At 51.2% G+C, this 115,343-nt stretch carries 105 protein-coding genes, 2 tRNA genes, 2 rRNA genes and 1 pseudogene (2 of these 110 cut by a window edge); 60 read left to right on the top strand and 50 right to left on the bottom strand.

Features of this window, described 5'->3' with window-relative positions; translation table 11 throughout:
- The 5 genes from QMG16_RS01825 to QMG16_RS01805 form a co-directional block, all read left to right on the top strand.
- A protein-coding gene (locus QMG16_RS01825; RefSeq protein ID WP_281791956.1) for an ABC transporter substrate-binding protein crosses the window boundary here: on the top strand, window positions 1-1,089 show its 3' portion. It extends 105 nt beyond the left edge of the window; only the last 1,089 of its 1,194 coding nucleotides appear in the window; the start codon falls outside the window, past its left edge; the stop codon is at window positions 1,087-1,089.
- Between the two features lie 81 nt (window positions 1,090-1,170).
- A complete protein-coding gene (locus tag QMG16_RS01820) occupies window positions 1,171-2,046 on the top strand; it encodes a branched-chain amino acid ABC transporter permease (RefSeq protein ID WP_281791955.1) in 876 nt (291 codons plus the stop codon).
- Window positions 2,047-2,059: 13 nt separating this feature from the next.
- Window positions 2,060-3,040, top strand: coding sequence for a branched-chain amino acid ABC transporter permease (locus tag QMG16_RS01815; protein ID WP_281791954.1), 981 nt, complete (start codon window positions 2,060-2,062; stop codon window positions 3,038-3,040).
- A 2-nt stretch (window positions 3,041-3,042) separates the two neighbouring features.
- On the top strand, window positions 3,043-3,756 hold the full coding sequence (locus tag QMG16_RS01810) for an ABC transporter ATP-binding protein (protein WP_281791953.1): 714 nt from the start codon (window positions 3,043-3,045) through the stop codon (window positions 3,754-3,756).
- Between the two features lie 4 nt (window positions 3,757-3,760).
- Window positions 3,761-4,465 (top strand): ABC transporter ATP-binding protein, encoded by a 705-nt coding sequence (locus QMG16_RS01805; protein ID WP_281791952.1) that lies wholly within the window; start codon window positions 3,761-3,763, stop codon window positions 4,463-4,465.
- A 319-nt stretch (window positions 4,466-4,784) separates the two neighbouring features.
- Here the strand turns inward: QMG16_RS01805 and QMG16_RS01800 are convergent, their stop codons facing one another.
- From QMG16_RS01800 to QMG16_RS01770, 7 genes are all read right to left on the bottom strand, one after another.
- Window positions 4,785-5,465 (bottom strand): CBS and ACT domain-containing protein, encoded by a 681-nt coding sequence (locus QMG16_RS01800; protein ID WP_281791951.1) that lies wholly within the window; start codon window positions 5,463-5,465, stop codon window positions 4,785-4,787.
- A gap of 34 nt (window positions 5,466-5,499) precedes the next feature.
- Window positions 5,500-6,543, bottom strand: coding sequence for a dual-specificity RNA methyltransferase RlmN (rlmN, locus tag QMG16_RS01795; RefSeq protein WP_281791950.1), 1,044 nt, complete (start codon window positions 6,541-6,543; stop codon window positions 5,500-5,502).
- A gap of 306 nt (window positions 6,544-6,849) precedes the next feature.
- Window positions 6,850-7,905, bottom strand: a complete 1,056-nt coding sequence (locus QMG16_RS01790; RefSeq protein ID WP_281791949.1) for a UDP-N-acetylmuramate dehydrogenase — start codon at window positions 7,903-7,905, stop codon at window positions 6,850-6,852.
- Window positions 7,906-7,912: 7 nt separating this feature from the next.
- A complete protein-coding gene (gene rho / locus QMG16_RS01785) occupies window positions 7,913-9,019 on the bottom strand; it encodes a transcription termination factor Rho (RefSeq protein ID WP_281797019.1) in 1,107 nt (368 codons plus the stop codon).
- 56 nt (window positions 9,020-9,075) lie between these two features.
- Complete coding sequence (locus QMG16_RS01780) at window positions 9,076-12,102, bottom strand: alpha/beta fold hydrolase (protein WP_281791948.1); 3,027 nt, start codon at window positions 12,100-12,102, stop codon at window positions 9,076-9,078.
- Window positions 12,103-12,706: 604 nt separating this feature from the next.
- On the bottom strand, window positions 12,707-13,105 hold the full coding sequence (locus QMG16_RS01775; protein WP_281791947.1) for an Hsp20/alpha crystallin family protein: 399 nt from the start codon (window positions 13,103-13,105) through the stop codon (window positions 12,707-12,709).
- A 59-nt stretch (window positions 13,106-13,164) separates the two neighbouring features.
- Window positions 13,165-13,620 (bottom strand): Hsp20/alpha crystallin family protein, encoded by a 456-nt coding sequence (locus tag QMG16_RS01770; RefSeq protein WP_281791946.1) that lies wholly within the window; start codon window positions 13,618-13,620, stop codon window positions 13,165-13,167.
- A gap of 207 nt (window positions 13,621-13,827) precedes the next feature.
- Here QMG16_RS01770 and QMG16_RS01765 point away from each other — a divergent pair, with 207 nt between their 5' ends.
- Complete coding sequence (locus tag QMG16_RS01765; RefSeq protein ID WP_281791945.1) at window positions 13,828-14,463, top strand: tyrosine-type recombinase/integrase; 636 nt, start codon at window positions 13,828-13,830, stop codon at window positions 14,461-14,463.
- A gap of 14 nt (window positions 14,464-14,477) precedes the next feature.
- Here the strand turns inward: QMG16_RS01765 and QMG16_RS01760 are convergent, their stop codons facing one another.
- The gene (locus QMG16_RS01760; RefSeq protein WP_281791944.1) at window positions 14,478-15,071 is read right to left on the bottom strand and encodes an HD domain-containing protein; all 594 of its coding nucleotides are present in this window, start codon (window positions 15,069-15,071) and stop codon (window positions 14,478-14,480) included.
- Window positions 15,072-15,692: 621 nt separating this feature from the next.
- Between QMG16_RS01760 and QMG16_RS01755 the strand changes: the two genes are divergently transcribed.
- Together QMG16_RS01755 and QMG16_RS01750 are read left to right on the top strand one after the other, a co-directional pair.
- Window positions 15,693-16,352: a L,D-transpeptidase gene (locus tag QMG16_RS01755; RefSeq protein ID WP_281791943.1), complete on the top strand. Its 660-nt coding sequence runs from the start codon at window positions 15,693-15,695 to the stop codon at window positions 16,350-16,352.
- Between the two features lie 276 nt (window positions 16,353-16,628).
- Window positions 16,629-17,135 (top strand): L,D-transpeptidase family protein, encoded by a 507-nt coding sequence (locus QMG16_RS01750; RefSeq protein WP_281797017.1) that lies wholly within the window; start codon window positions 16,629-16,631, stop codon window positions 17,133-17,135.
- A gap of 361 nt (window positions 17,136-17,496) precedes the next feature.
- On the opposite strand, the gene QMG16_RS01745 is transcribed toward QMG16_RS01750, so the two are convergent.
- A complete protein-coding gene (locus QMG16_RS01745) occupies window positions 17,497-17,964 on the bottom strand; it encodes a sll1863 family stress response protein (protein ID WP_281791942.1) in 468 nt (155 codons plus the stop codon).
- A gap of 558 nt (window positions 17,965-18,522) precedes the next feature.
- Between QMG16_RS01745 and QMG16_RS01740 the strand changes: the two genes are divergently transcribed.
- A complete protein-coding gene (locus tag QMG16_RS01740) occupies window positions 18,523-19,338 on the top strand; it encodes a L,D-transpeptidase (RefSeq protein ID WP_281791941.1) in 816 nt (271 codons plus the stop codon).
- 12 nt (window positions 19,339-19,350) lie between these two features.
- Here the strand turns inward: QMG16_RS01740 and QMG16_RS01735 are convergent, their stop codons facing one another.
- The 4 genes from QMG16_RS01735 to QMG16_RS01720 are packed head-to-tail and all read right to left on the bottom strand — an operon-like array spanning window position 19,351 to window position 23,566.
- On the bottom strand, window positions 19,351-20,517 hold the full coding sequence (locus QMG16_RS01735) for an ABC transporter permease (RefSeq protein WP_281791940.1): 1,167 nt from the start codon (window positions 20,515-20,517) through the stop codon (window positions 19,351-19,353).
- On the bottom strand, window positions 20,518-21,672 hold the full coding sequence (locus QMG16_RS01730) for an ABC transporter permease (RefSeq protein WP_281791939.1): 1,155 nt from the start codon (window positions 21,670-21,672) through the stop codon (window positions 20,518-20,520). It lies immediately after the preceding gene.
- Window positions 21,638-22,351: an ABC transporter ATP-binding protein gene (locus QMG16_RS01725; protein WP_281791938.1), complete on the bottom strand. Its 714-nt coding sequence runs from the start codon at window positions 22,349-22,351 to the stop codon at window positions 21,638-21,640. The genes QMG16_RS01730 and QMG16_RS01725 overlap by 35 nt, the downstream gene beginning before the upstream one ends.
- Window positions 22,352-23,566: an efflux RND transporter periplasmic adaptor subunit gene (locus tag QMG16_RS01720; RefSeq protein ID WP_281791937.1), complete on the bottom strand. Its 1,215-nt coding sequence runs from the start codon at window positions 23,564-23,566 to the stop codon at window positions 22,352-22,354.
- Window positions 23,567-24,022: 456 nt separating this feature from the next.
- Here QMG16_RS01720 and QMG16_RS01715 point away from each other — a divergent pair, with 456 nt between their 5' ends.
- From QMG16_RS01715 to QMG16_RS01700, 4 genes are all read left to right on the top strand, one after another.
- Window positions 24,023-25,018, top strand: a complete 996-nt coding sequence (locus QMG16_RS01715) for a methyltransferase (RefSeq protein WP_281791936.1) — start codon at window positions 24,023-24,025, stop codon at window positions 25,016-25,018.
- 109 nt (window positions 25,019-25,127) lie between these two features.
- The gene (locus QMG16_RS01710; RefSeq protein WP_373878650.1) at window positions 25,128-25,415 is read left to right on the top strand and encodes a hypothetical protein; all 288 of its coding nucleotides are present in this window, start codon (window positions 25,128-25,130) and stop codon (window positions 25,413-25,415) included.
- Window positions 25,412-26,656: an imidazolonepropionase gene (gene hutI / locus QMG16_RS01705; RefSeq protein WP_281791934.1), complete on the top strand. Its 1,245-nt coding sequence runs from the start codon at window positions 25,412-25,414 to the stop codon at window positions 26,654-26,656. The genes QMG16_RS01710 and hutI overlap by 4 nt, the downstream gene beginning before the upstream one ends.
- Entirely contained in the window at window positions 26,653-27,285 is a 633-nt protein-coding gene (locus tag QMG16_RS01700) for a cyclodeaminase/cyclohydrolase family protein (protein ID WP_281791933.1), read from the top strand. Before hutI ends, QMG16_RS01700 begins: the two co-directional genes overlap by 4 nt.
- Before the next feature lie 54 nt (window positions 27,286-27,339).
- Here QMG16_RS01700 and QMG16_RS01695 read toward each other — a convergent pair whose 3' ends face one another.
- The 4 genes from QMG16_RS01695 to QMG16_RS01680 all read right to left on the bottom strand — a co-directional run bounded on the left by QMG16_RS01695 (window position 27,340) and on the right by QMG16_RS01680 (window position 32,064).
- A complete protein-coding gene (locus QMG16_RS01695; protein ID WP_281791932.1) occupies window positions 27,340-27,822 on the bottom strand; it encodes a hypothetical protein in 483 nt (160 codons plus the stop codon).
- A 289-nt stretch (window positions 27,823-28,111) separates the two neighbouring features.
- Window positions 28,112-29,089 carry an FAD binding domain-containing protein gene (locus tag QMG16_RS01690; RefSeq protein ID WP_281791931.1) on the bottom strand — a complete coding sequence of 326 codons (978 nt, stop codon included), beginning with the start codon at window positions 29,087-29,089 and terminating at the stop codon, window positions 28,112-28,114.
- A 3-nt stretch (window positions 29,090-29,092) separates the two neighbouring features.
- Window positions 29,093-31,420 (bottom strand): xanthine dehydrogenase family protein molybdopterin-binding subunit, encoded by a 2,328-nt coding sequence (locus tag QMG16_RS01685; protein ID WP_281791930.1) that lies wholly within the window; start codon window positions 31,418-31,420, stop codon window positions 29,093-29,095.
- An 8-nt stretch (window positions 31,421-31,428) separates the two neighbouring features.
- Window positions 31,429-32,064 carry a (2Fe-2S)-binding protein gene (locus QMG16_RS01680; RefSeq protein ID WP_281791929.1) on the bottom strand — a complete coding sequence of 212 codons (636 nt, stop codon included), beginning with the start codon at window positions 32,062-32,064 and terminating at the stop codon, window positions 31,429-31,431.
- Window positions 32,065-33,149: 1,085 nt separating this feature from the next.
- On the opposite strand from QMG16_RS01680, the gene QMG16_RS01675 reads away from it, so the two are divergent.
- Window positions 33,150-33,365: a hypothetical protein gene (locus QMG16_RS01675; RefSeq protein ID WP_281791928.1), complete on the top strand. Its 216-nt coding sequence runs from the start codon at window positions 33,150-33,152 to the stop codon at window positions 33,363-33,365.
- 486 nt (window positions 33,366-33,851) lie between these two features.
- Here the strand turns inward: QMG16_RS01675 and QMG16_RS01670 are convergent, their stop codons facing one another.
- Window positions 33,852-35,045, bottom strand: a complete 1,194-nt coding sequence (locus QMG16_RS01670) for an MFS transporter (RefSeq protein ID WP_281791927.1) — start codon at window positions 35,043-35,045, stop codon at window positions 33,852-33,854.
- A 379-nt stretch (window positions 35,046-35,424) separates the two neighbouring features.
- On the opposite strand from QMG16_RS01670, the gene QMG16_RS01665 reads away from it, so the two are divergent.
- Entirely contained in the window at window positions 35,425-35,814 is a 390-nt protein-coding gene (locus tag QMG16_RS01665; protein ID WP_281791926.1) for a Rap1a/Tai family immunity protein, read from the top strand.
- Between the two features lie 26 nt (window positions 35,815-35,840).
- Entirely contained in the window at window positions 35,841-36,116 is a 276-nt protein-coding gene (locus QMG16_RS01660) for a YMGG-like glycine zipper-containing protein (RefSeq protein WP_281791925.1), read from the top strand.
- Window positions 36,117-36,445: 329 nt separating this feature from the next.
- Here the strand turns inward: QMG16_RS01660 and QMG16_RS01655 are convergent, their stop codons facing one another.
- From QMG16_RS01655 to QMG16_RS01635, 5 genes are all read right to left on the bottom strand, one after another.
- Complete coding sequence (locus tag QMG16_RS01655) at window positions 36,446-37,099, bottom strand: ferredoxin-like domain-containing protein (RefSeq protein WP_281791924.1); 654 nt, start codon at window positions 37,097-37,099, stop codon at window positions 36,446-36,448.
- 376 nt (window positions 37,100-37,475) lie between these two features.
- Window positions 37,476-37,922: a ribonuclease HI gene (gene rnhA / locus QMG16_RS01650; protein WP_373878703.1), complete on the bottom strand. Its 447-nt coding sequence runs from the start codon at window positions 37,920-37,922 to the stop codon at window positions 37,476-37,478.
- A gap of 252 nt (window positions 37,923-38,174) precedes the next feature.
- Window positions 38,175-38,954 carry an enoyl-CoA hydratase-related protein gene (locus tag QMG16_RS01645; protein WP_281791922.1) on the bottom strand — a complete coding sequence of 260 codons (780 nt, stop codon included), beginning with the start codon at window positions 38,952-38,954 and terminating at the stop codon, window positions 38,175-38,177.
- Between the two features lie 152 nt (window positions 38,955-39,106).
- Window positions 39,107-39,358: a hypothetical protein gene (locus QMG16_RS01640; RefSeq protein WP_281791921.1), complete on the bottom strand. Its 252-nt coding sequence runs from the start codon at window positions 39,356-39,358 to the stop codon at window positions 39,107-39,109.
- Between the two features lie 238 nt (window positions 39,359-39,596).
- Window positions 39,597-40,232, bottom strand: a complete 636-nt coding sequence (locus tag QMG16_RS01635) for a class I SAM-dependent DNA methyltransferase (RefSeq protein ID WP_281791920.1) — start codon at window positions 40,230-40,232, stop codon at window positions 39,597-39,599.
- A gap of 182 nt (window positions 40,233-40,414) precedes the next feature.
- Here QMG16_RS01635 and QMG16_RS01630 point away from each other — a divergent pair, with 182 nt between their 5' ends.
- Complete coding sequence (locus tag QMG16_RS01630) at window positions 40,415-40,747, top strand: hypothetical protein (protein WP_281791919.1); 333 nt, start codon at window positions 40,415-40,417, stop codon at window positions 40,745-40,747.
- A complete protein-coding gene (locus tag QMG16_RS01625) occupies window positions 40,744-42,147 on the top strand; it encodes an MFS transporter (protein ID WP_281791918.1) in 1,404 nt (467 codons plus the stop codon). The genes QMG16_RS01630 and QMG16_RS01625 overlap by 4 nt, the downstream gene beginning before the upstream one ends.
- A gap of 144 nt (window positions 42,148-42,291) precedes the next feature.
- Here the strand turns inward: QMG16_RS01625 and QMG16_RS01620 are convergent, their stop codons facing one another.
- Together QMG16_RS01620 and QMG16_RS19490 are read right to left on the bottom strand one after the other, a co-directional pair.
- Window positions 42,292-42,651 (bottom strand): hypothetical protein, encoded by a 360-nt coding sequence (locus QMG16_RS01620; RefSeq protein ID WP_281791917.1) that lies wholly within the window; start codon window positions 42,649-42,651, stop codon window positions 42,292-42,294.
- A gap of 24 nt (window positions 42,652-42,675) precedes the next feature.
- The gene (locus QMG16_RS19490; protein ID WP_373878649.1) at window positions 42,676-42,813 is read right to left on the bottom strand and encodes a DUF1330 domain-containing protein; all 138 of its coding nucleotides are present in this window, start codon (window positions 42,811-42,813) and stop codon (window positions 42,676-42,678) included.
- Window positions 42,814-43,058: 245 nt separating this feature from the next.
- Here QMG16_RS19490 and QMG16_RS01615 point away from each other — a divergent pair, with 245 nt between their 5' ends.
- Window positions 43,059-43,751, top strand: coding sequence for an aspartate/glutamate racemase family protein (locus QMG16_RS01615; RefSeq protein ID WP_281791916.1), 693 nt, complete (start codon window positions 43,059-43,061; stop codon window positions 43,749-43,751).
- Between the two features lie 10 nt (window positions 43,752-43,761).
- Complete coding sequence (locus QMG16_RS01610; protein ID WP_281791915.1) at window positions 43,762-44,379, top strand: isochorismatase family protein; 618 nt, start codon at window positions 43,762-43,764, stop codon at window positions 44,377-44,379.
- Window positions 44,380-44,483: 104 nt separating this feature from the next.
- Here QMG16_RS01610 and QMG16_RS01605 read toward each other — a convergent pair.
- Window positions 44,484-44,559: transfer RNA gene (locus QMG16_RS01605), tRNA-Ala, on the bottom strand.
- A gap of 117 nt (window positions 44,560-44,676) precedes the next feature.
- Here QMG16_RS01605 and QMG16_RS01600 point away from each other — a divergent pair.
- Window positions 44,677-44,763, top strand: a tRNA-Leu gene (locus QMG16_RS01600).
- A gap of 92 nt (window positions 44,764-44,855) precedes the next feature.
- Here QMG16_RS01600 and QMG16_RS19485 read toward each other — a convergent pair.
- Window positions 44,856-45,059 carry a tyrosine-type recombinase/integrase gene (locus QMG16_RS19485; RefSeq protein ID WP_373878702.1) on the bottom strand — a complete coding sequence of 68 codons (204 nt, stop codon included), beginning with the start codon at window positions 45,057-45,059 and terminating at the stop codon, window positions 44,856-44,858.
- A 450-nt stretch (window positions 45,060-45,509) separates the two neighbouring features.
- On the opposite strand from QMG16_RS19485, the gene QMG16_RS01595 reads away from it, so the two are divergent.
- The 8 genes from QMG16_RS01595 (at window position 45,510) to QMG16_RS01560 (ending at window position 54,071) form a co-directional block, all read left to right on the top strand.
- The gene (locus tag QMG16_RS01595; RefSeq protein ID WP_281791914.1) at window positions 45,510-46,649 is read left to right on the top strand and encodes an MlaE family ABC transporter permease; all 1,140 of its coding nucleotides are present in this window, start codon (window positions 45,510-45,512) and stop codon (window positions 46,647-46,649) included.
- A 7-nt stretch (window positions 46,650-46,656) separates the two neighbouring features.
- Window positions 46,657-47,427, top strand: a complete 771-nt coding sequence (locus QMG16_RS01590; RefSeq protein ID WP_281791913.1) for an ABC transporter ATP-binding protein — start codon at window positions 46,657-46,659, stop codon at window positions 47,425-47,427.
- A gap of 225 nt (window positions 47,428-47,652) precedes the next feature.
- Complete coding sequence (locus tag QMG16_RS01585) at window positions 47,653-48,699, top strand: MlaD family protein (RefSeq protein WP_281791912.1); 1,047 nt, start codon at window positions 47,653-47,655, stop codon at window positions 48,697-48,699.
- Window positions 48,700-48,715: 16 nt separating this feature from the next.
- Window positions 48,716-49,339: a PqiC family protein gene (locus tag QMG16_RS01580; protein ID WP_281791911.1), complete on the top strand. Its 624-nt coding sequence runs from the start codon at window positions 48,716-48,718 to the stop codon at window positions 49,337-49,339.
- Between the two features lie 420 nt (window positions 49,340-49,759).
- Window positions 49,760-51,202, top strand: a complete 1,443-nt coding sequence (locus QMG16_RS01575; protein ID WP_281791910.1) for an aminotransferase class V-fold PLP-dependent enzyme — start codon at window positions 49,760-49,762, stop codon at window positions 51,200-51,202.
- Between the two features lie 338 nt (window positions 51,203-51,540).
- Window positions 51,541-52,734, top strand: a complete 1,194-nt coding sequence (locus QMG16_RS01570; protein WP_281791909.1) for a citrate synthase — start codon at window positions 51,541-51,543, stop codon at window positions 52,732-52,734.
- Window positions 52,735-53,148: 414 nt separating this feature from the next.
- Window positions 53,149-53,349, top strand: coding sequence for a PxxKW family cysteine-rich protein (locus QMG16_RS01565; RefSeq protein WP_281791908.1), 201 nt, complete (start codon window positions 53,149-53,151; stop codon window positions 53,347-53,349).
- 47 nt (window positions 53,350-53,396) lie between these two features.
- Entirely contained in the window at window positions 53,397-54,071 is a 675-nt protein-coding gene (locus QMG16_RS01560; RefSeq protein WP_281791907.1) for a nucleoside/nucleotide kinase family protein, read from the top strand.
- Between the two features lie 268 nt (window positions 54,072-54,339).
- Here the strand turns inward: QMG16_RS01560 and QMG16_RS01555 are convergent, their stop codons facing one another.
- Complete coding sequence (locus QMG16_RS01555) at window positions 54,340-54,519, bottom strand: hypothetical protein (protein WP_281791906.1); 180 nt, start codon at window positions 54,517-54,519, stop codon at window positions 54,340-54,342.
- Window positions 54,520-54,994: 475 nt separating this feature from the next.
- Here QMG16_RS01555 and QMG16_RS01550 point away from each other — a divergent pair, with 475 nt between their 5' ends.
- Entirely contained in the window at window positions 54,995-55,582 is a 588-nt protein-coding gene (locus tag QMG16_RS01550) for a hypothetical protein (RefSeq protein WP_281791905.1), read from the top strand.
- A 218-nt stretch (window positions 55,583-55,800) separates the two neighbouring features.
- Here QMG16_RS01550 and QMG16_RS01545 read toward each other — a convergent pair whose 3' ends face one another.
- Both QMG16_RS01545 and QMG16_RS01540 read right to left on the bottom strand, forming a co-directional pair.
- A complete protein-coding gene (locus QMG16_RS01545) occupies window positions 55,801-56,655 on the bottom strand; it encodes a DUF3786 domain-containing protein (protein ID WP_281791904.1) in 855 nt (284 codons plus the stop codon).
- A 58-nt stretch (window positions 56,656-56,713) separates the two neighbouring features.
- Window positions 56,714-57,316 (bottom strand): VOC family protein, encoded by a 603-nt coding sequence (locus tag QMG16_RS01540; protein WP_281791903.1) that lies wholly within the window; start codon window positions 57,314-57,316, stop codon window positions 56,714-56,716.
- Between the two features lie 594 nt (window positions 57,317-57,910).
- Between QMG16_RS01540 and QMG16_RS01535 the strand changes: the two genes are divergently transcribed.
- From QMG16_RS01535 to QMG16_RS01505, 7 genes are all read left to right on the top strand, one after another.
- Window positions 57,911-58,465, top strand: a complete 555-nt coding sequence (locus QMG16_RS01535) for an RsbRD N-terminal domain-containing protein (RefSeq protein WP_281791902.1) — start codon at window positions 57,911-57,913, stop codon at window positions 58,463-58,465.
- Window positions 58,466-58,489: 24 nt separating this feature from the next.
- Window positions 58,490-59,482: a sulfate reduction electron transfer complex DsrMKJOP subunit DsrM gene (gene dsrM / locus QMG16_RS01530; RefSeq protein WP_281791901.1), complete on the top strand. Its 993-nt coding sequence runs from the start codon at window positions 58,490-58,492 to the stop codon at window positions 59,480-59,482.
- Between the two features lie 8 nt (window positions 59,483-59,490).
- Window positions 59,491-61,110: a sulfate reduction electron transfer complex DsrMKJOP subunit DsrK gene (gene dsrK, locus QMG16_RS01525; RefSeq protein WP_281791900.1), complete on the top strand. Its 1,620-nt coding sequence runs from the start codon at window positions 59,491-59,493 to the stop codon at window positions 61,108-61,110.
- The gene (gene dsrJ / locus QMG16_RS01520; RefSeq protein WP_373878701.1) at window positions 61,103-61,510 is read left to right on the top strand and encodes a sulfate reduction electron transfer complex DsrMKJOP subunit DsrJ; all 408 of its coding nucleotides are present in this window, start codon (window positions 61,103-61,105) and stop codon (window positions 61,508-61,510) included. The genes dsrK and dsrJ overlap by 8 nt, the downstream gene beginning before the upstream one ends.
- The gene (dsrO, locus tag QMG16_RS01515) at window positions 61,510-62,292 is read left to right on the top strand and encodes a sulfate reduction electron transfer complex DsrMKJOP subunit DsrO (protein ID WP_281791898.1); all 783 of its coding nucleotides are present in this window, start codon (window positions 61,510-61,512) and stop codon (window positions 62,290-62,292) included. Before dsrJ ends, dsrO begins: the two co-directional genes overlap by 1 nt.
- Window positions 62,293-62,302: 10 nt before the next feature.
- The gene (gene dsrP, locus QMG16_RS01510; RefSeq protein WP_281791897.1) at window positions 62,303-63,457 is read left to right on the top strand and encodes a sulfate reduction electron transfer complex DsrMKJOP subunit DsrP; all 1,155 of its coding nucleotides are present in this window, start codon (window positions 62,303-62,305) and stop codon (window positions 63,455-63,457) included.
- Between the two features lie 378 nt (window positions 63,458-63,835).
- Window positions 63,836-64,498: a YiaD family glycine zipper/OmpA-like lipoprotein gene (locus tag QMG16_RS01505; protein WP_507770005.1), complete on the top strand. Its 663-nt coding sequence runs from the start codon at window positions 63,836-63,838 to the stop codon at window positions 64,496-64,498.
- A gap of 20 nt (window positions 64,499-64,518) precedes the next feature.
- Here QMG16_RS01505 and rsmG read toward each other — a convergent pair whose 3' ends face one another.
- On the bottom strand, window positions 64,519-66,003 hold the full coding sequence (gene rsmG, locus QMG16_RS01500) for a 16S rRNA (guanine(527)-N(7))-methyltransferase RsmG (RefSeq protein WP_281791895.1): 1,485 nt from the start codon (window positions 66,001-66,003) through the stop codon (window positions 64,519-64,521).
- A gap of 89 nt (window positions 66,004-66,092) precedes the next feature.
- On the opposite strand from rsmG, the gene QMG16_RS01495 reads away from it, so the two are divergent.
- The 4 genes from QMG16_RS01495 (at window position 66,093) to QMG16_RS01480 (ending at window position 69,468) form a co-directional block, all read left to right on the top strand.
- Window positions 66,093-66,842 (top strand): RluA family pseudouridine synthase, encoded by a 750-nt coding sequence (locus tag QMG16_RS01495; RefSeq protein ID WP_281791894.1) that lies wholly within the window; start codon window positions 66,093-66,095, stop codon window positions 66,840-66,842.
- A gap of 151 nt (window positions 66,843-66,993) precedes the next feature.
- Window positions 66,994-67,536, top strand: coding sequence for a nitroreductase family protein (locus QMG16_RS01490; protein ID WP_281791893.1), 543 nt, complete (start codon window positions 66,994-66,996; stop codon window positions 67,534-67,536).
- A 467-nt stretch (window positions 67,537-68,003) separates the two neighbouring features.
- Window positions 68,004-68,615 (top strand): helix-turn-helix domain-containing protein, encoded by a 612-nt coding sequence (locus QMG16_RS01485; protein WP_281791892.1) that lies wholly within the window; start codon window positions 68,004-68,006, stop codon window positions 68,613-68,615.
- Between the two features lie 145 nt (window positions 68,616-68,760).
- On the top strand, window positions 68,761-69,468 hold the full coding sequence (locus QMG16_RS01480; RefSeq protein ID WP_281791891.1) for an MgtC/SapB family protein: 708 nt from the start codon (window positions 68,761-68,763) through the stop codon (window positions 69,466-69,468).
- A 255-nt stretch (window positions 69,469-69,723) separates the two neighbouring features.
- Here QMG16_RS01480 and QMG16_RS01475 read toward each other — a convergent pair whose 3' ends face one another.
- From QMG16_RS01475 to QMG16_RS01455, 5 genes are all read right to left on the bottom strand, one after another.
- Window positions 69,724-69,936: a dodecin family protein gene (locus tag QMG16_RS01475; protein WP_281791890.1), complete on the bottom strand. Its 213-nt coding sequence runs from the start codon at window positions 69,934-69,936 to the stop codon at window positions 69,724-69,726.
- A gap of 219 nt (window positions 69,937-70,155) precedes the next feature.
- Window positions 70,156-71,304 (bottom strand): site-2 protease family protein, encoded by a 1,149-nt coding sequence (locus QMG16_RS01470; protein WP_281791889.1) that lies wholly within the window; start codon window positions 71,302-71,304, stop codon window positions 70,156-70,158.
- A 94-nt stretch (window positions 71,305-71,398) separates the two neighbouring features.
- Window positions 71,399-71,923, bottom strand: a complete 525-nt coding sequence (locus QMG16_RS01465; RefSeq protein ID WP_281791888.1) for a hypothetical protein — start codon at window positions 71,921-71,923, stop codon at window positions 71,399-71,401.
- A 117-nt stretch (window positions 71,924-72,040) separates the two neighbouring features.
- Complete coding sequence (locus tag QMG16_RS01460; protein ID WP_281791887.1) at window positions 72,041-72,961, bottom strand: hydroxymethylglutaryl-CoA lyase; 921 nt, start codon at window positions 72,959-72,961, stop codon at window positions 72,041-72,043.
- A 316-nt stretch (window positions 72,962-73,277) separates the two neighbouring features.
- On the bottom strand, window positions 73,278-74,084 hold the full coding sequence (locus QMG16_RS01455) for a TatD family hydrolase (protein ID WP_281791886.1): 807 nt from the start codon (window positions 74,082-74,084) through the stop codon (window positions 73,278-73,280).
- A 271-nt stretch (window positions 74,085-74,355) separates the two neighbouring features.
- Here QMG16_RS01455 and QMG16_RS01450 point away from each other — a divergent pair, with 271 nt between their 5' ends.
- The 5 genes from QMG16_RS01450 (at window position 74,356) to surE (ending at window position 78,205) form a co-directional block, all read left to right on the top strand.
- A complete protein-coding gene (locus QMG16_RS01450; protein WP_281791885.1) occupies window positions 74,356-74,685 on the top strand; it encodes a 4Fe-4S dicluster domain-containing protein in 330 nt (109 codons plus the stop codon).
- 86 nt (window positions 74,686-74,771) lie between these two features.
- Window positions 74,772-75,914 carry a 2-oxoacid:acceptor oxidoreductase subunit alpha gene (locus tag QMG16_RS01445; protein WP_373878700.1) on the top strand — a complete coding sequence of 381 codons (1,143 nt, stop codon included), beginning with the start codon at window positions 74,772-74,774 and terminating at the stop codon, window positions 75,912-75,914.
- Window positions 75,915-75,984: 70 nt separating this feature from the next.
- Window positions 75,985-76,839 (top strand): 2-oxoacid:ferredoxin oxidoreductase subunit beta, encoded by an 855-nt coding sequence (locus QMG16_RS01440; protein WP_281791883.1) that lies wholly within the window; start codon window positions 75,985-75,987, stop codon window positions 76,837-76,839.
- Between the two features lie 51 nt (window positions 76,840-76,890).
- Window positions 76,891-77,475 (top strand): 2-oxoacid:acceptor oxidoreductase family protein, encoded by a 585-nt coding sequence (locus QMG16_RS01435; protein WP_281791882.1) that lies wholly within the window; start codon window positions 76,891-76,893, stop codon window positions 77,473-77,475.
- Window positions 77,453-78,205 (top strand): 5'/3'-nucleotidase SurE, encoded by a 753-nt coding sequence (gene surE, locus QMG16_RS01430; protein ID WP_281791881.1) that lies wholly within the window; start codon window positions 77,453-77,455, stop codon window positions 78,203-78,205. Before QMG16_RS01435 ends, surE begins: the two co-directional genes overlap by 23 nt.
- A gap of 175 nt (window positions 78,206-78,380) precedes the next feature.
- On the opposite strand, the gene QMG16_RS01425 is transcribed toward surE, so the two are convergent.
- Together QMG16_RS01425 and QMG16_RS01420 are read right to left on the bottom strand one after the other, a co-directional pair.
- On the bottom strand, window positions 78,381-79,313 hold the full coding sequence (locus QMG16_RS01425; protein WP_281791880.1) for an SPOR domain-containing protein: 933 nt from the start codon (window positions 79,311-79,313) through the stop codon (window positions 78,381-78,383).
- Between the two features lie 11 nt (window positions 79,314-79,324).
- A complete protein-coding gene (locus QMG16_RS01420) occupies window positions 79,325-80,515 on the bottom strand; it encodes a pyridoxal phosphate-dependent aminotransferase (protein ID WP_281791879.1) in 1,191 nt (396 codons plus the stop codon).
- 630 nt (window positions 80,516-81,145) lie between these two features.
- Here QMG16_RS01420 and QMG16_RS19480 point away from each other — a divergent pair.
- The 9 genes and pseudogenes from QMG16_RS19480 (at window position 81,146) to QMG16_RS01365 (ending at window position 95,193) form a co-directional block, all read left to right on the top strand.
- Window positions 81,146-84,364, top strand: coding sequence for an FAD-dependent oxidoreductase (locus tag QMG16_RS19480; RefSeq protein ID WP_373878648.1), 3,219 nt, complete (start codon window positions 81,146-81,148; stop codon window positions 84,362-84,364).
- A 122-nt stretch (window positions 84,365-84,486) separates the two neighbouring features.
- Window positions 84,487-84,906, top strand: coding sequence for a hydrogenase iron-sulfur subunit (locus QMG16_RS01405; RefSeq protein WP_281791876.1), 420 nt, complete (start codon window positions 84,487-84,489; stop codon window positions 84,904-84,906).
- Entirely contained in the window at window positions 84,903-86,030 is a 1,128-nt protein-coding gene (locus QMG16_RS01400; RefSeq protein WP_281791875.1) for a (Fe-S)-binding protein, read from the top strand. Before QMG16_RS01405 ends, QMG16_RS01400 begins: the two co-directional genes overlap by 4 nt.
- Window positions 86,031-86,182: 152 nt before the next feature.
- Window positions 86,183-87,733: an FAD-dependent oxidoreductase gene (locus tag QMG16_RS01390; RefSeq protein WP_373878647.1), complete on the top strand. Its 1,551-nt coding sequence runs from the start codon at window positions 86,183-86,185 to the stop codon at window positions 87,731-87,733.
- A gap of 101 nt (window positions 87,734-87,834) precedes the next feature.
- Window positions 87,835-89,508: a CoB--CoM heterodisulfide reductase iron-sulfur subunit A family protein gene (locus QMG16_RS01385; RefSeq protein WP_281791872.1), complete on the top strand. Its 1,674-nt coding sequence runs from the start codon at window positions 87,835-87,837 to the stop codon at window positions 89,506-89,508.
- Between the two features lie 199 nt (window positions 89,509-89,707).
- Window positions 89,708-90,445, top strand: a pseudogene (locus tag QMG16_RS01380) (hydrogenase iron-sulfur subunit); the annotation flags it as partial.
- Between the two features lie 353 nt (window positions 90,446-90,798).
- Window positions 90,799-92,469 (top strand): FAD-dependent oxidoreductase, encoded by a 1,671-nt coding sequence (locus QMG16_RS01375; protein WP_281791871.1) that lies wholly within the window; start codon window positions 90,799-90,801, stop codon window positions 92,467-92,469.
- A gap of 86 nt (window positions 92,470-92,555) precedes the next feature.
- Complete coding sequence (locus QMG16_RS01370; RefSeq protein ID WP_281791870.1) at window positions 92,556-93,443, top strand: hypothetical protein; 888 nt, start codon at window positions 92,556-92,558, stop codon at window positions 93,441-93,443.
- A 1,114-nt stretch (window positions 93,444-94,557) separates the two neighbouring features.
- A complete protein-coding gene (locus tag QMG16_RS01365; protein ID WP_281791869.1) occupies window positions 94,558-95,193 on the top strand; it encodes a class I SAM-dependent methyltransferase in 636 nt (211 codons plus the stop codon).
- 272 nt (window positions 95,194-95,465) lie between these two features.
- On the opposite strand, the gene QMG16_RS01360 is transcribed toward QMG16_RS01365, so the two are convergent.
- From QMG16_RS01360 to QMG16_RS01330, 7 genes are all read right to left on the bottom strand, one after another.
- Entirely contained in the window at window positions 95,466-97,133 is a 1,668-nt protein-coding gene (locus QMG16_RS01360) for a fatty acid--CoA ligase (RefSeq protein WP_281791868.1), read from the bottom strand.
- Between the two features lie 46 nt (window positions 97,134-97,179).
- Window positions 97,180-98,382: a thiolase family protein gene (locus tag QMG16_RS01355; RefSeq protein WP_281791867.1), complete on the bottom strand. Its 1,203-nt coding sequence runs from the start codon at window positions 98,380-98,382 to the stop codon at window positions 97,180-97,182.
- A gap of 56 nt (window positions 98,383-98,438) precedes the next feature.
- Entirely contained in the window at window positions 98,439-99,596 is a 1,158-nt protein-coding gene (locus tag QMG16_RS01350) for an acyl-CoA dehydrogenase family protein (protein ID WP_281791866.1), read from the bottom strand.
- A gap of 354 nt (window positions 99,597-99,950) precedes the next feature.
- Window positions 99,951-100,808, bottom strand: a complete 858-nt coding sequence (locus tag QMG16_RS01345; protein WP_373878699.1) for a 3-hydroxybutyryl-CoA dehydrogenase — start codon at window positions 100,806-100,808, stop codon at window positions 99,951-99,953.
- Between the two features lie 104 nt (window positions 100,809-100,912).
- Window positions 100,913-101,503, bottom strand: a complete 591-nt coding sequence (locus QMG16_RS01340) for a TetR/AcrR family transcriptional regulator (RefSeq protein WP_281791864.1) — start codon at window positions 101,501-101,503, stop codon at window positions 100,913-100,915.
- Window positions 101,504-101,725: 222 nt separating this feature from the next.
- Window positions 101,726-102,586, bottom strand: coding sequence for a sugar phosphate isomerase/epimerase family protein (locus QMG16_RS01335; RefSeq protein ID WP_281791863.1), 861 nt, complete (start codon window positions 102,584-102,586; stop codon window positions 101,726-101,728).
- A 115-nt stretch (window positions 102,587-102,701) separates the two neighbouring features.
- Window positions 102,702-104,750, bottom strand: coding sequence for an acetate--CoA ligase family protein (locus QMG16_RS01330; protein WP_281791862.1), 2,049 nt, complete (start codon window positions 104,748-104,750; stop codon window positions 102,702-102,704).
- Window positions 104,751-105,125: 375 nt separating this feature from the next.
- Between QMG16_RS01330 and QMG16_RS01325 the strand changes: the two genes are divergently transcribed.
- From QMG16_RS01325 to phoU, 4 genes are all read left to right on the top strand, one after another.
- Window positions 105,126-105,809 (top strand): response regulator, encoded by a 684-nt coding sequence (locus QMG16_RS01325; protein WP_281791861.1) that lies wholly within the window; start codon window positions 105,126-105,128, stop codon window positions 105,807-105,809.
- A 6-nt stretch (window positions 105,810-105,815) separates the two neighbouring features.
- Complete coding sequence (locus QMG16_RS01320; protein ID WP_281791860.1) at window positions 105,816-107,657, top strand: HAMP domain-containing sensor histidine kinase; 1,842 nt, start codon at window positions 105,816-105,818, stop codon at window positions 107,655-107,657.
- A gap of 233 nt (window positions 107,658-107,890) precedes the next feature.
- The gene (gene pstB / locus QMG16_RS01315; protein WP_281791859.1) at window positions 107,891-108,652 is read left to right on the top strand and encodes a phosphate ABC transporter ATP-binding protein PstB; all 762 of its coding nucleotides are present in this window, start codon (window positions 107,891-107,893) and stop codon (window positions 108,650-108,652) included.
- Window positions 108,653-108,663: 11 nt separating this feature from the next.
- Complete coding sequence (gene phoU, locus QMG16_RS01310; protein ID WP_281791858.1) at window positions 108,664-109,326, top strand: phosphate signaling complex protein PhoU; 663 nt, start codon at window positions 108,664-108,666, stop codon at window positions 109,324-109,326.
- 127 nt (window positions 109,327-109,453) lie between these two features.
- Here the strand turns inward: phoU and pstA are convergent, their stop codons facing one another.
- The 3 genes from pstA to QMG16_RS01295 all read right to left on the bottom strand — a co-directional run bounded on the left by pstA (window position 109,454) and on the right by QMG16_RS01295 (window position 112,328).
- A complete protein-coding gene (gene pstA / locus QMG16_RS01305; protein WP_281791857.1) occupies window positions 109,454-110,422 on the bottom strand; it encodes a phosphate ABC transporter permease PstA in 969 nt (322 codons plus the stop codon).
- Window positions 110,423-110,443: 21 nt separating this feature from the next.
- The gene (gene pstC / locus QMG16_RS01300) at window positions 110,444-111,337 is read right to left on the bottom strand and encodes a phosphate ABC transporter permease subunit PstC (RefSeq protein WP_281791856.1); all 894 of its coding nucleotides are present in this window, start codon (window positions 111,335-111,337) and stop codon (window positions 110,444-110,446) included.
- A 172-nt stretch (window positions 111,338-111,509) separates the two neighbouring features.
- Window positions 111,510-112,328, bottom strand: coding sequence for a phosphate ABC transporter substrate-binding protein (locus QMG16_RS01295; protein ID WP_281791855.1), 819 nt, complete (start codon window positions 112,326-112,328; stop codon window positions 111,510-111,512).
- 833 nt (window positions 112,329-113,161) lie between these two features.
- Between QMG16_RS01295 and QMG16_RS01290 the strand changes: the two genes are divergently transcribed.
- Window positions 113,162-113,563: a cobalamin B12-binding domain-containing protein gene (locus QMG16_RS01290; protein WP_281791854.1), complete on the top strand. Its 402-nt coding sequence runs from the start codon at window positions 113,162-113,164 to the stop codon at window positions 113,561-113,563.
- Between the two features lie 369 nt (window positions 113,564-113,932).
- Here QMG16_RS01290 and rrf read toward each other — a convergent pair.
- Window positions 113,933-114,049: ribosomal RNA gene (gene rrf / locus QMG16_RS01285) — 5S ribosomal RNA — on the bottom strand.
- A gap of 77 nt (window positions 114,050-114,126) precedes the next feature.
- A 23S ribosomal RNA gene (locus QMG16_RS01280) occupies window positions 114,127-115,343 on the bottom strand (it continues 1,728 nt past the right edge of the window).

Genomic DNA, 115,343 nt, shown 5'->3' with positions numbered 1-115,343 from the left:
CTCACTGGAGGTCAGGCGGCGTTTGGAGAAATTGAAAAGAACTCTTTTGAGCTGGCTTTGGAAGAGATCAACGCCGCGGGCGGCATCAACGGGAAAAAACTCGAACTGCTTTTTGAAGACGACACGGGAAAGCCGGAGGTCGCACGTTCAGCTGCGGAAAAGCTCATCAATAAAGACAAGGTGGTCATGCTCGGTGGTGGTTACGGCAGTTCAGAAACTTTTGCCATTGCAGGAGTAGCTCAGCAAAACCGCATTCCTTTTTTGATAAATACGGGGTCTGCCGACAAGATCACAGAACAAAAATGGGATTACGTTTTTCGACTGAATCAACCGGTAAGCGATTATTCCCTGGGGTTGGAAACTTTCCTGGCTTCAGTGGTTCAACCCAAGACGGCGGCAATTCTTTTCGAGGACAGTGCCTTTGGCAGCGGTGGAGCAAAAACTTTTCAGGAAACGTGTGATCGAATGGGAATCAAGGTCGTCCTGTCGGAAGGTTATTCCAAAGGCGGCATGGATTTCAAACCGCTTCTGGTGAAAGTCAAGGAAGCCAACCCGGACCTGATCTACATGATTTCTTATGTTATGGACGCTGCGCTCTTGATGACCCAATCCATGGAACTGCGAATCATGCCGAAACTGTTTGTAGGTGGAGGAGCGGGTTTCACTTTGCCCGAGTTCAGCAAGAATGCCGGCAAAGCGGCTGAAATGGTCTTTTCTGCAACCCTCTGGTACCAGACGCTCCCTTACCCCGGAGCCATGGAATACTATGAAAAATTTGTAAAGAAATTCGGCAAGGACACGGAATACCACGGTGCAGAAGCCTATTCAGCGGCTTACGTCATCGCCGACACCCTCAAGCGCACCAAGTCCATGGACCCCAAGGATGTTCGTGACGCTCTCGCCGCGACAGACATGAAGACTGTCTTCGGTCCGGTAAAATTTGTTACCGACGGCAAAAAAATCAACCAAAACAAGTTGCCCACCTATCTGGTTCAATGGAGCAACGGCAAACTGGAGCTGGTCTGGCCTAAGGATGTGGCATCCAAAGCATACGTTTATCCCATCGAATGGGAAAAAGTTTGGAAATAGAGAATTTCCTGACAGGGGGTGCAACCTTGGGGCTGCGCCCCTACAGTTTCTTTCTCTTATGAGAGGAGAGGATAATACTTTATGGAAGTCCTGGTCCAAACTCTCGTATCAGGCATTCTCATTGGCGGAATCTATGCCCTCATTGGACTTGGAATGACGCTGATCATGGGAGTCATGAAAATCATCAATCTAGCGCACGGTCAATTGATGATGGTTGCAATGTATGTCACCTATGTACTTTTTGAACATTTTCAACTGGATCCTTATTTTTCGCTCCTCATAGCGATGCCGACCCTTTTTGTGATCGGCGCCCTCATACAAAAATACCTCCTCAACCCCTTGATCAAGGTAGAATCCATCCTCCCGGAAAATCAGGTCCTCATGACGGTGGGAATCGGCATGGTATTGACGGAAATCGTCCGATTCCTTTTTCATTCCGATTACAGGTCCGTGAAAACACCTTACAGTACGGCGGCCATCTACATTCAAGGCATTTCTTTCAACGTTCCCATGATCGTCGCCTTCGGCATTGCCGTTTTATTGAGTGCGGCACTCTTTTTCTTTCTCCTGAAGACCGATCTCGGCAAGTCGGTGAGAGCCACCGCTCAAAACAAGGATGCCGCTATCATCATGGGAATCAATGCCGAGTGGATCACGATTCTCACCTATGGTTTGGGCTCCGCCCTCGTGGCTGCGGCAGGCACCCTGCTTCTCCCCATCTTTTATCTTTTCCCCGATATCGGAGGTCCGTTCACCCTCAAGGCTTTTGTCATCACCATGCTCGGCGGTATGGGAAGCACGGTGGGAGCCATAGTGGGAGGTGTGGTGCTGGGCATTGCAGAGTCGCTGGGGGCCACTTACATCTCCATGGCACTAAAGGATGCCGTAGCCATGGTGATCTTTGTCCTGGTTCTCATCTTCTTGCCGGGTGGTCTGAAAACTCTGACTAAAATTTAGCGGGGGAACTGTCATGAAATTACCGCGTTGGTCAACGCTCGTCAGTATCGTGGTGCTGCTTTTATTCCCGCTGTTGGTCCCATCCGACTATTACCGGCATATTTTCATCATCGCACTGATGTGGGTGGTGATCGGATCTTCCTGGAACCTGCTGGCCGGCTTCACGGGGCAGGTTTCATTCGGCCACGCCATTTTTTTCGGAACGGGGGCCTACACGGCGGGTTTGTGTGCCTCAAAACTGGGGATTTCCGCCTGGTGGGGAATGCTTCTGGGAGGCCCTGTGGCCTTGCTCGTCGGCTGCGTCATCGGCTGGATCTGCTTCCGGCTGCGCGGCCCCTACTTCGCCCTGGCAACCATCGCCATCGGAGAAATTTTCCGGCTGGTCGCTACTGACTGGAGGAGCTTGACGGAAGGAATGGAAGGAATCCTCATCATTCAGACCTTTCGGAGCAAAATCCCTTATTATTATCTGGCTCTTTTTCTGGCTGGAGCTTGTGTTTTCGTCATTGATCGCATCATGCAATCCAAATGGGGATACTATTTTATCGCCATTCGGGAGGATCAGGACTCGGCCGAAGCCATTGGGATAAGTTCTTTCCGCTACAAGAGCCTTTCTCTCATGGTCAGTTCCTTTTTTACCGGCCTGGCCGGGGCTCTATATATGAACTACATGGCCTTCATTGATCCTCATGTAGTTTTTGCCCTGCACGACATATCCATCATGGCCATCCTCGTTGGGATTATCGGAGGTGTGGGAACCCTTTGGGGACCACCGGCGGGAGCTTTCATCATGGTTCTTCTGCAGGAAACCTTCAGAAGTTCCTTTTTCGGTTTGCTTCCTTCATGGGTAAGTGAATCGCATGTTCTCGTCTTTGGCCTGCTGGTCATTTTCGTGATCCGATTCATGGCGAACGGCCTCGTGGGGGATTGGCCCAAAATCCAGCAACTCTGGTCCAGGAGCAAACAAACGCTCCCAGCAAATGGCGGGAATTGACTATGAAATTCTTCGAAACGCGTCATCTCACAAAACACTTCGGCGGCTTGACGGCCGTCAACGACATAAATTTCGAAGTAGAAAAAGGCGAGATCTACGGGCTGATCGGACCGAACGGCTCCGGCAAGACCACTCTTTTCAACCTCATCACGGGCTACCATCCCAGCAGTTCCGGGGAGATTCTCTTTCAAGGACAACCGATTCACCGCCTCTCCACATGGAAAATCTGCAAGCTGGGAATCGGGAGAACCTTTCAGATCGCCAAGCCATTGCGACGAATGACAGTGCTGGAAAATGTCATGACTTCCGCTTTCAACCGAGCGCCCAAAAAATCCGAAGCCATGGAGAAGGCCATGGAAGTCCTGGAATTTTGTGAACTGGCTTCCAAAAAGGACAACTCCGCAAAGGGCCTCACCATCGGCGACCGCAAGCGGCTTGAAATCGCCCGGGCCCTGGCCACAGCTCCCGAACTGTTGCTCCTGGATGAGACGATGGCCGGCCTTACTCCCCAGGAACAGACAGCTGGAGCTGAACTCATTAGAAAAATTCGTGATTCGGGCATAACCATTATCATCGTGGAGCACATCATGCACGTCATCATGAATATCTGCGATCGTTTGCTCTGCATCAACTACGGCCAGGAAATCGCTCGCGGGACTCCTGCGGAAGTCGCCAATAACCAAGCCGTAATTGAAGCATATCTGGGAAAGGAATAAAAATATGCTACGGGTAGAACATGTCGATGCAGGTTATGGCGACGTTCAAGTATTATGGGATGTATCTTTCAAAGTGGACGCTGGTGAATTTGCCGTTCTGGTAGGAGCCAACGGTGCCGGAAAATCCACTATTATGAAGACCATTTCCAATCTGGTTCAACCCAGCAGGGGTGAGATCTGGTTTGAAGAAACGCGGCTCAATGGAATCCCTCCAAACCGCATTATAGATCTCGGAATTGCCCATGTGCCCGAGGGGCGTCAGCTCTTTCCTGAAATGACCGTGCGTGAAAATTTGGAACTCGGGTCGCTTACCGCCAGGGCAAAGTCACACCGAAAGCAGTCGATGGAATGGGTCATGGAACTCTTTCCCCGCCTTAGAGAACGTCAAAAGCAGCTGGCGGGAACCCTCTCGGGTGGAGAGCAGCAAATGTGCGCCATCGCTCGAGGACTCATGTCCCGACCCAAAATGGTGCTCTTCGACGAACCGTCTTTGGGACTCTCACCCCTTCTCACGCAGGATATTTTCAGACTGACGCATCAAATCCACCAAGAAGGCTTGACAATCCTCATGGTGGAGCAAAATGTCAAGCAGACTCTGACCATCTGTGACAGAGCCTATGTACTGACCAACGGCAAAATCGTCATGGAAGGTAAAGGGAGGGAACTCTTGGAAAACCAGGAAGTGAAAGAAGCTTTCCTCGGCATATGAAACTTCGGAGTGTGTCTTTTCAAAGCACCTCCATATCCGCCATGCACTACTCATAAGGGAGTGAGTCGCTCTTGAAATCTCCATTTACCACGGAGGCACAGAGATCCCGAAGGAATCCCATAAGAATTCCAAAATCTCCTCCGTGCCTTCCGTGTCTCAGTAGTAAATAACAGGATATTAGAATCCGCCAACTCCCTAAAAATCTTTCCTCACCGGCATCTGCAGATTGCGCAGATGCCGCAGAAAGGGAAAGTGGTCGGTTTTTTTGAACTCTCCGCACTCTCCATGCCCTCAGTGGTAAAAGGTTGCCCTCATACCATCAACTGTAGATTTCCCGCTTGTTTTCCCGATGATCTACCATGTAAAGCATCGTCGCAGCCTGCTTCAGTTCTTCTTTCAATTGCTCCATGCGTTCCCTTTCAATGTCGTAGGCCCTCACATAAACCCTCCTGAAGCCTGCAGGGGCACTTTCGTAAGTCCCCAAAACGCTCGCAATGCGCCCCCCGTAACTGCGAATGATATCCGTGACGTCCTTTATGGAACCCGGACGGTCCTCTATTTGAAGAGCGAATTGAATCCCCTTCTTGCCGAAGCCGCTCAGAGAAATGAGCACTTTCAAGAGATCGTCACGAGTGATGATTCCGACCAGCCGGCCTTTTTCGTCAACCACAGGAGCACCGGATATTTTCTTTTCGATGAGAAGCAAAGCGGCCTCTTCCACAGTGAAATCGAAAGGAATCGTAATAATCTCCTTTGTCATGATGTCTTTGACTTTGACTTTAGAGATCAGATAGAGGAGTTCGTGAACATCCAGGGAAGTCGCATCTGAAGCCGAAGCTCTTTTGAGATCCGTATTGGAGAGGACCCCTACCAATTTTCCCTTTCTCAAGACAGGCAGCATACGAATCTTATGTTCCCTGATGAGACTGATTGCTTGTGACATGGAGTCGTCGGCATCGATCGTTATGACGCTTTTGCTCATCCAATTCTTCACCAACATGGTATGTCCCCTTTTTGTAAATGCCTCAGTGTTTTCATACTTTCCCATGAATGCCTTCCGCCAACAACGCCCCAAGCTGACCACAGGCGGCCATGATGCTCTGCCCTCGTGGCTGACGCAGGCACACAAACAGCTTTTCCTCGGCTAGCCATCCGCAGAATCGGAGCACCTCTTCGGGAGATGGCGGAGCATATGTTGTTGAGCCCCCTGCATTGTAAGCAATCACATTGACGCGGACAGGAAGCCCTTCAAGGTATTGAGCCAGCCTTTTCGCATCATCGCGCGAGTCGTTTATGGCTTTCAGGAGGACATATTCGACAAAAATGACGCCTCCCCTTCCGAGGGGAAATGCCTGCAGTTCCTTCTTCAGGCAGGCAAGAGGAAACCTTCGATTGATGGGCATCAGATGACTACGCAAGCCGTCTTCTGCAGCATTGAGCGATACGGCAAGGCGCAGCCTGGGCAGGTGAAAACCTGCAAGCCTCCGAATGCCATCCACATGTCCCGAAGTGGAAATGGTAATATGGCTAAAGGCTATATCGAGTCCGCGCTGATCATTCATAACCAGCACTGCCTGCATGACGTTTTCAAAATTATCCAGGGGCTCTCCCATGCCCATGAATACAATATTATCGATGCGGCAGTTTAAAACAAATCGGGCGGCATAAACCTGCCAAACGATTTCTTCAGCGGTTAGACTTCGCAAAAAACCCATCCCGCCCGTAACACAAAACCTGCATCCCATCCGGCACCCGACCTGGGACGAAACACAAAGTGTGGTGCGGCCCTGTGCAGGAATGATGACGGATTCAATGGAATGGCCATCGCCAAGCAACGAGGCAAACTTGGTGACCCCGTCTTCCAGTTTTTCAGTGATCCGGCAGGAAGGCAGACGGACATCTTCATTGAGTTGCCGTGTAAATGAAATGGACCTTGAGAATTCCGGTGCCTCAGAAAACGAAGTGTTGCCCTTTTTGAAAACCTCCCGGTAGAGCGCTGCGGCATGATAGATGCCTTTGCCGTAGCGCCGGCTCATTTCATCCGCAAGTTCTTTGCAGGTCAATCCAAAAACATTCAATCCCGTCACCTCTGAATATTCGAAGGAGAATGCCGTCTTTTGAAATTCATTTTATAGCCTGATAAACACAGCCATCCGCCGCAGCGGTCCTGGCGAGCAAGGAGACAAAGCGAGTTCCGGAATCGGCCATTCTTCCCTTCTGCGGCATCTGCGGATATTTTATACAGGAAGGCTAAGAAATTATCTCTAAATTCGCTCACACCGTCACCCTGGCGGAAGCCAGAGTCCAGCCCTCTCGTGAATGCCTGGATTCCGGTTTTCACCGCAATGATGATCAAGGGTATTCGGACCGTTTAGAGATAGTTTCTAAAAACCGACAAACCGCACCTCGGGGCTAAGGCGGACACCAAAAGTTTTCCTCACCTTCTCCTGCACTTCCCTTGCAAAATCGACAACATCCTGCGCAGTAGATCCTTCGTAAGCCACGACAATAAGTGTATGCCTGGGCGACAGCCCAACATTTCCCTTCCTGTATCCGCAAGTAAAGCCCGCACTCTGAATGAGGCATGCCGCAGATATCTTCACTTCTCCAGAATCGACAGGCCAGGCCCAATTGCTGCATCCTCCCGCTTTCCGCACCTTCTTCTCGATTTCTTTGAAGCTTTCCGCATCCACTACCGGATTTTTGAAAAAGGAACCGGCACATTGAAAACATTCGTGGCCCGGACGCACGAGCAGTCCTTTTCCGTCCCTTATGGCAATAACGCAGTCCCTCACCTGCTGGATGGTGACATCGGAAATTTCCCTGAGACGATTCTCGAGTTCTCGATAACGGATAGCTACCTTCCCATTCTTTTTCAGGCGGAAGGTAACACTCGTTATGAGGTATCTGCCCGCTGCAACAGTATTGAAGATACTCTTGCGATATTCGAATCTGCAGTCTTTGTTGCCGAAAGAGACGGATCTGCCCGTATCCATATCGATCGTACCGACTTCGGCTATTGTGTCGGATACACTTTGACCATAGGCCCCAATGTTCTGAACCGGGGAAGCCCCCACTGTGCCGGGGATTCCCGCAAGGCACTCCGTCCCCTGCAAATCATCTGCAATACACCGGTCGACAAATTCCTGCCAATCTTCTCCCGAACCGGCATGCACCAGGGTATCCCCACCTTCTTCCCGACGATGGAAGCCATTGATTCTGTTGAGGATAACAAGACCGTCAAATCCTTTATCGCTTATGAGAACGTTGCTTCCACCCCCCAGGATAAAAATGGGTAAATTCTGCATCTTGGCAAAGTCGATCGCTTCGAGAGCTTCTTCCTCGGATCTCACGGAAACAAAATACCTGGCCGCTCCTCCCACTCTGAAGGTTGTGAGATCCGCCAGAGGATAATTTTCTATGATTTCAATACATGCCATATGCGTTTCATACCTCTATAGGTCTGCCCGCTTGGAAAAGTTGGTCGTTGGTCGGAGTCCTCTCCAGAAGTCGGAGCAATTCGAGCATGGCCTCTTTCGGTCCGATGTCCGCCAGGCGACGCCGCAGAGCGGCCAGCCAGGCTATTTCGTTACTGGAGTAAAGGAGTTCCTCCTTGCGCGTACCACTGGTCAGCAGATTGATGGCCGGAAAAATCCTGGCTTCCGCGAGTGAACGGTCGAGTATGATCTCGCTGTTGCCGGTCCCCTTGAACTCCTGAAAAATATAGTCATCCATGCGTGAACCCGTTTCGATGAGCGCCGTGGCGATTACCGTCACGGAGCCCCCGTTTTCGATGTTGCGGGCCAGTCCGAAAAATCGTCGTGGAATCTCAAGAGCCTTGGCATCCAGCCCGCCTGACAGGGTTCGGCCTGAGCCCGCCCCGTGCAGGTTAAACGCACGGCCCAGACGCGTGATGCTATCGAGCAGCACGACGATATCGCGACCGCATTCCAGTTCACAGCGGATGTGCGCCAAAGTCATTTCAGCCAGGTTGACGTGCGACTGGATGTGCTGATCGTTGGAACTGGCCAGCACTTCCGCCGGCACACTTCGACGAAAATGAGTCACTTCCTCAGGCCGTTCATCGATCAGCAGGACGATAATACGTGTCCCCGGATCGGCGGTGTGAATCGCATTGGCAATCTCTTCCAAGAGGCGGGTTTTACCCGTCTTGGGTGGCGCCACGATCAGCCCCCGTGTCCCTTTGCCGACAGGAGCGATCAATTCGATGGCGCGCATGGAAATGTTTCCCCCGTCTCCAAGTCTGATCCTTTCCCTCGGATCGATGGGCACCAGCCTGTCAAACGGGGTGCGGATCCTGAACTGCTCCGGCGATAGACCGCAAACGGACGCAACGGTTGCCAGCTGATATCCCTTTTTCCCACTTTGAGCCGTCCCCTCGACCAGGGCGCCATCTACCAGTCCATATTCCCGGATGAGCTTCGACGACACCCATACATCCTCGGAACTGGGTTGAAAAGAGCGCGCAGCATCCCGTAGAAAGCCGCCACCCCGTGGTAGTGATTGGAGGACCCCCCTGACTGACCGGGACATATCTGAAATCATTCTGATTGAGTTCCTTTCCCTTGTTTGCAAGATATGGAAATCGGTCAATCCGACTCCCCTCTTTTCAGTACGAAGTTCTGACTGCCGTAGTGGATATAATCGGCCCAATCCACAGATTTGAGTTCTGCCACGGCCTTCCTCCCCTCAAGCAGAGACTCACCGATGGATTTTCCAGCGAGCAACCGGGTGTAAAAGATCTCTGCAAAGGTTTTAGCTGGAGCGTCCCCCACCGGCCAGTAGGTTCCCACATAGTTTGCGACGCCGCCTCGCAAAAATGCTTCGGCCAGACCGACGCTCACCCCGATGCGTTTGTGCATTTCCGGAGCTTTCGTATCTCCCCGCTTGCGGATACGGGCCGCCTCGCACGCATTGAAAAAGACCAGGCCGGGAAGGTTCCCCAACCCCGCAAGTTCCGATCCTCGAAGCGGGTCGCCACCGCTGCAAACGATTCCGCTGCGCGATGGGTGTAGAGCATCGAAAAAGGCATGCCCCGCATAATGAATGACATCGTATTTTCCCGAAGTAAATGCGGCGAGCAAAGCTTGTTTCGTAGCTTCGGCACCCCTCAGGAGATGGACCTGTACTCCCGGGTTGGCGCCAAAAATCTCGGCGATGCGATTTCCTTCCTCCTCGGCTCCTTCCAGATCCTGCGTCGGATTGACCACCAGAAGCAGGTCGAGCACCTCGCCGTAGCTGCGCTTTTCCAGCCATTTGGCTACGGATAGGTTCTCTGCTGCGTAGCGGCGACTGAGTCCCCCCTCCATGGCGGGAAACCAGTCCCTCACCCGCAATGTTTCCCAGGGTATGCGTGAACTTGGAGCGTCATGCACCAGCACCAAATGGTGGTCCTTCATGGTGCTGAGCACGGCATCCACTTCGGGGGTGAGGATCAACTCCGCCAATCGTTCCCCATAACCGGAAAGTTTTGGGAACGTGAAGCGATCTGTTTCGATCAATCGCAAATGAACGTCCAGATCACTCTTCTTGATTTCCTTGACTCCCGTTATGACCGTCGCCTTGGCCCCGGCGGTCAACACTGCGGCACGAAAATGGAGACTGCTGTCGGATTCCCCTTCCTGACGGACGACGAGGTAAGCGGGATCGCGGCCCCCTGGAGGAAGTCCCCTGCCTTCTTCGGGCTCCACGGCCGGCGGCAGAGTGACTTCATCGAGGGTCACTTCAATGTCCTCAAAAAGCGGTGTACTCGATAGACGATATATTTCCTGCTTCATTTCATCATACCGTTTCGGGTCCATCTCACAGAAAGTGATTCCCCGAAAGCGGTGATTCGAATCCGCATCGCGAAGTCCCCTGAAAAAACCGATGAGCAGGTTTTCCAGGGATCGAGTCGTTCCCATCCCCGATGCTCCCGCCAGAATCAACGTGGCGAAATCGTCGATGCGAGTCCGAATGAAAGTACGAATGATATTTTCCGCTGTAAGCTGCAAAACTTCATCCGTAAAAAGGTCAAACGCCCCCAACCCTGCAAAAAGGATCATATCCGCCCGCACGGGATGGCGCCCGGTGGGTAGCAGAAAGACCTCACCGATATTTCCCGAAAGCATGCGCCGCGCCGTGAATTCCGAAATCACGCCATCCAGCCGCCGATCGAGAGCCTTGGAAGCCCCCGCCGGTTCCACGTCTTTGAAAAGCCCCAACACATAGGCATCGGAATCCACCTCGGTGATGCTTCCGAGAGCCAGCCGAATGTCCAGGCGCTGCTGACGTCTGCGTCCGACAACGAGTCGATTGAATTCGTGAGCGTAGCTCCTGGGCTGCCCATAGGGCTTGGCGGCGCTGGGAGGAAGTGCCTCGGGGCCCGCAACACCGGGCGCGGCAAACTCCTCTATGAGATGCCGCAGTTCGCTTTCCCTCACAGCAGCCCCTCGTCGTCCTTCGAAGACGGGAACCTGCAATTCCCTGGAATCCACCCACCTTGGAACCGCCCGGCGGACCGGCGTCCATTCATCGGAAAGCATCGCAGTACTTCCTGTGGAGAGAATGTCCTTTACGGCCTGGGCCACCAAGGCGTTATTGGGCAAGTTGCCGTGGGATTCCTCTATGTAATAGGTTTTTGCACCCGGCAACTGAGCGAAGGCAAGAGGAACCGTCCCATCCCCGTTTGGAGTCATCTCATATTTAAAATCGCTGTTCCCCTGTTTGAGTCCGGTAATGGTCTCCTGGTTGACTCCGGCGATGAGTACAAAGCGGTCATCCGCAGAAGCCAGCATCTGCTGGGTTACGGGAGCACTCGCGAGCAAGTCGGCCCGAGGGCGGGGTCCCGTTTCCGGCCAACTCCCCGAATCGTAGAGGTCGATGTCATCAAAAACCGTCTTCCATGGCAACATCTGATAGAGTCCGGGAAAGGTGTTGAAAACCTCAGAGGCCAGCTCTTCAGGAGTATGGCGAAGGTCCACTGCGGCCACCTTGCGCACAACGGGATAGACTCCTCGCAACGCCTGTACGGGAACAAACGATCCATGATTGGGAGTTCCAAGCATGATCAAGCGTTTGATTTTAGATACATTTTGTGCCATGGCAGCGCGCGCTACCAGCCCTCCCATGCTGTGAGCGACCAGATACACCCTCGATGCGCTCTCACGGTTTATCCGGTCGGCCAGCTGTCTGCCCAGAAAGGCAATATCCTGTCTCCAGTCGAAAGGATGAAAATCCGCGTCATAGCCCGCACTCTTCAGTCTGAGCTTCAACTTGAGGTACGCAAGGAGAATCACGCCAACGGCCTCAAATGTTGTCGGCGTATGGTCCAAAGCCAGAGATTCCAGTCTTCCCAGCACGATTTCGACAGGATCGATCCATAATACATCGTCAAAGATCAGTCCACGCTGACCCAGCTTCGAACCCATTATTCCGGGAAGAATCAGTACTCGAGGTCCGCCGCGAACGCTTCTGGTATTGGCCTGTCTCGCAAGTTCACGAAGCTCCTCGTATTGCTGTTCCCCAAAATAGCGTTCCAGCATGCCGGCATGATCTCCTGAAAGCAGGACCTCTTCAAACTTGTCGTCGGATAATCGAAAGCCAGACACATTGGAATTGGATTGTTCCCGGATCATCTCGATTCCTCCTTGCATTTGTGAGACACTGAACTTCTCTCGGGTTCCCTCATGCGTGCCGTGTGTTTCAGCCTCTTTTACTCTGCATCTCCTAGAGACTGATCTTTACAGGTTTAAGCAACAGGGTATCAGCCTTTTCGAAAAAAGTCTTGATGCGGCTTTTCGCCTAGCGGGCATCCAGGGCTTCCCTGCTCTTCCAGTTTTCATAAAAAAGAAAGAGGGTTTTCTCTTCGATGTCGATAACACCAAATAAGTTGCAGTCGAATAGAGAGATACGAAACGGCCGCGAGATTATCCAAGCGGATTTGACAGCTCTTTCTATCAAACATACGGAATGCACGTCGTCAATGAGAAAGGTTTGAAATGTTAAAAAATATAAGGAAGCTATGTTGGAAAGGAAATCTGCCGGGGAGCAAACGTGGAATTGCCTCTTTTCTGATGCCTCCAATTCCAATGGGAGGCGCCACCCGTTCCTTTGTCAGGAACGGGTGGCGCCCCTCGCATCAACCATACTCATGGTGTCTTTTAACCGGGACCTCTACGGATCGACTCTCCCTGCCGATTCCTCTCCGTGAGTTCCGGTATATCGACTCATCTCATGGGATCATGATGCTTTTACTGTGATTGTACGAGGCCTTGCAGCTTCCGACTTGGGAAGGATTACGCGCAGTACCCCGTTTTTCATGGAAGCCTCGATCTTGTTCTGATCAATTACATTTGAAAGAGTGAACTGCCTGTAATAATCGCCCACGGTGTATTCGCGCAACAGAAGTCGACCGGGACACTCTTCCGTGCCGACGGTTCCTCTGATGGTGAGTTTGTCTTTGTCCAGATCGATGCTGACGCCATCGATAGGAACTCCGGGCATATCGGCCACCAAAGTCAATGCACTTTCGGATTCATAAATATCCACCGGGGGAATATAGACCGGCACATTGCGGGTGCTCTCAGCCCCCGTCTGAAGTTCTTTCTTTTCCTGCACCTGCAGATCTTTTTCTGCCATGATTCTACCTCCTGTCCTCAATTCTGCGAGAAGCGTTGAAGGCCTTTCGTCACAATTCACTATGACGTCTTGACTTCGATCTTCTTGGGTTTAGCCGTTTCCGCTTTGGGAAAAATGATTTTGAGAATGCCGTCTTTGAAGTCAGCCACCACTCCTTCTACATTCACATCATGAGAGAGGGTAAGGGCTTTGTGGAATTTTCCGAACCTGCGTTCACGGCGATGGTAGTTTACATTCTCCACTTCGTCGGCTTTGCGTTCGCCTCGAAGGTTGAGCGTTTTTCCCACGACAGAAATATCGATATCAACGGGTTGAATTCCGGGCAGTTCCGCATAGACGTAAATGTTGTTTTCATCTTCCATTACATTGACTGGAGGAAACACGCCGGAAGTTACCATTTGAGGACCTTCTCCCATAAAACCGGAGAAGAGTCGGTCCACTTCTCTTTTCAGTCTTGCCATTTCCTGAAATGGATTCGAAAATTCAAAGGGATTGTAATAACGAACGATAGCCATAGAGAAGTCCTCCTTTCCAGTTAATTGTCTTTGATCTTTCGGCATTTCACTCATTCGAGCTCAAAGTAAGATTAGCCGAAAAAGGTGTCAATACACGATTAAAAAAAAATTCGTGTAAGTAAGTTTCATATTGAAAAACGGCTTTTTTATGCCTATCTATAAGAACAAATGATTCGCGCGTGCATGCGAAAAAGGGGAGAGAAAGTCATGGTCAAAAAGGGCATCAGCAATGAAAATCCACCCTCTGTTTCCGGTCCCCGTTCACCCGTCGACTACCTGAATCGGGCTCAGGTACAGAGGCTTACGCAATCCTTTGAAATCTGGAAGGACTCTGCGCCGAACAGCTATATCCGCCGTGTGCGTGGAAGATACTGGTTGGTATATCTCTATCTGCGCTTTACGGGAGCACGCCTTGGGGAAATATTGAGAATAGATGATTCCACCGACATTGATTACCGCCTGCACCAGATCAAAGTCACCATCGAAGGGCCTTCATCGATAAAAAAAGTCCTGCGAATGATTCCCGTACCCGAAGATCTCATACTTCAGGTCATTGAATACCTTTCCGAGTTTCCCGGTATGCGTGGAAATGTTTTTGCCCTGGACCAGGGCAATTTCAGAAGAGAATTCTATAAGAGAGCAGAAGAGGCGGACATTCCCAGGCATCTTTCGCACCCTCATATTCTGCGTCACACCCGTGCCATAGAGATGATTGAAGCGGGAGTGCCTCTCACCATGGTGCGGGACCTCCTGGGACACTCCCTTTTGAGCACAACAACCGTCTACCTGCAGAAGACGGAGATCACGTCCATCGTTATTCTGAAGCAAAAAGGCTTACTTTGAGCCGCTTCAGGACCTCATTCAGAAAGCATTTTCCCTGCTACCGCGTCATCGATGAGCTCAAGGGCATATTTCCACAGGTCCGGAGCCCCCGCTTCGATGCGCTGGTTCCTTGAAATCACCTGGCTTTTCTTCACCCCATGCTTCTGCCACATTTTTCCACCCGTGATGTAGTTATTGAGCAACGGCTGAAGACGATCAAGCGCCGCGGCATAACGGGATTCCGGAGTTACACCCGATTCGAATTCATTCCAGAGAGCGTGCAATTCTTCAGACTGATCGGGAGGCAACATATTGAAAAGGCGATCTGCAGCCTTTTGCTCCCTCTCGGCCTTGTTCTGATTGGCCGTTACATCGTAGCAGTAAGTGTCTCCCGCATCGATTTCAACCAGGTCATGGATCAGGAGCATTTTCACGACGCGAAAGATATCGAGCGGCTTCACTTCTGCATATTCTTGCAACAGAAAAGCCATTATGGCGATGTGCCAGGAATGTTCGGCCGAATTTTCCTGGCGGGAAGCATCGGCTAAAAGAGTTTGACGCACAACGCGCTTCAACTTGTCCATTTCGACGATGAATTCGATTTGCATTTTAAGGCGATTCACATTCATGGGTTTACGCTCTTCTCCATTGCATCGATGCGGCAGCGGGTCCAGATTTCTGCCGCTTTTCCAGGGGTCAGGTTATCGTCACAAGAGGCACTTTGTGCCCCCACCAAAAAAGATGATTCCATTTCAACTCCCAAAGCTGTGAAAATCAGCTCATCTATAACACACAAAATCGATCGTTTAATCATCTAGTGGTTGAAATTCACCGAATTCTCTGGTAGGGCGTAGCATTCAAAAACATCCTGTTTTAGTGAACGGGGTGTTTTGGGGAGAACAACTTTTTATGGGTAGCCCCACTGCATGGTCCGCCTGTTTCAAAAGGCAGATCCGGCGGTGTCGCTTTCAAGATATCCTAAAGGGCTTTGAGCTGTTTGTTTTTTCATATGCAAAAAACCTGATTTTATGCGTAAGACATGCCGGATTTGGCGCCTCCCGTTTCTGGCGAGGTGGGGATGGGTATTTTTTGCCTGCAGCATGTTCTGTGGATGCGCAGCCAAGCAGGTTAATCTCGATCAGATTTACGAGTGGCCCCATTCTGAAAATGCGCAAGAACAAAAGCGGGGCAGCTCTCAAAAATCCCCAGCCAAAACGGTCAATCTCAGCAGACAATGGAAAAAACGGGTGATGACGGAAAAGGAAATTCAGACCCTGGGGGAAAAGGATCCCCGCCTTGACCGTCTCACCTGCCTGGAAATCTTGGCCCGTCTCAACGGCAAGGCATCCTACTACATTGCAAAAGATATCAAGAAGAAATGCCCATTGAAAGTGCCCAACGATTTTCACGCATTTAGATACTGGTCTCCGTTGCCGGATCGCATTGAACATGTCAGGCATGTTCCCAAGTTCATCCTCGTGGTGAAGAATATCCCCTTTATCGGCTGGTACGAAAAGGGAAAGCTTGTGGGAGATACCATCACATGCATCGGCAAGAAGCCGGAATGGACCAGAAACGGCCTTTACAAGGTGGAAGAAAAGGATGCAAGTCACGTCTCCCAAAGCTATCCCAATGCTTACGGACGCCCGGCAGCCATGCCTTTAGCTCTCAAGGTCTATGGAAACGTGTGGATCCACGCCGGCGATGTCGTTGGGGGCTATTCCTCCCATGGATGCATCAATCTTCCCCTCTCCTCCGCAGAGGAGCTCTTCCGTTGGGCCGACAAAGGTACTCCCGTCTTGATCACGGATTCACTCAAAAATATTCAAAAGGACCTGAAGGGGACGACAAAAAATAAACCTCCCCCTTCCGTACCTCAAAAGTCCACAACCTCCAACTCTAGAGGATGAGGCGTGGATTTTGCTAAACAATATTTTTCAGTGAACACAAATGTTTTGTTGGTGTCGTGTGAGGCAAGATGGTTCAAGTCAAGATTGACCATGTAATGAGGGAAAAAAATGAAAGGTACTAAATTGCTTTGGAAGGAAAAAAACGCGGTCGCATTGTCTCTTTTTTTGACTCTCATTTTGTTTCTACCTTCTTGTTCTACAGTCGAACAAAAGCCTCCCAGCATTACAAAATGTGTTTTACCTCCTTCGGAACCCTCAAGGCCCGAGTATGAAGGTGTGCCTTACTGTGCTGTAGATTTTAATTTTCCTCTTTCTGCGGTCTCGAACCCATCACTTTATGTTTTGAAGAAAGATCGCAGACTCCTGGTGCTCAATGATGGAGTTATCGTAAGAGATTATAAGATAGGGCTTGGGCCGAACCCTTCAGGCGACAAGCTCTTTCAGGGAGACGGAAGGACTCCGGAAGGAGAGTTCTTCATTTGCAAGAAAAATGCTTCCAGCAAATTTTACAAGTCTCTCGGCCTCAACTACCCGAGCCCTAAACATGCCTGGGAAGCTCTGAACATGGGCATTATCTCCCCGGGGGATTACAAAAATATTGTGAAGGCCAACGAAAATATGACTCTTCCCCCTTACAACACAAAACTGGGGGGAGCCATTTTTATCCACGGTGGAGGAAATCGTTTTGACTGGACTGAAGGCTGCATTGCCTTGAACAACAGCAGCATGGATGAACTCTTCAAAGTGATACGCGTTGGCACACCCGTGAAGGTCCTGCCCTGATTTCTTGCTGAAGGAAAAGGCGGCAGTCCCATGAGGCGGCGTGTCCGCTCCAACCCAAAACACGTCGTTTCTCTGACATCTTTTTCAGCATACACAAAAAAACCATGGGGAGGATTCTTTTGAATCCCCATGGCTTTTTGAAATTATCTGCAGAAACGCCCCTTGCCCACGACAATCAACAGGCAAAATCACACGCTCCTGCGAGATGCGAATTTCATCCTTCGTTGTAACCGCCCTGTTTAGAGCCTATCCGAAAACATTCCTCGGCAGCAGACACCCCCCTTCAATTCCCCCCTCGAGGGGGACTAAGGGGGGTGTCGCAAAGTCCACAAGGGGTTTTCGGATAGGTTCTTCATTGAGGTTATTTGAAATGAGAAGCAGCCTGCTCATAGGATTTTTTCAACTCATTCAAAGAATTATCCAGGCCGGTTTTTATGTTTTCCCAACCCGTCCCCGTATCGGACTTGAGAGCGGTCAATTTCTTCGCCAATTCCTGCTCTTCTGCTTTCAGCTTTTCCATTTCTTTAGCAAACTGTGCCTTGGATTCCTCTTTAATGGTTGCGGCCTTAGCGTCTAACTCTTCAATTTTTTTATTGTAATCATCCAAGGCAGCCTGCAGTTTCTTTTCGTACTCTTCCTTCTGCTGTTTTACGAGTGCAGTCGCCTTATCCACCGTTTCTTTGGCTTCTTTTTTCACTTCACCCGGAGTAACAGCAGTCGGAGCGGTCGTTGTGGTTTTCTCGGGCTCTTTCTTCTCACCACAGCCCCAAAACAGTCCCATACTCAGAATGAACACTGTAAGCATCATAAATAATTTACTTTTGTTCATGATTTACCTCCTCGATTCTATGTTCACGTTCAGATCCTGTCCAGTGACACGACATAGAACAAACTCTCGACGGTCGAGAGTAGGCCACTCTTTTTACATAAAAAAAGGACTTGTAAGACTCAAAAAATGCAGATCATTGATCCCCCATGACCGGGGCACTCTCAACGAAAAATGAAAAGACGTCAAAGAGAAGTCCAATCCCTTCACATCAAACTTCCAATCGACATTTGAGAAGTACATTCAAGCAGAATCAATTTAGGCCAGTTATAGGGCTCCCGCCGGCATCTGTCAAGTTCGTGACTCCGAGTTGCCTTATGTCGACTGTGATTTTCCCTTTGGAATCAAGCGGAGTATCTCCATGATGCCTTTCAAAAGAAAGTAAGCCACACCCGGTTCTTCTCTTTCTTCTCCCTTGAATGACAAAAATTTCGTGAGAATTCCTCAAAATTTGCTATATTGCCTCTCCGCTAAAAGGTAGAGAGATGCGGACAAACTCCTGATAATGGCACGGAAGACCTGGAGTTTTGTACAAAAGGGTTTAACGGAAGGGCTTAAGGGATGAAAAACTTATTGGAACGGAAGTGGCTGGTGATTTGGATGGGTTGCACACTCTTGTGGGGATGTGGGACAAAAGAGGTTTATCAATCCCGTGTTTCTCAAACCCCACCTCCGGTGGTCACCCAAACCGAAAAGAAGGTGGTGCCGGAAATCCCCGTCCAGGGGTGGACCAAACGCACCGTGACCGAAGATGAACTGACGCAGGCCTGTGAAACGGACCCGGAATTGACGGTCAGCCGGTGCAAGGAAATCCTCGCCCGGTTGAATGCCAAAGCACCCTATTATATTTCCGACGATATGCGAACCGGCCGCATCATGAAGGTTCCGAACGATTTCCGCGCATACAAAAACTGGACCCCCCTACCCGTGAACATACCCGAAATCCATGACATTCCCAGGTTTATTCTCATAGACAAAGAGAACTTCTTTATTGGCTGGTACGAAAGGGGCACCCTCAGGGGAGACACGCAGATCTGCATCGGCAGGAAGGGCGAAGAGACTCTTGCAGGAATTTACAGGGTCCTGGAAAAGGACCCGGATCACTATTCCCGAAGCTATACCAATTCATACGGCCGCCCGGCGTGGATGCCGTGGGCACTGAGGATCTATGAAGTGGTTTGGATCCATGCGGGAGACATCACGGAGCCGCGTTGCTCCCACGGCTGTGTGACTCTGCCGCTGGACCCCGCTAAGGAACTCTTCAATTGGGCGGATACCGGCACTCTTGTCATGGTCATCGAATCTATGGGCGATCTGCAGCAGGATCTGAAAAAGCACTCGCAATTCATGCGTTCCACCAAGTTTTCTTCCCGGTAACCGTGCGATGCGTTATGCCTCTCTGAGGGCCTCCACGATATTCATCCTGGAGGCCCGAAAAGCGGGCAAGATGCCTCCGGCGAATCCCATGATCAGGGAAAAGATGAGCGCCTGGTAGACGATCTGAGAAGTGAGGGCAAAGCTGAAAGCCAGCTCGGAAAAGGTCTGAAAGTTTGTGGTCGAGATGGTGAAAAACTGAAGAAACGAAGCGAAGAAGAGGCCCGCCAGGCCTCCCATAAGTCCAAGAATGAGGGATTCCAGAAGAAAGGCCAGGAGAATGCTCCCTCGCTGAAAGCCCAATGCCCTCAGGGTGCCGATTTCTGCGGTCCTGTTTGCCACTGCCGAATACATGGTGATCATCGCACCAACGATGGCTCCAAACGAAAACACGATGGTGAGGGATATTCCCAAAATTCTCAGAAACTTGGCCAAGGCTGCCGACTGATCTTCGTAGTATTTGGTTTCACGCCGGGCTTCGAGCGTCAGCCGAGGGTCTCCTTCGATATGTTCTTTGACCGTATCGAATTCCAACGAATCCTGAAGCTTGAAAATGACCGAAGAATAAACGGGTCTTCTGAAACCCTGCATGAGCTGGTCCACATCCCCCCATATTTCCGAGTTGAAGCCCGTTTCACCCGCATCGAAAATTCCAACGATGGTCCACGACCGCGTGGCGAAAAAAATCTCTTCGCCGAGTCCAACGTTTTTGAAGCGTTTGGCGACACTTTGACCTGCCATTATTTCTGAAAGCCCCGACCGGGGAAGACGCCCGGAAACGAGCTTCACCTGTGGCCGCAGCACAAGAGATGTATCGGAAATTCCGCGGATCACCACATTGGATCTGCTTTCCGTCCCCCGTTTTTCCAATGTGATGAGCACCACGAGCTCTTTTGCCAGAAGCCGCCGGCCGTCATCTCCAATCGCAACTTCCGGCTGAGTTTCCACAATGGCAGCCTGATTGCGTTCCACTCCACTCTGAACTTCAGATCCGGCGCCCCGCCGAATCACGATGACGTTGTCGTAAGAACCCGTTTGCACGAGAGTCTTCTGCAGCCCTTCCGCCAGCATGACGATGGAGGCAAATGCAAATACAACCAGCGCCATGCCTGAAGCTGTAAGAACCGTGGTCAACCGCCGCGTCAGAAGGTTTCGAAAGCTGTAGAAAAAGAGAAGCTCCATTCAGGCAATCCTTCGTATCCCCTCGGCAATGCGCACGGACATGGCGCGCCACATGGGAAAAATGGCCGCCAGGATACCCACAAGGAATGAAGCGAGAATATCCAGATAGATGGTCTCTTCCGCCACATTGAAAACGGGAAAGAAATCCCCCACTGCCCTGGAAAAGACATGCGCCGCAGGGAAAGTGAGCAGGATTCCCAGGGCTCCCCCCATGCATGAGATGACGAGCGACTCTCCCAGAATGAGCCCGCCAATGTATCCTCCCCCAAACCCCAGGGTCTTGAACACGGCGTACTCATGCATCCGCTCCCGCACAGACATGGCCATAGTGTTCGCCATTACGGCCAGAATGATCACGATCACCACCAGGGACACCAGCCTTATAGCGGTGATGATCGCCTGGCTCAGGGAAACGAAACCCATTTGGAACGCTTTTTCAGTCTCGGTGAGGGTTTCCGCAAAGGAATTCTTGAACATCCGGTCGATGTTATCCGCTGTTTGAGCAGCCATATCGGCATTGGCCACATCGACGATGTAAAAGCCGACCTGATCCGCTCTTCGGGGCTGCGTCTTTTTTAGGGTTTCATTGAGGTAGGACCAATGAAAAAAGAACTGGTTTTCATCGATGGTGGCATCCTTCCCGCGGTAAATTCCCCGAAGAACAAACTCCCAGTTGCCGGGGAAAATCGTGCCTTTCAGTGGAATGTTGTCTCCGATTTTCCATCCGAACCGCCTTGCCAGTTTCCGGCCCACCACACAAGCTTTTCGATCCCTGAAAAAAGCTTCCTCCTGATCCGGGGAAAGAATATACTCCGGATAGAGAGCCATGTAACCCCTCGGTTCCACGGCGAAGTTGGCGAAAAAATTCTTTTCCGTGATGTAGACTCCCCCAAACCAGTTCCCGTAAGAAACGAGCTGAACCCCTTCCACGCTTCGGATTTTTTCCCGGTAGGAAAGCGGCAGGGAAAAGACCAGGGATATGGAATTTCGAATCACCAGGCGGTTGGCCGATGAGGCTTCCACTCCGGCATACCATGCGCTAATGACGGTGCGCAGCATGCCGAAAGCGAGAATCGCCACACAGATTCCGGATATGGTGAGGATCGTTCGGAGCTTGTGTCTAAAAGAGTTCCGAAAGAGTAGTTTCAGGAGCATCGGCGAGCACGCCTTTATCCAGGAATTTCATGGAATGAGCCCTCCTGGCCGCACGAGGATCATGGGTCACCATGATGATGGTTTTTCCCAGATCATCACTGAGGCGGTCCATGAGCTTCAAGACATCTTCGGCGGAAGCACGGTCGAGATCTCCCGTCGGCTCGTCCGCCACAAGGATTGTCGGGTCCGAAACCACCGCCCGGGCGATGGCCACCCTCTGCTGCTGCCCCCCCGAAAGTTGCCCGGGATAATGATCCATGCGGTCTTGAAGGCTTACCAGCTGGAGCGCCGTTTCCACATGACGGCGCCGTTCCCTCCTGGAGAGATTGGTGAGAAGGAGGGGCAGTTCGACGTTTTCAAAAGCCGTGAGTACGGGAATCAGGTTGTAAAACTGAAAAATGAATCCCACATTGCCGGCGCGCCAGGCGGCAAGTTCCGCTTCGTTGAGCGACGTGACGTCCTCACCCGCCACAAGGATCGTTCCACCATCCGCATGGTCCAGACCAGCGATGAGGTTCAGAAGGGTACTCTTTCCTGACCCCGAAGGCCCCATGAGGGCAAGGAATTCTCCTTCTTCGATATTGAGGGTAATACCCTCCAACACAGGAATGACCTGGTTTCCGCGCCGGTAAGACTTGCACAGACCCTTGATTTCAACCAGGGGCATTTTCTCTTTCATCTATCCTTCCAGAATACTGACCTTGGCACCATCTTTCAGCTTACCGGGCTCCAGAACCACTTTATCGCCCACCTTCACTCCATCGACTATCTCGTTGTAGCTCCCAAGCGCTCTGCCGACCCGAACCGATCTCTTTTCCGCACGGTTGTCCTTCAGCACAAAAACGAAGGGTTCCCTTTCCAGTTCGGCAACAGCCTGCGACAAAACAGCGGTTACAGGTTTTTCCTCGCCCTCTTCAATGTCACGGGCAAGAAAAGCGACCTTGGCGCTCATCTCGGGGAGAATGCGCGGGTCCCTCTTCTCGAAGGCCACCTTCACCATGATCGAGGCCTTGCTGCGATCGGCCGTCGGGACAATCATATGCACGTGCCCTTTGAAACGTTCATTTGGAAACGCATCCAATTCGATTTCACAGGGTTGCCCCACGCGGACTTGTTCTATGTTGGATTCAGAAACATCCGCCTCCACCTGCAGCGAATCCATGTCCGCGATGGAAACGACAGCAGCCTTGGCATTGGCGGCCGCTCCCAGGGGAGTCACGATATCGCCCACATCGGCATCTTTCGTGAGAACGACCGCATCGAAAGGGGAACGGATCGAGGCATATTCCACGGTAACCTGAGCTTCCTTTAAAGCCGCCTGACTGGCTATCAGCGCCGACTCCCTCGCTGCCAGAACGGCAACCGCTTTTTTGTAGCGCGCCTCAGCGGCATCGAGCTCCAGCTCCGAAACCATTCCCTTCTCCACCACCCTCTTCCTGCGGGCATAAGAACTGCGGGCATCTTCCAATTCGGCTCGCGCTTCATTCAAATTGAGCCGCGCCACTTCCACGTTGGCTTTCGCCCTATCCCGCGCCGCATGAGCATCTTCATTTTCCAGCCGGGCGACAAGGTCCCCTTCCTTGATCTCGCTCCCCTCTTCTACGGCAAGGTAGATGAGCCGCCCCGTGATTTTGGAAGCCAGGGCCGCTTTTCGCTGAGCCACCACATAGCCGCTCGCATTGAGAAGTGTAAAGGTCTGAGAGGGATATATCTTCTGGACACTGGTGACGCGCACATCCACCGCCGGCAAGAGAACCCCGGTCCGATAGAGGAGCACTCCCCCCGCTAGAAGCAGAACCGCAAAAATCAGGAACCCATACCGCTTTCTTTTTATACGGCGAGCAGAAACCGAAGCCTTTTCAATGCGCAGTTTTGAAAGATCTTCCTCAGCCATTCCCGGCTGCTCCTTCCAAGGGACTCAGAGAATGAACAGGGGGTGAGTCGCTCTTGAAATCCCCATTTACCAAAGAGGGATTCCACAAGAATTCCAAATTCTTCTCCGTCCCTCCGTGTCTCCGTGGTGAATAACGGGATATTAAAATCTGTCAACTCCCATATACCTACAGACTGAACATGACATGAACATCCCGAAACATTCACCTCCAACCATGAAAAGCGCCGGTCGGGTTTGGAAACCCGGCATCCAGCGTCGGGAGAGGAATCCCGACCTGCAGACGGCGTATTTTGACGGTAATATAATATTTACAACCGACCGTGAACAGAGGAATTGCCGCCGCAATCCGCATTGAGTTTGTCGGAATCGTTTCTATATTGATGGGGAAAAGATCGATTCGCTCTGTGGGACAAGTCGATTCAGAAAAAGGATCCTTTCAGTGAAAGGAGTATATCTATGAACGAAAAAGAATGGAATCCCGGAGAGCTCCTTGAGCTGTCCGGTTATTACTGGAAAACATGTGCGCTGCACGCAGGGGTCAAACTCGGCATCTTCACGGCAATCGGAGAGGAAACACTCACGGCCGGAGAAATCGCTCAAAAAACGCAAACGGATGAAAGGGCCGTGACCATGTTGCTCAACGCCCTGGCATCCATGCAGCTTTTGGCAAAAAAAGGCGACCGGTATGCCAATACCTCTACGGGCAAATCTTTTCTTTCCAGGAATTCACCTCGATACATCGGCCATATCATCATGCACCATCATCATTTGATGGAATCCTGGTCCAAACTGAATCAGGCGGTACAAACGGGGAGGCCGGTGCGAACCAGGTCGGCATTCTCCGATGATGAACGCCGGGAGAGTTTCCTCATGGGAATGTTCAACATGGCCATGAATCTGGCTCCGCAGCTGGTTCCCCAGATCGATCTCAGCGGCCGCAAACACCTCCTGGATCTCGGCGGCGGTCCCGGAACCTACGCCATTCATTTCTGCAAGCACAATCCTCAGCTCCGAGCCACTGTGTACGATCTTCCCACTACGAGGCCCTTTGCGCAAAAAACCATCGCCGCATTCGGGCTTTCCGACCGTATCGATTTCATGGAAGGCAATTTCCTGGAAAAGAATATCGAGGGAACATACGATGTAGCCTGGCTCTCCCAAATTCTCCATGCCGAAGGACCCGAAGATTGTCGAACGATTGTCAAGAAAGCCGCTTCGGTTCTCCAACCCGGGGGTATGATTCTCATTCACGAATTCATTTTGAACGACACCATGGACGGCCCCGTCTTCCCCGCTCTTTTCTCTCTCAACATGTTGCTGGGAACCACCAACGGTCAATCCTATTCGGAACGGGAAATCATGGACATGCTCGCTCAGGCCGGGATAAGGGAAATTCACCGACTTCCTTTCCAGGGCTCCAGCGATTCGGGAATCATTTGTGGGTTGAAGTAAGAGACCTGGACTCCAACGCTGGTGAGCACCTGTCTTCGGGAACTGAAACATGAAATCAGGCGATGTTCCAAACCGGAGAGGTAGCCATCATGGCCAAGGATGCAAGAAATTGGCTCATGTGAAGGCCATGGGGGTCGCTCTGCAGGAACGGGGATGCGTCCAGGTAAGCATGAACATTGTGGATTATGAAAGGAATGCTCTCTACAGGGTTTTGGAACTCGTACGCATGGAAGCTCAAAGGTGGGGAGTCGCCATCGTGGAAACGGAGATCTATGGAATGGTTCCCGCCATAGCCCTCCTGGAAAGTACAGCTCACTACATGCAGATTTCCGGTTTCGACCCAGATCAGATCATTGAAATGCGGTTGCTGGAAATGCTGGGAGAGGATGAAGCATGATACGAAAGCTCTTCAGGAACGCACGCATCACGACACCCATTGACCGGGGAATTCCCCTGTCTGGAAGCAAACAGGGAGATGTCCAGGTTTTCGAACGCGGCGCTCTCTACTGCCTAAATGGCACGATAAAGAATGTGGGCACGGAAGAGGAAGTTTTCGCATCCCTCTCTCCGGGTGAGGTCAACCAGGAAATAGACTGCCGGGGACTCTGTCTTATTCCCGGTTTCGTGGACCCTCATACACACATGTGCTTCACCGTTCCAAGGGAAGAAGAATTTCTCATGCGCCTGCAAGGTGCGGACTACCTGGAAATCCTTCAACAGGGTGGAGGCATTCTATCCTCTGTACGCGCAGTGCGGGCCGCGTCCGATGAAGAACTCTTTTCAGCTACCCTCAAGCACGCCCTTTCCGCCCTGCGTTTGGGCACTACCACCCTTGAAATCAAGAGCGGTTATGGCTTGAACACCACCACCGAACTTCGAATGCTGCAAACCATCGATCGTGTGGGAAGGGAAACTCCCCTGGACGTGGTGGCCACCTTCCTGGGGGCCCATGCCATTGCGGAAGAGTACGCGCATGATCCTGGGGGATATGCCGAACTCGTCATCGAGGAAATGATCCCGGCCGTCGCGAAGCAAGGGATCGCCAGGTTTTGCGATGTCTTTTGCGAAGAAGGGATTTTTCCCTTGGCTGAGAGCAGACGGATTCTGGAGGCGGCAAAGGGTGCGGGGCTCGAGATCAAAATGCACACCGATGAAATACATGACCCGGGAGCATCGGCGCTTGCAGCTGAACTCCAGGCCACATCCGCCGACCATCTCCTCGCTGCAGGCGAAGAAAACCTTCAGGCCATGGCAGCACGGGGAGTCATCGGAGTCCTCCTTCCCGCAACGGCTTACAGCATGCGCAAAGGATATGCACCGGCGCGGAAAATGGTCGAAATGGGTCTTCCGTTGGCTCTCGCCACCGATTGCAATCCAGGCTCCTCCTACACGGAATCCATGCCTTTCGTCATTGGCCTGGCAGTCTACAATATGCACATGACTGTTAACGAAGCGCTAGTGGCGGCGACACTGAATGCGGCTTATGCTTTGAATATGGCTGAAACCGTAGGTAGTCTGGATGTGGGGAAATCGGCCGATTTTCTTCTTCTGGACGGAAAGACCCCCGCTATCCTGCCCTACCGTGCAGGCGTCTCTCCCATAGTGAAAGTCTTCAAACGGGGAGAAGAGGTGTCATGACGCAATTCCGGGAACTGCCGGTTTTCCGCTACGTAGAGGAGGTGGCTTCCCCCAACCCCACTCCCGGCGGAGGAAGTGTCGCAGCACTCTGCGGGGCGCTCGGAGCCGCTTTGTCGGCTATGGTGGCGGGGATCACGCTAAAGCGTGAAAAATTCAAAGACGCATGGAATTCCATGGAAAAAGTCAAAGGGGAAGCCGAGGAACTTTCGGAGATTTTTCTTCGTCTGGCCGAAGACGATTCCAAGGCTTATCTGAGGGTATTGGCAGCTTATGGGCTGCCCAAAGGAACAGAGGCAGAAAAGGCGGCAAGACAGGCAAATCTTCAGGAAGCCTTCAAGAAGGCGGCGGAAGTTCCGCTCCAGACCCTCCGCGTCGTGGAAAGGCTCATGCGAGGGGTCGAAAAAACCATCAAGGAGGGAAACCCCAACGCTCTCAACGATGCAGGTGCTGCTGCATACATCGCCAGGGCAGCCGGAATCATTGCGTTGCAGAACATTCGAACCAACCTTTTCAACATTCGCGATGCATCTTTTGTGAGGGAATACGAAGAGGAAACTCGAGAATTAATGGAAAACATCGATGGTCTTTTTTCCAGAGCGGACGCCATGGTCAGAGAGCGGCTGCCGTGACCACGAACGGCAGAATGCTTCAAAAACCCCATTTTGAGATAGTCTCCAAGAGTTTCACCCATTCTGCTTCGCTTCGTCAAGAAACGACTTCAACCGATTGTTCTTTACGGCTTCTCTCAGATCGTTCAAAACAGCGGTTACGTCTTTATCAATGGCATTGGAGAGCACCCATTCCGTGGGAATGAAGGCCAGGACCATACTCAAGAAGGCCACCGTAACTTCTCCCTGAATGACAGTGCTGAAAAGTTTGTCGAAATTGGTGAGTGAATTGACGAGAGCCAGCAATGCCAGCACAACGGCCATGGTTTCAATGACCAGGTTGACCTGCTTGTTGAAAGGCTTTCGAATAAGGGCTATGGACCGGATCCACTTGTCTTTGTGCTCTATTACATTGGAAATAAACTTTTCAGCGTTTCCCTTTTTGAGTTGGACTTCGCACTCACTGAACAGCTTTTCCCTGAAATTTCTCTCCTGCTTTTTCATCAGAAAACAGAAAACCACTCCAATCGCCGCTCCCAACACCATCATCGCTATCATCTGAAAACTCCACGCCGGGTAAAAACTCAGGCCCGCCGACACACCAGGGCGGGCCTTAAAAACACAGGTTCCAAAAACTATCCAGAGAATTTCCTCTATGGCTGTTTGCTTTCCCGTTTCATTCACTGTCCATCTCAAGGCGTTCGCAACTCACCTTCCCGGCGAAAACCCTCAAAACAGTCGGCATGAAAACAGTTGGAAAAATAGCGCACAAGCACCACAGGTTGCAATACCGAAAATCGCAAACAGACACTCTGCACGCAAGGAACTCGTCCCCCCCCTTTTCCTATCACGCCTTGGCTATGGCCTCCAGTTCCTCCTCCATCATCCCCTGGAAGAGAGGCAGCTTATAACCATTTTGCTCCAGCGGCTCCGCACCCTTGACCACAGCTCGCGAAGCCAGAGCCACTGTTTCTGCATCCAACCGCTTTCCAAGGATGATTTTCTCCACCTCGACCGATCGCCATGGAACGGGCGCAGCCCCACTCAAAACGACGCGCCCATCAGCCACCGCATCGCCATGGAACTGCAGAACCAGGGCCACGCCTGCCAGAGCAAAATCCCATGAACGGCGCGCTCTTACCTTGCGGTAGGAACTACGCACCCCATGCGCCGGTGGAGGCAAAAGGATTTCCACCACCAGCTCGTTCGCCTCCAGAATCGTTTCCCTCGTCACATCCCTGCTCGGAGGCACAAAGAATTCCTCAATAAACACCGTCTTGAATCCTTTGGGCCCTGCAATGCGAACCTTCGCTCCAAAAGCCATGAGAGCCGGAGCTGTATCCGAGGGATGGACGATGTAGCACATGTCCCCACCGAAGATGCAATGAAAACGATTTTCCCCGGCCACGGCGTAGCAGGTCTCCCCACCCTTTCTCAGGCAATGGAAATCTCCGCGATAGTACCAGCAGCGGGGCTTCTGGCAGATATTCCCCCCAAGGGTTCCCTGATTTCTCAGTTGAGGGCTTGCAACTTCGGAAGCTCCCTGCGCCAGGGCGGTATATCTTTTCTGAATGAGGGGATTCTCGGCAATTTCTGTAATAGTGGTGAGGGCTCCGATGCGAAGGCCGCCATCTTCGGTCTCGCCGATCCCTTTCAATTCTTTGAGCCCACTGATGCTCACTATCTTTTCGACCTTGAAGACTTCTTCCCGGAGACATCCCAACAGATCCGTGCCGCCTGCGTGAATTCTCACTTCAGGGGAAGAAAGATGCCCGAGAGCTTCCTCCAGGGATTTTGCACGCACGTAACTGAAGTTCGGAAGCATGGATCATCCCTCCTTTCTGCTCTCAGCAAGCAACCGGATGAGCTTCCCGGGGCTGATGGGAGTCTCTGTAATGCGAATTCCCGTGGCATGGTAAACGGCATTGGCGATAGCCGGCGCCGTGGGTATGGTCACGGGTTCTCCCAAACCTTTTGCCCCCGTGGTGTTGGCTTGCGTATCCACAAGTTCTATAGGAAGGGAAACGATGTCATCAGGAACATCCATGGCCGTCGGCAACTTGTAATCGTGCCAGTTCCGGTTGAGCATTTTGCCGGTCTGGTTCCGATCCAGGACCCGGTATTCCGTCATGGCCAGTCCAATCCCCATGGTGATTCCCCCGATGACCTGACTGTCATAGGTCAGCCGGTCCATGACCCTGCCGCTGTCATTCGTCCCAAGGAAACGGAGGATTTTGACCTCACCCGTTTTGGTGTTGACTTCCACCTCGCAAAACTGTGCAGCGAAAGGATTGATGGACTTGTTTTCAGGATTGGGCCCCCGGTACCCAACCCCCACGATCACTCCACGCTTTTTGAGCCCTGAAATATCGGCGATCCTGATTTTTTTGGAAGGCTCCTTTGTGGAATAGACATTGCCGTCTTTGAAACTCAGGGCGACGACCTCCTCCTGCAAATCCTTTGCGGCCATTTCCAGCAGCTGTTGTTTGATGCTTATGGCCGCGGCGCGCACTGTGGGAGCTTCCGTGGGCACCGTCTTGCTTCCCCCGCTCGGAGTGGCATACTGTGTCGTGCCCGTATCCGCATGTTCGATCTCTATCATTTCGGGTCTTATTCCCAACTCCTCGGCCGCGACCAGAGCCATGACCGTTTTGGTGCCTGTTCCGATGTCGCTGGCGCCCATATTGAGGTTCATGCTGCCATCCGAAAACAGCTTCAGGATAACCGTCGAAGGCGGCCACCCTCCTCCCACAAACCAGAGGCAGCTCGCCATCCCCACCCCTCTCTTTATATGACCCGCACCTGAGGATGGAGCACTCTTCTTCCTGGCTTCCTCCCAGCCAAAAGCCCTGGCCCCCTCTTCCAGACACTGTCTCAACCCCGTGGTGGTGTAGGGAGGATTTCCTTCCTTGGCCTGACTGAAATCAGGAATATTTTTGAGGCGAAGCTCTACCGGGTCCATGTGAATGGCTTTGGCGAGAGCATCCATCATCTGCTCCAGGGCCCAGGCCGCCTGGGGATGGCCCGGAGCGCGGAAAGGCCGAGCAGGACCGGCATGAATGTAAACATCGGTGCATTCAGTGCGCACATTGGGACATTTATAGAGATCCCGAATGAGCCAGTCCACCAGGGAAGTTCCTCCTGAGGGATATGCTCCGCCGGTTCCCGTGCAGCAAAAATCGAGGGCGGTGAGAGTCCCGTCCTTCTTCACGCCGGCCTTGAGCCTCATATCGTTTGGAGGGCGGTTGCCCACGGCAAGATATGTTTCCTCTCGGGTAAGAAAAAGTTTGACGGGCCTTGCGGCTTTTTTGGCCAGCAGTGCCGCAATGATCGTATATTTGCCCGCCTGAAGCTTGCTTCCAAATCCTCCACCCATGTAGCGGCCGATGACCCGGACTTTGGAAAGGGGCATTCCCAGCACTTCAGCGACCTTTTCCTGGACGGCATAAACCCCTTGCGTCGATTCCCAAAGGGTCAGCCGGTCCCCATTCCACTGGGCCACGCATCCGTGCAATTCCAGGGGAGTGTGCAGTTCACACTGAGTCCGGTAATTTTCCTCCAGAACGACATCTGCATCGATGAACCCTTTTTCCACATTTCCACGTTCATACTTTTCCGTTTTCAGCAGATTGCCTCCCGCATGAACGGAGGGAGCGTTTTTTTTCAGAGCATCCCGTTCATCGGCTACAAAGGGGAGAACCTCGTACTGAACATTGACCGCCCGCAGAGCATCCCAGGCTTGATACGGCGTTTCAGCGGCCACTGCGGCCACCGGTTCCCCTTCAAAACGGCAATGTGGTTCAAAAAGGGCGGTCTTTATCTCTTTGGAATAATTCCATTCCAACCGTGCCTCGGGATCGGAACCGCTGACCACCGCCAGAACGCCGGGCATCTCTATCGCCGCCGAAATATCCAGTTTCTTCACCAGGGCATTGGGATGAGGACATCTCAGGATGGCGCCGTAAATCATCTCGGGAAGTACAATATCCGAAGGATAGACAGCCGCTCCGCTCACACGTTCATAAGCATCCACGCGGGGCACGCGCTTCCCGATCGTTTCCGTTTTTTGCCAGGGTTTGGGTTCCTGCCCCGGAGCCGGTGTTTCGGGAATGGAAAGGCCTTGAAGGTAGTAGAGATCTTTTTCATTTTCTTTCATGCCTTGCCTCACTTCCCTCGCTTCAAGCGAGCCGCACGATCCACAGCCTTGAAGATATGTGTATAGGCACCGCACCGGCACAGGTTTCCACTCAAACCCTTTCGGATTTCATCCATGGAAGGTGCGGGATGGGAACGCAGAAGCCCTTCAACGGCCACAATCTGGCCTGGAGTGCAATACCCGCATTGAAAAGCGTCCTCTTCCAGGAAAGCCTGCTGCACAGGACCGAGCTCTTCCCCATTCATGAGTCCCTCCAGCGTCGTGATTTCAGCGCCTTCGGCCTCGAGGACCAGAGTCATGCAGGCATAACGGGGAATATTGTCCATGAGAACGGTGCAGGCCCCGCATTCCCCCCGCTCACAGCCCGCTTTGGTTCCCGTAAGCCCTAATTTTTCCCGCAAAACATAGAGAAGCGACCATCGGGGTTCCACAAGCAACTGATAGGGCCTTCGGTTGATTCTGAGAGTGACCCTTGTCATCTCGCCCGAAGGGATCACATTTTCATTTTCGCCTTTGGACGACTCAGCCGCGAGCTTCCCCGCAGTCGTCACCACGGCCGCCCCCATTCCCATTGTCGTGAGAAATCCCCGCCGCGTAATGCCCCGGCGGCATTGACACTCTTCATTGGCATGTTTTTCCTTCATAAAGACCTCCCTGAAAAAACCTTGAAAATAACAAGACTTCTGTCGCAGGGCGGTTAAAAGCGAAGCATTGCCCACCGGGGGAACACCGCCGGCACTGCGCTGGGCAAGGAAAAGACTTTGCCGCCCCTACAACAAGAACCCATGTTATTTTTGAACCTTCGTTACAAGAGGTATCGAAAGGTCGATTGCATCCAATCTTTCAAATCAGATAATAGAAGAGGCGAGAAAAACAGAAATGTGACTTGAGCTTTTTCCTAACGATAGGTCATCCCAGCTTCAATGAACGCAGCAGATGGATGAACACCAGACTAATACGGGAAAGATCTCTTGTCAAAATAATCTTAACCCCTTCCCTGCGCTTGATTTGTCGGCAAAAGATTCAAAAGAAATTACATAAGGAACAAAATTGTACAAATCCTTCACTACAGCTCTTTATAATCAACGAAATTGTGCCGTATGATTGCCTGAATTCCCATTTCAGGCTGGCCTGTTTCAATGTTCCATACGATCGGGCAGTGAGGAGAGCATGTTGGCACGTATTTTGTTTAATCTATTTTAAGCTCCGGGAGAAAAGGTTATCCGCTTCTTTTAAGCCGACTGACATAGACCGATATCGGCTCTGATTTTCCCATCTTTCTGCTGCTGCCTCTCCATTTCCATCTTCCCCTGTTTATGCTCGCTGTCTGCGATCGATTCAAACCATGCTGTTCCGGTTTTTTGGCTCAACAGAATGTTCTATCGAAATACACTTCTCCGGTTCCACGCTTTCCGATTGCCTCATGAAAGGGCTTAAACGATGGAGACGCCCGTTACGCTTATGTCCTGAGAGCTTTTGACAAAGAATGCTCTGCAGACGGTAAGGCTCCAACGTCCGTGCCCGTTCATCGCTTCACCGCGAAAGAGACAGAGAGCGCAGAGAATAAGGAAAATTCAAAAACCGGTTGTTTTTCTATCTCTGTGACATCCGGATAATCTGCGGACATGCAAATGGGAGTGAACGGTTACTGATGTCCCAAAGTAATTGGAACAAAAACATGCCCGCCTGCCGAGCACAGGAGTGAACCTCAAGAAAAAAAGGAGAAGCCATGATACACGTGGCCATCAAGGAAAACATCTATGGAGGTGATCATTATTGCGCGCTTTGCGGCGAGAAGATCCATACGAAATTTGGCCCTGATTTATTCCTGGAGGGGACGAACCACATCATCTGTCATGATTGCGGCCGCGACCATAACCCCATGCTTGTAGAGTTTCTCGAACTGATGGATAAAGCCGGCTCTCGCCTGGCCAATGTGGCGTAAACCATCACCCGGATTCTCATGCACGGTTCTGAAATTCATACTGTTTTGAAGCACATAAGGGAAGTTCTCGGAAGGGAGATGCGATTGCTGCGGCACAGAGCACAAAAGTGGCGGCAAGGATAAGACGGTATAAAAAAACAATTCCTTGCCGCCACATCACCGAATGTACCCTGCCTAACCGATAGGTTTGGCTTTACAAAGATGGCCCGCCTCCATAGCCACTCGCCCACAGCCTTCACAAACATATTTCATCGCTGCCAGCTTGTCTTTGCACATATGTTTCGTATCCACCTCGGGAGCACCGCAAAAACTGCATTTCTTTTTATCACCGCACGGATTGCACAAGTGCCCGGGTTCCTCTGCGACAGCACCACAAGTTTTGCAAGTATAAGCCATAACAAACCTCCATCTATCTCAAAAGGTCTGGTTGATCTCGATAGAAAACTGTATTTACTTTGATTTTTTTAAGTATTGTCCTCCAGAAAATCAATAGAGGTCACTTCCCCCCTCCTTCACCCTTCCCAATGCAATTCGCTGCCGCATCTCCACAAGCCCGGCGGCAAAAGGAATCGACAGGACCAGAAATCCCACCATTGCCACTCCGGGCCATCCGCCGAAAACGTAGGCATAGCCGCTGGTGGTGATGCCTACGTACCCGCCAAGATAATAAAAGAGGACATAAAGAGAATTGGCCCGTCCCAGGTTGGAACTGAGTTTGCGATTGAGGGCGCCGGCCGCAGCGGAATGTACGGTGAAAAAGCCGGCACAGACCACAGCCAGGCTCAAAACGATAGCGAACATGGATTTGATGAGCGTGAGTCCAATAGCCAGGGCAAAAACCACCGCCCCCACAGCCATCGCCTTGCCGTTGCCGACCCGATTGCTGAAGCTCCCCGCCAGAGGACCCGTGACAATCCCCACGATATAGGAGAGATAGAGGAAAGTGATGGTATGAGTCGACGCATTGAAGGGCGGACCTGAAAGATAAAAGGGCAGATAGTTGAAGATGGATGAGAAAACAAAGAATGCACCGAAGGCGACGGAGTAGATGCGCAAAAGGTCCCACCGTGAAAGCAGGTTCAGGAAGCCCGTAGATTTTGAACGGGATTGCCTCTCCACTTCTGCCGAATGAAGCCATTTAGCCGCCGCACAGGTGGCGGCAAGAAGAAGTGCGGAAGCGGTGACAAAAGCGTAACGCCAGTGCAGGGGAGGATGAATCCATCCTCCAAGGAGCCGCCCGCTCAATCCACCCGCAACCGTAGCTGAAACATAGGAACCCATAACCACATTCAAGCGTTCCATGGGCAGGGTCCGCGCCAGATAAGCTGCAAGGCAGGTTGTGAGAGAAGGAATGAAAAGCCCCTGTACGAATCGCGCCAGTACGAGCAAGGAAAGGCTTTGCGTCAAGGCGCAGAAAATACCGCACAGAGTGATCATAAGGCCTCCCACGAGAATAATGGGACGAATGGGAAAACGGTCCGCCAGCATGCCGAAGGGAAGATTCGCAAGAGAGATCCCGAGAATAACGGCGGAAATGGTAAGAGAAGCCCGCGCTTCATCGACTCCGAATTCCATCTGTAAAACGGGAAGCACCGGCTGGGTGATGTAAATAGTGGTAAAAGCAGCCCCCACAAGCGAAAAAACAAGGGTCTGCAAACCAAGATACTGTCGTCTACTCATAGGAACATCCCAAAAGCGTTAAAGAAATCAACATGTCTCCCTCCAGAGGTCCCCTCCTCGGCTCCCCCCACCCTGTCAACGTCATAGACCTTATCCATCCGGACCGTTTTGTATGTCAAACCCTTATAACGACATTTTTCCTTTTTATGCTGCATGGAGCGTTTTCCAGCCTTATTATTGTAAGCAATGATACTTGATTGAAATAGTCACTTTCGCCTGGAATCACAAAATTCAAATGCGCACGCTCTTCTCGAGAATCTGATTTGCTGAAATTCTCAGCGTGCGAAGAGGTATGGGTAACTTATCGGGTGAACCGCCTGAAAACGGCATTGGGCTGTCTAGAGGCTTCACCTGCAAACATGGAAGGAGGAAAATCATCATGAAGACAAATCTGGCCATTTTATCACTCCTAACCATCTTAATGTTAATGGCCCCGAGTCTTGTCGGGGCAGTATCGGAAGAGGACTTCAAGGTGAAGACTACACGCAATCTTCTGAACCTGTGTACTGCTCCCGCCGACGATCCGCTCCGAGAGGAAGCCATACACTTTTGTCATGGTTACCTCGTTGGAGCTTATGCCTATTACAATGCGGAGTACTCAGGACCCGACAGAAACCCTCTGGTATGCTTTCCGGACCCCCCTCCGTCTCGAAATGAAACAATCGGCATGTTCATCGAATGGGCCAAAGCACATCCAGAGTATATGAACGAGGCGCCCGTCGAGACACAGTTCAGATTTCTGATGGAAAAATGGCCCTGCAAGAAATAATTTCAAGGATTCGAAAGGAGGTATCCATGAAGAACATATTGTTGGTAGCGATTTTGGTCATGAGTCTTGTGGTTGTCGGATGCGCAGGAATGACACCAACTCAGCAGAGGACTCTGAGCGGAGGGGCCATGGGAGCCGGGGCTGGAGCGTTGTTCGGGGCCATAGCAGGAGATGCGGGCCTTGGGGCAGCCATTGGAGGGGCTGTTGGTGCAACTGGCGGTTATCTCTACGGGAAGCACAAGGAAGCCGAAGAAGATGCCTATCAGCGAGGGTATCAGCAGGGGAAACAAAAGAGCTATTAGGCTTCCAGCGGCTATACCTCCCCCTCACCCCAATCTTCTGTCCATATGGACAAGAGGGGTTGAATCCAACCATATCGAGCTAAAAGAGGATTCAGAGAAGGATTATATGATACTTCGCCGCTTATTGATTGTATGAATGAACCGTTCAAGCGGTGTTTTGACGAGATAAATTATCCTATTCAATGGCTTAAACACACAAAACCCGCTTTTTTGAAAGCGGGTTTTGTAATCCAAGCCTGCGGACCGGTTCATACCGCTTCCCAAAGGGAAGTACAAATATAAAAAAGGACTTTTTTAACCACCTGTTTTTTTGTTCGAAAATAAAAAAACTACAGCACGGCCTTTTTAACCGCATCGATACCGACGCGTTCCACAAAAGTGGATGTACGTTCTTTCTTCTTGCCGTTTTCCTTGAAATATTCGAGGCAGCGCTTCACCAGGTCAATCACCTGTTCTTTGGTAAGATCTTCGGCAATGACATCACCAATGCGGGGACGTCCGCCCGAGTTACCACCCATGATCAGAGTCCATCCACCCTTTTTCCCCACGACGCCGATATCCCGCACATAGCTCTCTCCGCAACAAAGCGGGCAGCCCGAAACGCCGAACTTCACCTTAGCGGGCAGATCGATCCCTTCATACATTTTTTCCAGTTCCAGGCCAAGGCCGAGGGAATCTTGAACACCAAACTTGCATACCGCCGTTCCCGGGCATGCCTGAGCATAATGCACACAGAGTTCTGTGGCCTTTCCAACATCCATCTGGAGATCTTTCCACACGGCATCCACCTGGTCCGCCTTGAGTCCTACCAACGCCATGCGCTGGCCGGAAGTGATCTTGATGATGGGAATCTCGTACTTGCGCACGACCTTGGAAATATTTTCCAGGATTTCAGGACTCACCAGCCCCACGGGGGTTCTCGGTACAATGGCGTAAGTTGTTTTGTCTCTCTGCAGAATGGCTCCCTTTGGAGTCTCGGCCATAATATCCTCCTCTCGAAATCAAATGGGAAGGGTCAAATGTCAGAACCATACACTCGTAATAGGACAAAAGTCACTTATCGCTAAACATTAAGGTCATCTCCCCCTGTGGTCAATCCCGTTTAGCGCAATAATGCAAAAGACAACTCTCTTTATCACAACAACGAAATTTCTACCTGGGGGCAAAAGCCGGGCACCGACCACGTGCGATTCCACCGGGAAACTGCAGTGGGCAGGAAAATAACTTTCCCCCCATGATAAGCCCCCTCATTATTCTCGAACCTTCGTTGCTGAAATGCTCTTTTTCAGGGGGCGAGAAGACCTGGATCGGGGGGCATTGGGAAAGCACTGATGATGAGAAAAATTCAATTTACCGGCATCACAGAAAGAGTCGCCCAATGGCTTTTCTGGCCAACTCATCGCAGCGCTCGTTTTCGGGATGCCCTGCGTGTCCCCTCACCCAACGCCATTCGATCGTGTGCTTCTGGTTGAGTGCATCGAGCTCGATCCAGAGGTCGGCATTCTTGACCGGTTGTTTGGACGCATTTTTCCAGCCATTCTTCTTCCAGTTGCGAATCCATTCAGTGATGCCCTTCTGGACGTACTGGGAGTCCGTCGTGAGAACCACGCCGGCGCAGTCCGGCAGGGTTTTCAGAGCCTCTATGGCGGCACTCAGTTCCATGCGGTTGTTGGTAGTGTTGCGTTCCCCGCCTGACAATTCTCTTTCCTCTCCCTCCATTCTCACCACAGCTCCCCATCCACCGGGACCTGGATTGCCTTCGCATGCTCCATCCGTAAAAACTTCCACATGAATGCCCGGGCTCAAACCGGAGGACGCTTTCTCCGTTCCCTCCCTGCCTGCAGGGGTATGCCCGGCCCTGCGTTCAAGCTTTTCTGCCTTCTCGTCAAGAAAACTGCGCACCGTAAAGATCAGGCGCTCAACATCCTTATCGCTCACTCTTCCCGCATTGAAACGTTCTTCAATGGCATCCAATTGTTTAGCTGACAATTTCCTTACCGTCATGCAAATCCTTGTCTAACAATTTCGCGAAGGGACCAGGTCCTCGCTAAATGCTGCCTATTTTTCTTTCCAGACAGGTGTGCGCTTCTCCAGAAAAGCCTGCACCCCCTCCTTGGCATCTTCCGTCGAACAGAGTCGGGCAAAGGCTTCATTCATATAGCTGAATGCCTTGTAGTAGTCCATATCGGAAGCCGTATAGAAAGCCTGTTTGCTGATTTGCACGGCAATGGGACTCTTAGCAGCCAGGTTGGCCGCCCACTTTCGTGCTTCGCTGTCAAGATCGGCTGCCGGCACAATTTTGTTGATGAGTCCCATTTCCAACGCCTTCTCAGCACTGATCAATTCTCCATACAAGAGGAGTTCCAGAGCGCGTTTCCTGCCCACGGACCGCATGACGGGAACAACCGGGCCGATGCAGTTCAGACCGACATTGATGGCCGTCAACCCCATGCGAAAACCCTCGGCGGCAATGGCCAGGTCCGCCGCAGCGAGGAGCCCCGCCCCATTGGCGGCAGCCACACCGTGAACCTGAGCTATGACGGGTTTCTTCAACTGGCTGATTGTGATCAAAGGCGTCTCCATGCGCTCGATCCACGCCCGGTATTCCATGGTGCTTTTGCCGAAGAGTTCGTTGACGTCGATTCCCGCACAGAAAGCCTTACCTGCCCCTTTGAGCAGGATGACGCGAACCTGTGGGTTGGAATCGAGATCCAGTAAAGCTGCTTGGAGTTCTTCCGCAAGCGGAGTATTGAAGGTGTTAAGCTGCTGAGGACGGTTCAGAGTGAGTTCGCCAACAAAATCATCACCGACATTGACCAGTACCTGTTCGTAGCTCATGAAACACTCCTCATTTTTTGAAGTTGTTCAAAGATTCTCCGTTGGTCCATCACTATCATTTTCAAAATACATTAGCGCCCGGTGAAGCTGCAAGGGCTCAAATCATTCAAACAGGGTTTCTGTTTTAAAAAAATACTCTTGAAACTCCCCGTTCAATGCTTTGTTCTTTTCTGCCTGGCATTGTACTTATCCTGAAAAATCGGGCAAAACCTCAGCAGGATGTCATCGGCAAGCCACTGAAAGACCGTCCTGCCATCCTCCAGCTCTTCCAGATTCGCAATACTGCTCAAAATATCTTCATAAATCGCTTTCGCCCGTTCTTCCGGCATTCCACCGGCCATCGCTGGTTCAAGGATAGCCCTGATCAACACTGATATCTCTTCTGAACCCGGCAAATTTGCCATTCTTCCTCCATTTTTTCGTCCAATGATCGACTTAGAACCTATCCGGAAACCACTTGTGGACTTTGCGACACCCCCTTTAGTCCCCCCCTCGAGGGGGGAATTAAAGGGGGGTGTCCGCTGCCGAGGTAGGTTTTCGGATAGGCTCTTAAAATCTTTATGCAACTTCTCTATTCACATCCTACTTGAAAAGCTCTCATCTGATTTTGCCAACAAATTCCTTGAACCGCCTTCACTTTGATCATGGTCTCTTCCGTCCGGTCATGAGAAATACACTAAAAGAGCGCATCGATCCATCTGCAACCGGTTTTGTCATGTTTGCCGCCGTCCGATCTGTGATGTCATCAAAGCCGGCATCCATAAGAGAACGACGCAGCTCCGTTCGATCAAACCCGCAGTGGAATACCGTGTCGTTGTCTCCATGGAACTGACCGTCATCGGGATCCAGATCTGCAATGCAAAGATAGCCTTGAGGAGATACGATCTTATAGAATTGATCAAGGAGAGGTTTTATTTTTCTCACGTGGTGGAGAGTCATACTGCAGACGATCAAACCATAAGTTCCTTCCAAAACATCGCCCTTCTCAAAATCCAGGCATTGAGTTTTGATACCGGTCAGGTTCCCGGCCACGATTTTTTTGTTGAAGACATCAAGCATTCCTTGCGAACTGTCCACTCCTGTTATAGAGCGCACCTGGGGGCGCAGTCGGAGAGCGAGAAGCCCCGTCCCGCACCCGAAGTCCAGAACATCCATATCGGGAGTCAATATTTTTTCATCTGATATGGCCCGGGCGACATCATCTGCCAGCTTGACTCGACCCGGGTTCTTGTCCCATGAGGCCGCCTCTTTACCAAAATTCCATTTGTCGGTGCCCATTTTGATACTCCTCAGAGGAAGCATTATGATCGTTTTTCCCAATAGATAGGGAACTCTGGTGCAAAAATTTGTTTTCGGTACCGAGAATGATGCTTGCCGCATGGACATGATCTGCGGAGGCAAGATTCACGTGCTAATTCAATTTGTCAATGGTGGTGATCCGTTGTATAGAGAGCTTTGCCATGCCATGTCAAGGCCCTGGAAGGCGGGAAACAAGCCTGAAAATCACTCACATCCCTTCGAAAATGCTGACAGGCGGCGGGGATGGCTTCAAGGATATCACTTGCCGGGGTATCCCGGCCATCTACCATTTGATTCAGGAGACAAAATGCGAGCTCATCATGGCCGGCCATGCGGGCGTCAACAAGATCATTCTCTCCCAGACCATGGGCAAGCTTCCGGATAAGTTATTGGCAATTCAGGAGTACCGGATTATTCCGTATTATTCAGTATCATCGACATACAAAAGCCTGTGTTACATCTCGCCAGGCTCACCGGGAAAGCTATACAAGTGAATGACATAAAGACCGGTTCGACGGCCATGATACTCGTTCCTGTCTGCATTGCACAGTTCATGGCCCCGTTCATGCTCACCGCCGTAGGCGTGGCGCTGCCTTCCCTCGGCCGCGACTTTCAGGCTTCGGCCGTCCAGCTTGGGCTGGTAGAGCAACTCTATGCCCTCTCCCTCGCCATGACAATGCTCACTTTCGGCCGGTTGGGCGATATTGTGGGCCGGCGCAAGGTATTCCTGTGCGGCCTTGCTGTTTTCACTGCACTGACATTTTCGCTCGGATTCACCCAGAGCATTGAAATGACCATGATCCAACGTTTTTTTCAAGGTATAGGGGCGGCCATGTTCCTTGCGGGGAGTCTTGCCCTGGTGGCTGACGCCTATCCGCCGGAGCATCGGGGTCGCAAGATCGGCATTGTCTCGGCCTGTACCTACGCAGGGCTTTCCATGGGACCGGTCATTGGTGGATATGTCACGAGCCATTTCAGCTGGCGCAGCGTCTTCCTCATGTCGGCCCCCCTAGGTCTTTCAGCCACTGCCACATGTTTTTGGGGCATGAAGGAGACAGCACAGGAGTCTTCCAGTGAACGCATGGACTGGCAAGGAAGCCTCGCCTACGGCATAAGCGTGGGGCTCATCATGCTCGGCGCCGCCCATATCAGGGAAGTGCCCTTGGGACCATCTATCATCGCAGCCGGGCTTATGGGGTTGGCCTTTTTTCTCCACATGGAGAGCCGGTTGGAAAGTCCACTCCTGGATGTGTCCCTACTTTGGGGCAACCGCTTTTTCACTATGAGCTGCCTCGCAGCCATGGGAAACTATGCCGCCACGTTTGGCATTACCTTTCTCATGAGCCTTTATCTGCAGTATGCTAAAGGATTTTCACCCAGGAAAGCCGGACTTGTGCTCCTGGTCCAACCAGTGATGCAGGTGATTGCTTCACCTGTAGCAGGGCGTCTGTCCGACCGGTTCGAACCGGCGAAACTGGCCACGGTGGGCATGTTGACAAGCTTCACGGGACTTATTCTGGCCGCCGTGACCATCAATGCAGACACTCCGCTGTGGATCCTGTCGCTGGAGCTGATCCTTATCGGCACAGGCTTTGGAATCTTCATCACCCCAAATTCCACGGCCATCATGGGAAGTGTGGAACGACGCCGGTTCGGCGTGGCCTCGGGCATGATCGGAGCCATGCGAACTTTGGGCATGGCCGTCAGCCTGACCACCGTGGCCTTGGTCTTCTCGCTTTTCATGGGGGAGGCGATCATCACGCAGACGACTCTGCCGGTGTTTCTGTCAAGTTTACGGGTTGGACTTGCGGCTTTCGCCGTCTTCTGCTGCCTTGGAGTGCTACTGTCTATCAGTCGTGGAAGGCATCGGTTGACAGATAAAAATGCTCTCTGATCGCCGGCTCATTTTGTATCACTCTTTGTAGAGAGTGAAGGATCCGCCAACCTTCAACCAGGCCTTGATCCAGGTCCGATCACTCACAACCGCCATCCTTTCAATGTCCTTGGCGTGATCCTTCGCACCTATTTCCTGTGCCGCTTAAAACAGTTTGCTTCCAACTTTAGCATTGGCAAGGGGTGAAACGAAAGTCGCCTCGCCGCTCTCCGCTTTCGGGAACTGCACCCCCAAGACCAAAACCTCAGAGGTAACATTTCCAATCGGCCTGGGTTCAAAATTCAGCACTCCGAGTACCAGCCTACCCTTTACCTCTTCAATGGGATGCTGCGTGAAACGCCCGACACTGACACGCCTGCCGAACTTACCGAAATCAATGAGCATCTTGTAGCTTGGCTTCGGAGCAGACGGTTCCCTTTCCACATCGATGACTCTTCCAACCCGAATCTCCAGCTTATCAAAAACCTCTTCTTTACTGACAACAGGCTTGATCTCCTGAGACATAGCCGCAATCCTCCTGCTGAAAACTTACTCCAATTCACATACCGTGGAACCCTCAACAATGATCGACCTGGACACCGTTGATCGCTCTCTCAGTGGTGTAAGATGGCGATATTCATCTGACCGGAAGCATGTCTGAATTTGATCGATACTGTCAAACTTCATTATTTTTTACTTCAATTTCGATGATCAGATAAACAGACACTCTGAGAAATAAGAGAGGTTGTATTTTTCATTGGGAACGAAGAAATTTTCCGGATACCCCTCGGAAGCGATTGTACCACGGAAAAGCGGCAGATTCATTTTGACCGCCAACCATTAGAGAGTATAACAAGAAGGCGAACGGAACAAGACCGGGATGAACAGTGAAATGGTTTGAAAAGAAACGTTCAAAGGAGGCTGTAGCAGGCATGAAAACCATCGGTTTAATCGGCGGCATGTCGTGGGAATCAACGGTTGAATACTATCGAATCATCAACCAGGAAGTCAGCCGCAGGCTTGGAGGACTCCATTCCGGCAAGATATTGATGTATTCGGTTGATTTTGGTGAAGTAGAAAGCCTGATGCGAGATGGAAGGTGGGACGAAATCGGCGGCCACGTTGCGGGGATCGCCAGGACTCTTGAGACTGGTGGTGCTGATCTCGTCCTCCTTTGTACCAATACCGTTCACAAGATTGCCGACAGGATCGAAAGCGCAATCAGAGTTCCCTTCATCCACATCGCAGATGCCGCAGGCGAGGAGATTGTCGGGAATGGCATGAGCACGGTCGGTCTGCTTGGGACTCGTTATACCATGGAGGAAGACTTCTACAAAAAGCGTTTGGCTGAAAAATTCGGACTGTCGGTCCTCATCCCTCCCGATGAAAAGCGCGGAGTGATTAATGACGTGATCTTCAATGAACTGTGCAAAGGGGTAGTCAAGCCGACTTCGAAAAATGAATTCAAGGCTGTGATCGATGAATTGATCGTACGTGGAGCCCAAGGGATCATCCTTGGTTGTACGGAGATCCCTATGCTGATCGGCGATGAAGACAGCTCGGTTCCTCTTTTCGATACGACTAAGATCCATGCGCTTCGGGCGGTGGATTACGCCCTGAGTTGAGGTGCGCGAGATGGACTACCTGGAAGCAATCAAAGCATACAACGTTCGAGAGGCGTTACCATCCACGGGCAAGACAGCCCTGCTTGTCATCGATATGCAGCGGTATTTTGAAGGAGTCGCGCGACCCATTTTGAAAAATGTGCTCAGCTTGCTCAGTGCGTGCCGAACGGCGGAAATGAAGATTGCATATACCCGACACGGCCACCAAGACCCCAAGGTGGATGGCGGGATGCTCGCTCGGTGGTGGGGGGATGTCATCAGATACGGCGATCCTGAGTGGGAATTGATAAAAGAATTCCACCCGAGACCAGGTGAACCGATCTTTGATAAAACCCGCTACAGCGCTTTTCACGGAACAAACCTGGATGCGTGGCTGAACGAAAATGGTATAGAGGACCTGATTGTCACGGGCGTGCTCACCAACTGCTGTTGTGAAACGACCGCGAGAGATGCTTTTGTCCGTGACTATCGGGTTTTATTTGTGGCCGATGGGACTGCGACCGTGAACGAGGAACTTCATCTCGCTTCGTTGAAGAATCTGGCATTTGGGTTCGCACATGTGGTGGATGTCAAAGTTCTCTGTGATTGGGCAAAGTCCACACCCCATCCATCCAGAAGAGGCATATGAGCACAACAGCCTGCCCATACTGCCAAGATTGAAGGGCATAAAAAAAGGAACCTAAGATTTATCCTAAGTTCCCTTTTTACTTGTTTACTTGCCGTTTTTTTTCCTGGTGGAGCTGAGGGGAGTCGAACCCCTGACCTCTTGAATGCCATTCAAGCGCTCTCCCAACTGAGCTACAGCCCCGAAAGTGGATGTATGAATACAAAAGAGTGCGCCGAATGTCAACCATTTTATTTCAACATTTCACCATGAATTTTTCTTGACACTCTGAAGTGTGTCCGTCTATATTTCCCGGACAACGCCGGAGTGGTGGAACTGGTAGACGCGCTGGACTCAAAATCCAGTATCCGCAAGGATGTGAGAGTTCGATTCTCTCCTCCGGCACCATAGGGTGAGTATGGCCGTAATTCTAAAGAATTACGGCTTTTCTATTTTGTGTGGTTGTGTACAGGTTGCGGATGATTGCAAATCGAGGATGTTCACCATATAGTTTCTCCCGAGGGCATCCAATGGGCATATCGGTCAACGGTCATCTGAATGGAAGCGTGCCCCAGTTGCTCTTTTACATAGGCAATGGGAGTACCTTCACCGATAAGAATGGAAGCGTAGGAATGGCGGGAATCATGCACACGGGTCTCTCGAAAGCCTGCCTTCTTGGATGTTCGCTTGAAGGCGTGCCTGATTGTGTTCTATGAAATGGGTTGCCCCATCCGTTCTGAAAAAAAGTAGTCACTCTCGGAATGTCCTTCGCCATGCTTTCTTTTTGCTTGGTTAACCTGCACGTCTTTAAAGTTTCCCGCAAGTGATCGGTCATTTCCACACGCCTTGTCTTCCCTGTCTTCGGTGTGTCGATACTTCCGCGCCTGAAAAACTGCTTCACCATGAAAAAACTGCCGCGCCAGATGGAAGGATGATGAAACACGGATTCTAACCGCTCCGATCACGGGAACTAATAAAGCCGTAGCATGATGAACCTTTTGATGGTAAAATATTTGTTTTTATGGTGACCACTTTGCCGGAACAGGCAAGAGCCTGTTTTTATGAGCATAGAGGGCAGGAACAGTTTCCTTTTCCCTCGACGATTTTTCGTTCCACTACAAGACGTCCTCCGCGTCTTTGACATGGACAGATCGATGCAGAAGCTCACTGAGAATTCTGGTTACGAATGCGTTCAGGAAACAGAAGAAACCTTGAAGATCCGCTTTCACGGGGCATGGGTGATAGGGGAACCCTTCCCTTCCGTGGAATCGGTTTTGAAACGCGGAGAGTCCGGGGGAAAGACCCGCCGGGTTGTTTTCGGCTCGGACGATCTCTCCCGGTGGGATTCCAGTTTTCTCATTTTTCTCGATAAGCTGGAGAAGTTCCTTCAGTCCTCGGGACTCCAGGTAGATAGAGAGGGTTTACCCGAAGGAGCGAGAAGGCTCCTCAAGCTGGCTGCCGCAGTACCTGGAAAGGAAACAAACAGAGGGACATCCCGTGTGTCCTTTTTGGAGAAACTGGGCAAGGAAACCTTGAGGGTCTACAAGAACTTCACAGATATGATGGAATTCATCGGAGAGATTTGCCTGGCTTTAGCCCGGTTGTTCCGGGGAAAAGCGCGTGTCCGCTTATCCGATGTGTTCGTCTTCGTGCAGGAATGCGGGGCCGAAGCCCTGCCCATTGTCACTCTCATCAGTGTTCTGGTGGGTTTGATCCTGGCATTTGTCGGAGCTATTCAGCTCAAGCTGTTCGGCGCTCAGATCTACGTGGCCAATTTAGTAGTCCTGGCAATGGCCCGTGAAATGGGGGCGATGATGACGGGAATCATCATGGCGGGACGCACGGGAGCCGCCTTTGCGGCGCAGCTCGGCACCATGCAGGTGAATGAAGAAATCGATGCTTTCCGCACTCTGGGCGTTCCTCCCACGGAATTTCTCGTGTTGCCGCGTATGCTGGCACTCATGCTCATGATGCCTTTGCTTTGCGTCTACGCGAATTTCATGGGAATTTTCGGTGGAACGGCCGTTGGCGTATTCATGTTGGATCTCCCCTTGATTCAATATTTCAATCAAACCAAAGATGCAGTGACCCTGACCGATTTTTCCATCGGGATTTTCAAGAGTGTGATCTTCGGAGCATTGGTGGCTCTTGCGGGATGCTTCCAGGGAATGAGATGCGGAAGGAGTTCGGCTGCCGTAGGGCTTGCCGCAACTGCGGCGGTTGTTTCGGGTATAGTCTTCATTGTCGTTTCCGATTCCATTGTCACGGTAATCACCAGTATATTGGGGATTTGAATCCGGAATGAACACAAGAGACATACCGCCGTCCGACGCTCATATCACCGTATCCGACCTGGATATGGCCTACGGGGATTATGTGATTCAGAGAGACCTCAATTTTTCCATCCGCCGTGGGGAAATCTTCATCATCATGGGAGGAAGCGGTTGCGGCAAGAGTACGCTCTTGAAGCACCTTATCGGGTTAATGAAACCCGCCAGGGGAAAAGTGTTTTACAATGCTCTGAGCTTCTGGGACTGTGAACAGGAAGAGAGGGATCGCATCATGAGGCGTTCCGGCATCCTGTACCAGAGTGGGGCATTGTGGAGCTCCATGACACTTTCGGAAAATGTGGCTCTCCCCCTGCAAGAATACACGGCTCTGAGCGCCTCTGAAATTCAGGATCTGGCCTCTTTCAAACTTTCGCTGGTCGGCCTTGCAGGTTTTGAAGAATTCTATCCATCTGAAATCAGCGGGGGAATGAGGAAAAGAGCAGGCCTCGCACGGGCCATGGCGCTCGATCCTGACATACTCTTTTTTGACGAACCATCGGCCGGACTGGATCCGGTGAGCGCGAAGCTTTTGGATGATTTGATTCTGGAACTGAAAGAGAGCCTGGGCACCACTATCGTAGTGGTCTCTCATGAACTGGCAAGCATCTTTGCCATCGGAGATGACTCCGTCTACCTGGATGCCGAAACCAAGACCATGATCGCTCAGGGCAATCCGCGAGACCTTCTGAAGGAGTCGACAGACCCCAAGGTACGCAGTTTCTTAACGCGGGGAGAAGGATAAGTGGCCCTTCCTCGTTACTTGTTAATCATTTGGATCAAAACGGATAAACACAAAGATTTCATTTGAAAGTTCTTCTCCGTGCCCTCTGTGTCTCCGTCGTTCAGCTGAAATATGACAATGCTAGGGTTAGAAGACTTCAACTGAGGCCAAATCGTTTTGGCTGGAATGACAAAACAGGATTCATGGACACATTATGAACGTCCTCTCAGAACTTGCGAGTGAGCCATGAGCAAAAAAGCCAATCCGAAAGCCATCGGAGCTTTCGTTCTCGGGGCGATTGCCCTCATCATTGCTGGAATCATGATTTTTGGAGGTGGAAATCTCTTCCAGGAGAAGAAGACCTGGGTGTCCTTTTTCAGCGGCTCGATCAAGGGGCTGTCCGTAGGAGCCCCTGTGACTTTCCGCGGTGTGAACGTTGGAACCGTTACTGATATCCAACTGCGTATTGAGGGAAAAGATCTGACTTCGCGGATTGCGGTTTTTTATGAAATCGATCCATCGCGTTTGACATTTATTGGCATCAGCGAAGCTGAACGCCAGGAATTTGATGCAAAGCGCTTGATAGAAAAGGGATTGAGAGCTCAACTGACAGTCCAGAGTTTTGTGACGGGACTGCTCAATGTAGATCTGGATTTCCGCCCCCAAAGCCCCATCAAGTTGGTAGGAACCATCAAAGATATTCCGGAAATCCCCACTGTTCCATCAAATCTGGAAGACTTTCTGACGCGTTTCGAGAAAGTTCCGGTCGAGGATCTACTGCGCAAAGTCACGGATATCCTCACGAGCATCGGTGAGGTGATCGAGTCTGAAGACTTCAAGGGGTCTATCGCCGCTTTGCACAGAACGCTCGAGGGCACGGACAATTTGGTCAAAAAGGTGGATGGCCAGGTCTCCCCCTTTATGGGAGAAAGCCGCGAAACGGTCAAAGAACTGAGAAAAACCCTGCAAAACCTCAATAAACAAATGGACGTTCTTGCCAATCGTACGGACGGAACGCTCAAAACCATAGACAATCTGGCAAAGAATATGGATCAGCATATGGGCCCTCTCGCAACCAGTCTCAAAGAAACCTCCGATGCCTCGCATCGTGCTATGGAACAGGCCACTCGAACACTCAAAGTGTTTACGAACCTGGCAGGCGACAATTCCCCTCTGCTCTACAACTTCCAGGAAGCCCTGGAAGACTTGTCGTCGGCATCGCGTTCGGTCCGCATGCTGGCAGAATATCTGGGACAGCATCCTGAAGCTCTCATCAAGGGTAAAAGCAAATAGGCAGGAGCAATCCATCATGAATCATCGCTTTTTCGGAAACATTGTCCTGACGTTTTTGATTGTGAGCCTTCTTGGGGGGTGTTTTGGAGGAAGAAGCGCCAAAACGCATTTTTACCTTCTCGGGGAGTCGACCGGCTCCGCTCCTTTCCAACAAAACAACGCCGCAACGGGTGAAAAGATAATCGGCGTTGGCCCCGTCGAGGTAGCCGAATATCTCGATCGCCCACAGATTGTGACACGTTCCGGACAGAACGAAATACACTTTGCAGAATACGATCGATGGGCAGAACCGATCAAAGATGGCTTTGCGCGTGTCATGGCTGCAAACCTTTCAAACCTTCTCGGCACTGAACAGGTGGCTCCCTTCCCCTGGCGAAGCTCGACAATTTTGGACTATCAGGTCACCATAAAAGTAGTGCGCTTTGACGGGGAGCCGGGAGGAAGCACCTCCCTTGTCGCCCTCTGGAGCCTTTACGGCAGGGAAAACCGAGAAATATTGAAATGGAATAAATTCACAGGAACTGAAATTTGCGAAAAAAAGGATTTTGAATCCCTCGTTGCGGCGAAAAACAGGCTCATCGAGAAGTTCAGCGCCGAAGTCGCCGGTGTCATCCGCTCAGACGCAGCGTCACTCCCCTGATATACTCCGCGCGAATAAGATCCTGACTTCTTGATGCTCCTGTAGAAACGGCTTCCCGCCACAATAGAAACAGCCGGCTCGCAAGAAAATCACAGCAAAAAGTCAAGATCTTGGACCGTTTGCAGTATAAAAACCTACCTTACGCAGTCCCGGACGAGAACGGGACCGTAAAAGATGCACCATCCACTCTCGATGGAACAGACAAGACTCGTGAACCATGGCCCCGAGAGACTTCGAAAATTTCCATTCCATCGAAGCAGTTGCTCCAAAAGAAATCCGTTCATTTTATTCAAGTACAGAGGAATATGTACCGACACTTTGCTGTAAGCTGGGCAGGTGAAAGGAAACCTAAATTCGACTCTGGATAACCGTCATATGGGACTAATGATTCATAGAAACACTGCGGGGGAGGAGACAGCAATGAGTCCATTGGAAAATAGCCGGAACGAAAGCAAGCACGTTTGTGCCGACGTTACGAAACAGGTCCCGAACAAAGGAATGTCGCGGAGAGGCTTTTTTAAGCTTGCAGGTATCGCTGTGGCAGCAGGCGCCGCAAGCGTATCGCTTCCCAAAATCTGTGCAGCGAAAGACCTATCCTCGCCGCTTCCCTACGGCAGTATCGCCGACGATAAATTCTGGAGGAACGTGCAAAATCAGTTTTCTATCGATCCAAATGTCGTATACATGAACATCGGCACCACTGGATCCACTCCAAAGGCGATTCTTGAAAGTTATTCGAAGTATAATGAACTTGCAGCCTACCACCCCCGTACATTTGAAGCGGAATTGGGTGCCACCCTCGGTCTGCCCGCACAGCGGGAAGCACTGGCAGCGCAGTTTGGATGCAACATGGACGAAATCTGCCTGTCACACAACACAACCGACGGACTGGACACGATCATCAACGGTCTGGATTTCCAAAGAAAGGATGAAATCCTCATAACCCATCATGAACATATCGGAGCCCTTTCGCCTCTCCATGTTCTTCGAGACCGGTATGGGGTCATCATCAAAGAAGTGGAAATCCCTGTTCTCAAAACGGAGAGCGCCGATCAATTTGTGGAAAGTTTTAGAAATAATATATCCAAAAAAACCAAGGCGATTCTTTTCTCCCATATCACATACAAGACGGGAACACGCCTTCCCGCCAGGGAACTTTGCACTCTGGCAAGAGAACATGGGTTGATTTCCATTGTGGATGGAGCGCATGGCCCGGGAATGATCCAGCTGGATTTCCATGATATGGGATGCGATTTCTATGCGGGAGCGGGCCACAAATGGCAGTGCGGTCCTGGAGGCACGGGTATTCTTTATCTGCGCAACCAAGGTGAGAATTTGCCAAAATTCTGGACGCAAAATGCATCGACCTATACTTTTGCCGTTGAGCCTTACGGAAATAAGAGAGGCGCATTTGACATCGCCTATTCCCTGCAGTATCGCGGCCAAGGGAACATAGCGGCATTTCTGGCCACGGTGGATGCCTGCAATATGTGGGAAGAGATAGGCCGGGACAAAATAGAGGAATATGTCTGTGGATTGGGGTCTTATCTGAAAAAAGGACTCAAGGAAAAATTCGGCGGGGCCGGCACATTCTTCGCTCCTGATATTCCAGAATTTGCAACCGGTCTCACTTCATTCAACCCATTTGATGACATCCACGATTCGACCAAAATCATGACACTCGTTGACCGGCTGGCCAAGGAAGCGGGTTATCAGGTGCGCTACACCGATTTTTATCTTCACGTCGGTGACATCGTCAGGGCATATGCGTTGCGCATCTCCACACACCTCTTCCACAATCGCACGCAAATCGACGGCTTGATAGATGCCCTCTACAATATTTACCTGGAAATGGAAGGATAGCCTCTCAGCTTTTTGAAACCACAAAGGACACCTTGGTAGGATTGAAGGTGTTCTTTGTGAACTGGGGGCTCAGCTTGAAACTTTTCAAGAAATAAAATCCTCGTTGCCCGCTTTTCCCTCCAGCAAAATACTCAGCAATTCATCTTCCTCTTCCCTTCCTGAGGGATCACAATACAATTTCCTGTAATTCTCCGCTCCGCCACAATCCCATTTTTCACAATTCCAATATGGAAAGGGAATGTAACACAAAGCACCGGAACAGACGACCTTGCTTCTTGTTCTTTAGAATTTAAGTTATTGAAAATATGTTTTCTTTTTCCATAATGCAGGAGTCTGGAATGAAAAATACAGTCCGAATCAAAAATATGGGACTGCGGGGTGTGCCCGTCGCCGACACCAAGATCAGCTTCATCGATGGCCTCAAGGGCATACTCATTTATCGCGGTTACCGCATTGAAGAGCTCGCCGAAAAATCGTCTTTTGTTGAAACGGCTTACCTCCTTTTGAACGGCACTTTGCCCAGAACAAAAGAGCTGGAACAATTCAACGCTGAACTTGTTGCATCGCGAAAGCTGCCCGATTTCATTCTGAAAAGTTTCAGGAACTGGCCAAAGAATGCAGCCCCTATGGATGTACTCCAGGCGTCCCTCCCCCTGCTGGCCATGGCCGACCCCGAACTCATGGACGAAACCAGGGATGCCAATGTCCGCAAAGCGATCCGTATCATAGCGCGAATGCCCGCTATACTCGCAGGATGGCACCGCATAAGAAACGGTCTGGATCCCCTGCCGCCCGATCATGCGCTTTCGCATACGGCCAATTTCCTGTGGCAGCTCCACGGCAGAAAACCAGATGTACACATGGCTAAGGATTTGGATGTTTGTATGATCCTTCACGCCGAGCACACCTTCAATGCGTCCACATTCGCCTGTCGCGAAGTGGTTTCCACACGGGCACACATGTACGCTGGAGTTTCGGCCGGGATCGGGGCTCTTTCAGGAAGCCTTCACGGCGGAGCAAACGCGAAAGTCATGGAAATGCTCTTTCAAATAGAAAAGGAAATTTCTTCGGAAGACGACATCGCAAAATGGGTCAAGCAAAAGATGGACAGAGGGGAAAAAATGATGGGGATGGGACATGCGGTCTACAAAACGTTTGACCCGCGGTCTATAATTCTCAAAGAAATTTGCCGAAGGCTCGCCGTAGAGACGGGTCACATGAAGTGGTACCGCTGGCTTTCGCGGATAGAGGAAGAATGCCACAGAGAATTTGAACGAAAAGGCAAGAGCTGGATCAAATCCAATGTGGATTTTTACGCGGGTCTTCTCTATGCCATGATGGACATTCCCGTGGATTTGATGACTCCCATGTTTGCTTTATCCATTGTTACCGGGTGGTGCTCTCATGTGATTGAAGAAAAATTTGCGGAAGCACAGGAAAAGCCTGTACTTTACAGGCCAGAGGCTGATTATGTCGGAGATTACTGCGGTGCCATGGGGTGCGAGTACAAATCAGTGGATCAAAGGGGGTAAAAATCGAGATCGATTGTTGAAACGGTTTTATATGAAAAAAGCTCATGGCTCGTGGTTCATGGCTCATCACGACATCGCTTTTCAAGAGCGTTTCCCGCTTTCCCTATCGCGTTGCATCTCGTTGCCGCTTTTTTCATTTTTTGTTGTGACCATTCCGGTCATGGGGGTTAATGAGAAATTCAGAAATGTTTGTTTGACAACTTATTCCATATAATTTAGAATTTTTGTTTTAGCTGAGGAACGGTCTATCAAAGCTCCTCACTGACTGTCAGCAAAAGAAACAAAGTGTTTTTATTCTCTTCAGAGGATATTATCATAGAGTTCGAATTCAGAGAAATCCCTGCGGACTCTGGAATTGAGAACATTGGATCGAATTCAAATTCAAGATGTGATAACTCATTGGAGGTTCAGTAAATGGAGCAGTTGGAAAGAAAGCCGATAGTCGAACAATGCAATGGTTGTGGAAACATCGAGGAAGACAAATGCCGCATTTGGACGACACCGGCCGCAAAATGGAGAATGGGGAAGTGCCCCTCAGCCACTCACGTGAAGATCGAAGTAAAAGGTACCGAGCAGAAGATTCGCGTCGGTCAGCAAAAACAGAAGAAGAAATAACTGCCTGTCCAGTGTCCTCAAATCAGATCACCTGAATACTGAGGCTAATGAAGGAATTTTCAACGGAAGGCGCCAACGTGGCTTGCTGCATACGTCTCTCCTTGATGGGCATGTCAGGGTCCGGTAAATCCTATTGGTCCAGAAAACTTGAGGAAAGCGGATTCCAGCGTTTCTGTTGTGATGACCTCATCGCCCTGAAGCTGGGTGCTGAATTGAGGCGGCCAGATGGAACCCTCATGGGCATGGGTGAATGGATGGGGTTTCCATATGACCCTCATTACAGGGAACGCGAATCGAAATACCTGGCATGTGAGATAAAGGTTCTCGAGGAAATACTTGAATACCTCGAATCTGCCGAGCACGAGGACAAAAACATTGTCGTGGACACAACGGGAAGCGTTATCTATACGGGTGAGACGATCCTGGAAAGACTCCGGACACAGACCACGATCGTTCATCTTTCAACGCCGCCTGAAGTTCAGGAACAGATGTTCAGAGCCTATGTTGCCAGGCCGACTCCTCTTTTATGGAGGGATCTCTTCGACCGGAAACCCTCTGAAACGGATGCGCAGGCTTTAACCCGCTGCTACGCCAACCTGCTTACCCGGCGGGAAAAGCTTTACGCAGCGTATGCTGCAGTGGAGATAGGTTATTTCAGGCGAAGACAGAAAGGCTTTACTGTGGAAGAGATGCTATCTGAAATCCGGAGTAAAAGGCGGTAAGTGAAGAAAAGAAAATGCTTTTCGCAAAAAGGATCTCTTCCCTTTCGGCCATTTCGTTTATGCATAAATGCATTTGGAAAACAACCCGGGCAGAACATATCGTGTTCCGCAGTTCTGCCCGGGTTGTTTCGCCTTGAAAAGAATCGTCTCAACACCCCTTGGAAGCAGCACCGCCATGCAGCCCCCGACGCTGCTCTTCTTCCGGTGGGAGAGGAAGATGGAAAGAGCAGGTCATTTTCAATGGATGCCGCAGTCTTACCGGAATCTGCTAGTCTTCCAACTCATCTGCATTGTACGATTTGGACCAAATAGCCGCTTTTCTCATCACCGAATGCAGATCGGTGAGCAGATTCATGGGAAGTTTATCCATGCCGATGGGCGACGAGATAATCATAAAATATTCCTTGATGTCTTTCTTCATTGCCTCTCGCAAAATATCATCCGCCATTTGCATCCTCTTCCATTTTCATAGATAAAGTGGTCTTAGAGTAAAAAAACGGCCTGCCGGCAAAGCGCACAACATTTCGACTGGATGTCGGCTTCGGCTTCGCGCAGGATTGCAGTATATCCATTTCCGTATAAATTTCCATCTTCAAAGATGCCGCATCACACAGTTCTCATTTTGGGTGTTTCGCATGATATTGTCATTCTGGAAATCCCTTTGCACGATGCATGCTCGAGATAATCGATGTGACTTTATGGTTTGGATGAAATTTGACAATGCCGAGCTGAAGGAAAAACCCCAGGAAGCCCGGTTCATGGTTTTATTCGGTATTTTCTTTCCCCAAACGGCTGGACAGAAGCATCTAAAAGCCGTATTAATAGCGCAAACGCTGGACAGGTATACCTTTTAACCTGAAAGCAAAAACTTTTGAGAAATCATAATGCGTTGGATCGCATGACCTCGATCATCGGAGAATTTGATGAGCACCAAAATACCTGACGACATCTTGAAATTGTTGGACGCGGTGGAAGAAGAAAACAAAAAGCGAAGAACATCCCTGACCCAGAGGGTTGTGGAATGGAACCGCCTGAGGAGCTTGCTCAAATTCGATTCGGACCAGGAAGTCAAGCTGCTCAGCGAGGAAGCCCATAAGTTCTTCCATGGCAAGACGCTCACGGACCGGCTCAATGCCCTCGCCGATTTTGAATTCGTCTGGATAGGAACTTCCGCCAAGTATGGTGCATGCAAATACAAGGACATTGAAGAGATGGCCAAAACCGAGAAGGACTATCAGGCCCTCTTCAACTGGAAAGAATCCGTCTACACCATCATGATTGAAAATATCGTGGCCGAACTCAGCGAACACTGCCCCGGCGGCGAAGACGATGCGGACTGGATTGCACTCTTGCTGGAACGCGTACTGAATATCATCGTAGAAGTGGCCGAAGAAAAGAAGGTATCAAGAATCCGAGGGCGAGCTGGAAAAATATCCGAAGTCGAGGTGACCGAGCCCAGAATAAAAATGGCCTTCGACGATTGGATCAAAGAAATAGAACGGGAAGGGTAAAAAAAACTGCGAGGAGCGCCAAATCAAATGGAAGTCCAAAGCTGTGGCGCTCTCCGGAAAGAGTCTCCGTAAGTCAAGGACTCATGGGATCATTGGAAGGTTTCCCGGGCTTGTGACGGCGCACGGAAACTTACCCACGACCTTTTTTACAGGAGAGGCTTTCCTCTCCCCCATCGGGGCCGATTCCTTCGATTTAGAATCATCTCCAGGCGGAAATGTCACAATGTTTGAAGTGCATCCAGGAGCCGGCCGGTCAGTTGTTCGCAAGCAAAGAGCAAAGATTCGAGGTCAAGCGTTTCCAACGCTCTCGAATCGAAAAGAAACTTGGTTTTGGCTTCAAAACCTTCAGAGGGAACCTCGTCCCACCAGAGAATCCGAATCGGAAGTCTGGGGAGGATCTGAAATTCTGCTGCAAAGTCCACATTCTCGTGATCGGAAGTCACGTCACGCCCCAAAGAGGCTGTAATGGGCGGCAGCGCGCTGAATTTTGAGGCAAAGGACTGTGCCAGCCGTCCTTCACAGTGAGCTTTGAGGCTTTTGATTTTTGAAACGGAGTTGGGAAAACTCTCCATCCCGACCCAAACACCGGAACATTCCACCGCCCCCCCGATGACGTAGTTGTAGAGGAAAATCTTCTCCCAGGGATTGATCTCTTTCCCCAGACTACTCACAATGTCCCCGGCAGTGACGATCACTGGATTTCCAAAGTAGGTGAGTTCCAGAGCGGGCTCACCCTCTTTGAGAACAAAACTTGCATCCAAACTTTCCGCCAAATTCTCCAAGTTCCATTTCTTGATTTCGCCCCTCAGATGATGCAGTGCCTTTTCAAAACCTTCCCGTTTCAATCCAATTCCAGACTGGTGTTGACTTTCGAGGTGGTCCCGAAAAGGTTCTAGGAGGGATCGATCCAGATAGGGACAGGCATCGAGATCTCCCTGCCCCACAATGACCTGGGTAGCAAACGCCAGGCAGCTGGCAAACCCGCATTCACCACAGTTGGTTTTGGGAGTAAGCTTGTAGAGATGAATGGGTGTGAGCCGATTATCTAATTTTTCTCTATACTTATCTTGCATTGCTTTATCTCCTGGAATTGTGGCCCATCAAGTGCTCTGCCGCCTTGAAAATCTCTGATCATTTCTTTTCCCAGACGTTCCTTTTCTCACCCAGAAACAACTCCTTCCCTTCCCCGGGGAAGATATCACGCTCCTCCACCGGCGTAATTTTCGTTGCGGGAGGCCATTTATTCGGCTGGGGTTCCGTCCCTTCCATGATAACGGAGGAAGGCCTGGAATCTATATTGACAGGATTCTTACGAATATCGATCCCTTTCACATTGCAACTGAATTCGATAGGAATCCCGTTGGGGTCGAAAGTATAAATGGAATGAATGAATCCGTGGTCGATCATTTCAGAAACCCACATACCGGCCGCGTCGAGCCTATCTTTGAGAATCCAGAGAGTTTCCTCCGTTTCGACGGCAAAAGAGACATGATCGAAAACAAATGGGCCTTTGACGGGAAAACCATGATCCTTTTCCGTGACAGGTTCCACATCGGGCCACTCGAAGAATGTGATCAAGGTATTTTCAGAGACTTCCAGGAAATAGTGCCGATAGCCAGGGCGGCCCATTCCGATGACCAAACGCATTTCCAACAAGTCTCTCCAAAAACGCACGGTCTTATCCAGATCGCGAGTTGCCATAGCCAAATGATGGACTCCGGTGTATTTGATCATATCTTTCCTTTTGCATCCCTGTTTTTTTCTTTTCAATTTATTCGAGCTAATTTATTCAAACTAAATATAAAATATAACATAAAAAGAAGAAAAGGCGCCAACTTGCCCTGCATTGTGATCTATTAGGTCGTACAGATCGGCGAGGGACGCCGATGCGCCCTTGGCGCGATTGTCTCCGAACCTTCTCTACGTCGAAGCAACAATCCGCTTTCAATCCCTAAGAATGCAGGAAAAGAATACCTTCACTCTTTCGTTCAAATAATCACACGGATATGTTCAATTCTCGGCATTTTCACATCTTTTTTACACAATAATCTTACGGTTTTTTCAGCCCACACTTCTTTTTAACTTTCTAAACCCAACTCCCCTTTGGGTCTTGACACATTATTGTAATTGGTTTAACGTTCGCCCATTCACAATGTTACACTGGTTTTAGTCAATCGATTGGCGTTGTTATACCTGCGGGTAGAAAGAAAAAGGCTCTGGCAGACAATCATTTCAGGCGAGAGGGGGGGATGGATCGTTTTAAAATCAGGAGTTAATTTGCTCACCATCTAAGCACCAAACGAGGGGTTGGTAAAAGGCACATTCGTTATGAATCTTGAGAAATTTTTAACAGAGTCAAAGGCCACCATTTTGAAGAGGTGGTTTAATGCTGTGGTGGATACGTATCCGCCCGAGAGTGGAAGGTTGCTTAAGAAGGAAAAGAACCAGTTTGCCAATCCCGTCGGGCATAGTATTGCCGAGGGAATGGAGGGTATTTACGAGGCACTTATTGAAGGAATGCAACCCGAAAAAGTGAAACCTCACCTGGAGACGATCATCCGCATCAGGGCGATCCAGGATTTTTCTCCCTCCCAGGCTATTGCCTTCATCTTCCTTTTCAAAAAAGTCATCAGAGATGAACTGCAGGATGGGAAACCGGAAGACGGAATTTCATCCCAGGATTTGCTGGCGCTGGAGACCCAAATGGACAATTTGGCTCTACTCGCTTTCAATGTTTATATGGAATGCCGCGAAAAGCTGTATGAAGCGCGAGTCAACGACTTCAAAAACAGAACGTATAGGCTCCTGCAAAGGGCAAACCTGTTGACCGAGATCTCCGAGCAGGAATCGGAAACAAAAAGGAGCAGCACTCCAATCACTTAAACTTTTTCAGACGAGGGATTTTAAATGGGCATCAAGTTTTCCTTACTCTCAGTTGTTGCGCTAGTCCTGGCAGTTTTTTTGGGAGTGAAGGTGGCCGGTTTGACTTACTTTTTTGGGGTCATCGTACCCTACGCCGCTATCTTCATATTCATAGGAGGATTCACGTATCGTATTCTCCAATGGGGGCGCTCCCCGGTCCCATTCAGCATACCCACCACGGCTGGACAGCAGAAATCTTTACCCTGGATCAAGCAAAACAAGCTTGACAACCCCACCACTCCTGGATGGGTTGTAGGCAGAATGCTCCTGGAAATACTCCTTTTCCGCTCCCTTTTCAGAAACACCAAGCTTGAGAAATACGACGGTCCAAAGCTTGCCTACCAATGGGAAAAGTGGCTCTGGCTTGCCGGCCTTTTGTTTCACTATTCCTTCTTGGTAATTTTCATCAGGCACCTCCGGTTTTTTGTGGAACCGGTTCCTGGATTCGTCCATTCCATTGAGCGCATAGACGGGCTTTTGCAACTGGGCCTTCCCGGCCTCTACATCACCGATCTCATCTTTTTGGCCGCAGTGACCTATCTCTTTCTGAGACGTGTGGTCATTCCCCAGATGCGCTACATCTCTCTTCCGGCGGACTACTTCCCGCTTTTTCTGCTCATGACACTGGGTCTTACCGGCGTCCTGATGCGCTATTTCACCAAGGTCGACGTGGTGAAGGTCAAAGAACTGGCTATGGGAATCGTCACTTTCCATCCGGTGGTTCCGGAAGGTATAGGTGTGTTGTTTTACATTCACTTCTTTCTGATCTGCACCTTTTTTATTTATTTCCCCTTCAGCAAGCTCATGCATCTCGGCGGGGTATTCCTGAGCCCGACAAGAAACATGCCAAACAACAGCCGCATCGTTCGGCACATCAATCCTTGGAATTACCCTGTGAAAGTCCATACCTACGCAGAGTATGAAGACCACTTCAGGGAAAAAATGATAGAGGCCGGATTACCAGTGGAAAAGGAGTAAAATAGAAAATGGCAAAGGTTCCCAAACCAAGTGAATTAGCAATAGATTATACGCTTCCCCAGGCGGGATGGATGGATACCAAGCCCGAATTCAGGCCAGGCACATGGTGCTATCCTGGAAAGGCAAAAAACCTCGAGATATTGGATCTTCCCAACCCCAGGGAATGGTCTCCGACCGACGAAGATTGGAAGCTGCCTCCAAACTGGAAGGAGATCATCTTCGAAGGCTTGCGCGACTACCTGGACAAGTACCGCTCCCTTCGGATATTCATGGATGTTTGTGTCAGATGCGGCGCTTGCGCGGATAAATGTCATTTCTTCATCGGGTCGGGCGATCCCAAGAACATGCCCGTGCTCCGTGCGGAACTGCTCCGATCCATCTATCGCAAGGAATTCACCACGGCTGGAAAGATCTTCGGTAAAATCGCCGGTGCCCGCGAACTCACCGAAGATGTCGTGAAGGAATGGTTCTATTATTTCTTTCAATGTACCGAATGCCGCCGCTGCTCTCTTTTTTGCCCCTACGGAATAGACACGGCTGAAATCACCATCATCGGCCGGGAACTGCTCAACCTGCTCGGTCTCAATATCGACTGGGTGGTCGCCCCTGCGGCAAACTGTTTCATGAACGGAAACCATCTCGGCATTCAGCCCCATGCATTCAAGGACATGATTGAGTTCTTCGTGGACGAAATCGAAGCCGTCAACGGCATCCGGGTCGAACCCACCTTCAACCGCAAAGGCGCCGAGATTCTTTTCATCACCCCTTCGGGCGACGTTTTTGCCGATCCCGGCACGTATACTCTGATGGGCTACCTGATGCTTTTCCATGAAATAGGCCTCGACTATACCTGGAGCACTTACGCTTCGGAAGGCGGCAACTTCGGCCTCTTCACGAATCACGACACCATGAAAAAGCTCAACGCCAAGATGTACGCCGAAGCCAAGCGCCTCGGAGTCAAGTACATCATCGGTGGTGAGTGCGGTCACATGTGGCGTGTCATCAACCAGTATATGGACACCATGAACGGCCCTGCCGACTTCCTGGAAGTTCCCGTATCTCCTATCACGGGAACGGTCTTTGAAAACGCCAAGTCCACCAAGATGATTCACATCGTCGAATTTACGGCCGACTTGATCCGCAACGGCAAGCTGAAACTCGATCCCAGCCGTAACGACCATCTGAACGTGACTTTTCACGATTCCTGCAACCCCGCCCGTGCCATGGGATTCTTTGAAGAACCCCGGTACGTCATCAAAAATGTGTGCAACAACTTCCATGAAATGCCTCCCAACACGATTCGTGAACAGACCTTCTGCTGCGGCAGCGGTTCCGGTTTGAATACCGACGAATACATGGAAATGCGCATGAGGGGCGGTCTGCCCAGAGCCAACGCGGTGAAGCACGTCCATGACCAGCATGGGGTCAACATGCTGGCCTGCATCTGCGCCATCGACCGCGCAGTGCTCCCGCCATTGATGAATTATTGGGTCCCCGGCGTCGGTGTTACCGGTGTTCATGAACTTGTGGGCAACGCTCTGATGATGGAGGGTGAAAGCGAGAGGACCACAGACCTCCGTGGTGAACCCTTAGCAGGAATGGAGGACGTAGAAAATGAGGATGTATAACGCCAAAAAAATCATCCCCGGCCTTCTCATCTTTCTTGGCCTGATCACCTTCCCTCTCTGGTACAACATGGGGAAGGCGGCTCCGGCCCCTCAACCCAAGCTGGATACTCCCGCCATCCAGAGGATGCCTCAAAAACAGTGCGTCCTGCCTTTGGGAGAAATGAGAACGGGGCACATGCAGCTTCTGAACGACTGGAGAACCCAGGTTGTACGTAACGGCAAGAGGGTCTATGTGGCTCAGGACGGCAAAACATACAACATGAGCCTGCAGAACGAATGTATGAAATGCCATTCCAATAAGACCGAGTTTTGTGATACTTGCCACAACTACGCTGGACTCCAGTTAGGATCGACGCCCTACTGCTGGACCTGTCACATCGCCCCAAAGGAGAACAAGTAATGGAGAGTAACAGAAGAAGCTTCTTAAAAGTCAGCGGAATCTGTGCGTTGGGGCTAGGAGCTTTGCCGGTTGCTAAAGCACTTGCCAAGCCTGCACTGCCACAGTTTCTGACCAATTCCCAGGCACTGACCGGGAAAAAATGGGCTATGGTAGTCGACATGAAGAAGTGTTGGGAAAAAGCCGACGAGGGTTGCAAAGATTGCATCCTCGCCTGCCATAAGGTTCATAACGTGCCCGATATCGGGACGATAAAAGAAGAAGTGAAGTGGATCTGGACCGAACATTATGAAAACACTTTTCCCGGTCAGACGAATGAATTCAATGTAGAAAACATTAAGGACAAGCCTTTTATCAATCTTTGCAACCACTGCACCGATCCACCTTGTGTCCGCGTTTGCCCGACCAAGGCCACCTTCAAACGGCCGGACGGAATAGTCATGATGGATTACCATCGTTGCATTGGATGTCGCTTCTGCATGGCTGGCTGCCCCTATGGATCGCGGAGCTTCAATTTCAGGGATCCCCGTCCCTATATCAAAACGGAATTGAACCCGACCTTCCCGACCCGGGAACGCGGCGTCGTTGAAAAATGCAACTTCTGCGAAGAACGCCTGGCGGTAGGTCTTCTTCCCGCCTGTGTAGAGGCTTGCAAGAACGGGGCGTTGACTTTCGGCGATCTGGAAGATCCCAATTCGCCTGTTCGTAAGCTGCTTGCTCAAAACTACACCATCGTTCGCAAACCTGAACTTGGGACAGGCCCGAACATTTATTACATCATATAAGGGGTAGGTTATGCTTGAAAGGGCACTGACTGGAAGTCAAAGATACTACAGGTGGCTGATGTTCCTGCTGGTTTTTGTTGGCATGGGCTTTGCCGCCTATCTTTACCAGCTGCACAACGGTTTGAGCGTCACCGGTATGAGTCGTGACGTTTCCTGGGGGTTCTACATTGCCCAGTTCACATTTTTCGTCGGAGTGGCGGCCTCGGCTGTTATGGTGGTGCTGCCATATTACCTCCACAATGTGAAGGTATTCGGGCGCATCACGATTCTCGGTGAATTCCTGGCTGTTGCCTCGGTTACGATATGTCTCCTCTTCATCATCGTCGACCTTGGTAAGCCGATGCGCCTCCTGAACGTTCTACTTTATCCCACACCCAACTCGATTCTCTTCTGGGATATGATCGTTCTGAACGGTTATCTCTTCCTGAACATCGTAATCGGTTGGAACGTGCTTGAAGCAGAACGCAAGGGCGTACATTATCCCGATTGGGTAAAGCCTTTGATTTATACCTCCATCCCCTGGGCTGTGAGTATCCATACCGTGACGGCTTTTCTGTACGCGGGTCTGCCCGGCAGGCACTACTGGCTGACGGCCATCATGGCTGCACGTTTCCTGGCCTCCGCCTTCGCCTCCGGCCCGGCATTGCTCATCCTTCTTGCCATGATCGTCAAGAAGTACAGCAAATTCGACGCAGGAAAAGAAGCCATCGACAAGCTGTCACAGATCGTTACCTACGCCATGCTCATCAGCATCTTTTTCGTGGCACTCGAGTTCTTCACCGCTTTCTACAGCAATATCCCGTCTCACAAGCATTCTCTGGAATACCTCTTTGTGGGTCTTGAAGGCCACAAGAATCTTGTTCCCTTCATGTGGATGTTCGTCATTCTCGCTATCGTTGCGATTGTCCTTTTGCTCAATCCAAAGACCCGCACGAACGAGAAGACACTCAGGATCGCCTGTATTTCCGTTTTTGCCTCCATGTGGTTGGAAAAAGGTCTTGGCCTCGTGGTAGCAGGTTTCATTCCCAACCCCTTTGACCAGGTTCGAGAATATGCGCCTACCATTCCGGAGCTCACTATAGCATTCGGAGTATGGGCCACAGGAATTCTGGTACTCACGATCCTTTACAAGATCGCGGTATCCGTCAAAGAGGAAGTCGCATGAATACCTGAGCGATTCCCGACTTAAGTTTCGTATGAAAAAGGCCTACGGTTCCCCGTAGGCCTTTTTCTTTTTTTCCACACACACTTCCAGACATTTATCAAAAACTTATTTTAACGATCATTTGACGCCTTCTGTAACAATCGCGGTATATTCATAGCTCAAGGCTTGCATTTGAATGGAACATTTGTTATTTGCTTCTTCAGATCCGAAGCCCATGGCCGTGCGGTCGCAAGGGAGCATGAAAATATAGCCCGGGATCCTTTCCCGGCAGGTGAGTGTCGTGAGGGAAACCCGATCCAACATTTCGCATAGAGTTACGAGCATTGTAAATATCAGCTCATTGTACTCAGTCAGCAAAACCTCAAGAGGAGAGTCATGATGAAAAGGAATAGCGTATTTCTATTTGTAATGATTGCTTTCACCCTCTCTGCTTGTGCAACTCCAATGACCCAAACCCAGAAGGGTGCTGCTGTAGGCACCGGTGTAGGGGCCGCAACAGGGGCGCTCCTTGGACAAGCGATAGGACGCGATACGACATCTACCGTATTGGGCGCCGTAGCCGGCGCGGCTGCGGGTGGAATTGCCGGAGGATTGATCGGCAATTATATGGAAAAACAGGAACGCGAACTGCAACAGGCTCTAGCGGACGCAGAAGGAGCAAGTGTCGAACGTCAGCAGAACGAAATCCTTGTGACCTTCAAATCCGACGTTTTGTTTGACGTCGACTCGGCCCGTCTCAAGGCCGGCGCCTATGAAGATATCGATCAGGTAGCCGACATACTCAACCGGTATCCCGAAACGCGCGTGAGAGTCAGCGGATTTACAGACAGCACAGGATCTGAAGAATATAATCTTCAACTTTCAGAAGACAGAGCGCTCGCAGTAAAAGACGCAATCGTAGACAGGGGGGTCGCACCGAAACGCATCGCGGCTCGCGGCTTTGGTGAATCCAAGCCGGTAGCCTCAAACGCTACAGAAGCTGGAAGGCAGCTCAACCGGCGTGTGACGATCAAAATCATTCCCATAGAAAAAGGTAAGTAGCCGACAACCCATATATCATCTCACACTCCTGAATGTTTCCGCCTGTATTGGGACCAGGCATACAGCGCAATAGCAGTTGCCGTAGCCGCATTCAGTGATTCGACACGGGAGTCGATGGGTATCGAAACGGCATTCTTTTTGAACTGCTCCGGCAATCCAGGTCCTTCGATGCCGGGCAGGAAAGCGAAGGTGTCAGGAAAAGCGATCTCTGCGATGTCCCTGCCCCCAGCAGACAGGGGCAACAGGGGCAAATCTTCCGGCAGTTCCGCAAGACTCGGCCCTTCCAGGATTCTGATGCCCAATACCGTTCCCCCCGAAGCTCTGAGAGCTTTGGGGTGGTAAGGATGCGCGCTTTCTGAAAGCAGAATGACCTGATCGGCACCAAACGCTGCAGCGGAACGAATGACGGAACCCACATTTTCGGGATCCTGAAAAGGGATGAATACGGTGCAACCCTCCGGAAGGCCATCGTCCGGCGCCCATTTTTCCACCGTTTTGATCCTGATGAGCAAAAGCGGCTTTCCCGTGCCGAACACATCGAGTGATTGAAAAAGAGGGGAGGACAACTGATACCAATTTAGATGCTCGGGACTGTCTGGGGGGGGTGGATCTTTTTCCCCGCTTCCGATCCATGCTTCGCATAGCTCAGGAAATTGAGAGAGTACTTCCAATACCTGTTTGGAGCCGGCAACCAAAGCTTTTTTCTGCTTTCTTATCCCCCGGCTTCCCAAAAGCTTTTTCAAATCCTTGAAAAGAGGATTCTGTTCACTCTCGATGATCCTCGATATATACCGCTCCATCGCTTTAGCTTTCTTAACAAATAAGGGTTCCCCAAGTCTTTGGAAAACTACCAGGCGTCTTTCATGAGACGTATTGGGTATATTGTAGGACTGGTCTTTCGACAATCGATATTCTTTCATGAAACGCTCAGAGGCCGCCTGAATCTCTTCGTCACAGTGGGGCCCCTTCATGAAGATCACCAGTCCATCCTTCATCAGGCAACCGCGAACGCGATCGATAGTCGCCGCCATATCTTCCACTGCTCGAGTGATGACACCGGCGACGGGTCTTTCAAAATGGGGGGTGATTCCCTCTCCCACCACTTCGACATCTGGAAAATTCAATTTTTCTACGACAGTTTTCAAAAAGGCCACTCTCTTTTGGCGGCTTTCCGCCAGAAGCAGAGTCAGTTGAGGATAAGCGATCTTCAGGGGTATACCCGGCATACCCGGCCCCGTACCGAGATCAAGCAGGGGCGAAGGAAGATCCATCAGCCGGCCGGGAAGGATTGAATCCACATAGAGCTTCAAAACCATATTGGTGAAGTTGTGAATGCGGGTCAAATTCAGTTCAGGGTTGTGTTGACGGAGAAGTTGATGATATGTCCAAAGCTGTTCCAGACGGTCCGAAGGCAGATGGATGCCGGATTTTCTCAGCAGCGCATCCATTTGAGCGATAGCCGGCTGAGACTCCGGAATTTTGGAAAAATGGTCTTTTGATCGCACGTCGAAATTCCATATCGATTCATCCCACAGCGCATGGTAAACAGAGGGATGAATATACAGTCAATAAGTTGAGGAAATCAGCAAACACTATGAAGGAGAACTTCTTCTACCACCCATCGTGGCCAATCCTTTATGAAGACAATCACTTGCTTGGTCTTTATAAACCAGCGGGTCTTCTTGTTCAAGCAGATCAAACGGGTGAGCTTTCGCTTCTCGAGCTCGCCAAAGACTGGCTCAAAGAAAGATATCGAAAACCCGGTCAGGTATTTTTAGCCCTGGTCCACCGTTTGGATCGCCCGGTAGCCGGAGTGATCCTCTACGGTCGCACATCCAAAGCGGCACAACGCCTGAGCGAGCAATTCCGAACCGGTACGGTCCAAAAGCAATATCTTGCAATACTCCATGGAAGATTGAAAGAACCTTCCGGGCGACTCATTCATTTCATCGAGCGACGGCCGGAAAGGTCCAGCCGCATTCTTCCCAAAGCTACAGATCAAACCCAGGAAGCAAGACTCACTTACCGTGTGCTGGATACCTTCCGGTCGAAAAGTCTTGTAGAAATTCAACTGGAAACGGGAAGACACCATCAGATACGCATTCAAATGGCTCACATTGGACATCCTGTTGTGGGCGACCTTCGTTATGGAGCACCCGCTCCCCTTCCGCAAAAACAGATCGCTCTCATGGCGAAAAAGCTGCTGATAGTCCATCCAACCCTCAAAGAAGAAATTTCCATCGAATCTCCCCTCCCCTTCGGTTGGCCCTGGCCCCATGAAGCGGGGAGCCCGGAAGCCCCCCCCTGGAACTGGGTTGAATTAATACCTTTAATATTCCATTAAAACTCATGTACATTCCCCTTGCTCATGGAAGCATACTGTGAAATCATTAAAAACACTTTATGTTCGATTTGGGAAACGGCTGCCTGCCGCCCATGTTTCGGGCTTTCGGCATTTGCATCATTGATGGTAATCCTAACAAGGAGAAGACAACATGGAAAACATGATGGACATCATTAAGAGCAGACGCAGCATTCGAAACTTCGATAGCAAAGATGTGCCACAGGAGGTTCTCGATCAGATTATGGAAGCCGTTCGCTGGAGCCCATCCTGGGCGAATACTCAATGCTGGGAGATCATGATCGTAAAAGACCCGGAAACCAAGAAGAAGCTCCAGGAAACCTTGAGCAAGGGCAACCCCGCTACCCGAGCTATAGTTGAAGCACCGATTGTTGTTGGAATGTGCGGAAAGTTGAAAAGCTCCGGATATTACAAAGATCAGGTCACAACCAAGTTTGGGGACTGGTTCATGTTCGATCTCGGGCTTGCAACCCAGAACCTTTGCCTTTCCGCGCATGCCTTGGGTTTGGGCACGGTCATCACCGGTTTGTTCGATCATGACAAGGTGAAGGAAATACTTGGAATCCCCGAAGGAGTGGAATTGGTGAGCCTCATTCCTTTGGGATATCCAGCCAGAGGAACCAGTGCTCCCAAGCGCAGAGAGATCAGTGAATTCACGCACTACGACAAATATTAGCGTAATTTTGTGCCCCCCTGCGAAGAGGCGATTCATGACCCTCTTTCCGGCACCGCTTTCCGCACGCAAACGATAGGCCCTCCAAGGTTGTATTTTTGCTTTTGAGTGCCCCGCATACTACACAGACGAGTACCCTCTTCCCACGGGAGAGGGTGCCGCTGAATTCGGGACACCATTGGAAAACTCCCCATCGGCCTTCATCATGCAGGCCGGTTCCTGTTTTGACGCGTCGCATTCATTTCCTCGAAATCTCCATCCATCTGGATGTTATCGCATCCGTTCAGTATTTCAATGACACCTATTGTCTTCCCGGAGGCAAATCATAGCCGCGATTGTAATTTTTTTCTTTTTTATCAAAAGAAACATAGTTTACAATTGCCAAAATCCAGGATAGCTTAACTTTGTGGGGCTTTTCTGAAACTCGTTTATCTGAAGCTTTTTGTTCCACACAGGCCCGAGGAGACAAGATGACACAAAAGAGCGACATGGATATCAATTTGGCAGTAAGAGCTTTCAAAATAGGGAATAAGGTACGGGAACTAAGACAGAACAACCGATACACTCTGCAGGACCTTGCAGCAAAAACAGGACTCTCGAAGCCGTTCTTATCTCAGATAGAAAACAATCATGTGGTGCCTCCGGTTGCCACCCTGCTAAAGCTGGCAAGAGGCCTCAATGTGAGTATGGCCTATTTTTTTGAAGATCAGGTTGATAACGATAAGATCTCCATAACACGTCAAAAGGAGTGTGTGCGAGTTGAAAGGCGCCCCCACCAGGAAAAGGGTGAAGTCGGTTATGCTTATTTCGCTCTGGAGACAAAAAAAACCAATAAAAAAATGGAACCCTTTCTGGTAGAATTTCCCATTCAGGAATCGGATCAAATGGTCTTCACGAGCCATGAAGGTGAGGAATTCATCTACGTGCTTGAGGGTACGGTTGAGTTTCGAACGGTGGACCGCATTGAAGTATTGAATAAGGGGGATAGTATTTACATTGAGTCAGAAGTAAGCCACAGTTTTCGCTGCTTGAACGATCAGCCGGCAAGAGCTGTGGCCGTTCTCTGGACGAATAGAGGATGATTCTTTTGTTTCTTATCGCTTTTGTGTCCGAATGGCCGATGAGGATTTTCAAGAATTCTGCCGCGCCTCATGACAATCCAGGCGGAGAAAAATTCCAGCTTTTTCCTGGTAATTCGGCTCAGCAGGAATATGACCTGAAGAATATATGACCGATTTGTACGACTCAATTGTCTGGTTGGCTAAATTGCTTCTCGCTGCGATACTCGGCGGCGCCATAGGTTTTGAACGGGAATCTCACGGGCAATCCGCAGGGCTTCGAACCAATCTCCTGGTCGCCATGGGCTCCTGCCTCATGATGATGCTCTCCCTCCATATGGAGGAGATTTTTCATCATTTTAACATGAATTCCGTGGTGCGTCTGGACCCCGGGAGAATTGCTTCTTACGCCATCGCCAGTATGGGTTTCCTGGGAGCGGGCGCCATCATCAAAGGGCGAGGTACCGTCAGAGGATTGACTACAGCGGCGGGTCTCTGGCTGGTAACCGGAATCGGCCTCTCGATCGGTGCCGGATATGTGCTTCCAGCCGTCTACACAACCCTCATCAGTCTGATCATCCTCTACAACCTGCGTTTTCTGAAGTACCTGTTTTTACATGATATTTTCACAATCCTCAGCCTGACCTGCCCCAGCGAAAACAAGCCCCTCAAGAAGATCAGGGAAATACTGGCCAGGTTTTCCGGCATGGATATTCGCTTTGTAAATTATCATCACAACCTTCTCACGCGAACCGTAACCTATCGGTTCCGCCTGTGCAGTAAAGAGCACATCCCATGGGGAGAGATTGTTACGGCGCTGTCAAGCGAAATTCCGGGATTGAGCGAAATTGCATGGGAGGAGAGCGATGTTCCATAAATGAGGGTCCGAGAGGGAAACATGGTCCCATCCTTTCAATCGAAGAAGAAATCTTTAAAAAGTGACACAAAGCCCCTTTTACATGTTGAGGAACAAAGCGGCACACGACCGCAGGAACGGTGTCACTCATTCTTACAGCACACAGTAACTTTCCCTTGGCATGGAATTGTGCTGCAGTCTTCGTAGCGCAATCCTATCCTTCAAATGGTTTCAGATGCCTTTTGATGTACCGAATTCAAATCCTCTTTTGAACCGTTAAGAACCAGCTTCATACTTGAAAGAGATTTTCACCTTGGCGCGATACGCCAAAACCTTCCCGTTTTCAACCTTCATATCCAGTTGGCTGATTTCAGCAACTCTCAATTCTCTCAGGGTCTTCCCGGCAGTTTCGACAGCCACTTTTGCCGCATCTTCCCAAGAAGTCTCACTGGTCCCCACCAACTCAATGAATTTGTACACGCTTGACATAACCTTCCTCCGTTTCCCTATGAAAAAAAGCGATGCGTTTACTTTTCAAGGAGCGCCGCTTTGTTCCTCCTTTTATCCCGCATAAAATCGTCCGCCTGCTCTCCCAATGTATTCATCACGTTGGACGATTCGATACCCGCAGAGCAATGCGTAAAGAGACCCTTCCGGAAGACCAAGCCAAAAACAAAACGATTGAATGGAACCTGCTTGGAAAGCAAATCAGCCCTCGAACAAGCGTTTGATCTCGATGAAGCGAAAAAGACCGGTTTTAGTAATGAGTCCAACTACTTGATTTTTATCCAGGACCAGAAGGCGACTCATGTTTTGCTGAATCATCTTTTTTAGAGCATCGGCCAATGAATCTTCAGGCCCCACACAGATCTCTTTGCTCAGGGCAGTCATGATCTCCCGAACCTTCCTGTTCTCCTTCTCCTCATCGGTAAGATCCTTCACCTGAGATAGAGAAACGACCCCCAGTATTTCATCGTTTTCCATCACGGGATATCCCGTGTATCCATATTTCAAGAAAAAAGAAGAAATAAGGTCACTGACCTTCATCTCAGGCGACACACTCACCATCTGGGTGACCATCACTTCCCGGACAGAAACACCTTCAAGAGCCTGCCGAATGAGAACTTCCTGATACCCTCCCTCAGCAACCCATCTTAGAAACATACCGATAAAAATCATCCAGATGCCCCCCAGGAGCCTCCCGGAAAAGATCTGGAACGTCCCTATCACCATGAGCGCAACGGCGAATCCCTTTCCTATGTCCGATGTCCATTTTGTGGCCCGGGCTATGGAACCCGTTTTCCACCACAAAAACGCCCTCAGGACCCGACCGCCATCCAGAGGAAATCCTGGAATCAGGTTAAAAACACCCAGCGCAACATTGATCCATGAAAGATACGAAAAAACTGCCGCCATGAACGAAAACTGTAATGCCGTCAATGCACCTGCAGCTCCCCGAAAAACAATGGCCAAGGCAAAACTGCTCAGGGGGCCCACTACGGCGATTTTAAATTCGTCTTGAGGCGTTCGGGCCTCTTCTGATAATTTTGAAATTCCTCCGAAGATAAAGAGGGTTATCTCATTGATCTTCATCCCCAGGCGGATGGCCATGAGCGAATGAGAGAGTTCGTGAATGACAACGGATAAGAAAAACAAGAGAGTGGCAATAAGACCTGCAAACCAATAAGCCAGGGCGTTTTGCCCCGGAAACTCCTTGGGAAAATACCCGACCGATAGGCTCCACAATATCAGAATGAAAATAATAAACCAAGAAAAATCAATGGTAATCTGAATCCCGGCAATTCTGAAAAGATTTATCCCCTCCCGACCTGGTACCTCACCCTTTTTTGAAGGCATCGCTGGCTCCTTTTCCGTGGCCGCTGCTTTTAAATAAAATAATCCTGTTGTTATATAAAGAAACAACATGAAAAAGTCTGGCAGCCATCCTTCCCTATTGCTCCACTCTGATCCTTGTCCCCACTCTGTTGGTCTGTTTCAGCTCTCCATTCTGGAGGTATTCGGCGTAACATTCCAATTTATTATAATGGAGCTCGATATTCTGGGACTGGATCTTCACAATGAACCGGCTTGGGATGCCGCGGTCGACACTCACGATTTTGGCACAAAATATAGGTGAGGACCGGGAATAACGCCCTTCAGCCAACCATCGGGAGCAGCTGGATCCTATGGGCGCATTGTCCTGAACCTCACTTGCGTAGCAATAGAGGGACGGAGATTTAACAGCTGTTGTTTCGGTCAGCCACTGAAAGCATGCGTTCTTGATTTCAGGTTCACCTTGCGCCTCAAACGTCACCACAACATCATAAGGAAGGTCCTCCTCGATGACTTCGGGCATTTCCACCCTGAGCAACCTCATTTCTCCGGTTTTAAGCTGCAGCGGCGGTGTCGTGGTGCACGAAGTCAGAAAAAAAAGGACAACCCCAAATGATATCAATGCTCCTGCAACCGTTTTCATAGCGAATCTCTCTCCTGCTAATTTACATGAATTCTCTCAAACAGCGACCTATGCAAAAATCGATACCCCTGGATTTGTGAACCCTGTAATGGACGTTCCACTAATTCCTATCCTCCCTCAGGAGGTCTGAAGAGTACGGCAATGCGTTCGAGCATAGTGACCGGGGAGAGAACGTCCGAGCTTCTTTTCGATAGTTTGAACGACGGCGACAAGCTTTTCGAGGGAAACTCCAGTGGATATACCCATCGATTCAAAGAGATGGACAACATCTTCCGTAGCCACATTGCCCGCTGCACCTGGAATGAAAGGGCATCCGCCAAGGCCGCCGCAACAGGCATCAAAACGATCGACCCCCATCTTCCAGGCAGCATAAACATTGGATAGGGCAAAGCCATAGGTATCGTGAAGATGGAGGGATATGGGAAGTTCGGAGATATCCCTCACTCTTTCTATCAGATCTTCCACTTGCTTTGGATTTCCCAGGCCGGCCGTATCTGCGAGGTTGATTTCGTCCACGTGGCATGCCACAAATATCCGGATCATTTCCAGGACCCGTTCAGGGGGCACATTCCCCTCAAAATGGCACCCGAATGCGTTCATGACTCCGGCCTGGACTTGAACTCCACGGCTCTTGGCTTTTTCCAGCAGTCCTCGAGTTCGATCGACAGCTTCCTTTACCGAGCAATTGTTGTTTTTGCGGCTATGCGTTTCACTTGCAGAAATGAAAAAGGAAATATGTTCCATACCACACGCAAGAGCCCTTTCCAAACCCTTCTCATTGAGCACCAGGGCGGAGTAAGATACTTCAGGATAATGCTCGATGCGTTCGTAGAGCTTCTCTGTATCCGCCATTTGAGGAACCCGCAGAGGATTGACGAAAGAGCCGATTTGAATGCGCTTAAAACCGCACGATGAAAGCGCATTGATGAGAGAAATGCGTTCTTCGAGGGTGAAGGGTATGGACTCGTTTTGAATTCCATCGCGAGGAGCGTCTTCTTCTATGAAAATCGAGCGTTCCTTTACCGGCATTAAAGACATGCAAATCCCCCGCCATTTGGAAAAAATTCTTTGGTCATTGAAACAGTGAACAAAACCTATCTATTAACCCCCATGACCGGAACGGCCACAACGAAAAAGGAAAAAAGGCAAAGAGACGCAAGGCAATAGGGAAAGCGGGAAACGCTTTTATAAAGCTATGTTAGCATAAATTATGAGCCTTTTTATATAAATATAGCACAGAAAAGGAATGAAAGCCCTACAATTGATCGCATTTTTCTCAATCTTAAAGAGGAATACAAGGAAGGTCTACCCGGTTCCTGAAGGAGGCGGCTTTCATCTCAGCGACCTTTTCACCTTATTCCTGCAAAGATAAGTCATAGAACCTCAAGGCATTCTCCAAAAAAACCATACGGCGCAACGCCCCATCCAACAGGTTCGGCTCATCCAACAACTGCAGAAAAGGCATTGAAAGCCCTCTTGCACCATCACTGTTCAAAATGATGCGGTGCATGATGTCCCGATGAGTGTGCACGAACTGGAGAAAGGCTTCGACAGAGGTTTTTCCATCCTGCAAAGTCATTCCCACCATATACGAATTGTTCTGAAAAAAAGACCAGGTCTCGGGAGTCACATGATCCACGAGGACCCTGGCATGGAGGGGAACGTAATCTTCAAGCAGGCTCAAGGTTTCACGAGTTATTCTCACCTTGTCGTGACGCGGTGTATGAATGCCGATCCGCTTGGAACCGGGAAGGTTTTCCAGTGCCCAATCCAGTTGAAGCCGGAGGATTTTCTCTTCCAGCTGGGTTCCGGCGTCCAGGCCGAGTTCACCGAGCCCTAAACAGAGGGGGTCTTTCAAATGAGCCGACAAGGAATCCGTTATCTGTTCAGGGAGACTTGAAAAACCTTGCAGATCTTCTGCTATGGACCGCGGATGGATCCCCACGAGATAGAAAAAAGGGCTCTCCTCGCAACCGAAACTCCTGCACAGTCGCCCCAGCTTGTCCCAGTATTGCGGGTAAGATTTCCACGAATCGATCTTTTCCAGATAAGACCAGGTGATAGCTCCGCACTTCAACTCCCTGTAGCGATCGTGAAAAAGAGGTTCGTAATACATGAGTAGATCGGCATGGCAGTGGGCATCCAACGCATTGATTTTCATAATTCCTGTCCTGAATGCAAAATGGATAAAGATGGAAGACGATACTCGGTTGAATGTTTATAATTCTTTTGAAACTGGAACGCAATCTGCCCGGCCATTTTCGCTTCCCAATGTGTCGGAAATACTGTCAGGCTCTTCCCGCATGACCTTCATGGTTTGCCGTAGGTCCTCGAGAGGCAGGTTGAGCTATTTTTTTGCCGGTTGAAAATCGTTAGAATATGGGCTAATGGATTGCAATGGCAGATCGAAATCCATGGTTCAGGGAATCCATATGACCAAGAATACAGATGCGGAAAAAAGCGAAGAGCAGCAGGATCAAGCAGCTCTATCTCCTTCTCTGGAAGGCGATAAGTCCTGTCTCTCTCAAAAACCCAGAAAGCAATTTGATATAGATATATTCAGGGACTGGTGCAAGTCCTGCGGGATATGCGCTGCCTTCTGCCCCAGGGGTTGTATTGAACTCGATGCAGACGGTTCACCCTTCGTGAAAGACGCAGACCGGTGTACCGGTTGCGGTTGGTGTGAAATTCACTGCCCGGATTTCGCCATCAGTGTTCGAGTTCGAAAGAACAGAAAAGTACTGGAACAAGAAGAAGACTGAGGAACGTGGAATTTCAGTCAATGCCCCGAGAAGAAGGACATGTGTTCTATCCGCCTCAGGCTTTTTGATAAGGAGTCAACGCTTTGATCTCTACAAAACCCGCCGGGCGCCAGGTTCTTCTCCAGGGAAACGAAGCCATTGTGGAGGGAGCCATCGTTGCCGGTTGCCGATTTTTTGCAGGCTATCCCATCACTCCTGCCACAGAAATCAGCGAGGCCATGTCTTACCGGCTGCCGGCAGTGGATGGAACCTTCATTCAGATGGAAGATGAAATCGCCAGCATGGGTGCCGTCATAGGAGCTTCTCTTGCTGGAGTCAAGGCAATGACAGCCACGAGCGGACCGGGGTTTTCTCTCATGCAGGAAAACCTGGGGTACGCCTGTGTGGCTGAGGTTCCCTGCGTCATAGTCGACGTGATGCGGGGGGGACCCAGTACCGGCCTTCCCACCAATGTGAGCCAGGGAGACGTCATGCAGGCGCGTTGGGGAACCCACGGAGACCACCCCATCATTGTCCTTGCCGCCTCCACCACCCAGGACTGCTTCAGCATCACCGTGAAGGCATTCAACCTGTCTGAAAAGTACCGAACTCCGGTGATTCTTCTGGCCGATGAAGTCGTAGCCCACACTCGAGAAAAAATCAGCATTCCCCATGCGGAAGAAGTGGAGGTGATCGAGAGAATTCGCCCCAATATGCCTCCGGACTGGTATATTCCCTTTGAGAACAACAGCCGGGGAGTTCCTCCCATGAGCAGTTTCGGCGCAGGATATCGCTACCATGTGACAGGTCTCATTCACGACATGCGGGGATTCCCGACTCAGCGCCCGGACGAGATCGTCCCTTTCATGGAACGGATCTTCCGCAAAATCAACCAGCACTTTTTCGACATTCAAATGGTCAACAAAGAAATGACTGAAGATGCTGAAGTCCTGGTCATCGCTTATGGCTCCGTTTGCCGCTCGGCTCGTCGTGCTGTGCGGGAAGCCCGTCAAAGGGGCATCAAGGCGGGGCTGGTTCAGCTCATAACCCTGTGGCCGTTTCCTCGCCAAATTATAGAACCCCTTCTGCGCAAAGTAAGAGCGGTTCTGGTCCCCGAACTCAACATGGGACAGATGTCGCGCGAAGTCAAACGCGTCAATCAGGGAGTAACGAGAATCGAAACATTGAACAAGATCGACGGCACGCTCCTCACCCCCGGCGAAATTTTGACCCGACTGCTCAAGCTTTAGATAAAGGGTAATGAAGCCCCTCCGCAGGAGCGTGAATTTTCAATCTCAAATAGATATTCGAGGAACGGCAATGGCGGAAGAGACCAGGCTGGTTTACAAATATTTGCGGCACGACAAAAAGTTTCCCCACGTGTGGTGCCCGGGATGCGGGAATGGAATCCTTCTGGGAGCATTGATTCGCGCCATTGACCGGACGGGTCTCGAAAAGGACGATATCGCCCTGGTTTCCGGCATAGGCTGCTCGGGAAGGATTTCCGTCTACGTAGATTTCAACACGGTCCACACGACTCACGGAAGGGCCCTCACCTTCGCCACGGGCATCAAGCTCGCCAACCCCCGGCTTCAGGTCATCGTGATCATGGGAGACGGAGATGCCACCGCCATTGGAGGAAACCATTTCATCCACGCTGCCCGGCGCAACCTGAACCTCACGGCCATCGTGGTGAACAACAGCATTTATGGCATGACCGGCGGACAGTATTCTCCCACAACACCTTATGAATCCATATCGGCAACATCCCTTTACGGCAACATTGAACAGGCCTTTTCCATTGCCGAGCTGGCGGCGATGGCGGGAGCGAGCATGGTGTCGCGGGGAACGGTCTACCACGCGGCCCTTTTGGATGAGCTGATCGAAAAGGCCATCATGAAGCGGGGCTTTTCCGTCGTGGAAGTCATCAGCCATTGCCATACGCATTTCGGCCGTAAGAATAAGATGGGAGGACCAGTGGAAATGATGCGTTGGCAGAGGGATTCCGCCGTCCGAATCGAAAAGGCCTCATCCCTCAGTAAAGAAGAAATGAAGGGAAAATTCACCATCGGCGTTCTTGTCGACCGAGATCTTCCCGTTTACACTCAGGAATACAAGAAAATTCGAGAGGCGGCAAAGACAATGGCGGCCACAGGTCGATCCATCCTGCCCTGATGAGGATGAACAATCGATTCCGTAACTCCGATCTTGAAGGATTTCATTTATATGTCACGTTATGAAGTGCGCCTGACCGGTTCTGGAGGCCAGGGCTTGATCATGGCCGGCATTATTCTGGCCGAAGCGGCCGGCATCCACGACGGCAAGAATGTGTGCCAGACCCAAAGCTACGGCCCCGAGGCCCGTGGAGGTTCCAGCAAGGCGGAAGTCGTGATCAGTGACGAGGAGATCGACTATCCGAAGGCGATCAAGCCCGACGTGCTCCTTGCAATGAATCAAAAATCTTGTGATTCCTACATTTTTGATTTGAAACCCAATGGGATATTGCTCGTCGATTCGACCTATGTCAAACAACTTCCTTCAACCAGAGCCCTTCCCATTCCTTTCACTCAAATCGCCCGGGAAAAATTGGGGAAGGAAATGATTGCCAATATTGTAGCCTTGGGAGCCTTGGCTTTTCTCACGGAAGTGGTTTCCCTGAGCAGCCTGGAAACTGCCGTTCTGGCCCGCGTACCGGCCGGTACGGAAGAGCTCAACAAAAAGGCCCTGGAAGCAGGAATTGAAGCTGCCAAAAACCTGAAAAAGGAAAGAGAAAACAGAGAAGAATCTTATGCGAGTTCTCTTGACGAATGATGATGGAATTTATGCCAAAGGAATTGAAGCTCTTTATCTGGCTCTCATCGAAGAACATGAGGTAACGGTAGTCGCTCCGGAAACGGAACAGAGCGCCGTGGGACATGCCATTACCTGGCTTCACCCTCTTCGGGTGGAACCTGTATACCGGAACGGAAGCTTTTTCGGATATGGGCTGGACGGCACTCCTGCAGATTGTGTCAAAATAGCCGTCACTGAACTCCTCAAGCCGCCCCCGGAGCTCGTCGTTTCGGGCATCAACCTCGGAGCGAATGTCGGGGTGAATGTAATCTACTCCGGGACTGTTTCCGCTGCCACGGAAGCCGCAGTATTGGGCATTCCGTCAGTGGCGGTGTCCATAGATTCCTTCACCACCAGGGATTTCAGCGCGGCGACCGAATTTGTTCCCAAACTCATTCGCAGGATTCAACGCGAAGGCCTCCCCAAAGGGGTTTCCCTCAATGTCAATGTCCCTAACGTACCCGCCGAAAAAATTCAGGGAGTGAGGGTCACTCACCAGGGAAACATGCAATGTGTGGAAAGCTACGATCAGCGCACCGACCCGCGCAATCATGTCTATTACTGGCTTCGAAATACGGCGGTCAGAGAAGATACCGACCCGTCTGCTGATTCCGTAGCCATTGCCGAAAAATGTATTTCGGTAACTCCCATTCACTACAATCTGACACACCACGAAACGATCGACCGACTCAAGAAGTGGGATCTTTAACGTTTCGCAGCGCTTCCCCTCCCCTTTTCATTGCAACCTTTTATTGCAACATTGCTATATAAACCACGGAGGCACAGAGAAAGACTTTCAATTGAAACCTCCGTGTTTCTGTGGTTCAGAGGAAAGAGAACAGGAGGGCCGACAATCGGTGTCGGCCTCCTCAATCCACAAAATTTTACTGCTCTTCTTGCGGAACTTTAACGATGATGGGCTTCACTCTCTCTTCATTCCTGATCTGTTCCACCAGGGTACTGGCTTTACGAACATCTCCGACAGGCGTTAGTTGCACCACATAAATCTGTCCCAGTTTAGGGTGCATGGTCGGCTTCATGACGACCTGGTATCCTTTTTTCTGAAGATTTTGCTGCATTTCCTCAGCATTCTGCTTGTCCTTAAATGACCCAACCTGTACGGAATAATTCATGGGACCTCCGGAGGGAGAAGGTTTCGTTAAAGTCCCTGAAGTGGCCGCCAAGCCTCTGGCCGTGGAAGTCTTCCTGGTTTCTACTGCGGCGGAAGCCTTTTTGCTCTTTTTTTCCTTCGCCGTTTCCGGGGAAACGGACGTTACCTTTCCCTCTGCCGGAGCTGCCGTCTTCTCCTTTACCGTTGCACTTTCCTCTTGAGAAGCGGATTGCGTCACACCAGGAGGAGCTGGCAGGGGAATCGCTTCCTTGACCGCAGCGGTATCGACGGGCTTTGGCATCTCAACCCAAGGCTGCGCCTTATCCGCCATTTGGGCTTCCCCTACAGCCGGCCTTGTTTCCATTGACGTCGCCTGCTGCGTGACTTCTGCTTCGGGCGGACGACTCAAACCTTGATCCGTAGGATGCTCAGAACGAGGGGGGGTAGGAACCTCCACGCTGGCGGTCTGACCTTCTCCCCCGTTTTCCTTGAGCAATTCAAGGGACCGGGGAATTTCTTTGACGACCATTCCCTTGTCGGAATCGGGCCTTTTCAGCGCCTCCCGGTTTTCCTTGCTGTGACGGCTGAACAAGGGAGCGATGAGTACTAAAATGATGAGGCTCAGAGCAGCCCAAAGCAAGAGTTTTGCGTACGATCTGTTTCCGGCGGAGTGAAGGTTTTTCTGAACAAAAATTTTCTTCTGCATACGCACTACTCCTAAGCTGCGCCTTGTGCCCGCTCAAATGCCCGTCGGAATCCCGGCAAGGATTTTTCTATGGTGTGGTCATCCACACAATAAGCGATACGGAAATGGCCTGGACCTCCAAAACCACTTCCAGGTACCACCAGGATGTTCTCTTCCTGCAGGAGTCTGACAAACTGAATGTCATCTTTCAAAGGGCTTTTGGGAAAGAGGTAAAATGCACCGTGAGGAACAGTCAACGTATATCCCGACTCGATCAGGCCATTGGCAAGGATATCTCTCTTGCGCTTGTAAATGTCTACATCGACACAGATGCCTTGAAGTTCGGAGATCAACCTCTGCATCAACCCGGGGGCATTCACAAATCCCAGAATACGGTTTGCCAGCGAGAGCGCGTCCACAATCTTTGCCACCCCATCCGCCTGGGGACAAACGGCCACAAAACCTATTCTTTCTCCGGGAAGAGAAAGATCCTTGGAATAAGAAGTTGCGATCAGGCTGTCAGTGTAAAACTTAAAAATACAGGGCACTTCAGTTCCGTTATAGACAATCTTGCGGTAGGGCTCATCGGAAACCAGGTAAATGGAATGGCCGTATTCCTTACTTTTTCGAGAGAGGATTTCCCCCAGTTTCTGGAGAGATGCGTCCGTATAAATCTGCCCCGTGGGATTGTTGGGTGAATTGATGAGGATGATTTTCGTCCTGGGGCCTATAGCCTTTTCCATTCCATCCAGGTCGAGGGTGAAATCCTCCAGAGTGGGAACCGCTTTGAGAGTTCCGCCATGGTTGTCGGCATAAAAGGAATATTCAACAAAATAGGGGGCTGGAGTGATGACTTCGTCGCCGGGATCCAGCAGGGACTTGAGCACGATATTGAGGGCTCCCGCAGCTCCGCAGGTGACAACCAGGTGCTGAGGCTCCATGGGAACGCCATATTCCCCACACAGATAAGAAGAAACGGCGGCACGGGTCTGGAGGAGCCCCGCGTTCGGCATGTAACCATGCAAATTCGGTTCATCTCTGTTCACAATTTCCAAGAGCTTCTGCTTCACAACTTCAGGGGGGGGCACATTGGGGTTCCCCAAACTGAAATCGAATACATTTTCATCTCCGTGAATTTTTTTGAGACGCGCCCCTTCCTCAAACATCTTACGGATCCATGACCCGCTCTCCATGAACTGGAGCATTTTTTTGGCCACCGCCATTTTCAGTTCCTCCGTGATTTTTTTAAATAAAATTTGCAAAGAGCCGCTCTTGATATTTGATAATGGGATAGAATAATTTCTGACTCTTCTCGCGGTACTATATGTGAGATGGATATTCGGATGCAAGCACTAAGAACGCCATCACTCGAGGGTGATTTCCCGTCTCTTGAGATCAGCCCATTGCTGAGCCTGCAAGTATTCCTCAAAGGAGCCGGATATACCCGCGGCATATTTTTTCTGCTTGCAAAAGTGGAAGAATCGAGGATCCAGGCAGATTCATGCCAAAGCTGAAGGGAACCTGAAGAAAATCTTTTTGATGTTTTCAAATGTATTGAAACTCAGTTCATTTCATGTAAGAATAATCACGTTGTTTGGCTTCTCACTCTGATCACGCTGCGCATGTTGCTCAACCTTCTGGCAGTAGGCAAATCCGGGGACTATCCAAAGCGTATCTAGTTGTTATCCCTATTGATCTTCAAAGTAACACCCAGTAAGATGACATTCCATAAATCTGAATTTTAATCAACCGGCAATATGAACGGTAGGAACGTAAAAGTTTAGAATGAGGGCGGCGTTTATGTCCTTGCGAACGCCCCTCAGGCTCGAAGTCAACTTTGCTCGGGAGGAATTATGGCGACCAAAGAGCTAGGCAGCAGTACCATCGGTGCGGTTTTAGTCATCGGTGGGGGAATCTCAGGCATGCAGGCGGCCTTGGACCTGGCCAATTCGGGATATTATGTGCATCTTCTGGAAAAAGGCCCGGCCATCGGCGGAGGCATGTCTCAACTGGACAAAACGTTTCCCACCAATGAATGCGCAATGTGAATCCTTTCTCCAAAGCTGGTCGAGGTCGGCCGGCACCTCAACATCAACCTTCTCACCAATTCTCAATTGGAAAGCATCAGCGGTGAAGAAGGAAATTTTCAAGTAAAAGTCCTCCAAAAACCTCGCTATGTAGATCTCGATAAATGCATCTCCTGTGGTGCCTGTGCCGAAAAGTGCCCCACAGTGGTGATCGACGCCTACAATGCGGGACTCGGCAAACGCAAGGCCATTTTCAAGTACTACGCTCAGGCCATCCCTTCCGCCTACGCCATCGATTCGGAGAATTGCCGTCAACTGGGACATGGCAAGAAGTGCGGAATTTGCGCCAAGGTCTGTCCTGCAGATGCCATCAATTACGATCAAAAAGAACAGCTCCTGGACCTCGACGTGGGGGCGGTGATTCTCTCCACCGGCTTCCAGGCCTTTGATCCGAGCCCGTTTGACACCTACGGGTATATCCGGTATCCCAATGTGGTCACGGCGATGGAGTTCGAACGGCTCCTGAGCGCGGGAGGACCCAGTGCCGGTCATTTGGAGCGGCCTTCCGAACTATCTTTGAAGGAAGAGATCGCCAATGCAGAAAAGGAGCTGCAGAAGTTGGATCGACAGGTCAAGCAGCAAAGAGAGAAAGGGGAACCTTCTCCAGACCTGCTGGAAAAGCTGAAGAGCCAGGAAACCCTGGCCGCTTCCCTGAAGGAAAAGAAAGCTGCCGCGGGAGAGCCCAAAAAGATCGCCTGGCTCCAATGCGTGGGATCGAGAGATATCAATCACTGTGACAATGGTTACTGTTCGGGTGTCTGCTGCATGTATGCCATCAAGGAGGCCGTCATCGCCAGGGAACACGCCAAGGGCGATCTGGATGCGGCCATCTTTTACATGGACATGCGTACTTATGGGAAAGAGTTCGAACAGTATTACACCCGTGCGAAGGAAAGCGGAATCCGCTTCATCCGGTCCCGTGTCCACAGCGTCGAACGCGTGGCACGTTCGGAAAATCTCCGGCTGAGTTTTGTGGACGACAACAGCATCATGAGGGAAGAAGAATTCGATATGGTGGTGCTCTCGGTAGGGCTGGAATCCACGCCGGAAGTGCGGGAACTTGCGAGAAAGCTCGGGATTGAACTCGACCATTACCATTTTGCCGCCACGAGCAGTTTTTCGCCCGTCGCCACATCACGGCCCGGTATTTACGCCTGCGGCGTCCTTCAGGGTCCCAAGGACATTCCTCTGGCCGTGATGGAAGCCTCAGCTGCAGCAGGCGCAGCGGCAAGTCGCCTCGCTTCATCACGCAACACCCTCGTCAAGGCGAAGACCTTCCCCGAGGAAAGGGATGTGAGCACGGAACCGCCGCGTATCGGTGTTTTCGTATGCAACTGCGGGGTCAACATTTCAAACGTCGTGCGCGTGCCGGAAGTCGTGGAATACGCCAAGACGCTTCCCAATGTCGTTTACGTTCAGGAAAACCTTTTCTCCTGCTCGCAGGACGCTCAGGACAAACTGGTTCACGTCATAAAGGAACAGAACCTCAACCGGGTGGTCGTCGCCGCCTGTTCCCCGCGTACTCACGAACCCCTTTTCCAGGAAACCCTTCGGAACAGTTCTCTCAACAAGTACCTGTTTGAACAGGCCAACATCCGCGATCAGTGTTCATGGGTTCACGCCGCTGATCCCGACGCGGCCACAGAAAAGGCCAAGGACTTGGTGCGCATGGCTGTTTCCAGAGCCGCCCTCATCGAACCCCTCCCCAATCCTTCGGTGCCGGTGAATCCATCGGCCCTGGTGGTGGGCGGAGGCATTGCCGGCATGGTGAGCGCCCTCACTTTGGCAAAACAGGGATTTAAGGCTCATATCGTCGAAGAGAAAGACCGCCTCGGCGGACATGCCCTCAAGATTCACCGCACCTGGAAAAACGAGGATGTACCGGCTTTCGTCGAGAGTCTCGTTCAGGAGGTGACAGCCAACCCCAACATCCAGGTGCATCTGAAGACGCAGGTGAAAAATGTTGCGGGATATGTGGGCAATTTCAAGACGACCGTATCTTCCAATGGCACCGAAAGTCAGAAGGAACTGGAACACGGGGTCACGATTCTGGCTACGGGAGCCCATTCCATCAAGCCGAACGAATACCTCTACGGCAAAAACGATCGCGTGTTCCGCTGGCACGACCTGGATGCGGCCTGGGAAAGCGACCTGGTGAAAAATGCCCAAAGCGCTCTTTTCATTCAGTGCGTGGGATCTCGCGAACCGGAACGCCCCCACTGCAGCAAAATCTGCTGTACCTTTTCGGTTCAAAAGGCTGTGGAACTAAAGGAACGCAACCCGAATATGGATGTCTACATTCTTTACCGCGACATCCGCACCTACGGCGAGCGTGAAGACCTTTACAAGGAAGCCCGCAAGCGCGGCGTGATTTTTATCCGCTATAACTTAGAAAACAAACCCGTCGTGAAGGAAGGCAAGGGGGGAACCCTGGAAGTCACGGTCATGGACCACATCCTGCAGCGTCCCATTACCCTCACCCCCGACTTCATCACCCTGGCCACCGCCATAGAAACCCGTGGAGCGGAGGAACTGGGGCAGATGTTCAAGGTGCCTCTCAGCCAGGACAAGTTTTTCCTGGAAGTGCATATGAAGCTTCGGCCCGTGGATTTTGCCACGGAAGGGCTCTTTGTATGCGGGTTGGCTCACTACCCCAAGTCCATCGACGAGAGCATCGCTCAGGCTCAGGCTGCGGCGGCTCGAGCGGCCACGATTCTTTCCCAGAAGAGCATCGAAGTCGAAGGCGTGGTCGCCAGTGTGGACGAAGGGCTCTGCCGGGGCTGCGGCAAATGCGTGGAGGTCTGCCCCTATGGAGCGCCTCAGCTGATCCAGAAGAGTGAAGACGTCGTTGTTTCACGCATTCAGGAAGCCCTCTGCAAGGGTTGCGGAGCCTGCGCCGTGGCATGCCCCACAGGGGCTGCGGCCATCCGCCATTTCAATGACCGGGAAGTCCTCTCCATGGTAGAGGCGGCGCTCTGCAAATAAAACAATGTTCACCGCAGAGAGCGCAGAGCATAAAGGGGCAAAAGATCCGCTCTCTTACCCCCTGCGTCATCTGCGGTTTGCCAAATGGGTGAAAGGTTAAAACAGACAAAGGATGCAAAACTATGAGTACGGAGTTTGAACCGAAAATCATTGCCTTCTGCTGCAACTGGTGTGCGTATGCCGGTGCGGACCTGGCAGGAGTCAGCCGGCTGCAATACCCTCCCAACATCAGGGTGATTCGGGTCATGTGTTCCGGCCGCGTTTCTCCGGATTTCATCCTCAAGGCGTTTCAATTGGGTGCGGACGGCATTCTGGTGGCCGGCTGACACATCGGCGATTGCCATTACCTGGATGGTAATGAAAAAGCCGCCCGAATGGTGGACATGACCCGCGAACTGCTCAATCTCATGGGCATCGACAATGAACGTTTGGAACTTCAGTGGATTTCTTCGGCCGAGGGCGGCCGTTTTGCCGAAATCGTCACTTCCTTCACCGACAAGATCAAGAAGCTCGGAAAATCCTCCCTTGGAGTGGCCGCATGAATATAGAAGAAGCCGTACAAAAATATCAGACGTATTATTGTCTCGATTGCGGGGTCTGCACCGGAAGCTGCCCCGTATCACGTGTTCAACCCACTTTTTCACCCCGGCTCATCGTGGAAAAGGCCATGCTGGAATTGGGCGATGAACTGCTCCATGACCGGGAGCTTTGGTCCTGCCTCACCTGCAGCCGCTGCTACGAACGATGCCCCACCAACATCAATTTCCCCGAATTCATGCGCGTTCTGCGGGAAGAAGCCACCAAGGCCGGCACCACTCCTGTTCTGGCGCATCACGGAATGCTGCAGACCATCATGGAATTGCAGACTCAGGGAATCCATCAGAAGAAGACGGGCTGGGCCCATGAGGCCGGCAAGGTGACGGACAAGGGAGACACCTTCTTTTTCGTAGGATGTATGCCTTACTTTGACGTCATATTCCGCGACATCGGAGTGGACAGCTTGACCATCAGCAGGCAGGTCATCAAAATCCTCAACAAAGCGGGAATCGTGCCCGTGGTTTCGGACGAAGAAGCCTGCTGCGGCCACGATATGCTCTGGAACGGCAAACCGGAAGTTTTCAGGAAGCTGGCCCGGCGCAACGTGGACCTGATCCGTCAGTCGGGAGCCAAACGGGTGGTCTTCAACTGCCCCGAGGGCTATTACACCTTCAAACACCACTATCCCGAACATGTGGGGGAATTGGGCTTCGAGGTCATCCAGTTCTATGACTTCGTGGAACGGTTGGTGGCGGATGGGGCTTTGAAATTGAGTAACGGAAGCGGCACCTACACCTTTCACGATCCGTGCAGACTGGGACGCATGGCCAGGATATTCGAGGGCCCCCGAAATATCCTCAAGAAAGTCGCCAACAGTCACTTTGTGGAAATGGAACGCAACAGGGAAAATGCGGTATGTTGCGGAACAAGCGGCTGGGCCAATTGCTCGAGCGGATCCAAGCAAATCCAGGTGGAACGGTTGCGGGAAGCCAGGGCGACGGGTGCGGACACCCTCATCACAGCCTGTCCCAAATGCCAGATCCACCTGAGCTGCGCTCTGAGCAATATAGATTTGGACCTGAAAATCAAGGACCTGACGGCCCTCATAGCCGAAACCATGGAAGGGTAAGCCCGGTCTGATGGAACATGCGATTTTTGATAAAACGTGATGTGGTTGCAGACCGGGAAAAAAGTGGACGCTGCAGCATGCCATCCACCTTTTCCCCTGGCTTTCGACCACAGATCATCGATCACTGATTCCCAACCCGAGAGAGGTGAATTGTGAGCAACAGCGATGTATTAGTCATCGGCGGTGGAATCGCCGGCATACAGGCGGCCCTGGATTTGGCCGAAATGGGCATCCAGGTCCACATGGTCGAAAGGCTGCCCAGCATTGGCGGAAAGATGGCTCAATTGGATAAAACCTTTCCCACAAACGATTGCGCTATCTGAATCCTTTCGCCCAAGCTGCTGGATGTCGGTCGACATCCTCGAATCAACCTCCTTGCCTACAGTGAAGTGGAGCAGGTGAGTGGAGATGTGGGAGCCTTCAAAGTAAGAGTTCGAAAAAAAGCCCGTTACGTCAACGAAGACCTTTGCACCGGCTGCGGTTCCTGTGCGGAAAAATGCCCCACTATGGTGGTGGATGCCTTCAATGCAGGCATGGGAAAGCGCAAAGCCATCTATAAATACTTCCCCCAGGGGATTCCCTCCGTTTTTACCATTGATGCCGCCGAATGCAGACAGTTGGGACAGGGCAAGAAATGCGGCGTCTGCGCCAAAGTCTGCCAGGCCAAGGCCATCGATTTCGATCAGAAAGACGCCATCCTGGAACTGGAGGCCGGGGCCATCATTCTTGCCACGGGCTACGACGTCTTCGACCCGTCGGTCATTCCCGAATACGGCTACGACCGCATCAACAATGTTGTCACTGCCCTGGAATTCGAGCGGCTCCTGAGCGCCAGCGGCCCCACCGCCGGCCACCTGGACCGGCCGTCGGACCTCCTCATCGAAAAAGATGCCGAGGAAACCGAAAAGGAAGTCAAGAAACTCGGCCGCCAGGTCAAGGCTCTCGAAGACAAACACGGCAAGTCCTCGGCTGAAGTGATTGAAGCCGTCAAATCGGGGAGCGCTGGCAGCGACGCTGACCTTTTGAGCTGGGCGGAAACGGCGGAAAAACTGAATGCCCTGGAAAAAGAGTTGGCCGTTTTGCAGCAGAAGAAGGCTACGGTACAGACGGCCAAGAAACTTGCTTTTATCCAATGCGTGGGATCGAGGGACTTCAGGTTCAACCGCTTCTGCTCTTCCTACTGCTGCATGCACTCGGTCAAAGAGGCCATGATCGCGCATGAACACGACAATTCGGTAACCTCCTCCATTTTCTGCATGGATCTTCGGGCTGTGGGACGGGGCTTCGAAGAGTACAAGCTTCGCGGCGGCAAGCAGGCCAATATCAAGTACGTTCGAGGGCGCGTGGCGGAAATCACCGAGGATGAAGCCCACAATCCCATCGTCTGGTACGAATCCACTACCAGCCGGAAGGTGGAGCACGAAGCCTTCGACCTGGTGGTGCTGGCGACCGCCTGCGTTCCCACGGAGGGCACGCCAAGGGTGGCTGAGCTTTTCGGCGTGGAACTCGATGCAAACGGGTTTTTCAAAACGGATCCCCTGTCCCCCCTGGACACCACGCGGCCTGGAATTTTCACCTGCGGATGTGCTCAGGGCCCCATGGACATTCCCGAGTCGGTGGCTCAGGCAAGCAGCGCTGCGGCCCGGGCGGCCGAAGTAGTGGCCCCGCCGGCAAAAGTCGAGAAAAAAGAAGCAGTGGGATAATCTCGAAATGCAAGCGGCATTCGGCGGAAAGCGGGCAATCCCTCTGCTGCCGTTCTTTTCGCCTCAGCTTCTGGCCTTTCGCTTCATCATGAGGTGCTAAATTGGCTGAAAAACTTCGCATTGGTGTTTTTGTTTGCGACTGCGGCAGCAACATAGCCGGCTATCTGAACGTAAAGGAGTTGGCTGAGTATTCCAAAACGCTGCCCAACGTTGTCTATGTCAAAGAAAACCTTTACACCTGTTCTGAAAGCGGCATCAACGAGATCAAGGATGCCATCAAGAAGGAAAATCTCAACCGGGTGGTGGTCGCTTCGTGTACACCCCGAACCCATGAACCCCTTTTCCGCGGAACCTGCGGCGAGGGAGGACTCAACCCTTATCTCTTCGAAATGGTCAATATTCGGGACCAGTGTTCCTGGGTGCACATGCAGGAAAGGGAGCGTGGTACGGAGAAGGCCAAGGATCTCATTCGCATGGGAGTGGCCAAGGCCGCACTGCTGGAACCCCAGGAACCCATTCAGTCGGAGATGAACCCGAGAGCCATGGTCATCGGAGGCGGAATCAGCGGCATGACCGCCGCCCTCGCCCTGGCCAACCGCGGCTATGAAACGGTGCTCGTGGAAAAGACTCCCCAGTTGGGAGGACTGCTCCTCCAACTGGACAAGCTGGCCCCTTCCAACGTGGACGCGGGGACTTTTGCCGCCCAGCAGGCGGAGCTGGTAAAAAAACATCCCAAAATCCGCCTCATGACCTCGACCCAAATCGATGAGGTGGCGGGATACATCGGGCACTTCAATGTCACGGCAACGTCCAATGGCAACACGGACAACTTCGAAGTGGGTGTCATCATCGTGGCCACGGGCGCTCAAGTACTCAAACCTGTGGGGCTTTTCAACTACGACGGCAAGACCGTGATCAACCAGTTGGAACTGGAAGAACGGTTCAAGGCCGGTACGTTCAATGCCCAAAATGTGGTCATGATTCAGTGCGCAGGAGCCCGCAACGAAGAACGCAAGTACTGTTCGCGCATCTGCTGCATGGTGGCCATCAAAAATGCCATTGTCATCAAGGAACGGAGTCCTCAAACGGGCGTCCGTATCCTATACCGGGATATTCAGGCTTACGGCGTGGAAAACGAAGCTCTCTTCCAACACGCCAAGGAACTGGGAGTGATCTTCATCAAATACGACCAGAACGATCCACCCAGAGTGGAACCCGGCAAGGTGATCGTCTACCACCACCTGCTCGGCAGGGAACTGGCTTTGCCCCAGGACCTCGTTGTCCTCTCGACTCCCCTGATTGCCGGGGAAGACAATGAGGCCATCTCGAAGCTGCTTCGCATCTCCCTGGATGAAAACAAGTTCTTCCTGGAAGGACATGTGAAGCTGAAACCTCTCGATTTTGCTACGGACGGCATTTACCTTTGCGGAAACGCTCACTACCCGGCCACCGTTCGGGAAGCTGTCTCCCAGGCACTGGGTGCGGCTTCACGGGCATCCATTCCCCTTTCCAAGGGAATCATGACGGCCGAACCCATTGTTTCCACTCTGGTGGATGAAGATGCCTGCCGCGGCTGCGGGCTCTGCGTTGCACTCTGCCCCTACGGAGCCCTTGAAATCGTGCGCACCGAAAAGGGGCGCAAGGTGAGGGTCATTCCCGTTGCCTGCAAAGGCTGCGGCGTCTGTGCGGCGACATGCTATCAGCATGCACTCTCCGTGAACTCTTACACGGACGAACAGGTGGGACAGCAGATTAAGGCATTTTTACAGGGTTGAGCCGCGGAGTCCCTATGTGGGAATGAAGAGTCAACGCTTTGCTTTTCATGGTTTTTGTGGCGACCGAAATTTTTGATTCTTGTATCTCCAATGACCCAATGCAAACAGCCGATGATGCTGTGAAGAGGAGACTGTGATGTCAGAATTTACTCCGAAGATCCTGGTTTTTTGCTGCACCTGGTGAGGTTACGCTGCGGCTGACTTCGCTGGAGTTTCCAGGATGCAATATACGACGGACGTGAGAATCATTCGGCTCATGTGTACAGGCCGGGTGGACCCCACCATGCTGGCGGACGCTTTCCTTGAGGGAGCGGATGGAGTGATGGTGGTGGGATGTCATTTTGGTGATTGCCACTACATAACCGGCAACTATCAGGCCAAGATCAAGGTGGGACTCGCGACCCGGGCACTGGATTATGCGGGCCTGAATCCCCAGAGGGTTGCCTTCAATCAATGCTCATCAGCCGAAGGTGAACGCTTCGTCAGCATGGTCACGGCCTTCGATCGAAGCACAAAAGAACTGGGACCGCTGGGAACGGCGGATCGACTGCCCCTGCCCCAGCTCAAAGAAAAAATCGCCATTGCCAAGACCGCCCTGGGCAAGGAGAAACTGCGCTGGGTAGTGGGAAAATTCACTGAATTCACGACCACGGGCAACAAGTACGGCGAAAAATTCACCGATCATGAGATGTGGCGGACGCTCGACACCATCATCATGGACGAACTGGCCACCTATGAAATCCTCTCGGAAATGCAGAAGGGGCCGGTTGCCGTCAAGAAGCTTGCAGAAACATTGAAACTTCCACCACCGCACGTGCTCAAGTACGTGTTGGCGCTGCAGCGTCGGGGAATTGTGAACCTGGCCGGAATCGAAGGCAACTCCCCGCTGTACCAGGTCGCGGGCAAGCCGGCTCAACAGGCGGCTCACGCCGCATGAGCCGGGTGCATGGATGAGAGTGTAGGGGACCGGTACATGGGTGGCCAAAGTTTTCACGCCATTGAATCATTCGATTCCCCCCTCGAGGGGGGGTAGGGGGGTGTGCAGGCAAGCACACTCCTCCCTGAAGTCCCCCTTTGAAGGGGGACTTCAGAAAATTCCAGGCGGGATAACGGCTTTTGCCGCAATGTGCTGGACTCCGGAACACCCAAAATTCAACGTGGCAGATTCTGCTGTGTTGGAAGATGGATGGACCGCCGTTTTTTCACGTTTTCATCCGGCGGCCTTCAAGATCTCACCGGGTGTTCCGTCTGTATTGATGGTTTGCTCCCTAACATGTGGAGGATGCAACTGTGTCAGGAAAACGAGTGATTATCTTTGGGGGCGATCCGGCTGGCGTTGCCACAGCTTTGGAGCAAGCCGAAGCCGGTATGCAGGTAACTCTGATCGAATCCCTTCCGGGCCTCGGAGGTGAGCGGATTCCGCAAACCCGGATCATCTCGGGAGAGAATGATTTTGTGGATCCCAACCTTGAAGCCGTCATGCGCCACCCGAACATCCGGGTGATCGACAGCGCCGAGGTGCAGCGGACGGAAGCCAATAACGGTAACTTCCGGCTCAAGATCAAGCGGCGGACACCGCGTGTAGACCGGGAAAAGTGCGACGACTGCAAGGCCTGCATCAAGGTCTGCCCCATCAACATGTATGACGACTTCAACGAAGGCGTCGGTTTCCGTACAGCCATCGACTTTTTCAACCCCAAAACCGGGCAGTACAATATCTTCAAGGAAGACATGCCCATTTGCCAGGCCACCTGCCCCGCCAACCTGGACATCCGTTCCTACGTGGGGCTCATTGCCGACGGGAAATACGCAGAGTCCCTCGCCAAGATCCGCGAGCGACTTCCTTTTGCCCTCTCCATTGGCCGTGTCTGCCCCCACCCCTGCGAATCCGCCTGCAACCGGGGCTATATGGACGAACCCATTTCCATATGCACCCTCAAGCGGTTCGTGGCGGACTGGGAAATGAAGGAAGGCATTAAGGCCCCGGTGGAAGTTCCCGATGAGTTCCACAAGGAAAAAGTGGCCATCATCGGGGCTGGTCCAGCCGGACTCACCTGCGGCTATTTTCTCGCCAAGGCCGGATACAAGTCCGTATGTTTCGAAGCTCTGCCGGAACCGGGCGGCATGTTCCGCTACGGCATTCCGGAGTACCGCCTTCCCACCCCTACCCTCATGAGAGAAATCGACTGGATTTGTTCCCACGGCATTGAACTGCGCTGCAACACCCGCGTGGGAAAAGATATCTCCTTCGAGGACATTCAGAAGCAGTTCGACGCGGTCTTCCTGGGCGTGGGCGCACACAAGGGGATGAAGCTCCAGATCAAGGGCGAAGACATGGAAGGCGTCATCGACGGAGTCGATTTTCTGCGGGACGCCAACATGGGAAATCCCATCAACGCCAAGGGGAAGGTCATCATCATCGGAGGCGGTAACGTGGCCATGGATGCCGCGCGCGTGAGCTGGCGCGAAGGGTTCGACGAGGTTCATGTGCTCTACCGCCGCACCAAAAAGGAAATGCCCGCCAGCCCCTGGGAAATCGAGGCGGCAGAACACGAGGGAATCAAGTTTCAATACCTGGTGGCGCCCATCGAAGTAGTGGGGGAAAACGGCCGCATGACAGGGCTCAAATGCCTTCGTATGCAGCTGGGGGAACCCGATGCCAGCGGCCGGCGGCGACCGGTTCCCATCGAGGGGTCGGAATTCGTCGTGGAAGCCGAAACCCTCATCCCGGCCATCGGCCAGCGCCCGGACCTCGCTTTCGTTCCGGAAAACAGCGGCCTGGACATCACCCGCTGGAACACCTTCGCCGTCAACAGGGCGAACTACATGACCAATGTGCCCGGCATCTTTTCGGCGGGTGACGTGGAAACGGGTCCGGACATCGCCATTCGGGCCTGCGCCGGCGGCAGGAAGGCGGCTGAAGGGATCGTTCGCTACATCGAAGCAAAAAGAGGAAAATGACGGCCCCTTTCTGAGTCGATTGCGGATTTAAGCTCGAGGTGAACAAGTCACAGCAAGAACAATGAATCTCTTTAAGAGAGGTTACAATGACATACGAGAGAAAAGGTCGCTACATCGTCGAGTTCCAGGATATTCCCAAGGCGCGGCAGCACCACATTGAAATCCCGGTCGAGGAACGGCGAAACAATTACAACGAAGTGGAATTGGGATTCGATGAGGAAAGAGCTCTTCAGGAAGCGAAACGCTGTTTGAGCTGCCGACGATGCCTGGGGTGCGCCCTCTGTTGGGCGGAATGTAAAACGGAAGCCATCAATTTTGACATGAAGGACGAATACTTCGATCTGGAGGCGGACACCATCATCATATCCGCCGGGGTGGAACGGCCTATTGAGCGCGTGAACCCTCTCTTCGGGTTGGGTAAAAACAATAATATCATCACGGACCTGCAATTGGAGCGCATGCTGAGCGCATCGGGGCCGAGCGCGGGACTCGTCATCCGCCCTCACGACGGTGAAATCCCCGCAAGCATCGCTTTCGTTCAGAGCTATGCCTCGGCATCTCCCCAGATGCACCGTGCGGCCCTCTTCCTCGGTATCAACGAGGCTATTCTCGTCCGGAGGAAACTTCCGGGAGCCGAAATCAGCCTTTTCGGCCAGGACCTTGCCCCCTTCCTGGAGGAACAGAAAGAGGCGTTGAAAGGTCTCGATAGAATCGAGATTCGGGAAGCCGTCGTGAGCGCCCTCACACCTGCGGAAAACCAGAGCCTGCAGGTGACCGTGGAGAGCAATGGAACCCAAGAAACCAGGACCTTCGACCTGGTAGTTCTCCTGACGCAGCCCCAGATCTCCCAGGATGTGAAAAACCTCAGCAAAAAACTGGGCCTCACCATGAGCTACGCCAATTTCCTCGCTCAAGACGTTACCGGTCTGATCAGCACGGAGAAAGAAACCCTGAAACTGACCGCCGTTCAGTAAGAGGCTGTCTGAAAATTCCTCTGTTTGGGAGCCGAACCTGTTTCGATTCCTCCCTTGAGGGGGGGCCAAGGGGGGTGTTTTTCTGGTTCGCGAAATCTTGACACCCTACCCCCCTCAAGGGGGGAATTTTCAGACATCCTCTAAGAGCAATTTCCCGCAAAATAGAAATTGTTTGTGACATTTTACCATTCCCATCCCGACTCCCTGCTCCTTCAAGGGGGAGTCGGGTTCAGAGCCCACCACCCGCCGAAAACTTGACGTGAACACTTCCAGATAAATATCCGCAAAATACCAGGCACGCCGGCTCACCAACACCTGCATCCATTCATGTCCTTGGAGTTTAAGCATTTCGAGTTTCCGGGATGATGCATGCCGGAAAACTTTTATGTATGTCCTTGTATTTCATGAGCATTAAATGCAATATCGCATCGATAAAATTTATACATTGGTTTTCCAACAGTGCATTCGCAACAGACCTAAAAATCGTCTTGGAATTCCTCAAAAGCCTATGGGCCATCCTGGCTCAGATTTCGGTATTATTCCCTTACTCCAGTCAATTTTTCGAACTCATCCCCCTGGAATCTGTTGATTCCAATCCCGGTTATCCTTTTTACTTTATGCCTCTTCCGCTCATTTCCCTGGTAGCCACTCTCAGCAGTGTGTTTACCATCTTGCTGACCTTTAACCAGCTTGAAGAATATAAGACCATGAAATGGCGGCTTATACTACAGCGAAAAGCCATACGGTCCTTTCTCTTGGGCATTTTGGGAGTATTGACCTATTTGGGTCTGAGGCATATGGATGTCGGTGATATTATGTGCAGAATGGATTTATGCAATTTCTGGTCGCTAAAACAGCTTGTGAAATTTATCGTCGATATTGTGATGCTGTGCTGCTACTCGATATTTTTTTGCATGATCACAAGGGCCTTCATGGTGCTTGGAATGGTAACGTACTTTGCACGGTACAAGGATAATAGAGACTCTGTATCAGACGAGTTGGAAAAGTAATTCTCCGAACCGAGGGGGAATGGTTATCGTTGAAACGAGAATTTGAATGAAAACTTCAAGCCCTGAAAATGCACATCATTGAAGATTTTATGAGGAGGTGTCCCGTGCCCAGAGTTATCTCCTTTGAAACCCACCATGAGCGCTACGAGGCATGGTTCAAAAAGCACGAGGCCGCTTATATTTCGGAACTGCTCGCTCTTCGGCCGTTCATTCCGTGGGAGGGTCGGGGTGTCGAGGTCGGTGTGGGCAGTGGCCGCTTCGCCGCGCCACTGGGGGTGGGGGTGGGAGTGGACCCCTCCCCCCGGATGCTTGCTCATGCCGCTGCTCGAGGCATAGAAGTTGTGGAAGGAGTGGCCGAAAATCTGCCTTTCGCAAACGGCAGTTTCGATTACGCGCTCGTGGTCACCACCATCTGCTTCGTAGATTCGCCCGCAGCAATGCTTACCGAACTGTGGAGGGTACTCAAGCCCGGCAGTCCCCTCGTCATTGGATTCATCGACCGCGAGAGCACTCTGGGAAAAGACTACCAGTTGCACCAGGCAGAGAGTGTGTTTTACCGCGAGGCCACTTTCTATTCCGCCGACGAGGTGACCCAGCTTTTGTTGGAAGCCGGCTTCGCGGTTGGCACCTGGGGCCAGACACTCGCTCACCCCCTGGCCGAGACGCGGGAGATCGAACCCCTGCGGGCAGGGCGCGGCCAATGTGCTTTCGTGGTCGTTACGGCAACGAGAAAACCCTGAATCATCAAACAACTGGGGTCAGCCCTTGACAAGAGACTTTCTTTTCGAGATTTCGCTGCAGATCAGCCCCCATGAAAACGACTATCGTGATTTGAAGCCCTGTTCAAAAACAAAGGGATGAGATTTCTGCTACCGTGTACTGGATTCTCGGATACTTCCAAAACATCCCCAACGGCTTCATCCCCTCTCAGCGAATGGTGAGGGGACGAACCAACAGCACTTGATCGTCCAGCGCCTGGTTCATGGTTCGTCCCTGCCCATTCATACCGAATTCATGCCTGCTCTTGAACATGCTCAAGAGCGGTTTTACGGAGGACCCGCTTATTGAGCTTTCCCACGCTGGTTTTGGCGATGCTGTCGGTGAAACAGATCCTGTTGGGAACTCCCCATTTGGAAATGACGCCCCTGTCGACATATCCCATGAAGAAATTCTTGATGTCCTCCTGGGTGACTTTGTCCTTGTAGTCTTCCTTGAGCACCACGAAAGCCAGAGGCCTTTCCCCCCACTTCTCGTCGGGTACACCCACCACGGCACATTCGCTGACACCTTCATGGCTGGTGAGGATATCTTCCAGCTGCAGGGAAGAGATCCACTCCCCTCCCGTCTTGATCACGTCCTTGATGCGGTCCGTGACCTGGAGATATCCCTCTGGGTCGATGAAACCCACGTCACCCGTGTGGAGCCAGCCATCGGACCAGAGTTCCTCCGACCGTTCCGTTTCCTTCAGATATCCTTGAGTCAACCATGGGGCCCGCACAGCCACCTCCCCCGTACTCACGCCATCTTTGGGCAGAGGCTCTCCTCCCATGCCCACCGTTCTCAGGTCCACCAACGGAATCGGGATGCCCGTGCGGCACCGGATTTTGATCTGCTCCTCCGCATCCCACTCCAGCATGTGCGGCTTCAGGTTGGCAAGGGTCAAAATGGGGCAGGTTTCGGACATGCCGTACCCGGTGAAAGTGTCGATTCCCAGTTCCTGGGCGTATTTGCACAGACCTTTCGACAGGGCGGAACCTCCGATGATCACTTTCCATCCAGATACGTTCACTTCCTTTATCACGGGACTGTTGAGGAGCATGTGCAGGATGGTGGGCACACAGTGAGAAAACGTAACCTTCTCCTTTTCCACCAGCTTCAGGATATTTTCAGGAATGTAACGACCTGGATAGACCTGCTTGGCTCCGAGGAGCGTGGCCACGTAGGGCAGTCCCCATGCATGGACATGGAACATGGGAGTGAGAGGCATGTATACGTCATCGGCCCCGAACCTCCGCCCGGCCGTATACCCGGTCAGCCCCGCAAGAACCGCCAGGGTATGCAGCATCAACTGGCGATGGCTGAAGTAGACCCCCTTGGGAAGCCCCGTCGTACCCGTAGTATAAAAGGTTGTGGCCATGGCGTTTTCGTCGAAATCGGGAAAATCATATTCCTCATCGCTCCCCGCGAGCAGAGCCTCGTATTCCCCGGCAAAGCCCGGCAATGCATCGGCGCTTTTCCCTTCGTCCGTGATCAGAATGATTTTCTTCACCGTTTCGATCTGGTCTTTGATCTGATCCAGTACCGGCAGGAATTCTCCATTGATGAGCAAAACATCGTCTTCCGCATGATTGATCGTGTAAAGGATCTGCTCAGGGGAAAGCCGCACGTTGATGGTATGCAAAACGGCGCCCATCATGGGAACGGCAAAGAAACATTCCAGGTAGCGATGGCTGTCCCAGTCCATCATACCGACGGTGTCTCCCTGTTGAACGCCCAAAGCCTTCAGAGCATTGGCCAGCCGGCCTATGCGCTGATTGAGGGTCTCGTAGTCATAGCGAACGAGCTCCCTGTAAACGATTTCCTGCTTTGGAGAGTAGGTGAGCGGGGTCTGCAGCAGGCGTTTGATGAGAAGTGGATATTCATAAGCAGACGCCGTCTTCCGGATGAGTCGTACCGACATGGGGTGTCCTCCCTTTTAAAAAACGTTTCCTTGAGATTTCTGACCGTTAGTCCCGTACCACGATGGTGCTCATTCCCATACCACCACCCACACAGAGCGTCGCCAGCCCCACTTCCAGGTTTCGGCGCGCCATTTCATGAATCAAAGAAACCACAATGCGCAGCCCCGTACAGCCCACCGGATGCCCCAGGCCCACGCCGCTCCCATTGACGTTCGTGATGGTGCGGTCCAACCCCAGGCCGCGCTCGCAGGCAATGTACTGAGCGGCAAAAGCCTCATTCAATTCCACCAGTTGAATGTCCTTGAGGCTCATGCCGGCCTTTTTGATGGCTTTTTCCGTCGACGGTACGGGGCCATAACCCATGAGGTGAGGTTCCACGCCGGCGGCAGCCTGGGACACGATGCGGGCCATGGGGGCAAGTCCGAGTTCCCTGGCTCGTTTGCGCGTCATAAGGATCGCCGCGGCGCCGCCGTCATTGAGCCCCGAAGAGTTTCCCGGCGTGACGGTGCCGTTTTTCTTGAAGACAGGCTTCAGCCTGGCCAGGTCTTCCATGGTCAATCCAAACCGTGGATGTTCATCCTGATCGAAGACGACCTTCCGCCCTTTCTCTCCGGGAACCTCCAGGGGTACGATCTCTTCTTCGAAGCGCCCCGCCTTGATGGCGGCTTCAGCCTTATTGTGGCTTTCCAGGGCCAGCTGATCCTGATCCTCCCGGGATATTCCGTATTTTTCAGCAAGGTTTTCCGCAGTCACGCCCATGATCATGGGCTCCCCCAGCAGCCGGCTCCCCGAATGGAGCATTTCCCATACGGCATCGGTCACTTCATGGTTCATGAGCCGCATGCCCCAGCGGGCATTGGCCAGGTAATAAGGGGCTGAACTCATGGATTCCACACCGCCCACCATGACCACTTCCGCATCGCCACAGCGGATTTGCTGGACCCCGCAATTCAATGCCTGCATGGAAGACGAACATTGGCGCTGCACCGTGAAGGCCGGTATGTGAAACGGCAATCCGGCGGTGAGGACCGCCGTTCTCGCCGTGTTGGCCTCATCGAAGCATTGAACGCAGTCGCCGAAGATCACCTCTTCGATGAGGTTGGGGTCCAGGTCGTTGGCCCGTTTGATGGCTTCCAACATTACATGAGCGCCCAGCTGCGTCGCTCTTACACCTTTCAGTGCACCCCCCAATTTCCCAATGGCGGTGCGCACCGCAGAGACAATGACCACTTCGTTATCTTTACTCATGCTCTCTCATTCCTCTGAACAGGAGACCGGCAAAATCACTGAAGAGCCTGGCCGGTCTACAGGGTCCTCGAAATCACCAGCCTCTGGATCTCGTTTGATCCCTCGTAGATCTGCGTGATTTTGGCGTCGCGCATCATGCGTTCCACGGGGTATTCCTTGATGTAGCCATAGCCGCCCAACACCTGAACCGCTTCGGTGGCAACCCACATGGCCACGTCGCTGCAGTAACACTTGGCCATGGAGCCCATACGCACCATTTCGGGAGCGAGCTGGCTCATGTCCTTGGAAAGGGTTTCAAACATGCTGCACGCCTTGTAGAGTAGCTGCCGGGCCGCTTCCGTACGCATGGCCATGTCCGCCAGTTTGAATCCGATCCCCTGATGCTGGATGATGGGCTTGCCGAAGGTTTCCCGTTCCTTGGCATAGGCGACGGCGTATTCCAGAGCCCCCGCTGCGATGCCGAGGGCCTGCGCCGCCACGGCAAGGCGTGAAAAATCCAGGGTTTTCATCATGATATGGAACCCCTGCCCCTCCGCCCCAAGGAGGTTTTCCGCTGGAATCCGGCAGTCTTCGAAGATCAGTTCCACGGTATCCGACCAGCGGATCCCCAGTTTATTTTCTTTCTTTCCCACGGAAAAACCCGGTGTCCCCTTTTCCACGATGAAGACACCGGCGTTCCTGTGCGTCGGTTTGTCCGGATTGGTCACGGCATAAACGGTGACCACATCGGCCACACCGCCATTGGTGATGAAGGTCTTGGTGCCATTGAGGATGTAGTAGTCACCATCCCTCACGGCGCGGCACCTGAGCCGCGCCACATCGGAACCAGCCACCGGTTCCGTGAGGGCAAAGGCGGCGAGATGTTCGCCCGAGGCCAGTCTGGGCAGATATTTGGCCCGCTGTCTTTCGTCGGCGGCCAGGATAATGGGCAACGACCCCAGTTCCTGATCGGCGATGAGCAGACCGGCTGAGGCATCTACTTTGGAAATTTCCTCCACGGCAATGGCGAGGGCGAGCATACCCGCCCCAGAACCGCCGTGTTCTTCCGGAAAATCGATGCCGTAGAGTCCGTTTTCACGGAGCAGATCGACCATCTCCCAGTCGAAGTGTGCCTCTTCGTCACGTTTTCCGGCTCCGGCGGCAACCTTTTCTTTAGCAAGGCGGCGCACCATATCCTGAAGCATGCGCTGTTCTTCCGTGAGATCGTATTGCATGGCGCAAATATCCTCCTTTAAATATTAAATAAAATCTATATACCCCCCGGAGACACAGAGGGCCCAGAGAAAGACTTTCAAATGAAATCTCCGTGTCTCTGTGGTTTATATGAAAAAAGGCTCATGGTTCATAGCTCATGGCTCATGATAAGATCGCTTTTCAAGAGCGTTTCCCGCTTCCCATATTGGCTTGCATCTCTTTGCCTTTTTCATTTTTCGTTGTGACCGTTCCGGTCATGGGAGTTCATTATAAAAATCGGAATTCGCCCGTCCCAGGGTGGAGTCGACCTCAAAGAGCTTGCAGAAGAGAGAGTGGCGTGCGAGGAAGGTGTTGAATCAGGCGATAAACTCGATCTACCCTTTTTCGCTGTAATCGAAAAAGCCCTTCCCACTCTTACGGCCGAGGTATCCGGCCCGAACCATCTTGCGCAAGAGGGGTGCGGGACGGTATTTGTCCTCTCCCAACTCCTTCTGAAGACCTTCCATGACAAAGAGAAGGGTATCGAGTCCCACCATGTCCGCCAGAGCCAGAGGCCCGATGGGATGATTGGCGCCGAGAACCATCGCCTGGTCGATATCGCGGGCCGACGCGACCCCTTCGGCATAGGCAAAAATCGCCTCGTTGATCATGGGACAAAGGATGCGGTTGACGGCAAACCCTGGAGCCTCAGCCACTTCTATGGGACTTTTCCCTATTTTCTCCACGAAGTCCCGGCAGGTGGCAAAGGTCTCGTCGGAAGTGACAAAACCGCGGGTCAGTTCCACCAATTTCATGACGGGCACGGGGTTGAAAAAATGCATGCCAAGGACTCTGTCGGGACGTCCGGTAACGGATGCCATCTCTGTGATGGAAAGCCCCGATGTGTTGGATGCAAGGATGGCTTCCGGCTTGCGGAGCTCATCCACTTCCTTGAACACTCTTTTCTTGAGATCCATGGATTCGATGACGGCTTCTACCACCAGGTCCGCGTCATCCACCGCATCCTTCAGAGAAGTGGTGCCGTGAATCCTTCCCATAACGGCTTGCGATGCGCCGCTCTCGAGCTTCCCTTTGGCCACGGCGCGATCCAGATTTCCCTTGATGATCGCCATGCCCCTTTCAACGAAGCTCTCCTCGATATCCCGAAGGACCACTTCAAAGCCCGCCTGGGCAATCACCTGCGCGATGCCCGATCCCATGATTCCGGCGCCCAACACGCCGACCTTCTTGATTTCCATGATATCCCCCTTCTTTTGTACATTCGCCATTTGTTTGAAGAACTGCACCCGAGATCCAGCCCTTCAGCTCACCAGATGCCTCTTGAGTCCACCAACATTCACCACTCTGCGAGCATTTCGATGAATCCCCGGGCCAGTTCATCGATGGTCTGTTCCCCTTCCCTCAACAACCCCTGGACGGCGATTCCCTGAACGAGCCCCACAAAAGCCATGGCTGTCACCCGGGGATTCCTGATCCGCGGATTGTCTTTGAGTATCCGAGAAAGGGACTTCACAAATCCTGTGTAGATGTCCTTGAGACGTTGTTCGACAGGATGGTTACTGCCGGCGAATTCGGTGGCCAGCGCAGCAAGACATATGGTGGCTTCAGGCTGGCGGTTGAAATGGCGGCACATGATACTCACCATCTCGGTCACCACTTCGAGAGACCCCTTTTCGACCCCATCCAGATAGTCCGAATAGATGCGGATGCCCCGTTCGAGGCGTTCTATAACGGCGTCGAGCAATGCTTCTTTCGAGGGGAAATGGTGGAAGATGGCGCCTGAAGTCAGACCAATGGACTGGCAGATATCCGTTATGGTGGTCTTGTGGTATCCCTGCCGTGCAAAGAGCTTGGTTGCTGCCACCAGCATATTTCTGCGCGTCTGCTGCGCCTGCGCCTCTTTTTTTGAGCTCGATTTGTTTTTCATGGCTTAAGATATTAGATAGTAGGTACTATGTCAAATATATTATAAAAGCGGTCGACATTTTTAAGACCGCCCAGAAGAGCAATCAGACCTTTTCAAACTCTTTTTATCCATAGATTACGCAGACTTTCGCAAGAAAGAAATTTTCATCTTGGGCTGGTGGTGGGATTGATTCAATCGTGCAATCTAAGGATCCGCATGGGGTTTTCTTCAAAAACCCGATCTCTAAACCTCTTTATCCATCTTTCCTTCAAAAAAACCTTTTTCACTCAAATAGCGGGCCGAAGCAAGGACCACGTCTTCCGCTCTTTGTTCATAAGAGTCGAGTTTGATCGTAACATATCCCTCATAATTATCCCTTCGAAGGCAGCTCAGGAAGGCGGGGATATCCATGGCCCCTTCACCCAATTGAATATGGCGGTGGGTGCGGTTTGACGGGATATCATCCAAATGGACGTGAGCAACATAGGATTTCAACTCCTCCCAAGCCTCGCAGGGGTCTTCCCCAACGCAGTAAAAATGTCCTGCATCGAAATTGATCCTCAAACTGCTCTGGGATTCCATCTTCTTCAGGAAGTCGAGCGCCTGTTCAGTGGTCTGGATGAGGGAATCCGGCTCCGGTTGAATGAGCATTTTGACGCCCAGCTTCTGAGCCAGGGGTAGGACTCGATGCATGCCGCCGATAAAAAGCCCCACGGCATCCTCTCGATTCATGGCCTCATGAACAGGTTCAGTCCCAGTTTCTGTGGACACTCCGGGAATCCCCATTGCGGCTGCCATGCGCAGGCACTCCAGCGTATAATTGATTCTCTCTTCACGTTCACGCCAATCCACTGAAATCCATGAAGGGTTCTGATAATCACCGATTGAAGTAACCACACAGCTGTTCAAATTGGATACTCGAAGTTTACGCTGCTCCAAACACTGATTCAAATCAGTGACTTTGCCTGCCGTCAGGTCTCGAGGAAAAGCATGAGGCCGATCGGCTATGAGTTCCACAGCGGAAAAACCCGCCCTCGCTATACCTTCTATGGCTTCAGAAAGGGGACGGGCTCGAAAAACCGTCGTACTGTAAGCAAATTTCATAGAATATTCTCCACACCATATGCAATAAAAGCGAGCATACCCCTTCGATGACTTTCTGATATGCCTCGCTGATTGACACCGTTTTCACCGGTGTTCCCGGTGTTTCCGGCATCCCCTACTTTTTCCGTGCCCGCCAGTCTACCGCCAAGCATCCCTTTTCGTAAAGCCGCACAGGATTCAAATCAAGTTCCTCGATTTCAGGAAAATCATACAACAACCAGGAAACGCGGACAATTAAATCACAAAGGGCTTCACGGTCCAGGGCCGCCTGTCCACGGACTCCACCAACAAGAGCCGCCCCGCGGCATTCGTCGATGGCGCGGCGTGCTTCCTCCTGTCCAATGGGAGCAATGCGGATGGACGTTTCTTTGAAAACTTCCACATAAATTCCTCCCAGCCCCACCACCAGCACCGCTCCGAAAGTCTGGTCCTGTCTTCCGCCGATCAACCACTCCAACCCCATCTCCGCCATCTTTTGAAGCAGCACGGAAGGACCGATTTTTTGAAGCCCCCGGTAAGCCTCTCTCAATGAAACGTCATCAGCGATATTCAAATACACTCCCCCTGCCTCACTCTTGTGGATCACCTCCGGATGTGCAGTCTTCAAAACAACCGGAAAGCCCAGAGATCCGGCTGCGGCAAGAACGTCCTCTTCCCTTTCGAGTTTCCTCCAGGGAACCAGTGGAATACCGTAGGCGGTCAAAATCATGGCCAGCTTCTCGGGAGAGACCGGTCCCGAAGGAAGCTCCTCCACTAACTGCTGCACTCGCATCCTATCCACTCCAGCCGGCCGTCGCCTGGAAAACGGCAGGGGGCCTGTTTTGAACCTGTCCCGATTCAATGCCAAAGCCCTCACCGCTTCACGCGGGTCGCCAAAAAAGGGATAAGAGGCGATCTTTCCCGCAAGGTTGAGTTCTTCCCGGGTTGTGAAAACACAAACAGCAACGGGCTTCTGGAATTTCCACATCAAATCCCCCAGCCCTGTGAGAAGTTTTCTGGACTCCTCCACGTTCATGAGCCCCTGATAATTGAATATGAAAAGCAGCCCATCGATATCTTCTCTTGCCAATGTCTGTTCGGCCAACGTGTGATAAAGAGGAAGATTGAATAGATCGCCAAGATCCATGGGATTGTGAAATTGTATCACACCCGCCCGGGAATGTTTTTTAGCAAGCTGAATCAGATCCGGCGGGAACGGCGGCAATTGAAATCCGAATTCCTCGGCTGAATCGGCCGCCATGACAGCATGCCCACCCGACCTGGAAATAACGGCCAGCCGGTTTCCCTTCAACTGAGGAAGGGAAAAGGCTTTGAGCATTTCCAGAGCACTTCTCTGTTCACGGGTCCGGAGAATACCGCATTGTCGAAAAGCCGCGTCTACGACCCTGTCATCAGATGAAAGGGACGCAGAATGGGACCGGGCAATCACCGCTCCCGCTCCACCTCTATTGGACTTGTGGGCGACAATCACCTTCGGTGAGCGGCTTGCAATTTCCATCAACCGGCGACCATCGGCAATTCCTTCCAGGTAGCAAAAAATCTGATCCGTTTCTTCATCTTGAATCAGGTATTCCAGGAGATCCGATTCATCCACGTTCAATTTGTTTCCAATACTTGCGAATTTACTGAAACCCATATTTTCGGCATTGAGCGAATTGATCATCATGGCGCCTACGCCGCCGCTTTGAGCAACCACGCCGATTCTGCCCGGGCGGCTTTCGGCTTTGAGGGGCAAGAATGGAACAGCCAGACCGATGTGACGGTTGATGATTCCAATGCAATTCGGGCCTATCATACGCATCTGAAAATGCTTCAGGATTTCAACAATTTCTTTTTCCAGCCCTATCCTGCCCTCTCCCAATTCACGAAATCCTGCGGACTGCACAATGACTCTTCGAATCCCTTTTTCTCCACATTGACGAAGCACAGTGGGCACTGCCATGGCAGGAACGAGAATAGTCGCAAGGTCCACCCTTTCCGGGATCTCCCTCACATCGGAGAAGATCTTATGCCCCAGGTATGCTCCCCCCTTGGGTCCAACCAAATGAATGTACCCCTGATACCCAAATTCCATAAGGTTTTTCACCATGATCCGCCCCATGTTGTTGGGAGAATTCGAGACCCCGATCACGGCAACGCTCTGCGCATGGAAAAAATCTTTCATGCTATCCCCTCCTCCTTGGCGTATTCAAAAACTCTCTTCCGCATCGATGAAAACCTGGGAGCAAAATCAAATTAGACTGTTTCATCAACATTTTCAAATCAATGATTGTGGCATACATTGAAGTTCATATAGTATTTTTGAGTCTTCAGCATATATAATTGAAAAAAGCCGTCCTGGTGCAATCCCAGAAGACCTCGAGCGATAAAGCTCTTGATGCGACAGTTGTTGCGGAGGCATGTTTTTGATTTTGTTCGGGAGACAAAAAGCTCTTATGTTTTGTAAAGAGCTAATGTAACAGTACTGTAACAATCAGAGAATCTTTTCGACACAAAATTATGGTTTATTAGAAACTTATGCTACCTACAGGAGTTGGTGATGTCGAAAATGAATGTACTCGTTGTGGAAGACGATAATGATATTCTTCAGCTCTTAAGTTACAATCTGGAATCCGCAGGTTTCAGTGTCGCAACCTCCCAGGACGGACATGATGCTTTAGAAAAAGTGAAACGGCATATTCCGGATTTGATCATCCTGGATTTGATGATTCCGGGTCTGGACGGATTCGAAGTGTGCAAGGAATTGAAGAGGGATGCGGCATTCAAGAACGTACCCGTTATCATGCTGACAGCCAGGGGTGAGGAAGTCGACCGTATTGTGGGGCTGGAACTGGGGGCGGACGACTACGTGGTCAAACCCTTCAGCCCCAGAGAGCTCATTTTGCGCATTCGGGCGGTTCTCCGCAGATCCTTTCAGGAAACCACCCTGACAGCTCTTTGGGAGATCGAAGGGTTGAAAGTCGATTTCGAGGCCCATAAGGTCTCGATTGATGATGTGGATGCACCTCTCACGGCAACAGAATTCAAGCTTCTCACCGAACTCATCAAAAGCAAGGGAAAAGTACAGACAAGAGACCACCTGCTGGATAGTGTTTGGGGATATCAATTCGAAGGATACGCTCGAACCGTCGACACTCATGTGCGGCGTTTGCGTCAAAAACTGGGCCGTTATTCCAAATGGATCGAAACCGTAAGAGGTGTAGGATACCGTTTTCGAGGTTAGAAGATCATGATAAAAAAAATCTCTTCTCACACCCGTTTCATATTCACTCTTACCACAGTGGTCTGTCTGGCCTTGATTCTTCCCTCCTGGTATTTCTACCGAAGCCTCAAGGAAGAAATAATCAATGAAACCAAGCACCGGGCAGTCCATCAACTCGACATGGTTCACTGGCTCATAAGCCAGAAATCCGAGTTTCAAGATATCGAGGCCCTTCAGGCCTGGCTGACGGAGGTCGGTAAACGCGAAGAAGCTCGAATCACTTACGTGGCAACAGGCGGTCATGTTATCGCTGATTCTGAAATTCCGTTTTCCGAAATTCAGAACTTGGATAACCATGCCAGTCGCCCCGAAATCATGCAAGCGAGAGAGCAGGATATTGGAGTGTCCATCCGTTACAGCGGAAACATTCAAAAGACTCTCTTATATGTTGCCAGAAACATCGAACGAAAAGGGGCGATACCCGGCGGAGTCCTTCGCCTGGCGATTCCGTTTTCTAACGTAAATGAACTCCTGGAACGTCTCAAATATGACTTCATCAGTATCTTTTCCTTTATTCTCCTTGCCTTCCTTGGAATCAGCTACTGGCTGGTGCATCAGAGAAGCAAGGCGGTCCGCAAGATCACTTCGTCTGTTAATGCTCTAGCTGACACGGACTATAAAAATCGTATTCATCTCGACCCGGATGAGGAGTTTTACCCTCTTGCGCAGTCGATCAACCAAATGGCCGACCGCATTTCCAAGGACATCCAAACGATCAGTTCAGAAAAACAGCAGCTGGAAGCGGTTTTCAATGGAATGCAGGAAGGCGTTGCTGTGTTGGATTCCAGAGGTAGAATACAGAGCATCAACCGTGCTCTTTCCGAACTCTACATGAACGCTTCGCAGGGCATCGGGCGAAAGCCGCTCGAGGTTTTTATGAACCTGGAATTACAAGATGCCTGCGACCGTATTCTTGCGTCCAAGGGAGAACTGGGCGAGCGTCCTTACAGCATTCAAATAACCCTTGGGGAAGGGAAATACTACAATGTCAACATTGTTCGATCGAGCGATCTTCCAAACGGCGCACAAGTGATTGTGGTCTTTCACGATATCAGCGAGTTAAAACGTCTTGAAAAAATCCGCCAGGATTTTGTGGCGAATGTATCCCATGAACTACGCACCCCTTTGACGTCCATCAAGGGATATTCTGAAACACTCCTATCAGAATCCGACCTGAGCCCTGAAACGCTTGCCACATTCCTCAATGTCATTCTGAGAAACACAAATCATATGGTAAAAATGGTGGATGATCTTCTTCAGCTGGCAAGGCTCGAGACCCGTCAAACCCCGGTCAAGCCTCTTCCAGTGCATGCAGGGAAAGCCCTCCTGAATGCATGGAAAGAGTGTGAACCCTTGGCGCAGGACAAAAAGATCTCTCTGGAAAACCTTCTTCCCAAAGAAGGTATTCTCGTATCAGCCGATTTTGATCAACTCGTACAGGTTTTTCGAAACTTGCTGGAAAATGGGATCAAGTACAGCCCTCCAAACAAAACTTTAACCGTATCCTGCCAGGCCATTGAACAAACAGTTACCTTCAGTGTACGTGACGAAGGACCCGGCATACCGAAACAACATCAGCAGAGGATATTCGAGCGTTTCTACCGCATAGAAAAACATCGAGGAAGCGATTCTGAAAGTACAGGTTTGGGATTGGCCATATGCCGGCATATCATTCGCAATTTCGGCGGGAAAATATGGGTCGACAGTCCCAACATGGATGGGACTCCAGGAACAACCTTTTCCTTCACCCTGCCCAAGGCTTCGCCAGAAGCAGAAGAGGAGAATTCGAAAACAATCGGCGTCGGGTAGAGGTCCTATACGCCGAATAGGTGCGGTTTTTTCGGAACGACGGTCAAATCCGAAAAATCAGCTGCTGCCAGACCAGGGTTCTGGAGACCACTGGAACAACATGAATGATTTGGATGATCCAAGAGGGGCAACACCGCCTTTGAAGGCAACGCTCTCATTCTGCTCGAGTGCATTCCTTGCTTCGTTCCAAAAGGGCTGCACCCAAATGAAATGGATATTATAAGGGTTGATACATGGAAAAAATGCTTAAAATGAGTTCCAGAAACCTTGACTTCTACTATGGTGATTTTAAAGCTCTTCATGCTGTATCATTGGATTTTTTCGATAAGCAGGTTGCAGCTCTCATCGGCCCGTCGGGTTGTGGAAAGAGCACATTTTTGCGCTGCCTGAACCGCATGAATGACCTCATTCCCATCAGTCGGGTCGAAGGAGATATATTGCTTGACAACGAGAATATTTATGACCCGAAGGTAGATGTGGTTTCTATTCGACGCCGGGTGGGAATGGTATTTCAAAAGCCCAATCCTTTTCCCAAAACAATTTTTGAGAATGTGGCCTATGGTTTGCGCGTCATCGGCATTAAAGACCAGTCGTTTATCTCACAACGCGTGGAAGAGAGTCTATACCATGCAGCCTTGTGGGACGAGGTGAAAGACCGCCTTCACAAGAGCGCGCTCGGACTTTCAGGAGGGCAACAGCAAAGACTCTGCATTGCCCGGGCTCTCGCCGTGGAACCGGAAGTATTGTTGATGGACGAACCCGCTTCCGCTCTGGACCCCATTGCTACCCAAAAAATAGAAGAACTCATACACGAACTCAAGAAAAACTATACCATCATCATAGTCACGCATAACATGCAGCAGGCAGCGAGGGTATCGGATGTCACTGCGTTTTTTTACATGGGCAAGCTCATCGAGGTAGATGACACTGAAACCCTTTTCACTCGTCCCAAATTTAGACAAACCGAAGACTACATCACAGGTCGTTTCGGCTAGGAGTCCACTACATGGAAAGTCGTTTTCATCAAGAATTGGAAGACCTTCGAATGATCATTCTGCACATGGCTGCATTGACGGAAAGAGCTTTGGAAAAGGCCGTTCAAGCTTTGTCGGAAAGAAATACTGAACTTGCTGAAAGTGTAATAGAGGGAGACAAAGACATCAATGCGCTTGAAGTGGACGTAGACCGGCAATGCCTGAAATTGCTGGCTTTAGAGCAACCCATGGCCAGGGATTTGCGCTTCATCATCGGCTGTATGCGGATTGCCGTCGATCTCGAGCGAATTGCCGACCAGGCAGTCAATATTGCGGAAAGGGCCATTTTTCTGTGTTCCAGACCTCCCCTTCCAACAAACCCTGCCCTGGACCAACTGGGTGAAACCGCCCTGGATATGCTCAAATCGGTGATTGCCGCATTTGTCAACGAAAGCGAATCTCAAGCCATCGACGTCTGCCAAATGGACGACACGGCCGATGAACTGAATGTGAAGATTCTCAAGCAATTCCTGGATTACATGATCACCGAAACACCCGCTGTGGAAAGATCCGTACAGACGATTATCGCCGCGCGATGCCTCGAACGCGCGGCCGATCAAGCAACAAATATTGCTGAAACCGTCATCTTCATCATCAAGGGTGTCAATATAAAGCACCACTGCCAGCGGACATAAAAAAACCGCCAAGCAATCCTCATGGATTACTTGGCGGCCGCCACTCTCCTGACAGACTCGTCTCAATACCTGCATACATCGTTTTCAACCGTTTTTTCCAGCCCCTCAGATCCCCCCAGCACCTGCCTCAAGGATGCCTCTGCAATCTAGCACGGTAAATGATCGCTATGAGATTCATCCCAAAAACAAGTGCAATCAAGATCAGTGCGGTACCGTACTGAAGCGGTCGGGTCACCTCGATCTCCGTTCCAGCGGTAGCCAAAACATAAACATGGTAGGGCAAGGCCATTACAGGATCAAACAGAGAGGAAGGCAGGTTTGGCGTAAAGAATACCGCAGCAGTGAACATGATGGCGGCAGTCTCACCTGCGGCACGACTGATGCCAAGTATGGATCCCGTAAGCATACCGGGAAAAGCCGCAGGCAGAACCACACGATATATTGTTTGCCATTTGGTTGCCCCCAAACCCAATGAAGCCTCTCTGTAAGTGGCGGGTACCGATCGCAGCGCCTCCTCCGCAGTACCGATGATCACAGGCAGAATCAGCGCCCCCAGCGTAAGAACTCCCGATAAAACGCTTACGCCAAGCTTGCACCAAGTGACGAAGAATGCAAGGCCAAACAGGCCGAATACCACGGATGGAACACCGGCAAGGTTATTGATACCTAAACGGATGGCACGCATTGCCAAACCGGGCCGCGCATATTCATGCAAATAAATGGCCGTGGCGACACCCCACGGAAACGCCACCAACATGGCGCCAAAGCTCAACAGAAAGGTTCCTACAATACACGGAAATATTCCACCCTGGGTCATGGAGTTTCTGGGTGCCTGGCTCAAAAAAGTCCAATTGATTGCGCCGGCCCCATTGTAAACAAGAAACCCAATGATGATCAATAAAGCGAAGGCGTTGATGGCAGCCGCCCCACGAAAAAGACTGAACACGCCCTTCTCGACAAGATGGCGCGTTCGAATTGGCTTTTCGGTTTCAGCGCATACCGAGCCTTCCTTCGGCCCGGCATCCCGCCTGCACAACTCAGATCCGAGAGATATTTCGTTGGTGCTGAGATTTTCCGGCAAATTCGGCGATGGCATGTATCTTTTACCTCTGTGGATTTACAAAGTGGCAGCCCCCACTTGTTTATGTTTGTGGGCAATATAATCCGCTATTAAATTAAACATGAGCGTAAAGATGAAAAGCATCATACCAATGGCAAAAAGAGCGTAATAATGGTCGCTTCGAAAAGGAGCTTCAGCCATTTCGGCAGCGATGCTCGACGGCATGGGCCTCACAGGGTCGAATATCGAAGTCGGGATCAAGGTCGCTCCACCCGCTACCATCAAAACGACCATCGTCTCACCGATTGCCCTGGACATTCCCAGGATCACCGCCGTGCTGATTCCTGACAGGGAGGCAGGAAGGATCACACGAAAAACGGTCTCCCAATGCGTAGCCCCTAAAGCCAAAGACGCTTCTTTCAGCTCCTTGGGTACGGCGTGAATCGCATCTTCCGAAATGCTGCAGATGGTTGGAACGGACATGAATGCAAGCATTAACGAAGCATTGAACAGGTTCAAACCGGTCGCAAGATTGAACGTGCTCTGCAAAAATGGCGCAACAATCACCATACCGAAAAAACCTATAACGACAGAAGGTAATGCTGCCAGGAGTTCGACGACAGGCTTGGCAATTTCTCGAAATCTCACAGATGCAATTTCTGCAAGATATAGTGCTGTCATTATACCTAAAGGAATAGAGATAAGAGCAGAGAGAAAAGTTACAGCAAAAGATGCGACAAGAAGGGGAAGAATTCCAAAATCAGGTGGTGATGAGGTCGGATACCACTCCAATCCAAAAAGAAACGCACCTACTGACAGTTTTTTGAAGATGGGAAGACCTTCTGCAAACAAGAAGAGCAAAATCATTGAAAGCACAAGAATCGAAGTCAAAGCGGTCAGAAAGAAGATCCATCGAATAGCCTGTTCTTTTATTTGACGATTTGGAATCATTCTATTCTTCTTTTTTCCTTTCTTATCTCCCGCCCTCTCAAAACAGAGGGGAGACATCGGCTTTCTGCACCCTTACTCAACTCACAAAAAACCGATATCTTCCCCCCTCACATTGTCGAGAAGGCCGTGGCAGCTCCAAGTGCTTGTTCGCAATCAGAATCCGCCCTCTGGATCAATATAGAGGAACAAAACCGGCTTCCTTAACAAGCTTCTGTCCCTGAGTCGGGTTTATGACGTAATTGATGAAATTGAGGGTATCCCCAGTGGGCCAGCCGCGTGTAAACATGAACAATGGACGTGAAATCGGGAACTTTCCATTCAATGTTGTCTCTTCATTTCCAACGATACCGTTTACAGTCAATGCCTTAACGTTCTTATCCACATAACCGATTCCGAGGTAACCGACCGCATTCTTGTTCTTGGAGACGGCTTGAGCAACAGCGCCATTGGAAGCCTGGAGGAGTGCACCGGGGAAAACACGCTCTTTTTTCATGACCTTCTCCTCCCAAACCTCATAGGTTCCAGAAGAAGTGTCACGGGAAATTACAACGATCGGACGATCGGGCCCCCCAATCTCTTTCCAGTTTTTAATCTCGCCCTTATAGATTCCCTTCAACTGATCAAGGGTGATATCAGCTAATGAATTGTCCGGGTTCACGACCGGTACGATACAATCATAAGCTATGGCAAACGGAACGGGGTAGCTCCCTTTTTCAACAGCCAGTTTCACTTCCTCGTTTTTGATGAACCGCGAGCTGTCAGCAATATCGGTCGTCCCGTCGATGATGGCCTTGATACCTTCCCCGGACCCCCCACCCGACACAGAAATGCTCACATCGGGATGTTCTTTCATGTATGCTTCAGCAGCTTTCTGTGCGATAGGAAGTACCGTCGTGGAACCATTGATCTTAATGGAGCCGGCAAAAACCGTATTCACGGCAAAACCCAGCAAAAGTAACGAAGACAAAAACGACCACTTCACTTTAAGCATCAGTTTCCTCCAATGTGTTTGTTCATCGATCCGTTTTCTCACATGTACCAACAAACCCTAAGAGGCTGTCTGAAAATTCCTCTGTTTGGGAGCCGAACCTGCTTCGATTCCCCCCTTGAGGGAGACCAAGGGCGGTGTTTTTCTGGTTCGCGAAATCTTGACACCCCCCTACCCCCCTCAAGGGGGGAATTTTCAGACATCCTCTAAGACATCTCAAAAACTTACGCGGCGCCGTAATTTTCGTTATGGTATTCTTCCAATGTTACAACTATGTTACAGAGTCACGTAATTTCAGTGACCGACATAAACTTTTCTCATATTACCTGGACAGTGGAAAGTTTTCTATAAGTGGTTGATTTTACAAGATTCCACTTTGACACTACGGCAAAAACAAGCATAAATCGTTTAGCTTTAAAATCGTCAACTTACGCTCTGAATAGACCAAGCTTCGGGAAAACTTACCACTGTCCAGATATTACATGAAACAAGAAGTGGATTCGCAAAATTCCTCCAGCGATTTCGTCAGAATTCGTGAACTATAGGTTTGAATCAGATCTTTCGAAACGATTCATTTTTTTGATTTGCCTGACGAAGGAGACGAAAGAGCACAAACATCTGGCGTTTCTCTTCACTCCAAGAGTATTATGCATGCACCAGCTCAAATACACTCCATTCCGTTTTCCAGGCTCGAGCGGGATCCACCATCTCCTATTTTTCGGAATCTGACATTCTTAACCATGTTTAACACTAAAAGAAAAACGGAGTTCTCACATGCACAGCATTTTAGAAGAATGGACTATATTTGACAAAGTAACCATTTACAGGAGATAGGCATGGAAGAGAGAAAAATCAGAATTTTGATGGCAAAGTTCGGAGAAGGTCACGAGCAAGCAATGTTAAAACTTGCAAGAGCTTTCGGAGAAGCCGGGTTTGAGGTTATTTACACAGATCTCCAGGACCCCAGAGCAATTGTCGCTTCTGCCATACAGGAGTCCGTGGATCATATCGGAATCACTGTGCTGCATGGAGCGGATATTGTTACTCAATTCAAAAACCTCTTCGACTCTATGAAAGAACACGGCATTTCGTATATTCAAGTCACTGCAGGGGGGCTTCTCGACGTAAAATACGTCCCTCAATTGAAGTCATTAGGTCTCGTTGAATTCTTTCCGAAAGGAACAACTTATGACGAACTGATCAATTGGGCAAAGAAAAACATCAAGGCTGTAGAGTAGCAGTGCATGATGTATGAGACGATTCTCTCTTGATATTTTGGCATTCATTGTTCGATTGGAATTTGCGCTGCATGGGACGAAGGAATGGGGGGGAAAAGAGTAAGATACATTAACTGCCACATAAAAGCTTCGTCCCATAAGCGCGATTCGCACCCAAGGCCTTAGGCTGGAAATGGCAGGCATCTCTGGTATTTTCTATTCAACCATGAGAAATCACGGAAAACCATAAGGATGGAAGGGCAAAAACATCTGCAAGGAAAACGCTTGCCTGAGCGCCGGCTGTTTTTTGGGGAAAAGAAGACATTTGCAAAGAAACCATAGAGGTGAGGGAACAAAAGAGAAAGGAATGGAGGGGTAAAAAAGGGGATGGGGCGGCAGCGCCCTACTCTCCCACGCAGTCACCCACGCAGTACCATCGGCGCAGAGGAGCTTAACGACCGTGTTCGGGATGGGAACGGGTGTATCCTCCTCGCTCTAGCCACCGCCCCAATATGGGGAAGCTTACAACTGAACAGGGGTTTTATTTAAGAAGCTCTTCCTGGTTTCAATCGGTTGCCTTGAGGATGGTCAAGCCGCACGGCCAATTAGTATCGGTTAGCTCAACACATTGCTGTGCTTACACACCCGACCTATCAACCTCGTAGTCTACGAGGGGCCTTCAGCCCGGGATCGCTCCCGGAGGGGAACTCTCATCTTGGGGTGGGCTTCCCGCTTAGATGCTTTCAGCGGTTATCCCTTCCGAACTTAGCTACCCAGCTATGCCCCTGGCGGAACAACTGGTACACCAGTGGTTCGTCCATCCCGGTCCTCTCGTACTAGGGACAGATCCCCTCAAAATTCCTGCGCCCACGGTAGATAGGGACCAAACTGTCTCACGACGTTTTAAACCCAGCTCACGTACCGCTTTAATCGGCGAACAGCCGAACCCTTGGGACCTGCTCCAGCCCCAGGATGCGATGAGCCGACATCGAGGTGCCAAACAACCCCGTCGATGTGAACTCTTGGGGGTTATCAGCCTGTTATCCCCGGCGTACCTTTTATCCGTTGAGCGACGGCCCTTCCATGCGGAACCGCCGGATCACTAAGACCGACTTTCGTCCCTGATCGAGATGTCTCTCTCACAGTCAGGCTCCCTTCTGCCTTTACACTCTACGGCTGGTTTCCAATCAGCCTGAGGGAACCTTCGCGCGCCTCCGTTACTCTTTGGGAGGCGACCGCCCCAGTCAAACTACCCACCAGGCACTGTCCCCGAAGAGGATAACTCTTCCGGGTTAGAACTCTAAACGCATAAGGGTGGTATTTCAAGGTTGGCTCCGCGAGAGCTGGCGCTCCCGTTTCTCCGCCTCCCACCTATCCTACACATACACGCCCAAAATCCAATGCCAAGCTATAGTAAAGGTGCACGGGGTCTTTCCGTCTAGCCGCGGGTACTCGGTATCTGCACCGAGACTGCAATTTCACTGAGTCCCTGTTTGAGACAGTGCGGAAGTCGTTACGCCATTCGTGCAGGTCGGAACTTACCCGACAAGGAATTTCGCTACCTTAGGACCGTTATAGTTACGGCCGCCGTTTACTGGGGCTTCGGTTCAACGCTTCTCTTGCGATGACATCTCCCCTTAACCTTCCAGCACCGGGCAGGCGTCAGACCCTATACGTCGTCTTGCGACTTTGCAGAGTCCTATGTTTTTAGTAAACAGTCGCTACCGCCATTTCTCTGCAACCCCCTTCGGCTCCAAGAGCCAGTCTCTTCACCTAATGAGGGCACACCTTCTCCCGAAGT

Source organism: Desulforhabdus amnigena, from assembly GCF_027925305.1.
Taxonomy (GTDB): Bacteria; Desulfobacterota; Syntrophobacteria; order Syntrophobacterales; family Syntrophobacteraceae; genus Desulforhabdus; species Desulforhabdus amnigena.
This window is presented reverse-complemented; position numbering and strand designations above follow the sequence as displayed.

Excerpts from the sequence above, each read along its gene's own strand:
- QMG16_RS01820 (WP_281791955.1), top strand. The coding sequence starts at position 1,171 with ATGGAAGTCCTGGTCCAAACTCTCGTATCAGGCATTCTCATTGGCGGA.
- QMG16_RS01815 (WP_281791954.1), top strand. The coding sequence starts at position 2,060 with ATGAAATTACCGCGTTGGTCAACGCTCGTCAGTATCGTGGTGCTGCTT.
- QMG16_RS01810 (WP_281791953.1), top strand. The coding sequence starts at position 3,043 with ATGAAATTCTTCGAAACGCGTCATCTCACAAAACACTTCGGCGGCTTG.
- QMG16_RS01805 (WP_281791952.1), top strand. The coding sequence starts at position 3,761 with ATGCTACGGGTAGAACATGTCGATGCAGGTTATGGCGACGTTCAAGTA.
- QMG16_RS01800 (WP_281791951.1), bottom strand. The coding sequence starts at position 5,465 with ATGTTGGTGAAGAATTGGATGAGCAAAAGCGTCATAACGATCGATGCC.
- QMG16_RS01790 (WP_281791949.1), bottom strand. The coding sequence starts at position 7,905 with ATGGCATGTATTGAAATCATAGAAAATTATCCTCTGGCGGATCTCACA.
- rho (WP_281797019.1), bottom strand. The coding sequence starts at position 9,019 with ATGTCCCGGTCAGTCAGGGGGGTCCTCCAATCACTACCACGGGGTGGC.
- QMG16_RS01780 (WP_281791948.1), bottom strand. The coding sequence starts at position 12,102 with ATGATCCGGGAACAATCCAATTCCAATGTGTCTGGCTTTCGATTATCC.
- QMG16_RS01775 (WP_281791947.1), bottom strand. The coding sequence starts at position 13,105 with ATGGCAGAAAAAGATCTGCAGGTGCAGGAAAAGAAAGAACTTCAGACG.
- QMG16_RS01770 (WP_281791946.1), bottom strand. The coding sequence starts at position 13,620 with ATGGCTATCGTTCGTTATTACAATCCCTTTGAATTTTCGAATCCATTT.
- QMG16_RS01765 (WP_281791945.1), top strand. The coding sequence starts at position 13,828 with ATGGTCAAAAAGGGCATCAGCAATGAAAATCCACCCTCTGTTTCCGGT.
- QMG16_RS01760 (WP_281791944.1), bottom strand. The coding sequence starts at position 15,071 with ATGAATGTGAATCGCCTTAAAATGCAAATCGAATTCATCGTCGAAATG.
- QMG16_RS01755 (WP_281791943.1), top strand. The coding sequence starts at position 15,693 with ATGACGGAAAAGGAAATTCAGACCCTGGGGGAAAAGGATCCCCGCCTT.
- QMG16_RS01745 (WP_281791942.1), bottom strand. The coding sequence starts at position 17,964 with ATGAACAAAAGTAAATTATTTATGATGCTTACAGTGTTCATTCTGAGT.
- QMG16_RS01740 (WP_281791941.1), top strand. The coding sequence starts at position 18,523 with ATGAAAAACTTATTGGAACGGAAGTGGCTGGTGATTTGGATGGGTTGC.
- QMG16_RS01735 (WP_281791940.1), bottom strand. The coding sequence starts at position 20,517 with ATGGAGCTTCTCTTTTTCTACAGCTTTCGAAACCTTCTGACGCGGCGG.
- QMG16_RS01730 (WP_281791939.1), bottom strand. The coding sequence starts at position 21,672 with ATGCTCCTGAAACTACTCTTTCGGAACTCTTTTAGACACAAGCTCCGA.
- QMG16_RS01725 (WP_281791938.1), bottom strand. The coding sequence starts at position 22,351 with ATGAAAGAGAAAATGCCCCTGGTTGAAATCAAGGGTCTGTGCAAGTCT.
- QMG16_RS01720 (WP_281791937.1), bottom strand. The coding sequence starts at position 23,566 with ATGGCTGAGGAAGATCTTTCAAAACTGCGCATTGAAAAGGCTTCGGTT.
- QMG16_RS01715 (WP_281791936.1), top strand. The coding sequence starts at position 24,023 with ATGAACGAAAAAGAATGGAATCCCGGAGAGCTCCTTGAGCTGTCCGGT.
- hutI (WP_281791934.1), top strand. The coding sequence starts at position 25,412 with ATGATACGAAAGCTCTTCAGGAACGCACGCATCACGACACCCATTGAC.
- QMG16_RS01700 (WP_281791933.1), top strand. The coding sequence starts at position 26,653 with ATGACGCAATTCCGGGAACTGCCGGTTTTCCGCTACGTAGAGGAGGTG.
- QMG16_RS01695 (WP_281791932.1), bottom strand. The coding sequence starts at position 27,822 with ATGATAGCGATGATGGTGTTGGGAGCGGCGATTGGAGTGGTTTTCTGT.
- QMG16_RS01690 (WP_281791931.1), bottom strand. The coding sequence starts at position 29,089 with ATGCTTCCGAACTTCAGTTACGTGCGTGCAAAATCCCTGGAGGAAGCT.
- QMG16_RS01685 (WP_281791930.1), bottom strand. The coding sequence starts at position 31,420 with ATGAAAGAAAATGAAAAAGATCTCTACTACCTTCAAGGCCTTTCCATT.
- QMG16_RS01680 (WP_281791929.1), bottom strand. The coding sequence starts at position 32,064 with ATGAAGGAAAAACATGCCAATGAAGAGTGTCAATGCCGCCGGGGCATT.
- QMG16_RS01675 (WP_281791928.1), top strand. The coding sequence starts at position 33,150 with ATGATACACGTGGCCATCAAGGAAAACATCTATGGAGGTGATCATTAT.
- QMG16_RS01670 (WP_281791927.1), bottom strand. The coding sequence starts at position 35,045 with ATGAGTAGACGACAGTATCTTGGTTTGCAGACCCTTGTTTTTTCGCTT.
- QMG16_RS01665 (WP_281791926.1), top strand. The coding sequence starts at position 35,425 with ATGAAGACAAATCTGGCCATTTTATCACTCCTAACCATCTTAATGTTA.
- QMG16_RS01660 (WP_281791925.1), top strand. The coding sequence starts at position 35,841 with ATGAAGAACATATTGTTGGTAGCGATTTTGGTCATGAGTCTTGTGGTT.
- QMG16_RS01655 (WP_281791924.1), bottom strand. The coding sequence starts at position 37,099 with ATGGCCGAGACTCCAAAGGGAGCCATTCTGCAGAGAGACAAAACAACT.
- QMG16_RS01645 (WP_281791922.1), bottom strand. The coding sequence starts at position 38,954 with ATGAGCTACGAACAGGTACTGGTCAATGTCGGTGATGATTTTGTTGGC.
- QMG16_RS01640 (WP_281791921.1), bottom strand. The coding sequence starts at position 39,358 with ATGGCAAATTTGCCGGGTTCAGAAGAGATATCAGTGTTGATCAGGGCT.
- QMG16_RS01635 (WP_281791920.1), bottom strand. The coding sequence starts at position 40,232 with ATGGGCACCGACAAATGGAATTTTGGTAAAGAGGCGGCCTCATGGGAC.
- QMG16_RS01630 (WP_281791919.1), top strand. The coding sequence starts at position 40,415 with ATGCCATGTCAAGGCCCTGGAAGGCGGGAAACAAGCCTGAAAATCACT.
- QMG16_RS01620 (WP_281791917.1), bottom strand. The coding sequence starts at position 42,651 with ATGTCTCAGGAGATCAAGCCTGTTGTCAGTAAAGAAGAGGTTTTTGAT.
- QMG16_RS19490 (WP_373878649.1), bottom strand. The coding sequence starts at position 42,813 with ATGAAGTTTGACAGTATCGATCAAATTCAGACATGCTTCCGGTCAGAT.
- QMG16_RS01615 (WP_281791916.1), top strand. The coding sequence starts at position 43,059 with ATGAAAACCATCGGTTTAATCGGCGGCATGTCGTGGGAATCAACGGTT.
- QMG16_RS01610 (WP_281791915.1), top strand. The coding sequence starts at position 43,762 with ATGGACTACCTGGAAGCAATCAAAGCATACAACGTTCGAGAGGCGTTA.
- QMG16_RS01595 (WP_281791914.1), top strand. The coding sequence starts at position 45,510 with ATGCAGAAGCTCACTGAGAATTCTGGTTACGAATGCGTTCAGGAAACA.
- QMG16_RS01590 (WP_281791913.1), top strand. The coding sequence starts at position 46,657 with ATGAACACAAGAGACATACCGCCGTCCGACGCTCATATCACCGTATCC.
- QMG16_RS01585 (WP_281791912.1), top strand. The coding sequence starts at position 47,653 with ATGAGCAAAAAAGCCAATCCGAAAGCCATCGGAGCTTTCGTTCTCGGG.
- QMG16_RS01580 (WP_281791911.1), top strand. The coding sequence starts at position 48,716 with ATGAATCATCGCTTTTTCGGAAACATTGTCCTGACGTTTTTGATTGTG.
- QMG16_RS01575 (WP_281791910.1), top strand. The coding sequence starts at position 49,760 with ATGAGTCCATTGGAAAATAGCCGGAACGAAAGCAAGCACGTTTGTGCC.
- QMG16_RS01570 (WP_281791909.1), top strand. The coding sequence starts at position 51,541 with ATGAAAAATACAGTCCGAATCAAAAATATGGGACTGCGGGGTGTGCCC.
- QMG16_RS01565 (WP_281791908.1), top strand. The coding sequence starts at position 53,149 with ATGGAGCAGTTGGAAAGAAAGCCGATAGTCGAACAATGCAATGGTTGT.
- QMG16_RS01560 (WP_281791907.1), top strand. The coding sequence starts at position 53,397 with ATGAAGGAATTTTCAACGGAAGGCGCCAACGTGGCTTGCTGCATACGT.
- QMG16_RS01555 (WP_281791906.1), bottom strand. The coding sequence starts at position 54,519 with ATGGCGGATGATATTTTGCGAGAGGCAATGAAGAAAGACATCAAGGAA.
- QMG16_RS01550 (WP_281791905.1), top strand. The coding sequence starts at position 54,995 with ATGAGCACCAAAATACCTGACGACATCTTGAAATTGTTGGACGCGGTG.
- QMG16_RS01545 (WP_281791904.1), bottom strand. The coding sequence starts at position 56,655 with ATGCAAGATAAGTATAGAGAAAAATTAGATAATCGGCTCACACCCATT.
- QMG16_RS01540 (WP_281791903.1), bottom strand. The coding sequence starts at position 57,316 with ATGATCAAATACACCGGAGTCCATCATTTGGCTATGGCAACTCGCGAT.
- QMG16_RS01535 (WP_281791902.1), top strand. The coding sequence starts at position 57,911 with ATGAATCTTGAGAAATTTTTAACAGAGTCAAAGGCCACCATTTTGAAG.
- dsrM (WP_281791901.1), top strand. The coding sequence starts at position 58,490 with ATGGGCATCAAGTTTTCCTTACTCTCAGTTGTTGCGCTAGTCCTGGCA.
- dsrK (WP_281791900.1), top strand. The coding sequence starts at position 59,491 with ATGGCAAAGGTTCCCAAACCAAGTGAATTAGCAATAGATTATACGCTT.
- dsrJ (WP_373878701.1), top strand. The coding sequence starts at position 61,103 with ATGTATAACGCCAAAAAAATCATCCCCGGCCTTCTCATCTTTCTTGGC.
- dsrO (WP_281791898.1), top strand. The coding sequence starts at position 61,510 with ATGGAGAGTAACAGAAGAAGCTTCTTAAAAGTCAGCGGAATCTGTGCG.
- dsrP (WP_281791897.1), top strand. The coding sequence starts at position 62,303 with ATGCTTGAAAGGGCACTGACTGGAAGTCAAAGATACTACAGGTGGCTG.
- QMG16_RS01505 (WP_507770005.1), top strand. The coding sequence starts at position 63,836 with ATGAAAAGGAATAGCGTATTTCTATTTGTAATGATTGCTTTCACCCTC.
- QMG16_RS01495 (WP_281791894.1), top strand. The coding sequence starts at position 66,093 with ATGAAGGAGAACTTCTTCTACCACCCATCGTGGCCAATCCTTTATGAA.
- QMG16_RS01490 (WP_281791893.1), top strand. The coding sequence starts at position 66,994 with ATGGAAAACATGATGGACATCATTAAGAGCAGACGCAGCATTCGAAAC.
- QMG16_RS01485 (WP_281791892.1), top strand. The coding sequence starts at position 68,004 with ATGACACAAAAGAGCGACATGGATATCAATTTGGCAGTAAGAGCTTTC.
- QMG16_RS01480 (WP_281791891.1), top strand. The coding sequence starts at position 68,761 with ATGACCGATTTGTACGACTCAATTGTCTGGTTGGCTAAATTGCTTCTC.
- QMG16_RS01475 (WP_281791890.1), bottom strand. The coding sequence starts at position 69,936 with ATGTCAAGCGTGTACAAATTCATTGAGTTGGTGGGGACCAGTGAGACT.
- QMG16_RS01470 (WP_281791889.1), bottom strand. The coding sequence starts at position 71,304 with ATGCCTTCAAAAAAGGGTGAGGTACCAGGTCGGGAGGGGATAAATCTT.
- QMG16_RS01465 (WP_281791888.1), bottom strand. The coding sequence starts at position 71,923 with ATGAAAACGGTTGCAGGAGCATTGATATCATTTGGGGTTGTCCTTTTT.
- QMG16_RS01460 (WP_281791887.1), bottom strand. The coding sequence starts at position 72,961 with ATGTCTTTAATGCCGGTAAAGGAACGCTCGATTTTCATAGAAGAAGAC.
- QMG16_RS01455 (WP_281791886.1), bottom strand. The coding sequence starts at position 74,084 with ATGAAAATCAATGCGTTGGATGCCCACTGCCATGCCGATCTACTCATG.
- QMG16_RS01450 (WP_281791885.1), top strand. The coding sequence starts at position 74,356 with ATGACCAAGAATACAGATGCGGAAAAAAGCGAAGAGCAGCAGGATCAA.
- QMG16_RS01440 (WP_281791883.1), top strand. The coding sequence starts at position 75,985 with ATGGCGGAAGAGACCAGGCTGGTTTACAAATATTTGCGGCACGACAAA.
- QMG16_RS01435 (WP_281791882.1), top strand. The coding sequence starts at position 76,891 with ATGTCACGTTATGAAGTGCGCCTGACCGGTTCTGGAGGCCAGGGCTTG.
- surE (WP_281791881.1), top strand. The coding sequence starts at position 77,453 with ATGCGAGTTCTCTTGACGAATGATGATGGAATTTATGCCAAAGGAATT.
- QMG16_RS01425 (WP_281791880.1), bottom strand. The coding sequence starts at position 79,313 with ATGCAGAAGAAAATTTTTGTTCAGAAAAACCTTCACTCCGCCGGAAAC.
- QMG16_RS01420 (WP_281791879.1), bottom strand. The coding sequence starts at position 80,515 with ATGGCGGTGGCCAAAAAAATGCTCCAGTTCATGGAGAGCGGGTCATGG.
- QMG16_RS01400 (WP_281791875.1), top strand. The coding sequence starts at position 84,903 with ATGAATATAGAAGAAGCCGTACAAAAATATCAGACGTATTATTGTCTC.
- QMG16_RS01370 (WP_281791870.1), top strand. The coding sequence starts at position 92,556 with ATGACATACGAGAGAAAAGGTCGCTACATCGTCGAGTTCCAGGATATT.
- QMG16_RS01360 (WP_281791868.1), bottom strand. The coding sequence starts at position 97,133 with ATGTCGGTACGACTCATCCGGAAGACGGCGTCTGCTTATGAATATCCA.
- QMG16_RS01355 (WP_281791867.1), bottom strand. The coding sequence starts at position 98,382 with ATGAGTAAAGATAACGAAGTGGTCATTGTCTCTGCGGTGCGCACCGCC.
- QMG16_RS01350 (WP_281791866.1), bottom strand. The coding sequence starts at position 99,596 with ATGCAATACGATCTCACGGAAGAACAGCGCATGCTTCAGGATATGGTG.
- QMG16_RS01340 (WP_281791864.1), bottom strand. The coding sequence starts at position 101,503 with ATGAAAAACAAATCGAGCTCAAAAAAAGAGGCGCAGGCGCAGCAGACG.
- QMG16_RS01335 (WP_281791863.1), bottom strand. The coding sequence starts at position 102,586 with ATGAAATTTGCTTACAGTACGACGGTTTTTCGAGCCCGTCCCCTTTCT.
- QMG16_RS01330 (WP_281791862.1), bottom strand. The coding sequence starts at position 104,750 with ATGAAAGATTTTTTCCATGCGCAGAGCGTTGCCGTGATCGGGGTCTCG.
- QMG16_RS01325 (WP_281791861.1), top strand. The coding sequence starts at position 105,126 with ATGTCGAAAATGAATGTACTCGTTGTGGAAGACGATAATGATATTCTT.
- QMG16_RS01320 (WP_281791860.1), top strand. The coding sequence starts at position 105,816 with ATGATAAAAAAAATCTCTTCTCACACCCGTTTCATATTCACTCTTACC.
- pstB (WP_281791859.1), top strand. The coding sequence starts at position 107,891 with ATGGAAAAAATGCTTAAAATGAGTTCCAGAAACCTTGACTTCTACTAT.
- phoU (WP_281791858.1), top strand. The coding sequence starts at position 108,664 with ATGGAAAGTCGTTTTCATCAAGAATTGGAAGACCTTCGAATGATCATT.
- pstA (WP_281791857.1), bottom strand. The coding sequence starts at position 110,422 with ATGCCATCGCCGAATTTGCCGGAAAATCTCAGCACCAACGAAATATCT.
- pstC (WP_281791856.1), bottom strand. The coding sequence starts at position 111,337 with ATGATTCCAAATCGTCAAATAAAAGAACAGGCTATTCGATGGATCTTC.
- QMG16_RS01295 (WP_281791855.1), bottom strand. The coding sequence starts at position 112,328 with ATGCTTAAAGTGAAGTGGTCGTTTTTGTCTTCGTTACTTTTGCTGGGT.
- QMG16_RS01290 (WP_281791854.1), top strand. The coding sequence starts at position 113,162 with ATGGAAGAGAGAAAAATCAGAATTTTGATGGCAAAGTTCGGAGAAGGT.